This window comes from Dickeya parazeae Ech586, from assembly GCF_000025065.1.
Taxonomy (GTDB): domain Bacteria; phylum Pseudomonadota; class Gammaproteobacteria; order Enterobacterales; family Enterobacteriaceae; genus Dickeya; species Dickeya zeae.
On the sequence record NC_013592.1, the window covers coordinates 4,556,054 to 4,671,396 of the forward strand.

Genomic DNA, 115,343 nt, shown 5'->3' on the forward strand with positions numbered 1-115,343 from the left:
AACCCGCGCTTTTCCGGGGAATGCCACCCCACTGACATCAATACAGCGCGTCATGGCGACGCACAGATAGCCTGCCTGCGGTGGTTCTCCGGGCCGCCAGACGTTCTCCGGCTCAGGGCTTGCGCAACATTTTCTGCAACCGTTCCTGCTCCCAGCGCGACCAGCGATCCCGCAGCCAGAAAATCCGTGCCGCCCGAACCAGCAGCGCGCCACCCCACGCCAGCAGCGGCCAGATAAACCAATGCGTTTGCGGGTTGACCCACAGATTGATGACCACCAGCACAATATTCACCGGCACAAACAGCAACAGACTGCGCCAGAAACGGCTTTCCTGCTCAACCTGTGTTCTGGCCTGCGAAATGCGTAACGCCAGCGAGTCGCCACTCGCCGCCTGCTCGCTGTCTTCGGGCATCAACGTCGTCACATTGACGCCAAACGCCGCCGCAATCGCGCTGAGCGTTTCCAGACTGGCCCGCTCTCCGTTTTCAATCCGCTGAATGGTTCTGACGCTCAACGCCGACAGTTCGGCCAGTTGTTCCTGAGACCAGGCACGGGCAAGGCGCTGTGATTTGATCGTGTTCATGATGTACTCCTGTTGAATGAAAACCCGATGCAAGCCTGCGTTAGCGCCGTAAAAAACACCACGACAGTAACCTGACACCAACCCGACAGCCACCTGACACGCCACGCACGCCGCGCCATGGCTCGCTTTTTCGCGGCAGACATGGACATTATTTCTGGTGATGAGGAGAATAGTGACAACCAGATAGACATCGGGAAATCGTATGAAACGGCGACCAGCTTCACGCCTGCTGATTCTCAACCCTGAACAACGAGTGTTGCTATTCCTATTCCATCATACTCAGGATGCCCTTGCCGGACAGCGTTATTGGGCAACACCTGGCGGGGCGGTAGAAAACGGAGAAACGTTTGAGCAGGCGGCGGTACGAGAGCTGTGGGAGGAGACCGGTATCCGTCGTCAGGATCCTGGTCCTTGTATCGCTACGCGTACCTTTACCATGGTGATGCCTGACGGAGACACCGTGATTGCCGACGAACGGTTTTTTGTCATCCCTATCACCGACAGTACTCTCCACACTGGCAACTGGACAGCGCATGAACAGGAAGTGATGCGAGACCATCACTGGTGGAGCCGCGATGAACTCCTCGCCACACAGGATAAGGTCTACCCGGAACAGCTAGTCGAAATGCTGTGGCCGGGCAGAGCCTGTCTGGTTACGCCGCAGGAGGAACAGGCCAGGTGATATCGGGTGCGCTCTGCGCATCAATGGCATCGACCTGTTTCATGTACTCGCGCCAGCGCACTAAACGGCTTTTATCATCATCAGAAATCGCGCCCAGCAGAAGATCGGTCTGCCAGTTTGCTATCATTTTTTGTGCTTCTGACAATAGCTGCGTTTTTCGTAGCGTAGCGTCCGCAATATATTCATCCCGGCTTTTTTCAGGTGGCGTAAATACACCGTCAGAATACAAATAACCGACACCGACACGTTCTGATGAAATATCGATTAGTGCGCCATTCTGCGGCTTCCAGTCAGCCCCAACATCGCTATCCCAGACCACAGTATTAATCACCACGCCGTTTTCGATTACCGCGTATATTTTACTCATGCTGAATACTCCACAATCATGATAACGCCATTACCACCATTACCGCCTTTCGTGCCAGCCCCGCCGGGAACCTCATATCCACCACTGCCGCCGGCGCCATCTACGCCATCGATGCCTATAACTGAAGTACCCGACGTTAGCGGTGGGGCACCGAATGAAAAAACAGAATCGCCGCCCGCACCGGATTCATGACCGCTACTGAAAAAAATCGCAGGTGTACCTGAGCCGCCAAAACCCGCGACAAGATTCCCACCAAACCCAGTTCCACCACCGCCGTTACCCATCAGAAGTGACATACCGATTGCGGCTGCGATACCGTTAGCCCCCCTCGCTCCACCGATCGCCGTCATTAACGTTCCAAATTTTGTCGCGCCGCCAGACCCCGGCTCATTTCTCGCGTCTACACCGCCTATACCGCCGGCACCGACCTCCAGATAGATCAACGCCGGAATATCACCTTTACGGTAAAAAGATCGTGCCCAGCCGCCCGCACCACCGCCGGAACCTGCCGAGTGATAATTCTGTGGGGACGCCGCCGCCGCACCGCCACCGCCACCCGCACCACAGATGGTGACATCAATAGCAGACACGTCATCAGGCCATTGATAATTCTGGCTTGAGGTGATTTTTTTTATGCGCAGGATGCGGCCTGCAAAACGATTTTCTAAGCCCAGGTTTTTGACAAATTGAGTCGGGTCCTGAATATCAGCACCGTTCTGATTTTTATCCATTTTCCCTGATAGCCCGGCAGCAACAAACGCCGTGGTTGCCAGTTGTGTCGTACTCGTTCCTGCTATGGCGGTCGGTGCCGCAGGAGTACCAGTAAATACCGGGCTTTCAATCGGGGCATACTGCCTATGCGGGTTGATGGCAGCCACATGGTCGGCCAGCAAGGTATCGGCATAGCGTCGTGTTGCCAGTGCTACCGTCGGGTCAAATTTCAGCGTTATCGCATCGGTACGGCTGACAATCAGGATCATGCGCACCGTCTGCACCCGGCCCGATCCTTCCTTCAGTTCCGGTTTATAGGTTTCCGGGCAGTTACCGAGCGCAATCAAGTCACCATCAACATCGTACAACCCGATTTCACGCAGCCAGAATCCCCCTTCATTTTCCGGGATCACTTGCTCGGCAATCATCTGATTGGTGTTGTCCGGGTCAACCGTTAGCGAGTTGATCACCCCACGTCGCTTTTCATTCACCAATTTGGTTTGCAGCGGATCGGGGGTGGGGAGTACGCCGTTGCCATCCCCCACGCCCATTTGGGCCAGCTCCAGCGCTTTTCCTGCGGCTATCGCCGCCGCCAGCTTTTTCTCACCCACCTGGGTGAGCAAGGTAAAGTATTTCGTTCCCATCGTTTCTCTCATCAGCATGAATGTAAAGGAAAAGGTCAGGCAGTTGTCGGGGAGAATCAGCACACGGCAAGCGTGCACTGTCCTGTCTGCCGTCTGACAACCATTATGCTGATAGTCCGTTAAATCACCCGTTCATACGGATGTGGCAGCGATGGCACAACATCATCATCAGTAACAGGAACGAACGATAAGACCCAGGAGGGATAACGATTAGAATGGGATAGCAAAAACAACCCGTTCGGAATAGCAACGCCGCGTTATTCCGCACGGGTGTAGCGTCTCATCAGTGTGATGGTGGGGTCGGCCAGTAGATGTCCGGTGTATGACTCAAATCGACACGACTTAACTGCACCAGATAGATTTTCCAGCTTTTAAGCGCCTCGGTTTCCTGCTCGGTGGCGATGTCCAGTTCCCGCGCATAGGTCAGCTCGCGAATGCGGTCATGTGCTATCTGGCGACGGGCGTCATACTCCTGTCGGGCCGATTGCGCCAGGCTTGCCTGATAGGCTGCCGTATCCGTTACCCATTGCGCCCCCTCCCAACGGTCAAAGGCGCTGGCAGGCGGCAGCAGGGTGAGGTTTGCGGGCAACGCACCCAGCTCACTCACCACCAGTGGCTGACGGGTCTGCGTGTCATAAGCGGTCTGCCCACGTAAATCAGGCACCCATTCCCACTGCAGGCCGTCAGCCGAGCGCCGTAGCGCCTGCCCTTCCACCGCTGGCTGCGGCGGTTCATCAGCGTAGCTATGGGCAGGAATCCCGGTACCGACCATCAGGTATTCATCGCTGTAACCATCGTACTCACGGGTTAACACATCCACGTGGTACACCCGCAACCAGCCTGCCTGAGTGGCCAGACCCTCTGCCGCCAGCACGGCGCACACGTCCTGCGTCGATATCGTCATTACGCCGCCCTCACGATGTAGTTAAAGGCGATGTTGCGAGGACGGTTTTCATTTGCTGTAGGGACGACACGAGAAGCATCAAAAGCAAAATTTCCTGCATAGTTAGCATTCGAGTTGATAACATATCCGTCCTGGTTAGTAACACCGCGATCGCCATCAACAAAAAAGACGCCCTCAGTGAAGTTTGGAGTCATCAGCTTTATGGGGGCGGTTGCGCCGTTAGCGAGGATCGAGAACTTACCTTTAAGGTTCCTAATTGCGTCAGACTGGCCCGACATAATATAGCGACCTGCATCCACCCCTCGTCCATCATCCCAGCCACGAATAAATTCGCCGCGCAAATCCGGCAAGACTCCCGACGGGTAGACCTGCGCTAACCGGGGATAAACGTTTTTATCAAACGACTGACCATTACATTTCAGCCAGCCTGCCGGGGCGGTCGCCTGCGGCCAGGGCTGTGGGATCCCCACAAACTCACTGATCAGCAGGTACTGCGAATGCGGGTTAGGCTCAGCAAGATGCCCGACCAGCAGCGTATCGGCATAACGCCGTGTCGCCACCGCCACCGTCGGGTCAAATTTTAGGGTGATAGCATCAGTACGGCTGACGATCAGAATCATGCGCACGGTCTGAATTCGGCCCGACCCTTCCTTCAGTTCCGGTTTATACGTTTCCGGGCAGTTCGCTACCGCAATCAGATTACCAGCCGCATCATAAAGCCCTATTTCACGCAGCCAGAACCCCCCTTCATTTTCGGGGATTACCTGCTCGGCAATAACCTGACCGGGGTTATCCGGGTCCACACTCAGGGAATTGATCGCCGCCCGGCGTTTTTCATTCACCAGCGTGGTCTGCATCGGGTCCGGTGCCTGTAATACGCCACCGCCATCCCCCACCCCCATTTGGGTAATTTCCAGCGGTTTTCCGGTTGAGATTGCCTGCGCTAATTTCGCCTCACCGATACGGGTGAGAATCGTAAAATATTTGGTTCCCATCGTTTATCTCGTCTAAATAAATTTAAAATAGAGTCAGCGGCAAAAATATTGCCGTAATACCAGAGTCGAATGTTCGCTCTGTGTTCTCACAACCATTATGCGAAGACACTAAAATAATTACCTGTTGATGGTGTTTTTTCTGCTATGGCACAACAGCGGTGATAAATTAACCGCTATACATCCATAAATTAAAAGACCAATGCAAAATGCATTAAATAAATAAAACACCAAAAACCCAATATTATCGAGCGTTACGCTGCTCTCAATATGTAACTAAAGGCGATATTTCGAGGGCGAGAAACACCACAATATGGATACGGATTTGTTGCGGCCAAGGCACCGCTAACGATATTAACCCTAAGATCTGGATAATTGTTTGCATCCAACCCTACAATGTCCCACCCTAATTTCCCTCTATTTTCAGAATGAGAATCAAAATTAACTGTTGCCATATTAATATTATTACCAATATCGCCTGTGACTATTGACCCTGTCTGGCCTGATAAAATAGCGCGGCCATTATCCACTCCGCGCCCATCATCCCAACCACGAATAAATTCGCCGCGCAAATCCGGCAATACTCCCGATGGGTAGACCTGTGCCAACCGTGGATACCGGTTTTTATCAAACGCCTGACCGTTGCATTTGAGCCAGCCCGAAGGCACGTTAGCCTGCGGCCACGGCAGTGGAATACCCACGATGTCATTAATATCCAGTTTTAGTTTGATGTTGTTATCGGTTTTATCTGACAGCGCATTCACTGCACCTGCCACAAATGCCGTCGTTGCCAGTTGTGTTGTGGTCGTTCCTGCCACTGCAGTCGGCGCGGAGGGAATCCCCGTCAATGCCGGGCTTTCAATTGGTGCATACTGCTTGTGTGGATTCGCCTCACTCACATGGTTGGTCATCAGCCCATCGGCGTAGGCTTTCACCTCAATGGCTTTGTCATCAACCGACTGACGGGTGGCCAGCACCACCGACGGGTCCACTTTCAGGGTGACGGCACTGGCGTTGCTGACTACCAAAATCATACGCACGGTTTGCACGCGACCAGAGCCTTCCTGCAACAGTGGTTTATAGGTGTCTGGGCAGTTGGCAACCGCGATCAAATCCCCATCCGCATCGTATAACCCGATTTCACGCAGCCAAAACCCCCCTTCATTTTCTGGGATCACCTGTTCGGCAATAATCTGGTTTGGATTATTAGGATCCACTCTCAGTGCATTCAATACCGCCCGGCGCTTTTCATTAATTAATGCCGTCTGCGTCGGGTAAGGTGTTGTCGGGTTACCGCCACCATCCCCCACCCCCATATGGGTAATATTCAGCATTTTTCCTAATGCCGTGGCATTCGCCAGTTTCGCTGCCCCCACCTGGGTGAGTAATGTCATGTATTTCACTGCCATACCATTTTCCTTTTGCATCGTCTTAAACCGTTATCTGATATCGCAATCATCACAGCGGAAATCGCCATCTTTTTTGCAAGCCATTTCATGTTGTTGTTGCCTCTGACAACATTATGCAAAGAGATAGGGGGTAAATCGTCTGATAGGCGTTGTATCTGCTATGGCACAACAACGCAGATAAAAACAAACCCGCCATAAAGGCGGGTAGGAGAAGAGAGATATATTCAGTCAGTACAGGTCAAATAGAATAATCAATGCGTTGTTATTGCCAGAAGATATTTACTTCACCAACAACATATCTCTCGTTTATGCTGCTCTCACGATGTAGTTAAAGGCGATATTTCGTGGACGAGTCACCCCCCAATAAGGAGAACCAATCGATTCCTGAGTGTTAGATGTAGCCATCCAATATATTGACCTTGCTATCGAATCTGGTTTATCCGCATTACATTCTTGCAAATTCCCAATACCCTGCACTGCGGGTGTATTACCATTATCACCTGTAATATAAGTACCTGCCTGTAAAGACCCCAGAACTCGTCCTTCATCCACTCCTCTCCCATCATCCCAGCCGCGAATAAACTCACCACGCAAATCCGGCAATACTCCTGATGGGTAGACCTGTGCCAGCCGAGGATACAAGTTTTTATCAAACGCCTGACCGTTGCATTTGAGCCAGCCCGAAGGCACGCTAGCCTGCGGCCAGGGCAGTGGAATGCCGGTTAGCTCAGATACAGAAATAGCCCCAATATCCGCAGGTGACGGCCTGAATCCAGTGGTATAAAACTGTTCCCAATCATGCTCAAAGCCTTTATTGTCGCGGGACGTACGATAGCTCAAGCCCCTGTTACCATAATGGGCCGCAAACTGGAGTGCAGAACAACTGGATGTCGCTCCGTGGAAGTGCACAACCATTTCTGCAGATGTCCCAAAATCTGCCTTGTAGAGTCCGCTTTTAGCATCCCACGGCACATCGAACCCCGTCACTCTGTCCGTAAAATCCAGCGCAAATGCGTTATCCGTAAGCATGTTCTGTACATACTGCCGACTTGCCAACACCACCGCTGGGTCAATCTTCAATGACACGGCCTCAGTCTGGCTGATAGCTAGGATCATACGCACCGTCTGTACACGACCAGAGCCTTCCTGCATTTGTGGTTTATAGGTGTCCGGGCAGTTGGCGACCGCGATCAAATCCCCATCCGCATCGTATAACCCGATTTCACGCAGCCAGAACCCACCTTCATTCTCTGGAATTATCTGCTCGGCAATAATCTGGTTTGGATTATTAGGATCCACCCTCAGACCATTCAATTCCGCCCGGCGCTTTTCATTAATTAATGCCGTCTGCGTCAAATCAGGCGTTGTCGGGTTACCGCCGCCATCCCCCACCCCCATATGGGTAATATTCAGCATTTTTCCTAATGCCGTGGCATTCGCCAGTTTCGCCGCCCCCACCTGAGTGAGCAATGCTATATATTTCGCCGCCATACCATTTTCCTTCCGGGTTGTCTTAAACAGTCGCGTTGCATCGCCATGATGCACAGCAAAAACCGCCGCCTGCTTTTGCAAGCCATTCCATGTTGTTGTTGCCTCTAACAACATTATGCAAAGGGGCAGGGAGTAAATCGTCTGATGGGCGTTGTATCTGCTATAGCACAACAACGCAGATAAAAATAAACCCACCATTAAGGCGGGTTTAAATAGGGCGAAAATAAAGTACTCAGTCAGCGCAGATTGAGTGAAATAATCAGTATTGAATAACTAATATTTTTTATTAAAAACAAGCTTTGCAATAATTTCGCATCAATTTATCAGAATTATTTAGCCTATTCTTTCTCAATTAGCATGTCGTACAGCAGAACACGCCTTACTTATTACGCGGCTCTCACAATATAGCTAAAAGCAATGTTGCGGGGGCGTACAGTTATCCAGTTCACTCCGTTAGCAAAAATGGTATTGCTTGCGGTACCTGAAACCCCGTTATCTTTTCCTGCACTACCGGCCATCAGCGTTCCGTCCGGATATCCCTGATTCGAAAAGTTAATGGTATTAGTGGAACTATCAGAGTCTGCATACGCCATACCGATATAAACACCAGCACTACCTATATCGCTACCGTTATAATCCAACATCCCAGTTCGCAAACCGGTGGCATTTTGTTTACTCCCGATACTTCGTCCATTATCCACCCCGCGCCCATCATCCCAGCCACGAATAAACTCGCCACGCAAATCGGGCAACAAGCCTGATGGATATACCTGTGCCAACTTGGGATATAGGTTTTTATCGAAAGCCTGACCGTTACATTTAAGCCAACCGACGGGTACCGTAGCCTGCGGCCAGGGCAATGGAATACCTGCAATTTCATCAAGTGATAGGTTGGCACCTGAGACACGCCAATCTCCCCCCGTCGTCAGTAAGCGTACGTAAGTTCCGCTCTGCAATACAATACTGTCCGGCCCCACAGGGGTTACGGAACCCACAATACTTTTCCCCGCGCCAGAGACCGAGAGCACACCAGCACTGGCATTGCGCAACTCAATTACCCCGCCTTGACATAGGGTTGCATCAGGTAAGGTAAGTGTAATACCGGGTGACATGACTTCAATAAAGCGCCCAAACGCATCACGGGTCAGTGTGGTCGACTCTTTTATCTGGTATACACCCTGTAAATTACCCAGCGACCTTTGCACAAACGCCGTAGTCGCAATACTGCTATCCGTATCAAATAAAGGCGGTGTCGGCGCAGTGGGATTACCGGTAAATACCGGGCTCTCAATCGGCGCATACTGCTTGTGTGGATTCACAGCGGCAATATGTGCAGCTAATCCATTGTCGGTATATGACTTAACCTCCGTGACTTTCGTATCGGTATACGCAAGCGAAGATACGGCCTTGTCATCGACATATTGCCGACTCGCCAATACTACTGCCGGGTCAATTTTCAATGACACTGCATCGGCCTGGCTGACAGCCAAAATCATACGCACTGTCTGTACACGGCCGGAACCTTCCTGCAGCTGCGGTTTATAGGTTTCCGGGCAGTTGGCTACGGCGATCAGATTATCGTCAGCATCATACAAACCGATTTCTCGTAGCCAGAATCCGCCTTCATTTTCCGGAATTACCTGCTCGGCGATAATCTGGTTCGCGTTGGCAGGGTCGATACTCAGCGAATTAATCGCAGCGCGCCGTTTTTCATTAATAAGCGCCGTCTGGGCAGAATTCGGTGTTGGCAATACGCCGCCGCCATCCCCCACACCCATCCGGGTAATTTCCAGTTGTTTTCCCTGCGCGATCGCATTAGCCAGCCTGGTCGCCCCCACCTGGGTAAGCAGAGCCGTATATTTCGTGCTCATAACATGTCTCATCAGAATTAGCGATAAAGGGACCCATGCTCAGGCATGGAGCAAATACCGCCACACCTGTCGACATGCGCTTTTTCAAGCGATTTAAGCCCGTTGTGGCAGTACTGTGCATTATGCTGACAGGCCAACAAAAACACGCCTGATGAAGGTTGGAACAGCGACAGCACAACAGTCCCTATTCCGATTATTAATGCGATAAACAACGGGAAGCTGGATGATGATTAGTAACATCATTGACATGACAGAAATATCATTCACCCAGAGAATCGACAGGCTGGTTATAGCGTTAATCAGCATGCATTATTATTTTTCGGATAATTGATGAAACAACATTAAGGAGATAGGTCATGAAGATGAATTTTTCATTTCTTTTACTGGGACTGATGGCCGTCAGTTCCAGCCAGGCAAGCTCGTTAACCACCGATAATAATGAACAAAAACTCGAAGTTGGCTTTGGTGCGCCGACTTACAAGCAAACGCTGCATTACCGCAAACTCTATGAAAAGAAACCCTTTCCCGATGCGGAAATATTTTATTATGACAATGGTATTTATAAAATAATTTCTCAGGGTGAAGAGCATTATGGCGTCTACGTCATGCAGGGAAATTTTCAAGATCAAACATACACCATCAGATATATCTCATTGCCTTCCGAAGATTGGGGGAAAAAGACCGCCTTTCACCAGTTAACCTTTATTAATGGGGATAAGGAAAAATACTTTATACAAAATGCGATTGTCGACACCGGAGAAGCTATTGCACAACAGAATGGCACCTTTACCCTGGCAGAAAACAACATCAGTAATCCCATCACCCAGAAATGGCGTCACAATTAGGCCCCAGCTGCGCTATTGGTAATCGATGTATCAGCCTGTGTTAGTTAAAGGCAGAAGCGTTATTGGTTATGTGCGCCAAAAAAAACCCCGCCATCAAGGCGGGGAAAAAGACAGGGATGGTGTCTATGGCAAGGAAAACAGGTTACTTCTTTAACACACACTACTCTCGGCACTACTCTCACTACTCGGAAAAACACGCATTACTCAGTACTATCATTCATTACTCAAAACTATCACTGCTCTGGGCTCTCATCCTGCCCCTGACGGGACAGTTGCAAATTCTGGCTGCTCGAGTCGGAAGCGGGCATCTGCTGGCGAACGGCTTGCATCGCCTGCTCATGTTTCTGGTTCAACACTGCTTTTTGCTCCGGCGTCAGCATGTTGTACATCTGATTACTCACCCGGGCGATTTCTACCTGACGCGCAATCTGCGCCTGTACCATTTTGGCGACCTGCGCCTGCACCGCCGGGGCATCAAATTTTTCTGCCGTGACCAACCGATGCATGATTTCCACATCGTTCGCCTCATAAGTCGGCTGTTCGTGGCGTACTTGCCGCATCAGGTCACGCATTTGCTGACGCTGATGTTCCGTCAGCCTCACACCGTCGAACATACCTTGCTGACTCTCTTCACGTTTCGTGGCAGAGTCATCCCGATAACAGTTCCCCACTTGTGGGGTATTGCTTTCGGCAGAGGCATCACTGTCGACAGAAGAATGATGCTCGATCGCCATCACCGTGCCGGTGACCAGCATCAGCAGTGAAGTAAAAGATAACGTGATGATGGTGCCCCGCATCTCATGACTCCTCTGTGTTCACCGACATGTGTTCACGTACAGCTTATGTTTGCGTAAAGTGTGCCGTGTACTGTTTGGCTAATCGATGGGCTTAGTCTAAATGCCTTGCTGCAAACATGCGTCAGACGATGTAAAACTAAGTAAAGTCATGGAATAGCGGCGATCTATGGCGTATTTTGCCCGTGGAGGTAGGTAAATCATGAATAAAATCCTGTTGGTTGATGACGATCGCGAACTGACATCCCTGTTGCGGGAATTGCTCGAAATGGAAGGCTTTACCGTCGTTGTCGCCCATGATGGCGAACAGGCATTAAGCGTGCTGGATGACTCGGTTGACCTGTTATTACTGGATGTCATGATGCCGAAGAAAAACGGCATCGATACACTCAAAGAAGTGCGCCAACGCTACCAGACGCCGGTAATCATGCTTACCGCCCGCGGCAGCGAATTGGACCGCGTTCTCGGCCTGGAATTGGGCGCAGACGATTACCTGCCGAAACCGTTTAACGATCGGGAGCTGGTCGCCCGTATCCGCGCTATCCTGCGTCGTTCGAACTGGACCGATCAACAACAGGCCGGCGAAGCCAGCGCCCCCACGATCGAAGTGGACGCGCTGCGGCTTAACCCCGGTCGTCAGGAAGCCAGCTTCGATAACGAAGTGTTGGACCTGACCGGTACGGAATTCACCCTGCTCTACCTGCTGGCACAACGTCTGGGACAGGTCGTCTCGCGTGAGCATCTCAGCCAGGAAGTACTGGGTAAGCGCCTGACGCCGTTCGATCGCGCCATCGACATGCATATCTCCAACCTGCGGCGTAAGCTGCCTGAGCGAAAAGATGGGCTGCCCTGGTTTAAAACCCTGCGCGGCAGAGGTTATCTGATGGTGTCTACCGCATGATTCAGGCCGCCATCGCATGATAAACAGCCTCACCGCCCGTATTTTCGCTATTTTCTGGCTGACGCTGGCACTGGTGCTGATGTTGGTACTGATGTTGCCGAAACTGGACTCACGGCAACTGACCCCGCTGCTGGAAAACGAACAGCGGCAGGGGTTAATGCTGGAGCAGCACATCGAAGCCGAGCTGGCGAGCGATCCCGCCAATGATTTGCTGTGGTGGCGTCGCTTGTTTCGCGTGATCGAAAAGTGGGCGCCGCCGGGCCAGCGCCTGCTGCTGGTTACCAGCGAAGGGCGTGTGATAGGTGCTCAGCGTAATGAAATGCAGATGGTGCGCAATTTCATCGGCCAGTCCGACAGCGCAGATTTCCCGCAAAAGAAAAAATACGGTCGGCAGGAGTTACTGGGGCCGTTCGCTGTACGCGATGGTGAAGACAGCTACCTGATGTACATGCTGCGTCCCGCCAGCAGCCCGCAATCCGATTTTATCAACCTGCTGTTTGACCGCCCGCTGTTGTTACTGATAGTCACCATGCTCACCAGTTCGCCATTGTTGTTGTGGCTGGCCTGGAGCCTGGCGAAACCAGCGCGCAAACTGAAAAACGCCGCCGATGACGTGGCGCGCGGCAACCTGAAGCAGCACCCGGAACTGGAATCAGGCCCACAGGAATTCCGGGCGACCGGTGCCAGCTTTAACCAGATGGTCAGCGCGCTCGAGCGCATGGTCACCGCGCAGCAGCGCCTGTTATCCGATATCTCTCATGAGTTGCGCACGCCGTTAACCCGTCTGCAACTGGCGACCGCGCTATTACGCCGCCGTCAGGGCGAAGGCAACGAACTCAACCGTATCGAAACCGAAACCCAGCGTCTCGACGGTATGATTAACGACTTGCTGGTGCTCTCCCGCAACCAGCATAAGAATGAATTGTTACGCGAAGAGCTACAGGCGGATGAGCTGTGGAACGATGTGCTGGACGACGCCCGCTTTGAAGCCGAACAGATGGGCAAAACGCTGGAGGTATTATCACCACCGGGCCCGTGGCCGTTGTTCGGCAACCCCACTGCGCTCGACAGTGCGCTGGAGAATGTGGTGCGCAACGCGTTACGCTATTCGCACAGCCACATCGCCGTGTCGTTCTCGGTCGATGCTCAGGGCGTGACCATTGTCGTCGGTGACGATGGCCCGGGTGTCAGCGCAGAAGATCGGGAGCAAATTTTCCGCCCTTTCTATCGTACTGATGAAGCCCGTGACCGGGAGTCCGGCGGTACTGGTCTGGGGCTGGCTATCGTTGAAACGGCGCTGACTCAACATCGTGGCTGGGCCAAAGCTGACGAAAGCCCATTGGGCGGTTTACAGCTCACACTCTGGTTACCGCTCTACCAGCGTTAAGATGTTTTGTCAGCCTGAGTCGTATCAAGGGCGCATCAAGCGCATCAAGATTAGGTGGAGAAGAGTAGCTGCTCAGTTCCGGTGTGTGACGGTTTTCGGGCGCGGTGTAGCGCGCCCGTTGTCACATCCAGACCGTCAACCAATTGAGTTTTTCCTGTGGTCGGGTAGAGTGTAAACCAGTGCCACAGGCCCTGACTTGCCAACAAACCAGACTGCCCGCTGGCCATGCTGTTTGTCCCTTCAGTCATGCATGAACCTACACATGTTTGATGGATACGTTCTTGATGTTGCCTGACACCCTGCACAGGAAAAGGACATGAAAGGATTAGCCTTATTGGCTGGATTCATTGCCACTCTGGTACAAATGTCAGCGTATGCCTCCGGTGATGGTGTATGCGGTTTTTCCGATGCTGATTGCGGTATGCCCGCACTTCCTTACCTCTTGCCGGATAACGACACCCGTACCAATCTCATGCTGCTGCAAAGCAGCCATAACCATATTCCGCTGCCTATCCCACAGCCGGAGCCGGATCAAACCCGTTCCCGCGTCGACCCGTTCACCGCGTACCGTGTGATGGGGCTCGACGCAGCCGAAGACAATGACGACGGCACTGACGCCGACACCGCAGCCGATCCCGGCGCACCTTCGGATGATAAAGCCAACGACGAGAATGCGTCACTGGTGCAAAAAGCGGTTCAGTTGCATTTCCCTGATACCGAGTTGGGCAAACTGCGCGATCTGACGCCCGTCGACCTGGATGGCCGCTGGATATCCAACGACCTCACCACACTTGAGCGTTTTTTCGACCTGCTGCTGGCGGATAAGTCGCTGAGCGACGCCCAGCGTACCCAGTTAGCCTTGGTCAGAACGAGGATGTTATCCAGCGATTACATCCTGGATAACGCGACAGCCGATCTGGCCGATGTCCCGGAGACGGGCCACGCCGGCGAGTTGCGGCGCTACCTCATCAGCGCCACCGCATTTTATGACGGACAATTGGATCAGGCCGACAAGGGCTTCCAACAGTTGTTGCCAGCCGACCAGCCGTGGGTGGCGGAAACCGCACGTTATATGCTGATTCGGGTGTCGATTAATCAGGCGATGAAAGACGCGCAGGACGAGTACAACATGTTCGATCCGCGCAAGATGGATAAGGCAGCCGGGCAACAGGCGGTGCAGCGTATCGATGACTACCTGAAGCAGTACCCACAAGGGAAATACGCCAACTCCGCGGAAGGTCTGTACCGCCGCGCCGAGTGGATCAGCGGTGATACCATTGCGCTGGCCCGGCGTTTTAGCAAAGCGCTGGCATCGGCCACCAGCGTGGAGCAACTGCAAACCATCGGCAACGAAATTGACAACAAACTGCTGGAAGACAGTCGTTTTGTGTCCTCAGCCGATACGCCCATCCTGATGCTGGTGCAGGATATCAAACGCCTGCGCAGCCCTGACGGTTGGATGACCTTACCCGCTCTGACGCAGGAAGAAATCACCCGTCAGCAACCGCTGTTTGAAAAAGCCGGGATGCAGGACGCGTTTCACTACCTGCAGGCGGCGTTTCAGTATTACCAATTGCGGGACGACGCAGCAGTGCTCAAAACCCTGCCGATGACCACCGCAAAGGATATCTCTGATGTGACCGCCTTTAGCAGTCAGGTGCTGCGCGGGCTGGCGATGCAACGCCAGAAACAGTGGGATGACGCGGAAGCACACTGGCGTCACCTGCTGACGTTGAAAACCACCTACACCCAGCAGCAATATCTGCAACTGGCGCTGGCACAAACGCTGGTGGATAGCGGCCATCCGGAGCGGGTCTTCACCCCCGAAAGCCCGGTCAAAAACCTGCGTTTTCGCTCTGCCATTCTGAAAGTCAGCGCCGATGCCGATCTGCTGCACCGACAGACCGGCCCGCAACAAACGCCGGAAGAGCGCGCCATCGCCCTGCACACACTGCTCACCAAACAGCTCACACACCGCGATTACGCCGGTTTCCTGAAAGACAGCGAATTGCTGAAAGTCATCGCACCGCTGAAAAGCACGGAAAACATGAGCTGGAATGAAGAAGATCTGACGCTGTTTAACTGGGACGGCAGCGATACCGAAGAGGGGTATGAATGCCCCACCTTGCAGGAAACGGTCATAGCCTTGAGCCATAACGCCAACGACGCCCACGCGCTCAACTGTATGGGTGAATTCTTCCTGCGTACTGGCAACGGCGTGGGGTTCGATTGGGGTGAAAGCAATATGCTCAACGGCCTGACGGATGCCACCGATTATTATCCAGGCCAGGAGTTCAACCGTCTGGATAATTACATGCAAGTGATTGCCGACGCGAAAGCCCCAGCGGAAGACAAGAGCTACGCGATCTACCGCGCTATTTATTGCTACGCGCCCAGCGGCTATAACGACTGCGGTTCGCAGGATATCAGCAAGGAAACCCGCAAAGCGTGGTTCCGACAGCTCAAAACCGAGTTTAAAGGTAGCCAATGGGCGCGACAGCTCAAATACTACTGGTAGTCCGTTGTACTGTTGTGCTGACAAGCCTGCTGTGCCTGAGTATCACCGCCTACGGTGCCACCGTTGACGCCGCCCGTTATCACGCGTTCTGGTTATGGGCGGCGGTACAGCCGCAACCGGTGCTCGCTCAGGCCGATACGCTTTACCTGCATCAGGGGGAAATCGCCCGCCGGAACGGCAAAACCGTTTTTCTGCGCCAGGGGATCCCAGTCAGTACGCTACCGGTCAAACACCTGTGGCTGTCGTTTCGGGTGTCTGAATTGCAGTTGGACAAATCGGGGTGGCAACGCCTGTTACATCTTCGACAGCGTTGGGCCGCCGCCGGTAATCACCTTGATGGCATCCAGCTTGATTTCGACGCCAAAAGCTACCACCTCTCCCATTACGTTGAATTTTTACAGGCGTTGCGCCAGCAATTGCCGCCCGATTGCCGGTTAAGCGTTACCGGGCTGCTGGATTGGGCCAAAACCGGCGACGTCCGACAGCTTAATCGCCTGAGCGGTGTGGTGGATGAAATCGTGGTGCAAACCTATCAAGGGCGGCACACGGTGGAGAATTACACCGCGTATCTGCCTGCGCTGTTGCGCCTGACCTTGCCGTTCCGGCTCGGGCTGGTACAACACGGCAAGTGGGATGAACAGTGGCAGCGGCGGCTGGCATCATCGCCATTCTACCGGGGCGAAGTGGTGTTCCTGCTTAACCCGACACCCGCGCGTCGTACCCCTATCCTTGCCTCTCATCATCAGTGGTGATCGGCACCGCTGATCCAGATGAGGTTCACGCGGTTAAGCCTTCAGCCAATTCGCCTGCCTGTCGTATCGTATTGTGTCGTGTCGATCGCACAGAAAACCACTTCCTCATTCCAGGGTATCGCCCCTGATTCCGCCTTACTGAATAAATTATTGACAACGCTTACTCGTTCCAATGTACGGTTTTTAGTTTAATATTTTGAATAACGTTTTAATGTCACATTAAAAAGATAAATAATCTTTTAACTGTGCAATGAACGAGATTTTCGTTCCAATCACTTTTTCAGTAAATCTGAAGGACACCTTCAACCAGAGGGGATTTTACTGTTTCACCGTCCCGCTAATATTGACGCCATGATTTGCATTCAACCCAAGAAAACATAATGAAAATCTTGTCAGTCAGTTGTCGCGGTTCCGTACCTGTGGAGGCCGCCATGTTATGGATGACGCGAGCGGATCGCCTGGATGATTGATGATATGAAATCCAGACAGCAGCATGCGTCACGGGCCAAAAGCGAACAGACCAAAGAACGCATTCTGGAAGCGGCATCAGAAATAATTCGGGACGGCGGGCTACACGCCTGCACTCAACGTGCTATCGCCGCTGAGCTGAGTATTTCACCCGGTACCATTACCTGGCATTTCAGAATTCTTGACGATCTGCACGATGCCGTTATCAGAAAGGCTGTAGAAAATTTTAAATCGCAGACGCTGAAGTGGTTCAGTGAGTGCCCACCGGACAAGCCTGAAGTTCAGTTAACCCGGTTTCTTTGCTGGACGATGCAGCAGCAAGCGCGGCTCCTGAGCGAATATGAACTTTTCGTTGCCGCCGTTGCACGACCCCGGCTAAGAGAGAGTGCGATGGAATGGGTCCGAACGCACAGTGCGATTCTGCAACAGCACTTCCGTATGAATGCGAAACAGGCGGATGCCGTAGTGGCTTATACCGATGCCTGGTTACTGCGCAGTCTTCTCAGCAACGGCACAGAAAAACCAGATGAACTCATGACCGAGCGCGTTTTTCTTTCCATCATCCAGACGCCGTAATCGGACTGTTTTCCCATAAAAATTTTTAGAACTATGCCGGGCCTTTCACTGGTCAGGTCCGGCCGCGCCATATTCTGGAAACAGAATAATCAAGTAGCTGCTTTATAACGGATTTATTTACCTTAAAAGAGGTTCATGCATGAAAAAGCAATTTAACTATCTGAACATAAGCACGCTGTCACTTCTGCTTATCGCAGGCGTTTCACATGCCGCCGTATCGCCCGAGACACGTTCCCTTGACGAACTTTACCAACGCGCATTGCAAGAAGGCCACGAAGTCACCGTCTATGCCGGTGGCGACACGGCAGGTCAGCAGGATGGCATCAAAGCCGCGTTTGAAAAACGGTTTCCTGGTATGAAACTCAACGTCATCGTGGATTACAGCAAGTTTCACGATGCACGTATTGATAACCAACTGGTGACCGGCACGCTGGTGCCTGATGTGGTTCAATTGCAAACGCTACAGGATTACCCGCGCTGGAAACAGGAAGGTGCGCTCCTGAACTATAAGCCCAGGGGATGGGACCAGATTTATCCGACGTTCAAGGATCAAGACGGTGCATGGACAGGTGTTTTTGTGGACGCGTTCTCAAATGTCGTTAACACAAAATCCCTGCCTGAAAAGGAGTGGCCAAGAGAAGCTAACGATTATTTAAATCCATCACTTAAAGGAAAAATTGTCGTCACCTGGCCAAACGACGATGATGCTGTTCTTTTCTGGTTTAAACAGGTCGTAGACAGATACGGCTGGGAATACGTTCAGAAATTTGTCGAGCAGAACCCGCAGTTAGTCAGAGGTACGCAAGCGCCTGCCGATGACGTTGAGAGCGGCAAGGCAGTAGCGACCTTCTCAACCGACGGCAGCCTGGTACCGGATGAAAAAGCACATTCGCGTTTCGTACTCCCACAGCATGATCCCTTCGTATCCTGGGCTCAGCGGGCGGCCATCATGAAAGGAGCCAAACATCCTGACGCAGCCAAGCTCTATCTCAACTGGCTTACGGACAAAGAGACACAACAAAACACCTGGTACATGTGGTCCGTCAGAACAGATGTGACCCCACCAAAAGGTTATAAGCCTATCTGGGAGTACAAAAACACCAATCCTGACGCTTTTGCGAAATTCATGCAGGACAGAGCAGCCGTGGAACGCTTCCGCTCACAGATGGCACTTTACTTCGGAGAAGTGAAAGGCGAGCCCTCACCGGGATGGTTAGGCTTACACCCACGTGAAGCCTTAGCGCATTAAAAACACACGCTTTTCGTGATAGATGGCGGTATCAACGCGGCAGTTAAACAGTCATCCATCCTGCATGCCATCGGGCGAAATAGCATGTTCCCCGATGGCATGCGTAGTCAGTCAGCGGCGGCCGCCGAACCCATTCTGACGCCAGGCTTCGTAACTGATGATCGCCACTGAATTGGACAAATTCAGGCTGCGACAATTCGGCTCCATCGGAATGCGGATGCGGTTTTCCGGTGCAAAACCATTGCGAATTTCATCCGGCAGACCGGCGGTTTCCGAGCCAAACAACAGCACATCACCCGGCTGATAGTCAGGCTCATCGTAAGGACGGCTGCCTTTGGTGGTGCAGGCGAAAATCCGCTGCCCTGCCACTGCCTGCAAAAAATCCTGATAGTTACGGTGACGGCTGACATTCGCCAGATCGTGGTAGTCCAGCCCGGCACGACGCAGCTTTTTTTCCTCGAAATCAAAACCCAAGGGTTCGATCAGGTGCAACGAGCAACCGTTGTTGGCCGCCAGACGGATAATATTGCCGGTGTTGGGTGCAATCTGCGGCTCATAGAGTGCAATATGAAACATGATTAAAGTCAGGCACGAAAAAAGGTGGGCGTCAGTATATACCCAAAATAATTCAAGTTGCAGGAAGGCGGCAAGTGAGTGAAGCCCGATGAGCTTACTCTAGTAAGTGATTCGGGTGAGCGAACGTAGCCAACACACCTGCAACTTGAAGTATGACGGGTATAGCTTATTCCTTGTCGATACCCCAGCAACGACCGGCATCACACATCGTCCGATCTGTCGGCGAAAACCAGACGCGGCTTGCATTAACCGCTAGAATAGAACCTGATAAGGCCGTCGTTTCCCCCGGAGGAGCTATGAGAGTACTGCCTTCCCTGATGTGGCTGCTGAGCCTGCCGCTGCTGGCCCAGGCCGCTACACAACCCATCTCACCCCAGCAACAGCAATTTGAAAATGGCATCAGCAGCCAGAAGCGGCTGCTACAGGAGATGCAACAAAGCCAACAATTCCAGCAGCAACAGCTCAATCAGGAAATTCAGCAGCGCAGCCGTGAACAACAGCAACAGTTGCAACAGCAACTGGAGCAAAATCGCCAGCGCATTCAGCAATCCGCCCCCGGCAATACCAACCGCAACTACTGATGTCGCCACGATCACCGAATAGGCGTCAGTGCCCGTCAAGAAATAGCCTGACGGGCACTGACAGGTGCAGGCCAGCGGCCTGAGCCTGTGTCAGACCCTCACGCCCATCAGCGTCAGGATCAACGGCGTGGTCACCCCCGCCAGCGCGGTCGACATCAGCAGGCTGGCGGCAACCGGGCCACCCAATACATTGAACTGCCGGGACATCAGGTAGATATTCACGCCCACCGCCATCGACCCCAGCAGCACCACCACACGGGTTTCCATCTCCGGCAGTCCTAATGCCAGCGCCAACCCCCACACCACCAGCGGTTGTACCACCAGTTTGATAAGGCAGATAGCCACGCTGATTTGCCACCCGTCACGGATGCGGTATTCCGCCAGCCCCATCCCCAGCGCTATCAGCGACAACGGGACGGCGATTTGCCCTAGCATGCCTATCGGCTTGTCCACCACATCCGGCAGCGGCAAACCCGTCAGGCTGTAAAACGTACCGGACAAAATGCCGATGATCAGCGGGTTTTTCAGCACGCCGAGCGCCGTTTTGGTAAACCCCTGCATCGACAACGAGCCGTTACGCGCCCACTCCACCGACACCGTCACCAGTGTCCATAAAATCAAGCCATTGAACACCAGCACCAGCGCCACGGACGGAACCGCCTGCGGCCCCAGCATCAGGGTGGCTATCGGCAGGCCAAGCATCACGTTGTTGGAGAAGATACCGCTGAGCGAAAACACCGAGCCGGAAACGCCATCCAGCCGGAATACCCGACTGGCCACCACCCGACCCAGAATGAATACCAGCAGACAACTGCCAAAGAAGGCGATGAGCAACCGGGCATCCACCGACGGTCGTTTGGAAAAGTCGCACATCATGCGAAATAGCATCGCGGGCAGCGCTACGGAAAAAACGAATTTACTCAGCGCATCGGTCACCGTGGACGACCAGTCGCCGAAACGGATCAAGGCATACCCCAGCGCAATCAGCACAAACAGCGGTAGAGAAAGAAAAATCTGGTGCCAAAGAGAAACAATAAACGTGGGCATCGCCCTTCCTTAATAAGGCGTTACTCCTCAGGCGAAGGCTGATGGCGGGTCACGACGGTAAGGCATGACGCCTTACCGGGGAGCGGGCTACATAGCCCGAGGTCATACAGGAAACGCCTGACGAAACACGCCGATTTATGGGTCGGCGTTATACGCTGTCAGGACAGACGATACCCGCCGACGTTAATTAAATTGCGGTCCAATCAAATCTATCCGGTCGGTGCAGATACAGTCAACGCCCCACTGCAACAAGGTACGCGCTCGATCGGGCTGATTGACGGTATACACCAGAATACGCAGCCCAGCGTCTTTCAACTCTCTGACGCGTGCTTCATCGAGCAGGCGGTGGTTGAGGTGAATCGAGACGCAGCCTAACCGTGTCGTCAGATTACGCCAGTCATCCTCCCACTCATCCAGCAGCAGACCACGCGGTAACTCCGGCACGGCCTGCTGTGCCGCTGCCAGCGCCTCGACCGAAAACGACGACAGCAGCGGCGCGACAGGGTGGTTGCGCCACAACTCGCGGGCGGCCAGCGCCACCACGCGGCCGGTCTGCTCATCACAGCCGGTCGTCGGTTTGATCTCGATATTGGCCGCCATGCCGTACTGTTCACAGCGTTTCGCCACTTCAGACAGCAACGGCAGGCGTTCACCCTGAAACTGGCTGCTGTACCAGCTGCCGGCGTCCAGCCCGACCAATTTGTCCCACGGCAGCTCGCCCGCCACGCCCCAGCCGTTGCTGGTGCGCTCCAGCGTGTCGTCGTGCAACAAGAAGATGTGCCCGTCCTGCGACAGCTTGGCGTCGAACTCGATCATTTTGTGACCATGCTGCGCGCCAACATCAATCGCCGCCAGTGTGTTTTCCGGTGCCAGAGAACCACCGCCACGGTGGGCGACGATAGCAGGATAAAGCCAGTTCGGGGTCATGCTTCCATCCGTAATCCGCTTTGCGAATCAAATATATGCCAGGATACCGTCGGCAGAGTAAGCCACAGGGTTTCACCCACCGCCGGACAATGCTCGTGCGACAGGCGCACCACGATATTCTGCCCCGCCCATTTGCCGTGCGCCAGATTATCCGCACCCAGCAATTCCAGCGTGTCCACCACCAGCGGTACGCCACCGGCCTCGGCGGTGGACTGCACAATGTGCTCCGGGCGCATGCCCAGCGTCACCGAACGCCCTTGCCATTCCGGTTTCGCCACCGGCAACGGCAGCGAAAAATCCGCCGACAGCTCGACCCGGTTACCGTCAGCGCTCACCTGCCCGGCCCACAAATTCATCGCAGGCGAGCCGATAAAACTGGCGACGAACAGCGATGCCGGTTTGCGGTAAATCTCTGCCGGTGCGCCGATCTGCTCCGCCACGCCTTTATTCATCACAATCACGCGATGAGCCAGCGTCATCGCCTCCACCTGATCGTGGGTGACATACAGGCTGGTGGTTTTCAGTCGTTTGTGCAGTTGTTGCAGCTCAAGACGCATCTGCACACGCAGTTTGGCATCAAGGTTGGACAACGGCTCGTCGAACAGGAATACCGATGGTTCGCGCACAATGGCACGCCCCATCGCCACGCGCTGACGCTGGCCGCCGGACAGCTCGCGCGGTTTGCGTTGCAACAACGGCTGCAATTCCAGAATACGCGCCGCTTCATCCACCCGCTGGCGAATCTGTTCTTTACCAAAGCCACGAATTTTCAGGCCGTAGGCCATGTTGTCGTAAACACTCATATGCGGATAGAGCGCGTAATTCTGGAACACCATCGCAATACCGCGATCTTTGGGTTCTTTATCCGTCACGCGCTCATCGCCGATATAAATATCGCCGCTGGTGGTCTGTTCCAGACCGGCGACCATGCGCAGCAGGGTCGATTTACCGCAGCCGGACGGTCCCACCATCACCACAAATTCGCCGTCCGCCACGTCGAGATCAATCGGTCGAATCACCTGATTTTTGCCGTCGTAGGATTTAGTGACGGCCTGAAGTTTTAAGCATGCCATAGGGTTTTATTTCTCACTATCAACCAGACCGCGAACAAACCAGCGTTGCATCAGCAAAACCACCAACAGCGGCGGTAACATCGTCATCAGCATCGCCGCCATCACCTGATGCCAGGGGGTAGCGGTATCGCCGGTGGCGATCATGCTCTGGATACCGGCTACCGCCGTACCCAAACGAGGGTCATTGATGATCAACAGCGGCCACAGATACTGGTTCCAGCCGTAGATAAAGGTGATGACAAACAGCGCCGCCAGATTGGTTTTAGACAACGGCAGTACCATGTCGAAGAAAAAGCGCATGGGGCTGGCACCGTCGATACGCGCCGCCTCCAGCAGTTCGTCCGGCAGTGTCATAAAGAACTGGCGAAACAGAAACGTGGCGGTAGCCGACGCCATCACCGGCAGGGTCAACCCGACATAACTGTTGGTCATATTCAGGTGGGAAATCACCTCCACCGTCGGGAAAATACGCACTTCCACCGGCAACATCAGGGTGGAAAAGATCATCCAGAAGAACAGGTTACGGCACGGGAAACGGAAATAGACAATGGCGTAGGCTGACAGCATCGAGACGCTGATTTTGCCGATGGTGATGGTCAGCGCCATCACAAAGCTGTTAAACAGCATCAGGCCGAATGGCGCGCTGTTGTTGTCGCCCACACCGTGCTGCCAGATATACACCATGTTTTCCCACAGGTGGCCGCCGGGGAGCAGCGACATCGGCACCTGTGACATTTGTTCCTGACTCATGGTAGCGGCGATAAACGCGACATACAGCGGGAACAGCACCACCACAATGGCGACGACCAGCATGGCGTGGCTGAAGACATCCAGCCCGCGACGGTTTTCAATCATGCGGCTGCCTGTGATTGCAAACTGGCTCATTGATAGTTCACCTTACGCTCGACAAAGCGGAACTGGATAACCGTCAACACGGTCACCACCAGCATCAGCACCACCGACTGCGCCGCCGAACTGGAGAGATCAAGACCGGCGAACCCTTCGCGGTAAATCTTGTAGATTAACGTGGTGGTCGCCTGAACCGGCCCGCCGCCAGTCGCGGCATCGATAACCGGGAAGGTATCGAAGAAGGCGTAGGTCAGGTTGACCACCAACAGGAAAAAACTCACCGGTGAAATCAGCGGCAGCACCAGATTGAAGAAACGGCGTACCGGCCCGGCACCATCAATCGCCGCCGCCTCAATCAACGAGCGGGGAATGGACTGTAGCGCCGCGAGGAAAAACAGAAAGTTGTAGCTGATTTGCTTCCAGACCGACGCCAGCACCACCAGAAACATCGCCTGACCACTGTACTGCGCGTGGTTCCAGTCATAGCCCAACTGGTGCAATAACCAGGTAATCAGCCCCAGACCGGGGTTGAACAAAAACATCCACAGTACGGCCGCCACCGCGGGCGCAACCGCATAAGGCAGAATCAGCAACGTCTGGTATAGGCGGCTAAAACGCAGGGTGTAATCCACCAATGCGGCCAGAAATAGCGACAACACCAGCCCCGAGGCCGCCACCAAAAAGCTGAACAGCAGCGTGGTGTAAAACGATCCAAGGTAATAGCTGTCGTGGAACAGATTAATGAAATTCGCCAGCCCGACGAACTGGCTGGACAGGCCGAACGGGTCGACGCTCTGCACCGAATACCAGAGCGCCTGCCCGGCTGGCCAGAGGAAAAAAATCACCGTGATAGCCAGTTGCGGCAGCACCAGCAGGTAAGGCAACAGGCTGCGGCCAAAAACAGGACGGGAAGCACTCATGCACAAGGCTCTCAGAAAACAGAATTCTCAGAAAACAGGGTTCTCAGGAAAAAACAGGGGTGGCCGAATCCCTTCGGCCCGGAATGCGATTACTTGTTCGCTTGTTCGAAGCGACGCAGCAGTACGTTGCCGCGTTCCACAGCGGCATCCAGCGCCTGCTGCGGGGTTTTCTTACCAGTCCAGACGCTTTCCAGCTCTTCGTCGACGATGGTGCGAATCTGCGGCATGTTGCCCAGACGCAGCCCTTTGGTAAACGGCAGCGGGTCTTTGTTCAGCATCTGACGGGTGGCGATATCCGCACCGGGGTTCTTGTCATAGAAACCCTGCTTTTTGGTCAGCTCGTAAGCGGCGGTGGTAATCGGCAGATAGCCGGTCTTCTGATGCCACTCAGCGGCGATTTCCGGTGTAGACAGGAACTGCATGAATTCCGCCACGCCTTTGTAGGTCGCCGCGTCTTTGCCGCTCATCACCCACAGGCTGGCACCACCGATAATGGCGTTCTGCGGCGCACCCTTAACATCGGCGTCATACGGCATCATCGCCACACCGTAGTTAAATTTGGCGTACTGACGAATATTCGCCAGCGAACCGGATGACGCGGTGGTCATCGCACAATCGCCGTTATAGAACTTCTCGGTCGGTTCGTCTTTACGGCCGTAGTAGGTGAAGTCGCCTTTCTTGTTCATGTCTTCGAGCATTTGAATATGCTTGACCTGAATCGGCTTATTGAACTCCAGCACCGCATCAAGGCCGTCGAAACCATTGTTTTTGGTGGCGATCGGCAGGCCGTGCCAGGCACTGAAGTTTTCAATCTGAATCCAGCCCTGCCAGCCGCTGGCGTAACCGCACTTCATGCCTGCAGCGCGCAGCCTGGCGGTGTAATCAGCCATCTGCTGCCAGGTTTTCGGCGGCTGCTCGGGGTCCAGACCGGCTTTTTTGAAGGCATCTTTGTTGTAATACAGCACCGGCGTTGAGCTGTTAAACGGCTGAGACAGCAGGTGACCGGTTTTGGCATCGGAGTAGTAACCGGAAACGGTCGGCACGAAAATGCTCTCATCAAACGGCACGCCCGCGTCTTTGAAGACCTGATAGACCGGCTTGATAGCCTTGCTGGCCATCATGGTCGCCGTACCGACTTCATACACCTGCAGGATAGCTGGGGCGTTACCGCTGCGAAATGCGGCAATACCCGCTGCCAGGCTCTGCTCGTAGTTGCCTTTGTACACCGGAACGATTTTGACGTCGCTGTGTGTCTGGTTGAAACGGTCAGCCAGAGAATTAACGGTCTTACCCAGTTCCCCTTCCATTGAATGCCAGAACTGGACTTCGGTAGCGGCCTGCGCCTGTGCGCTGGCGGCTAACGCCATAATGACGACGGCGGCAGTTTTACGGATAGCGTGCTGAAACATGCTGTCTCCTGAGATCATGGTGAGTACTGATGTGAGTACTGATCGTTTGTAAGTAATGATCGTTTGTAAGTACTGATTCGTTGTTAGCGCCATGAGCGAAAAAGCGCGTTTTATATTCGGCAGGTAACATGACACGCGCAGATGACAGAAAAATAACCACAATGTGACAACCAAATGACAAGTGCATACGATTGCATTCAAGGAAAGGGAACGGGGGAAGGTCGAAAGGTCAGTAATAGAATTTTATTTTTTAATCAGTACGTTGGTGAGAATCATCACCGTAGCCATCAGCCATAGTCGGCATGATCCCCATCACTGTTGAGCACAACAAACGACACCGTAAAACGTGAGCCGCCGCCAGCACGTCTGTGGCCTGAAGAGTAACGGCGATGCCTAATTACCCAGGCCAATCAACAGACCGTTCGCCAGGATCACCCGGCCACCATCACTGTTACCCCCATCTTGCCCAGTGCTTCTCTGGCAGCGACGGGTAGCCCGTTATCGGTAATGACGCTGTCGAACACCGTTATCGGCGTGGCAATCCAGGTGGCGATACGGCCATATTTGGAAGCGTCACTGAGCAGGATGCGTTTACTGCTGGCTTCGATAATTGCCCGTTTCACCGATACCTTGTCTTCGTTAGGGGTAGACAAGCCACGCAGGCTCCATGAGGAAGCAGAAACGAAAGCAATATCAATCATCAGGTTACGCAGAGCCAACGCCGCGCCCTCACCCACACAGGAGCGGTTTTCCCGGCACAGGGTGCCGCCGGTGTGGATCATGCGGCACTGGCTGGATTCGATCAGCAACGCGGCGATAGCGAAATCATTGGTCACAATCAGTAAATCATCCCGCTCTGCCAACTGGCGCGCCAGCGACAACGTGGTGGTGCCCGCATCCAGGTAAATACAACTGTTGTGCGGGATCTGCTGCGCTGCCAGCCGACCAATCGCCTCTTTCTGCTGGCTGAACATCACTGACTTATCCTGATGAGAAGGCTCCATCGCCAACCGCTCCGGCGAACGTACCCCGCCAGACACGCTGAGCAGCAGTCCATCCTGTTCCAGCTTTTGCACATCCCGTCGCACCGTCATGTGCGATACGCCCAGCATGTCCGTCAGCTCACTGATGCTGACCACACCACGTTCAGTTATCAGTGACAAAATCTTTTGATGGCGTTCTACCGGTATCACTCCCTGCTCCTGTTAATTGCTGTGATAACTATTGTGATTTTACCCTGTGCCGAGCGCGATAATTATCATAAATTCACGTCGCAAACTATGCGCTCACCGACATCCAGCGCCAATAGGGCATAACATTCCCTCTGTATGCCCACATCATGTCCATCACCCCGGCCGACTTCGTATTTTCCATTGGCGTTAATTTATGTGACATCAGTCACCGCATTACCGCTGACAAGCGCCTACATTTAACACATTACAACAAAATATCACTAAAATTAACAGAGAACGCTCTATGAACCCACAGACCCCCGCACAGTATGCTGTCGCCGTGATCGGCCTCGGCTCCATGGGATTCGGTGCCGCCGTCTCCTGTATTCGCGCCGGATTAACCACCTACGGCGTAGACATCAACCCGCACGCGCTAGAGCGGCTGCGTCAGGAAGGCGCAGAACAAGCCGACAGCAGGATCGACCACTTTGCCGCACAGCTCGATGCGGTCGTGTTGCTGGTGGTTAACGCCGCACAGGTCAACAGTATTCTGTTTGGCGAGGCCAGGGTCGCCGCACAGCTAAAACCGGGCACCGCGGTCATGGTGTCTTCCACCATTTCAGCGCAGGACGCCAAACTCATTGCCGAACGACTGGCGGAACACCAATTACTGATGCTGGATGCGCCGGTGTCTGGCGGTGCGCTCAAAGCCGCTGCCGGGGAGATGACGGTAATGGCATCCGGTAGCCACGACGCATTTGAGAAGCTGGAGCCGGTACTGAATGCCGTCGCGGGCAAGGTGTACCGTATCGGAGAAGAGATTGGCCTCGGCGCGACAGTAAAAATCATCCACCAGTTGTTGGCGGGCGTACATATCGCCGCTGGTGCCGAAGCGATGGCATTGGCCGCCCGCGCCGGTATCCCGCTGTCAGTGATGTATGACGTGGTGACCCACGCCGCGGGTAATTCCTGGATGTTCGAAAACCGCATGAAACACGTGGTAGAGGGTGACTACACGCCAAAATCTGCCGTCGATATCTTCGTCAAGGATCTGGGCCTGGTCACCGACACGGCCAAATCGTTGCACTTCCCGCTACCGCTGGCCTCCACCGCGTTCAACATGTTTACCGCCGCCAGCAACGCCGGTTTCGGTAAAGAAGACGACAGCGCGGTGATCAAGATTTTCAGTGGTATCGAACTGCCACAACAAGAATGTCCACAACCACGGGAGGACGCATGATTACCCAGGGCGTCATCGCAGATGATTTTACCGGTGCCACCGACATCGCCAGCTTTCTGGTGCAAAACGGCCTGTCGACGGTACAACTCAACGGCGTACCGTCGGCGGATTATCAGGTGAAGGCGCAGGCGGTGGTCATCAGCCTCAAGTCGCGATCCTGTCCGGTGCAGCAAGCCATCGACGATTCCCTGAGCGCACTGTCATGGTTACAGGCACAGCATTGTCAGCAGTTTTACTTCAAGTACTGCTCCACCTTCGACAGCACGGCAAACGGTAATATCGGCCCGGTAACCGACGCGCTACTGGACGCGCTGGGCGAATCGATGACGGTGATTTCCCCGGCGCTGCCGGTCAACGGTCGCACCGTGTATCAGGGCCACCTGTTTGTGATAGACCAGTTGTTATCCGACTCCGGTATGCGCCATCACCCGGTGACACCCATGACCGACAGCAGCCTGCTACGGCTGATGGAACGCCAGGCGCGCGGACGTTGCGGACTGGTGCCTTATCGTGTGATGGAGCAAGGTAGCACCGCGGTGCAACAGCAACTGACGCAACTGCGTGAACAAGGCTGCCGCTACGCGGTGTTAGACACCCTAAACGAACAGCATTTACTGACGCAGGGCGAGGCGCTGCGAACGATGAAGTTGGTCACCGGTGGCTCCGGGCTGGCGATAGGACTGGCGCGCGTCTGGGCAGGTGCCGACGCACGCCCGGCGACGAATGCAGGCGAGCCGCAACCCGGCCCGGCGGTGGTGCTTTCCGGCTCCTGCTCGGTGATGACTAACCAACAGGTGGCATGCTATCGACAGCAGGCGGCCAGTCAGGCAGTGGATGTCGCGCGCTGTCTGGCAAGCGAAGCCGGGTTGCAACGTTACGCCCGTGAACTCGCCGATTGGGCGATCGCCCATCGGGATGACACGCTGGCACCCCTGCTGTTCGCTACCGCTGAACCGCAAGCGCTGAGTGCTATTCAACAACAGTATGGTGCCGCCGCCAGCAGTCGCGCGGTAGAAACCCTGTTCGCCAGCGTGGCGGCACACTTGCAGGCTGCGGGTTTCCGCCGCTTTATCATCGCGGGTGGCGAAACCTCCAGCATCGTCGTACAAACGCTTGGTATTCGCGCCTTCCACATCGGCCCCACGATTTCACCCGGCGTACCGTGGGTCACCTCGGTGGATCACCCACTGTCGTTGGCACTCAAGTCTGGCAACTTTGGCGATGAAAACTTTTTTGCCCGCGCCCAGCCCCCCTCGTCACCCTCAACGCGTTAATAATAGGAACTGAGTGCATGAGCGAACACATCACCTTAAGCGAACATATTACCTTAAGTGAAAAACAGGCCCGCGAAGACATGGTGCGGCTGGGTGCCTCGTTCTTTCAGCGCGGCTATGCCACCGGCTCGGCCGGTAATCTGTCGCTGCTACTGGAAGACGGCAACCTGCTCGCCACCCCCACCGGCTCGTGTCTGGGGGAATTACAGGCGGAGCGCTTATCCAAAGTCAGCCTGAACGGCGAATGGTTATCTGGTGACAAACCGTCTAAAGAGGTGAGCTTTCACCGGGCACTGTATCTGAATAATCCCGACTGCCGCGCCGTGGTCCACTTGCACAGCGCTTACCTCACCGCGTTATCTTGTCTGGAAGGACTGAATACGCAGGATGTGATCCGACCGTTTACACCCTATGTCGTGATGCGGGTAGGCCCTGTCCCGCTGGTGCCCTATTACCGCCCTGGCGATGCCCGGCTGGGGGAAGACCTCGCCCGCCTGGCGCCGCATTACCGGGCATTTCTGCTGGCCAACCACGGGCCGGTTGTGACCGGCAAAGACCTGCGCGCCGCCGCAGACAATATGGAAGAGCTGGAAGAAACCGCCAGACTGATTTTTATTCTTGGTGACCGACGCATCCGTTATCTGACGGATGAAGAAATTGCCGAATTACGGAGTTAATCATGCCGAAATTTGCCGCCAATCTTTCTACGCTATTTACCGAACTGCCTTTTCTGGACCGCTTTCAGGCCGCCGCACAGGCCGGGTTCCATGCCGTTGAATTTCTGTTTCCCTATGACTATCCCGCCGACCTGCTGGCGGAGAAATTAAAGCAGTATGGACTGCAACAGGTATTATTTAATACCGCACCCGGCAACGTTGCCGCCGGAGAATGGGGCGTCACCGCACTGCCTGAGCGGGTGGATGACGCCCGTCGTGATATTCAGCTCGCGCTGGAATACGCTATCGCACTGCAGTGTCCGTCGGTACATATTATGGCAAGCGTGATACCCGAACATGCCGATATTCAGCGTTGCCAACAAACCTACATCGACAATATTCGCTACGCCGCCGATCTGTTTGCACCCTACGGCATCACCGTAATGTTGGAAGCGTTAAATCCTGGCCTCAAGCCACGCTATCTCCTCGCCAGCCAATATCAGACGTTGGATATGGTCAACCGTATAGACCGCAGCAACGTGATGGTGCAGGTTGATTTGTATCACGCACAAATTGTCGACGGTAACCTGACGCATATTTTACGCGAAATGAAAGGGCGCTATGGACATATTCAAATTGCCGCCGTACCGGGTCGTCATGAACCGGATGAAGGGGAAATAAACTACCCATTTATTTTCGATGAATTAGACAAAATAGGTTATTCCGGATGGATTGGGTGTGAATATAACCCACGTGGCAATACCGAAGCCGGATTGACCTGGATAAAACCTTATTTATTGTCATAGCCGAATGAAATAACCGAATTCATTATCACCGTGGCCTTGCCACCAGGGATAGATTTTTAAATACGCTTCCTGAAGAATGAATGGCGGTATAGGGATTTCTATTACGCATTTTTTACGAAAAATGACGCAGATATATTGCCGCCAGACATTCATGGGACACCCTTATTGATACCCTAAATAATTTGAGTTGCAGGAAGGCGGCAAGAGAGTGAATCCCGATGAGCTTACTTAAGTAAGTGATTCGGGTGAACGACAAATCGGCATACGCCGATTTGAACGCTGCTTGCAGCGGCCCAAAGGGCGAGGCCCGTTTATGGGCCGAGTAACGCAGCCAACACACCTGCAACTTAAAGTATGACGGGTATATAACGCATAACGATATTAATAATACCCTTCCCCCATTGCGAGGATAACCTATGTCTACCGCGCTGTTGCTTACCATCGCCATCGCTGGCGTCCTGATTCTGCTGCTGATGGTCATCAAGGCCAAAGTTCATCCTTTTGTCGCGCTGCTGGTTGTCAGTTTCATGGTGGCGCTCGCTACCGGCATTCCGGTAGATAACATCATGAAAGCCATCACCGGCGGCATGGGCGGTTTACTGGGCTCCATCACTATCATTATTGGTCTTGGCGCCATGCTGGGCGGCATGATAGAAGCCTCCAACGGCGCAGAATCTCTGGCACAGCGCTTTACCCGCAGCCTTGGCCCCAAACACACCGTGGCCGCGCTGACCATGGCCGCCTTTATTCTGGGTATCCCGGTGTTTTTTGAGGTCGGTTTTATCATCGTGGTCCCCATTATTTACGGGTTCAGTAAAGTCGCCCATGTTTCGCCGCTAAAATTCGGCCTGCCGATGGCAGGGGTGATGCTGGCAGTACATGTCGCGCTGCCGACCCACCCCGGCGCGGCGGCGGCAGGAGCCATGCTGGGTACCGACATTGGCTGGCTGATGATGGTCGGTATCGCCATCGCCATTCCGGCCAGTATTGTTGGCTACTTTACCGCTCGTAGCATGAACCGCCGCCACTATGCCTTGTCTATCGAGGTGCTGGAACAGATGCAGTTGTCCAAACCAGAATCCAGCACATTACCGGAATCCAGCACAGCGCCCGGTCATCAAGCAGTTCCCGGCGCTGGCCTGATAGCCAGCCTGATCGTTATCCCTATCGGCATTATTCTGCTGGGCACGATTGCGGCTACCACCCTGCCTGCCGACAATCTGCTGCGTAAAGCGATGGTACTGGCGGGCACACCGGCGGTTGCCCTGTTGATTGCCCTGGCGCTGGCGACCTATTTTCTGGCACTGCGTCGCGGCTGGTCGAAAGACAAAATCAGTGATGTGATGAGCGCCGCCATTCCTACTTCCGCCGCGGTGATCATGGTCGCTGGCGCTGGCGGTGCCTTTGGTAAGGTACTGGTGGAATCCGGCGTCGGCAAAGCGCTGGCCGAATCCCTGACCGCCATTCATCTGCCCATCATTCCCGCCGCCTTTATCATCTCGTTGGCGCTGCGTGCCTCGCAAGGCTCTGCCACCGTGGCTATCATCACCACCAGTGGTTTACTGAGTCAGGCGGTCAGTGGCATGAGTCACATGCAGTTGGTGCTGGTCACGCTATCCGCCTGTTTTGGTGGGCTGGGTCTGTCCCACGTCAATGACGCCGGTTTCTGGGTGGTCACCCGCTATCTGGGGCTGTCGGTCGCCGACGGTCTGAAAACCTGGACGGTACTGACCACCGTTATGGGTTTGGTGGGTTTCATGATTATTCAGATATTGTGGTTTATTATTTGACCGACATCATTTCCTGCTTGCGCGTTCTCCCCTTTCTTTAACGTAAAACTGTAAAAATACGAGCAGAATTGCAAAAACGCCACCTGAACTTATCAGGTGGCGTTTTATTTGACCTTGCGCACTTTACATTCGACAAATCAAATTATATTCCTTACTCTTATTAACCAGCACATCCATGATTAATTTTATTTAAGGCTATCTTTTTAAGTTGATCATTGATTTCAACGATTCATGTTACTGGCTCTTATAAAACATCATCTTATCTATTCATAGAATACAGGTAATAAACGGGAGAATTGTCGGCGAGCTCACAGAAATATTCATATGAAATAGAATCAACCTAAATGATACACACTCAGAACTATTTAACCTCCTGGACGAGGTAAAAATAATACATGGAATACACGACGTTAAGGACATCTATGAACGCGCTAAAAAAAATGAAGCTGGGCACCATGCTGAGTGCTGGATTCGCCCTGGTCATCGTAATCGGCTTGCTGGTCGCGACCTTCGGCCGAACCCAACTGGTGGGACTCGGGGATGACATCGATCACCTCTCCTCCACGACCCTCACCAACATGATGTTGATTCAGGAAGCCAAAACCGGCTTCGATACCAATTCCCGTCTGGTACGTAATATCGCACTCAGTAACGACCCCGAACGTATCGCGGCTGAAAAACAGCAGATCGACCGGCAGATAGCGCGTAACACCGAAGTGCTCAAACAACTCTCCGAGCGGCTGGATACACCAGACACGCGCGACCAGCTCAACCAGTTGACGCTGGCGCGTCCCGCTTATCTGCAAGCCTTCAATAAAGCGGTCGCTCTGGGGATGTCCACCCAGCAGGAGCAGCGCACCCAGGCGCGTGACCTGATTCTTAACGACATGCAAACCGCCCAAAACGGCGTATTCAAGGCGCTGGACAACATGCTCGACTTTCAAAAGAAAGTCACCATGAATGTGGTCGAAAGCTCGATGCGTGATGCCCGTTCCGATGGCTCGGTGATGCTGACGCTGGCGCTGGTCGCGGCTGTACTCGGTGCGCTGACCGCCTGGCTTATCACCCGCACGGTAAAAGGCCAGTTGGGCGGCGAACCGGCGTATGCCGCTGCGGTGGCGCAAAAAATCTCTGACGGCAATTTGGCTTTTCAGGTTGAACTGCGCACAGGCGATACCCATAGCGTGCTGGCCGCCATGAATGAGATGCGGGAGAAACTGGGGCAGATTGTTACCCAGGTTCGCCAGAGCAGTGAATCTATCGCCACCGGCGCCAGCGAAATCGCCGCCGGCAGTACCGACCTGAGCCAGCGTACCGAAGAGCAGGCCGCCAGCCTGCAACAGACCGCCGCCTCGATGGAACAGATGAGCCAGACCATCCGCCAGAATGGCGATACCGTGCGTACGGCGTCCACACTGGCGCAATCCGCCAGCTCAACCGCCGCCAAAGGCGGCGAAGCCGTCAGTAACATCGTTCGCACCATGGAAGAGATCTCTCACAGCTCGCACAAAATTGGCGACATTATTAGCGTCATTGACGGCATTGCTTTCCAGACCAATATTCTGGCCCTCAACGCAGCGGTGGAAGCGGCCCGTGCCGGTGAGCAAGGGCGCGGCTTTGCCGTCGTGGCCGGTGAAGTCAGAAACCTGGCGCAGCGTTCCGCTTCGGCGGCCAAAGAGATCAAGGAGCTGATTACCGCCAGCGTCGAAAAAGTGGAAGTGGGCTCGGTGCTAGTCAGCGAAGCCGGTTCCACCATCGACGAACTGGTGAAGCAGGCGCGTCACGTCGCGGATTTGATCGGCGAAATCGGTGTGACCACGCATGAGCAGGAATCCGGCATCTCGCAAATTAACGATGCGGTCAACCAGCTCGATCAGGTCACCCAGCAGAACGCCTCTCTGGTGGAAGAGTCAGCCAGTGCGGCCGACAGCCTGAGTGATCAGGCGGCAAAACTGGTGGAACTGATGAGTATCTTCACGATTCAGAATACCTTTGGCCAGCAGCAGCCGCCTTCATTGCAAAAACCGGGAATGTCATCGCATAAGTTAGCGCCGTCCAGACTGGCGCTGGCAAACGACACCGGCAGCAACGGCAACTGGGAACAGTTCTAAACGACCTTTTCTCCTGACACCGCCACGGCAACGTGGCGGGCTATCCTGACTAAAAATACCTGATACCACGATTAATAACGGGGTCTATTATCAGCCACTGTCGTATATCCACAACGATACACATTTTAAAAAAATGATTCCCCCAGGGTTACATGTCGTCACCCCATATAAAATAACGCACATGACTATTATTATTTTCGCCACCAAAGAAAATAAAAAAATAAATGCAATACACTGATTATTAATGATTAAAAAAACTAAATCACAATTAATAAAATTTATTTCACATCTTAAGATATAACAAAGACTCATCGATTAGATTAATCCTCGACATCACAAATAACCTGGCGAATTTGGTATTCGTTCTTTCTTATGTCCGTAATCATTCACATTGCGGCAAGGCAGAAAATAACGCTGCAACGTGAAGAACGACGGGTAACACGCACCGGTTTGTCGTGATTAAAAACAACATTCGGGGGATACACCATGAGCATTCTGAAGAACATGAAACTTGCCACCATGCTGGGCGCAGGTTTTGCCATCGTGCTGGTCATCAGCTTTTTTGTCTCTGGCTATGGACAGCTTCAATTACGCCAGCAGGGCAACACCATCAATACGCTGGCCAGCGACCAGTTGGAAGGGTTACTGCTGGTGCAGGAATTGAAAGATAACCTGAACAGCATCGCGATTGTGGTACGCGAGCTGACATTATTCACCGCGCCGGATCAGGTGGAACAGTACAAGCAGCAAATTAGCAAAACCATTGCGCGAAACAACGAGGTGATTAAACGCATCGGCGAACTGGTGAACAGCCCCAAAGAAAAATCGCTGTTTGATGGCATCAATCAGGCACGTCCAATAAGCCTGGCTGCCACGCAAAAAGCCCTTGCACTCAGCCTGAATGGCAAGCTGGATGAAGCCAAAGCCGCCATCATCAATGAAGTCAAACCGGCGCAGGAAAATTACTTCAAAGCCATTAACGATATGGTGAGCTACCAGAAAAGCGACACCCGCCGGTCGGCTGACGATGCCAGCGACGCAGCACGCACCGCCGGTATCCTGATGCTGGCACTCACCGCCATCTCGACGGTACTGGGTATCGCGATTGCCTGGTTGATTACCCGCCGTATCAAAAAGATGCTGGGTGGCGAACCGGCGTATGCCTCTGACATCGCGCGTCAGATTGCCAACGGCAACCTGGCCATCAACGTCGAACTGCAAGCCGGGGATACCACCAGCCTGCTGGCGGCCATGGGCGACATGCGTACCAAACTGAGCGATATCGTGCTTCAGGTACACGACAGCAGCGGCTCAATTTCCACCGGCTCCAGTGAAATCGCTATCGGCAGCAACGACCTGAGCCGCCGCACCGAAGAACAGGCCGCCAGCGTGCAAGAAACCGCTGCCTCGATGGAACAGATTAGCCAGACTATCCGCCAGAATGGTGAAACGGTGCGCGAAGCGGCCCAGCTTGCCAGCGCTGCCAGCCAGACGGCGACTAAAGGCAACGATGTGGTACGCGATGTTATCACCACCATGGGCGACATCAGCACCAGCTCCCGTAAGATTGGCGACATCATTACCGTGATTGACGGCATCGCCTTCCAGACCAACATCCTGGCGCTCAATGCCGCAGTAGAAGCCGCCCGTGCCGGTGAACAAGGACGCGGTTTTGCAGTGGTAGCCGGAGAAGTTCGCTCACTGGCGCAGCGTTCAGCATCTGCTGCCCGCGAAATTAAAGAACTCATCACCACCAGCATGGAAAAAGTGGAAAGCGGCTCTCAACTGGTATCGCATGCCGGTGAAACGATGACGGATATTGTGACTCAGGCACAGCATGTGGCCGACCTGATTAGCGAAATCGGCGTCACCACGCAGGAACAGGAATCCGGTATCTCGCAAATCAATCAGGCCATCACCCAGTTGGATAGCGTCACCCAGCAAAACGCCGCCCTGGTGGAAGAGTCGACCAGTGCCGCTGAGAGCCTGAGCGAACAGGCCGCGAAGCTGGTAGAACTGATGAGTGTGTTTAACATTGCGCACGCCACGGCCACACCGTCACCGTCTCCATCGCCGCGCCGTCAGCCACAGACTACACCGGCGTTAAGAAAACCGGCCACGCTTAAACCGGCCCTGAAACCCGCGCTGGCAAGCAGAAACAATAACCACGACTGGGAACAGTTCTAAGCCCGACCACACGACGAACCGCGACATCCTCCCCCAACCGCCACCTCACCGTGGCGGTTTCTTTTGTCTCCCCAACGTGCCGCACGGTGAAAGCCTCTGCGTATTAACGGGCGTTTATCTTGCTGGGGTTACCACGATGAATTCCCTTCCCACGGCAATGCCATTACAAAATAGTTGGCTTTACTCGAAAATACATTATGTAACTTTCATTAAGAAAATGAATCTAATTACGTCAGTAACGATTCATTAAATAATAATAAAAATTTTTATTACATTTATCGACAAACGAAAAAAAACCCGACATACTGCAATTCGTTCAGGAAGAGCAATCATTTTCAGGTCACTCAATACCTGAATGCACCATGTCGTACATGCCTTTAGTTTAAATTAGAGTTGCTAATAGATTAGCACATTAACGGTTTAATTCTCACCCGCAGGCCAGCGTTTCCCTGACGAAGTTATTTCGCCAGCGGTCTTGTTATTGCCTGGAATACGCTACGGAAGCCAATATTGATACCCGAAATAATTCGGATATACATCAGGGATAAAATAAATCTTATATAAAAAAGGTGACGTTATGCGTTTTTTTAAAGACATGAAATTAGGCTCTATGTTAGGCATTGGGTTCACAATGGTTATCGTCATCGGCTTTCTGGTGGCGATTTATGGTCAACTACAATTACGCCAGCTAGGTACAGATATTCAGACGCTATCCCAAAAACGCATTACTAATTTGCTGTTGATACAGGAATACAAAGACAACATGAATATTGCTGCCCGGGTCATCAGGAATATTGTGTTGCTCTCTGAACCACAGCAAATGGCGATAGAAAAACAGCGCCTTGATAATATGGCACCCAGAAATAACGAGATTATCGCAACACTCCATAACGCCGCGACCACCGCTGAACAAAAAGCCCTGATCGCCCAGCTTGACCAATACCGCCCGATTTATGAGGAAGCGGTCAAAAAGGCGCTCGAAAAAGGGCTGGCAAATAAAGACGACGAAGCCAGAGAATTTATTCTCACCGATGTACGCCGCGCTCAGGATTCGCTCTTTAAGGTCATCGACACCATGTTGGCGTACCAAAAAAATGCCACCACCGTGACGGCTGAAAATTCGCAATCTCAGGCTGTCAACGCCGGTGTCATCATGCTCTCGCTGGCGGTATTGATTACCCTCGTGGGTAGCCTGATTGCCTGGCTGATTACCCGCCGCATTAAGGGCCAACTGGGTGGCGAACCCGCTTACGCCTCACATATCGCCCAACAGGTGGCACAGGGTGACTTGTCGGTAAATGTGATGCTCAAAGCCAACGACCAGCACAGCCTGCTGGCTGCCATGCGCGCGATGCGTGATAGCCTCAGCCATATCGTCAGTCAGGTACGCCAGAGCAGTGAATCCATCGCCACCGGTTCTCAGCAAATCGCCATGGGCAATACCGACCTGAGCAGCCGTACCGAGGAGCAGGCCGCCAGCCTGCAACAAACTGCGGCCTCAATGGAACAAATTAGCCAGACTATCCGCCAGAATGGTGAAACGGTGCGTGAAGCCGCCCAACTCGCGGCGCACGCCAGCGATACCGCCGCCAAAGGCAGTGACGTGGTGGGCAATGTCATCCGCACGATGGACGGCATCAGCGCCAGCTCGCGCAAAATCGGCGATATCATCAGTGTCATCGACAGCATCGCCTTCCAGACCAACATCCTGGCGCTGAACGCCGCGGTGGAAGCCGCCCGTGCCGGAGAGCAAGGCCGGGGCTTTGCGGTGGTGGCCGGTGAGGTGCGTTCGCTGGCGCAACGCTCTGCCTCTGCCGCCCGGGAAATCAAGGAATTGATTACCGAAAGCATGGAGCAGGTAGCAAGCGGTGCCCAACTGGTCGGCAGCGCAGGCACCACCATGGATGATATCGTGACGCAAGCGCACCGCGTCGCCCAATTAATCAAAGAGATCGGTGTGACGACCACCGAACAGGAATCTGGCATCAGTCAGATTAATCAGGCGGTCAACCAGCTCGATCAGGTCACCCAGCAGAACGCCGCACTGGTAGAGGAATCGGCCAGCGCCGCTGAAAGCCTGAGCGACCAGGCCCGCCATCTGGTGCAATTGATGAATGTGTTCGTCGTGACGGAACATCATCAGCCACATGAGCAAGTCGCGTATCGCCCCCGTAGCGATTTGCGGCTGGCGCTGACGTCACACTAACCTTGCAACCTCACCAGTCTTACTGATAAGACCGTGGGAAGTGGACAATAGACGCCACTTCCCCCTTATCTTCATCTTCCCGTCAATCCTCAGCATCGCTCCGCTGGGTTTCACACGCTTAACCCCGTGAGTGAAAGTAATATTTATCGCTTAATCAGCCACCAGCTTTTATTTCGCCGACACGCCACGTGTCATGCTGGTTAAAACAGTGCATGGATTTTGTTAAAAAGTTAATTAACTAAAAATCATTTCGCAACTCAACGATAACAAGTTGAAATCAATTCGCACAGGTTGTTTCGCCGGTGAGGTGACATCCACCGTCTTTACTACCGATATCCCATATCACTCGAGTGGCAGGGCAACCCGCCTGCCACCGGAAGTATGACGGGTATATATACCCCAAATAATTCGAGTTGCAGGAAGGCGGCAAGTGAGTGAATCCCGATGAGCTTACTCAGGTAAGTGATTCGGGTGAATGAACACAGCCAACACACCTGCAACTTGAAGTATGACGGGTACTTTTGTTTCATTCCAGGGAATGCATATTCATGCATGACGGCAACACCAAAATAGAATAAGGCACACGATGCAGATACTAAAAAATATGAAGCTCGGCACTATGCTCGGATCCGGTTTTATACTGGTCATTTTTATCGGTTTTACCGTGGCCATTTTCGGGCGTAGCCAGTTGATTCATGTGGGCAATAATCTGGATTACCTGTCCAATATTCGCCTGAATAACCTGATTGCCATGCAGGAAATTAAAGATAACTTCAATTCCGCCGCCCGAATCATTCGGGAAAGCGCAATACAAACCGACACCACGCTTCTCGCGCAGGAAAAGCGCCGACTCGATACACTTATCGAACGGAATAACAGCCTGCTCAGGTTGCTGGATGAAAAACTGAAGCTGAAAAAGTCACGGGAATTGCTGGCGCAGCTCAATCAGGCACGTCCGCCTTATTCCAATGCGGTACGAAAAGTCATGGAACTGAGCATGAACGGCCAGCAAGAACAGGCCCGCGCGTTAATTCTGGGTGAGCTACTGAGTGCCCAGACCATGCTGTTCAACGTGATGGATACCATGATCACGGAACACAAGAATGACACGGTCGAGATGTCCCAGCATTTCATGGCGGATGCCCGCGACGCCGGTAGCCTGTTGTTGATAGTCACCGCTATCAGTGCGCTGTTGGGTGCGCTGGTAGCCTGGCTGATTACCCGTCAGGTGAAAGGACAACTGGGCGGTGAGCCAGCCTATGCCTCACACATTGCCCAACAGGTGGCACAAGGCAACCTGGCGGTAGAAGTGCAGTTACACGCCAACGACCAGCACAGCCTGCTGGCCGCCATGCATACTATGCGCGATAACCTCAGCCATATCGTCAGTCAGGTGCGCCAGAGCAGTGAATCTATCGCCACCGGGTCGCAACAAATCGCCATCGGCAATGCAGACCTCAGCCAGCGTACCGAAGAACAAGCCGCCAGCCTGCAACAAACCGCCGCGTCGATGGAGCAGATTAGCCAGACGATTCATCAAAACGGCGAAACCGTGCGCGAAGCCGCCCTGCTGGCAACCACCGCCAGCCAGACGGCCGCCAAAGGCAGTGACGTGGTGAGTGACGTGATTTGCACCATGCAAGAGATCACCAGCAGCTCACAAAAAATCGGCGATATCATCAGCGTCATCGACAGTATTGCCTTCCAGACCAATATCCTGGCGCTGAACGCCGCGGTGGAAGCCGCTCGAGCCGGTGAGCAAGGCCGTGGCTTTGCGGTGGTAGCCGGAGAAGTGCGCTCACTGGCACAGCGTTCCGCGTCCGCCGCCCGGGAAATTAAGACATTGATCACCGAAAGTATGGAGAAAGTAGAAAGCGGCTCTCGCCGTGTCAGCCATGCCGGTGTCACGATGGGGGAGATTGTCTCTCAGGCGCGCCATGTTGCTGAATTAATTAATGAGATTGGGGTCACCACCGGTGAACAGGAATCCGGCATCGGCCAGATTCATCAGGCAGTCAGCCAGCTCGACCAGGTTACCCAGCAAAACGCCGCACTGGTAGAACAGTCTGCCAGCGCGGCGGAGAGCCTGAACGCTCAGGCCAGTCATCTGGTGCAATTGGTGAATGCGTTCATCCTCGTCAGTCATGCTGGCCGGAACCGGCACCCATCGCCTGACAACGTCGCCTTACCCATTGGCGTCACGATAACCACGGCATAAGGCGAAACCCTATCTTCGGGGAGGAGGACATGCCAACTCCCCGAATCATTGCACGCCGCTTTGTGGTGTGACGTTCAGACCAGCACATCTATCGAGACATTACCCGCCGGGCCGACGGACAGATCGGCGCTGACGTCCGCACCCCCTCCGGTCATGCTCATCGACTGCACCGTTTTTTCGATATCGGCAATAGATTGATTGATAGCCCTCATCTGTTTCTGGGCTTCTTTATCGTCATGTCGGCTGGCATTTTTTACCATCGCGAGTAACGATTTCAGCTCGCGAACGGCATCCTGTACCGACTTCGCATCCGCCCGATGCTGTGTCGAACCTGCACTGCGCTCGATAAACGCGGCGGCTACGTCCTGCCACTGCTTCGCTTCCTGTGCAGAAGCATCGCCCTCACCACTTTTTGCCGCCGATGACGTACCCGCGGCGTGCTCCCCCAGAGCCTCCGATTCAACAGAGGCACTGTCACCAGCGGTAGAGGTGGAGGAGGTAGAGGAGGTAGCCGTGGCTGCGGACAACGCAGCAGCGCCACCGCTTTCTGCCGCCACGCCGGACTGATTTTCCCCACCCGCCGTGTCGGTAGCCGCCCCGCCGCTGCCTGCGCTCAATGTTTTCGCCGCCTGTCCCAGCTCGGCGGCCAACTGGCGCATTTCGCGCAGTACACCGGGGGGCACCGACTGCCCGGCCAGCGACAGCAACATCATCTTCAGCATCTGGATGCGCCGTTTGATTTGTTCAATACGCCCGCGCGCCAGGTCCTGGTCAGCGTTGTTGAGTTTGCTCATCCTGGCCCGCATGGTGGCATCAATGCGCTTACGAACCTCATCGCTGAACTGCACCATCACCGACGCTAACGATGGCTGCTCGCGGGATGTCTCCGTTTCCGTGCTGGTTTGCGCCGTACTGGCGTCACTATCGGTCCTGACATTCTGCGCGGCTGTACCTGTGGCAGAACGGTTGAAAGAAAGTGGAGAAGTCATTCGAAGTCCTATGCAGCGCCAATCATCAACCATCAGCAAAAATGAAGCATAGGGTGCCATTCGCACCATCGGGCCACATTTTTCTGACATATATTGAAACATAACGGCACCACGCCCACAGTCTTTAGCGTATAAGCACCTTCATACCGCATCGCGGTCAGGAAAGAGTGACGCGCGTTACCCGCCACACAGAGTATCGGTGCTGCAAGACCGGCAGCCAGCATGAAAAACGGCAAAAAAGATGGCATAGATAACAATGCATTACGCCAACTCATTCACGATGAAATAACTCAATATAAAATAATCACATCAACGACATTTAATTAAAAAAATAAATATTACGCCTTATAGACAAACCCCCATTTTGCTTCCATATTGATATTGTCGGCCTAATAAATATTACCACGGAAGACATCATCTGCCGGACTGGCATCAACCAACGCAATATGCTGCTCAATTTTCTTTCTATGCACCTGCCGACAGTGTCATAGCCCAACGCCAGATAATAGAGCTTCGCTGGATAAAGCGGTGTTGCGATATTTTTAATATATACGCCATACCGATAACCTTATAAAAAATAATAAGATATCTGAGCCAACACAATGAAATGAGAAGGCTTAGTGTTTTTATTTTCCAGCGATGGGATACACATTGAATATCAATGTAAAAATGCAGTTGCACGACACTATGGCAGGTATATCAGTCGGCCAGTCATCATGACAAGGTGATGATATTCCTTATTTTCTGGCACCCGTTCTTTGCATCACCCATGTGAACGAAGACATTGACACACAGGCACGGAAATATGGACAAATTAAAGCACATGAAACTCAATACGATGATTGGCGCCGGTTTTGCTGTCGTTATTATTATCGGATTTCTCGTCGCTACATTCGGTAAAACACAGTTACGAGAATTAAGCTCAGATATTCAGTTACTTTCCCAGAACCGTATCGTTAAATTGCTACTCATACAATCCTATAAGGATAATATGATCGTCGCAACCAATTCCGTGCGCAATATGGCTATGCTGACCGATGTCACCAAAATGAGTCAGGAGAAGAAGAAAGTTGATGAAAGCGTAGAAAAAAATGGGGTGATCATCACTAAATTAAAATCGATGCCCAGTGATTCAACGGGTCAGCGCTTGATAGCTCATCTGGCCGATGTCCGTCCAGACGCTGTCGCCGCATTGAGCAAGGCCGTTGCACTAGCGCAGTCTAATCGTAATGAGGAAGCCCGCAATGTTATCCTCAACGAAATGCAACCGGCGCAGGAAAAACTAATTGCCGCCATTGATGAGATCGTCACCTATCAGAAAACCGCCACCACCGATCTGGCAGATGATGCTGAAAATCTGGCAGACGATGCCGGTAATACCATGTTTATTCTGGCGATCGTTTCGCTATTCATCGGTGTGCTGATCTCCTGGTCGATTACCCGTCATGTGAAAGGCACCCTCGGGGGTGAACCGGCGGAAGCCGCTCGTATTGCCCGGCAAATCGCACAAGGCAACCTGTCGCTGGCGATACCGCTACAGGAAAACGATAATCACAGCTTATTGGCCGCCCTTGAGATGATGCGACGCAGTCTGAGCCACATCGTCGATCAGGTGCGCCAGAGTAGCTATGCGATCGCGATGGGAACCAGCGAAATTGCCAGCGGGACCAACGATCTCAGCCAGCGTACCGAAGAACAGGCCGCCAGCCTGCAACAAACTGCCGCGTCCATGGAGCAAATCAGCAACGCGGTCAGCCATAACGTAGAAATCGTCCACCACGTGACTGAACTTGCCAACAATGCCAACAGTACCGCCGGTAAAGGCAATGACGTGGTCAACAATGTCATCAGCGTGATGAACGACATCAACAGCAGTTCCCAGAAGATTGTCGATATTATCCAGCTTATTGACAGCATTGCTTTTCAGACCAATATCCTGGCGCTTAATGCCGGGGTAGAAGCCGCCCGCGCCGGGGAAGAAGGGAAAGGGTTCGCCGTGGTCGCCAGTGAAGTGCGTTCGCTGGCACAGCACGCCGCCAGCGCGGCGCACGACATCAAAACCCTGATTACAGAGAGTGTGCAAAAAATCGAAACCGGGGCCGACCTGGTTAACCATGCAGGCAGCACCATGAGCGATATCCTACAACAGACCAAACAGGTTGCCGAACTGATCGGTGAGATCGGTCTTTCGACCAGTGAACAGCAACTGGGGATCTCGCAAATCAACACCGCGGTGGCGCAGTTGGATCAGGTCACCCACCAAAATGCGGCACTGGTAGAGGAATCAGCCACCGCGACCGATAGCCTGAACCAGCAGGCGGCCCATCTGGTGGACGTGATCAAAGTGTTTGTGGTGGAAGAGACTATTTCACGCAAACGGCTGGATATGAACGACCCGGTTAACATCGCTGATACCCCCATCGAGCGCCGTCTGATTATGCATTGATACGAATGATGCTAGCAGTAATACCTATACAGGGGGCGTGTGACACGTCCCCCTGTAGTGTGACCGGTCCTATCCGGCCAAAGATGAGAGATGGCAGGGCACCGCCAACCGGGTGTGCTATCAGAAATGCGGCTCAATCTGCGGCAGTTCACGCTCTAAAATCTCAATCATACCATCACGTACCGGATCACTTCCGGTACTCACCCAGGCCACCGCCAGCGGCAACCCCTGACGTGATAACGTCCCCTGATGCCGTATGGGAATAAACCGCACATTGGGCACCGACATACGGGATACCCAGCGCGGCATGATAGCCCCCCCGACACCCGCCGCAACCATATTGATAATGGTCTGTTTTTCATTGGCTTTTTGCACCACATTCGGCTTGAGCCGCGCTTCACTAAACAGATTCATGGTCACATCATGGCTATGAGGCCGCGCACGCCGGTCAGGCACGATTAACGGCAAGGCCGCCAGATCATGAATCCCGACCTCCTGATGCTCTGCCAACTCATGGTGTTCCTCGATAGCGAGTACGACATTTTCATTGAGTAAAAAACGCAGGGTTAACCAGGGGGCCCAACGTTCCGGTGGACGAATAAAAATCAGATCCAAACTCCCGGTTTTCAGTCTGGGTAACAGACGGGAGGTTTTATCCTCATGAATCTGCACATCCACCTGTGGATACGCCTGACGAAAGAAGTGTAACAGATGCGGAATCAAGCCAATGGCGGCACTATCAATCGCCCCAATGCGTAAAATACTGGAGTTTGCACGCCCCTGAGAACGAAAGCGGAGCGCCAGCGCATCCGCATCCGCCACCAGCTTTCTACTTTCTTCCAGCAGCGTTTGCCCGTCCTGCGTCAACGCCACACTGCGCGTCGAGCGAATAAACAGTCTGGTGCCAAGGCATTCCTCCAGCAAACGAATATGACGCCCGAGCGCGGAAGGCAACATATCCAGCCGCTGGGCGGCATGACCGAAATGTAGCGTTTCAGCCACCGCAATAAAACAGCGCAGTTGGTTAAGTTCCATGCTCTTCCTCTGGCGATTATGTGAAAAATTTGAATAAATCATAACGCTGTTTTTTTTATGAACAACACAGAAGCGGGAGACTATTGCGCTATAGCTGATCTTTATCACAGAAATAAGCAGTCAGTTTTCAGCTATTCGGTGATGCTATTTTTTAATATCAGTAAAAATGGCGAAACACATCACAATAAAAATCAATTAATATTGATCACGATCATTTTTATCCTTCCAGAGCTGATCCACCACTGAATTATACGAATTATTTATATAAATGCAGGTGGATGATCAAGCTCGCCCCTGACTGCATAGTGACACCGCTTGTTTATATAACAGCCACCGTCTTGCCCGAGGTTATTTCTTCTTACCCTGTTTTATTAATCTGGAACGCAAAATGAAAAAAGACATTGAGCGAGAAACTCTCAAAAAAATAACCTGGCGAATAGTGCCCTTTGTGATGTTCGCTTATTTTATCGCTTTCTTTGATCGTATTAATATTGGTTTTGCCGCACTGACCATGAACCAGGACCTGGGTTTTTCCTCTACCGTATTTGGAATTGGCGCAGGCATGTTTTTTATTGGTTATTTTTTTACTGATGTTCCCTCGAATATCATTCTGCAAAAAGTCGGCCCGCGTATCTGGTTAGCACGTATCATGATCAGTTGGGGGATTGTCGCCGCCTGTATGATATCGGTAAAAACCGTGACCGGTTTTTATATTCTGCGCTTTTTCCTCGGTGTGGCAGAAGCCGGGTTCTTTTCTGGCATCATTCTTTATCTCAGTACCTGGTTCCCCTCCAAACGTCGGGCTCAGGTGATTGCCTTTTTCATGGCCGCCGCTCCCATTTCCTCCATGCTGGGTTCACCGCTGGCAGGCACCATTCTCAGCTTCCATGGGGTAATGGGATTAACCGGCTGGCAGTTCATGTTTTTAATGGATTCCGCCGCGGCGATTTTACTGGGTATTTTCACTTTCTTTTATTTGAATGATAAACCGGAAAAAAACACCTGGTTAAATCAGGAACAAACACAATGGCTGACCACCACGCTGCAAGAAGAAAAAGCCGCCAGAAGCAGTGACACTAAAACCAGCGCACTGAAAGGGTTGACGGATATTCGCGTCTTAACATTAGCACTGGTTTATTTCGGCACCTCCGCCGGACTGTATTCATTAAATATCTGGTCACCTCAATTTATTAAATCCTTCGGTTTAAGCACCCTGCAAATCGGCTTTATTAATGCCATTCCGGCTGCGATTGCCGTCGTCACCATGATTTTCTGGGCCCGGCATTCGGATGCCACCCGTGAACGCACCTGGCATGTGGTCAGCGCCTGTGTGCTGGCAAGCCTCGGCTTCGTGCTGGCCGGTTCCGTGCACTCTTTGGGGCTCGCCATGCTGGCGCTGGTGCTGGCGAGCATCGGCATTTACTCCTGCAAACCGCCGTTGTGGAGCATCCCTTCCCTGTTTTTATCCGGCCCGGCAGCGGCCGCCGGGCTGGCGGCGATTAACTCTATCGGCAATTTGGGCGGCTTTTTCGGCCCGGCAATCATCGGCTGGCTAAAAGAAAAAACCGGTGATTTCTCACTCGCACTCTACGCCATTGCCGGTTTGCTGCTGCTGTCTGCCCTGCTGACGCTGCTCATCGAAGTCAGCCGCAAACGTAAGGTCATGAAAACGTCGCTGGCCTGATGCCATCGCACCTTTACCACATTTTTAAAGGCCTGCTCGATGGGGCCCTTACACCCGGAGGTTACTGTGAATACTGAATCCATATCGGAACTGATTGATGTCATGACGCGCTTTACCGGCTATGTCGGCAAACGGCTCCCGAACGATGTCATCAAAAAACTCGACGAGTTGCGTGCAAAAGAAGATAGCCCGCTGGCTAAAGTGGTCTATGACTCGATGTTTGAAAACCAGAAACGGGCAGACGAGCTTGACCGCCCTTGTTGTCAAGACACCGGCGTTATTCAGTACTTTATTACGGTAGGTGCACGTTTCCCGTTTATTGGCGATCTGGAGCACGTATTACAGCAAGCGACGCTGGAAGCCACCAAAAAAGCGCCGCTGCGCCACAACGCGGTAGAAACTTTTATTGAGAAAAATACCGGCACCAACACCGGTTCCCGCATTCCCTGGCTGGATTGGGAAATAATTCCTGATGACGACCACTGCACTATCGACGTGTATATGGCCGGTGGCGGCTGCTCATTACCGGGTGCCGCCAAAGTGCTGATGCCGGGCCAGGGCTACGAAGGCGTTAACCAGTTTGTGTTTGATGTGATTACCTCTTACGGCGTGAACGCCTGCCCACCGCTGCTGGTCGGCGTCGGTGTGTCCACTTCAGTTGAAACCGCCGCCCGGTTGTCGAAAAAAGCCATTCTGCGCCCGGTTGACTCGTCACACCCGAACGCCGATGCCGCCAAAATGGAAAAACTGCTCGAAGACGGCCTGAATCAGGTCGGGTTAGGGCCGCAGGGTCTTGGCGGTGCCTCATCGGTAATGGGGGTCAATATTGAATCCTCCGCCCGTCACCCCTCCACTATCGGGGTGGCCGTTTCTACCGGTTGCTGGGCACACCGTCGCGGCGCTATCCGTTTCAATGCCGACTTATCCTATGAAATCCTGTCTCACGAAGGTGCCGTATTATGAAAAAAATCCTGACCACGCCCATCAAAGATGAAGATTTGGCGGACCTGAACATTGGCGACGTGGTGTACCTGACGGGCACCTTAGTCACCTGCCGCGATGTGGCACACCGCCGCCTGATTGAGCTGGGGCGTGAATTGCCGGTTGACCTCAAAGGTGGTGCTATCCTCCATGCAGGCCCGATTGTGGTGGAAAAAGAGGATGGCAGCTTCGACATGATCTCCATCGGCCCGACCACCAGCATGCGCATGGAGAAATTTGAAAAAGAGTTCATCGAACAAACCGGCGTGAAGCTGATTGTCGGCAAAGGCGGCATGGGGCCGAACACCGAAGCCGGTTGCCAGCAATTCAAGGCGGTACACGCGGTGTTCCCTGGCGGCTGTGCGGTGCTGGCCGCCACCTGTGTCGAGGAAATCGAAGACGCCCAATGGCGCGATCTGGGTATGCCGGAAACACTGTGGGTTAATCGGGTGAAAGTCTTCGGCCCGTTGATCATCTCCATCGACACGCACGGCAACAACCTGTTTGAGCAAAATAAGGCGACCTATAACGATCGCAAAGTGCCGATCATCGCCGACATCAACGAACAGATCCGCTTTATCAAATAACGTCCCACACCGGGGCGACGGGCGATAAACCTAAGCGCGTTCCCCCGGTATTAACAACGGAATACACGTATGAAACTGGCGAGTTTTATCAACCCGCAAAGCGGTGCGAAAACCTTCGGCATCGTCAACGACAACGGGCTTATCGACCTCGGCCGCCGCCTGTCCGGTCGCTTTAGCGATCTGACTGAGGTATTACGCGCAAATGCGCTGGCAAACTTACCCCATACTGCCGGGGCTGATTTTTATCTCGATGAAGTCACCTATCTCCCGGTCATCGAAAGGCCATCAAAAATCCTGTGCGTTGGCATGAATTACATGGAAAAACGCATCGAGTTTGAACAAACCACGGATGCGCCGACGCTGTTTATCCGTTTTGCCGACACCCTGAGCGGCCATCGGCAAGCCCTACTCAAACCGCAATCCACCAACGAATTTGATTACGAAGGCGAGCTTGCAGTGATCATCGGTAAACATGCTGACAACGTCAGCCGGGAGACGGCATTATCGGTGGTAGCGGGTTACAGTTGCTTTATGGATGGCTCAGTACGCGATATGCAGTACACCTGGTTCACTTCCGGTAAGAACTGGCGTCACACTGGCGGTTTTGGCCCCTGGATGGTGACGAGCGATGAGATTGGTGACCCACAACAGCTGGGCATCAGCACCTACCTGAATGGCAATCGGGTGCAGCATGACCACACCAGCAATATGGTGCGTTCTGTTGCAGAACTGATCGAGTACATTTCCCGGTTTACGCCGCTGTCACCCGGCGATGTGATTATCACCGGTTCACCGGGTGGCGTCGGCAAAAAACGCACGCCACCACTGTTTATGCATGAAGGTGATGTGGTGGAGGTGGAAATCAGCGGGATTGGCCGATTGGTTAATCGCATCTCGACGCCGCAACCAGCACAGAGCCCCCAGGTATTGCGCCCAGAACCGTATACTGTCTGAACAACCGCTGCCGGACGGCAGCGGTCATCATCGATTGAGGTATCCGTTTACAACGCACGGCGCAGACGCGCCACCGCTTCATGCATCTGCTCTTCGGTGGCCGTAGCGAACGACAAACGCAGCGTGGAGTGGTCCGGTTTATCGGCAAAGAAGAACTCGCCGGGCACGAACACCACGCCTTGCTCCAGCGTTTTCTGTAGCCAGGCGGTGGTATCAAACGGCTGACGGAAACGCGCCCACAGGAACATACCGCCTTTGGGCTGGTTGAAGCTAATCACATCGCCCAGCTCATGCGCCATCAATTCAGACAACAGTTCGCCTTTGCGACGATAAGCCTGACGGATGGTATCGATCTGTGCAGGTAAGCGCCCACTTCCCAGATAGAACTCCACGATAGTCTGGGACAATGAGCTGGCATGCAGGTCGGCGGCCTGTTTGATAATCGCCACGTTATGCAGCAGCCATTCCGGCAGAATCGCCCAGCCTAAACGCAGCCCCGGTGCCAGAATTTTGGAAAACGACGAGGTATACACCACGCGGTCGGCATGACCGGCTTCTTTCGCCAACTGGTAAATCGTGGCATGGCGTTCCTCGGTGAAACGCAACTCGCCATACGGGTCGTCTTCTACGATCAGGAAATCGTGACGGGCCGCCAGCGCCACCAGTTGACGGCGACGGTCTGCGCTCAGGGTAACGCCGCTCGGGTTGCCGAAGTTCGGCACCAGATAGACACCTTTGATACGCGTGGTTTCGAGCAGTGCTGCCAGCTCATCCACCACCATACCGTTTTCGTCAGACGATACCGACATCACCTGCGCTTCTGCCAGTTGCAGCGTTTGCAGTGCCGCCAGATAGGTCGGGCGTTCCACCACAAAGATATCCTGCGGGTTGGCGGTGGCACGCATCACCAGATCCAGCGCCTGCTGGGAACCGGCCGTCACCACAATGTCCTGCGCCTGCGTTTGTACGCCACGCAGCGCACACAGCTCAGCGATACGCTCACGCAACAACGGGCTGCCTTCGGTCAGGCCATACTGAAACGCCGATTTTGGCTGCTCGGTAATCGCCTGTTGAGTTGCTTCATTCAGTCCCTGGAAATCAAATAACGCATCAGAAGGAATGCCGCCCGCCAACGAAATCACGCCGTCCATTTTGCTGTGCTTGAGCAATTCACGAATCGCGGAGCTTTTCAGGCGCGCCATGCGCTGCGCCAGTAACCCATCCGTTGACATGTTAAATCTCACTTATTTTTTTAAAAAAGATGGTAGAAAAACGGGCCGGTAAACCCGGCCCGATGAGGTGTCTCACGTAAGCAGTAATTTAACCACCAAGGTAGGCAGAACGCACGGCTTCGTTAGCTAACAAAGCATCACCGGTGTCTTCCAACACCACACGGCCGTTTTCCAGCACATAGCCGCGATCCGCCAGGCGCAGCGCCTGATTGGCGTTCTGCTCCACCAGGAAGATGGTCATGCCTTCTTCGCGCAACTGCGCGATAGTGTCGAAAATCTGCAAAATGATGATCGGTGCCAACCCCAGCGAGGGCTCGTCCAGCAACAGTAAACGCGGCTGGCTCATCAGCGCACGGCCGATAGCCAACATTTGCTGTTCACCGCCGGACATGGTCCCGGCGCGCTGGGCGCGACGCTCAAACAACCGAGGAAACAGATCGTACACGCGCGCAATGCGCTCCTGATACTGTTCACGGCTGGCGAAAAACCCGCCCATCGCCAGATTCTCTTCCACCGTCATGCGGGAAAACACCCGACGGCCTTCCGGCACGATGGCAATGGCTTCGCGCATAATGCGCGCCGTCTGCCAGTCGGTAATGTCTTTGCCGTCGAACACGATAGACCCTTGCGAGGCACGCGGCTCGCCGCACAGTGTGCCCAACAAGGTGGTTTTACCCGCACCGTTGGCGCCAATCAGCGTCACGATCTCACCCTGATTGATATGCAGGCTGACCTGATGCAACGCCTGAATTTTGCCGTAGTGCGCAGAAACCTGATTCAATGACAACATAACGTTTTATCCTTCACCCAGATATGCACGGATAACATCCGGGTTGTTACGAATTTCAGCCGGGGTACCGTTTGCCAGTGGCGTCCCCTGATTCACCACGTAAATCCGGTCAGAAATCCCCATCACCAGCTTCATGTCATGCTCAATCAACAGCACGGAAACCTGATGATTGCCGCGCAGGTCGATAATCAGCTCGTTAAGCTCTTCCGTTTCTTTCGGGTTCAGACCGGCGGCCGGTTCATCCAGCATCAGCAGTTCCGGGCGGGTCACCATGCAGCGGGCGATCTCCAGCCGACGCTGCTGACCATACGCCAGATTCCCCGCCTGACGGTTCGCCAGTTCAAGCAACCCCACGCGTTCCAGCCAGACGGCGGCACGCTGCTGGGCATCCGCTTCGGCACGGCGAAACGCCGGTGTCTTTAACAGACCAGCGAACACCCCACTTTTGAGGTGCTGATGTTGGGCGACCAGCAGGTTCTCAATCACGGTCATTTCGCGAAAAAGACGCACATGCTGGAAAGTACGCACCACCCCCATACGGGCTATTTGCTGTCCCGGCAAGCCTTCCAGATGCTGATCCCGCAGCACAATGGTGCCGCCAGTTGGGCGATAGAAACCGGTCAGGCAGTTGAATACCGTGGTTTTACCGGCACCGTTGGGGCCTATCAACGACACAATCTCGCCCTGATGCAAATCCAGCTCGACGTTGTTGACCGCCAGCAGGCCGCCGAAGCGCATCATCAGGCCCCGGACCGACAATAATGGCTGCGTGCTCATGCCTGCTCTTCCTTCTTCTCAACCTTACCAACCTGCAGCTTTATCTGCGTACGCTTCATCGGTAACAGCCCTTGTGGCCGCCAAATCATCATCAGTACCATCAATGCGCCCAGCACCAACATGCTGTACTCATTCAGGTCACGCATCAGCTCACGCGATACCACCAGCAGGATGGCCGCCAGAATCACCGCGAACTGCGAGCCCATCCCGCCCAGCACCACGATAGCCAGCACAAACGCCGACTCCACAAAGGTGAAGGATTCCGGGCTGACAAAGCCCTGACGGGCAGCAAACAGCGTCCCGGCGAAACCCGCAAATGCCGCACTGATGGTAAACGCCGTCAGTTTGATTTTGGTGGGACTCAGCCCCAGCGAACGGCAGGCAATTTCATCTTCACGCAGCGCTTCCCAGGCGCGGCCCAACGGCATACGCAGCAGGCGGTTAATGACGAACAGCGTCAATACCACCAGCAGCAACGCCACCATGTACAGGAAGATAATGCGGTCGCTAGGGTCGTAGCGCAGGCCAAAGAAGTGATGGAAAGTATCCCAACTGCCTTGCGCAGTACGGTTAAACTCCAGACCGAAGAACGTCGGCTTCGGAATCTGGCTGATGCCGTTCGGCCCACCGGTAAAACCGGTATTGTTGAGCAGCAGGATACGCACAATCTCGCCAAACCCGAGGGTGACGATCGCCAGATAGTCACCGCGCAAGCGCAGTACCGGGAACCCGAGCAGGAAACCGGACAACGCAGCCGTCAGACCTGCCAGCGGCAGGCACTGCCAGAAGCCAAGGCCATAATAATGGCTCAGCAACGCGTAGGTGTAAGCGCCGATGGCGTAGAAACCGCCGTAACCCAGCACCAGCAGACCAGACAACCCCACCACCACGTTCAGGCCGAGACCCAAAATGATGTAAATCATGGTCAGCGTGGCGATATCCACCGTCCCGCGCGACACCACGAACGGCCAGGCGACGGCGGCGATAACCAACGCCAGCGCCAGCAGTTTTTGCCGTGGCGTACTGCCGTCAAAGCTCGGCAGCACAAAACTGGGGCCGGAAACTTTCTTCGCCCCTTGCGCCAGTGCAGGACGCAATAATTGAAACAGGAACACCAGCGCGCAGGCAGCGATAATCCACAGCCAGCGTATTTTTTCCGCGCCGTGCACTACCAGACGGGTTCCATCCAGACTCAGTTGCATCCCCATCAGGAATGTCGCCAGCACCAGCAGTACCAGCGCTGAGACCACGGCATTAACCAGCGTGTGCAGTTTCATACCTTCTCCACCTCCGGACGGCCCAGAATCCCGGTCGGCATCACCAGCAGCACCACGATCAACAGCGCAAAGGAGACCACATCTTTATATTCGGTACTGAGGTAGGCAGAGGTCAGCGACTCGGCAATGCCGAGAATCAGGCCGCCGATCATCGCCCCCGGAATACTGCCAATACCGCCCAGCACCGCGGCGGTAAACGCTTTCATACCCGCCATAAAGCCAATATAGGGGTTAATCACGCCATAGAACTGGCCCAACAGCACCCCGGCCACCGCCGCCATCGCGGCACCGATAACGAACGTCAGCGAGATAACACGATCGGTACTGATACCCAGCAGGCTCGCCATTTTCAGGTCTTCCGCACAGGCACGGCAGGCGCGTCCCATACGGGAGTAGCGGATAAACAGCGTCAGTGCCAGCATCGCCAGAAAGGTGACCACCCAGATAGTCAGTTGCATCGCAGAGAGCGTCGCGGCAAAGCCGTTGCTTTCACCCAACACCCACTGGCCCTGGATCAGGCTCGGCAACGCCACGTCACGCGACCCCTGCATCAAACTGACGTAGTTCTGCAGGAAAATCGACATCCCGATGGCGGAAATCAGTGCGATCAGACGTTTGGAATTGCGCACCGGCTTGTAAGCCACACGCTCGATACTCCAGCCGTAGGCGCTGGAGATCACCACCGCCGCGATAAACGCGACGCCAATCAATAGCCAGCCAGCGTCGATGCCCATCATCATCAACGCCGCGATCACGATAAAAGAAACATAACTACCGATCATGTACACCTCGCCGTGGGCGAAGTTAATCATGCCGATAATGCCGTAAACCATGGTGTAGCCAATGGCAATCAGCGCATAGGTGCTGCCCAACGTCACGCCGTTGAACATCTGCTGAAAGAAATAGAGGAACTGCTCGGACATACCTTAACCTTAGACATTGCCCCCGCAGCCTGACGGCTGAGGGGGCATCGGTATTGGGAGTAATACGGGTTCGGTTAATTACTTCGCCGGAGAAGAAGTACCGTCCGCATGCCACTCGAATACGCCAAATTCAAACCCTTTCAGGTCGCCTTTTTCGTCCCAGCTCAGCGGGCCCATCACCGTGTCTACCGACTTGGCTTTCAGGTCAGCGGCCAGTTTGGCAGGCTCGGTGCTGCCGGTACGCTGCATCGCCGTGCTCAGCGACTGCAACGCGGCATAGGTCGTCCACACGAACGGACCGGTCGGATCCAGTTTCTTGGCTTTCAGCGCGTCAACGATAGGCTGGTTGGTCGGTACCTGATCATAACGTTTAGGTAAGGTGACCAACATGCCTTGAGAAGCATCACCCGCAATGTTGGACAGCGACGAGTTGCCCACGCCTTCCGGGCCCATAAACTTGGTCGTCAGGCCTGCCGCACGAGCCTGGCGTAAGATCTGCCCCATTTCCGGGTAGTAACCGCCAAAGTAGACAAAATCGACGTTCTCTTTCTTCAGGCGCGCCACCAGCGTGGAGAAATCTTTATCCCCGGCGGTGATCCCTTCAAACAGCACCACATTCGCGTTGGCTTTTTTCAGGCTATCCTGCACGGCACGAGCCAGCCCTTCGCCATACTGCTGTTTGTCGTGCACCACGGCGATACGCTGCGGTTTAACGTGCTCCAGAATATATTTCGCGGCGGTCGGCCCCTGATCGGAATCCAGACCGGTGGTACGCATAATCAACTTGTAGCCACGGGTAGTCAGGTCAGGCGCAGTCGCGGCCGGTGTAATCATCAGCACGCCTTCATCTTCGTAAATGTCAGATGCAGGCTGAGTGGACGACGAACACAGGTGACCAATCACATAGTGAATACCTTCGTTAATCACCTTGTTGGCGACAGCAACGGCCTGTTTCGGGTCGCACGCGTCATCGAATTCCACACCTACCAGTTTGTTACCGTTCACGCCGCCCTTGGCGTTAATGTCGGCAATAGCCTGACGCGCACCGGTAAACTCCATATCACCGTACTGCGCTACCGGGCCAGACATGGCACCGACGATCGCGACTTTGATATCCGCCGCGTTTACCGCATGGCTCATTGCCGCTGCCAGGCACCCCACCAGTAATGCGTTACCTTTGCTTAATTTCATCCGTTTTACCCCATCTGTCATTTTTGGATATTGCTATAATTATTGTCGTTAACCGTTATTGTTCGCACTTTTTCATACGGAATAACGAGTTAGACTCTACTATAAGCAATAGTTTGTAATAAGGCTTTATTATTCATAATATTAAACAGGAGTTTTATGCTGTAAATCAACTGTAATTCTCAGTAAAACACGGCGCCAACAGCATAAAATATCATATTTAAAATTTGAGTTTTGCTTTATAAATAGTCAGTTATGCTGGTTTGAACACCAAAGAATAATTAATTACTCGAAAAATTAATGCCGGGAAAACCTTTTTCCCTGTTAACCGTACAGAAAAAGTTACACAACCCTTTTTCTACAGAATCACTACAATATTCTTAAGAATCAACAGGAGTACCCGCGTATGAGACTCTCGGTTGAACGCCTCACAAAAATCAGCGAACAGGACAGGCATGACCTGGCTTTCATTTGGCCACACCAGAATTTCGACGCACTGGAGCGCGACCTGAACCATGATCACCGCCTGTTTGCCGCCCGTTTTAACGGCCACCTGCTGGCCGGGGTGATTGTCGAAATCGATACAAACAGCGACAGTGCAGAGTTAACCGACCTGCAAGTCAGAACCTCCACCCGGCGGCATGGCGTCGGCAAGTATCTGCTCGACGAGGTACTAAAAGCCTGCCCTGACGTGAAAGAGTGGTGGCTGGACGCCGCCGACCATGCTCTGGTCAGCGAAGCCGTGATGGATAAGTTTATGCAATCCTGCGGTTTCTATCCGGTATCCGGCGGCTGGGAATACATTGTCAATCAGGAAGGGAAGTGAACAAGGAAGAAAAGTAGTGGCGTGCCACAGGCGCATCCGGTGATAAAAGCCTGGGGTATAAAACAAAACGACCGGGTAGTTTGAACTATCCCGGTCGTTTAGACGTTGTATCGTCTGCGAATGGCGTAGCGTTACGCTTCGATAGCCGCCCGCAGTTTCTTCATGGCGTTCTTTTCTAACTGACGCACACGCTCAGCAGACACACCGTAATGATCCGCCAGTTCCTGCAACGTGGACTTATTATCATCGTCCAGCCAGCGGGCACGGATAATATGCTGGCTACGCTCATCGAGCCCTTCCAGCGCATAGGTCAACTTGTCCGCCGCATGGGTTTCCCAGTTGTCCTCTTCGATGCCATCAGCAAAGTCGGAAGACTTATCCTGCAGGTACAGCATGGGCGCCATCGGCTGGCCCGGCTGCGCATCATCTTCCGGCGACGGATCAAAGGTCATATCCTGCGCCGCCATACGCGATTCCATTTCACGGACATCTTTGCTGGTCACACCCAGCTCACGCGCCACCAGTTCCACTTCATCCTGATTGAACCAGCCTAAACGCTGCTTGGTCTTACGCAGGTTAAAGAACAGTTTACGCTGCGCTTTGGTGGTCGCCACCTTGACGATACGCCAGTTGCGCAAGACATACTCGTGAATTTCGGCCTTGATCCAGTGCACGGCAAACGACACCAGACGAACGCCTACATCCGGGTTAAAGCGACGAACCGCCTTCATCAGACCGATGTTGCCTTCCTGAATCAGATCCGCCTGCGGCAGGCCATACCCTGAATAATTACGGGCAACATGAATAACAAAACGCAGGTGCGAAAGAATCAGCTGCTTGGCGGCGTCCAGATCCCCGTGATAATGCAGTCGTTCAGCCAGCGCCCGCTCTTCGTCTGCCGTCAGCATCGGATAGGCATTGGCGGCACGGATGTACCCTTCCAGACTGCCCTGGGGAACTAAGGCGAAAGTTTGCATATCTTTGGTCATTCCACCCCTCTCATTAATCATTCATAACGTTGCACATCATCGGATAGCATACCGGTAATTGCTGCACTTTCTGTGCCTAAAAAATCAATTTGCAGCACCTAAACACTATTTAGGGCTTACCACCGGTTTAGAGTGTGACGAACTGCACAAGTTCCACCATTTTTAACCATCTTATTTTTTATATCAAGATGGAGACAACAAGGTGGAAGACGGGCTGACAAACGGCTGAGGAAGGAAGCGGCACTAAAACCTTGGTCACACACTAAACGTTATTACACACTAAACGTCATTAAACACTGACCTTGGTTACACACTTCCCCCGCCGGGCGTCACTCACTTCGGGGGAAGAGTATACCAGAAAACCATCAGGCCGGACGGCGATACAGGCTATTGCGGTGTAAAACGGCGTAAATGTTGTACCGTAGCCAGCCAGGCCGCCAGCCAGCCAATCATCGCCGCGACCAGAATCAGCAGTAGCGCTTCATCCCAGCCCAACCCGCGTACCGTGAAGGTGGTGCCGAATACGGCCGCCACCTGCGCCGCCGCCCCGGATAACTTCCAGACCAGCGCCTGCGATAGGATCAACGACAATACCGCGCCGCAAAAACCCAACAACGCACCACCATGCAGGAACGGCCGCAGAATAAAACCGTCGGTAGCACCGATAAGTTTCATCACATTGATGGTTTCTCGACGGCTGAAAATACTAAGCCGCACACTGTTGCCGATCACCAAAAAGACCGCCACCACCATCAGAATGCCTATCGTCGCTGCCACCTGGCCCACCAGCCCGGTCAACGCTACCAGACGGGAGAACCAGCTGTCGTCCATGCGCACTTCATCCACCCCTTGAATAGCAGCGATGCGATCGCGCAAGGTCGTGAGTGTCTGGTTAGACTGGAAGCCCAATTTCGGCGAGACAATAGCCACCGCTGGCAGTGGGTTTTCCTCCAGCATATCCAGCGCGCCGCCAAAACCGGACCAGTTGCGAAACTCACCCATCGCCTCCTTGCGTGACAGGTAGTTGACCTTATCTACGCCGTCTTCCGCCTTGATTTTGCCCATCACCGCTTCGGCGGCGTTGTCATCCAGCGATTTGTCCAGATACACCGTCAATTGTGGTGTGGGATACCACTGTGACGCCGCCTGACTGACGTTTTTCCACACCAGATAACAGATGCTGGGCAGTGTCAGTGAAATGGCGATCACCATGATGGTTAATAGTGTAGCCAGCGGCTGACGCAGCATATCGCGCAGGGTATTCGTCCAGGCGTACCGCCACTGTTCCTGCCAGCCACCTTGTAAAGACCGGGATTTGGATTTGGTGTTGTTGGCGGCTCGTTGCGTGCGGGTATTATTCGCCATCGTGACCTCCCAGCATGCGCCCTTGCGCCAGCGTCAGCACCCGATAATGGCGACGGGCGATAAGCCCGGTATCATGCGTCGCCATCAGCACGGTGACGCCCACGCGGTTGAACTCTTCAAACAAGCGCAGAATACCTTCGGAGAGCGCGTCATCCAGGTTGCCGGTCGGTTCGTCCGCCAGCAGTACGGCAGGCTTATTCACCACCGCCCGGGCAATGCCGACACGCTGTTGTTCACCGCCAGAAAGCTGGATAGGGTAGCTGCGCGCCTTGTCGAGCAGCCCGACCTTATCCAGCGCCGCCGACACGCGGCGACGGATATCCTCGGCGCTGGCACCGGAGATAATCAGCGGCATAGCGACGTTTTCATACACCGTGCGATCCATCAGCAAATGGTGATCCTGAAAGATCATCCCGATCTGCCGGCGCAAAAACGGCACCTCACGTTTTTTCAGGCGGCTGATATCGTGCCCACCAAACAGGATATGGCCCGCGCTGGGGCGCTCAATCCCGCAAATCAGCTTCAGCAGGGTACTTTTCCCCGCACCAGAGTGACCGGTCAGAAATACCATTTCAGCCGGGCGGATATGAAAATCCACCCCCTGCAACGCCTGGCGACCACCGAGGTACGCCTTACTGACCTGCTCAAACCGAATCATCCGTTTTAATCCTCACGGGCAAACAAGGCTTCAATAAAATCATCCGCCTTGAACGGCCTTAAATCATCGATACTCTCTCCCACCCCGATATAGCGGATAGGAATGCCGAATTGATCGGCGATAGCGAAGATCACGCCGCCCTTGGCGGTGCCATCCAGTTTAGTCAACGTGATGCCACTGAGCCCAACCGCCTCATTAAACAGTTTGGCCTGGCTGACCGCGTTTTGACCGGTGCTGGCATCCAGCGTCAGCATCACTTCGTGCGGTGCGTCTTCATCCAGCTTCTTCATCACGCGCACAATTTTCTTCAGTTCTTCCATCAGGTGCGATTTGTTTTGCAAACGACCAGCAGTATCAGCAATCAACACATCGACGCCACGCGCTTTGGCGGCCTGCAACGCATCGAAAATCACCGAGGCAGAGTCCGCACCGGTGTGCTGCGCCACGACGGGTACATTGTTACGCTGGCCCCACACCTGCAACTGCTCCACTGCCGCCGCGCGGAACGTATCGCCTGCGGCCAGCATCACCGATTTGCCTTGCGCCTGATACTGACGCGCCAGCTTGCCGATGGTGGTGGTTTTCCCCACCCCGTTGACGCCAACCATCAAAATGACGAACGGCGTCTTGCTGTCGATAGCCAGCGGCACGTCCACTTTCGCCAGAATGTCGCTCATTTCCGATTTCAGCAACGCGATCAGCGCTTCAGCATCCTTCAGTTGCTTGCGGCTGGCATGTTCGGTCAGACGGGCGATAATTTTGCGGGTGGTTTCCACCCCAACATCGGCGATAAGCAGCTGTTCTTCCAGCTCATCAAACAGATCGTCATCAATTTTCTTACCGCGAAACAGACCGACAAATCCTGAACCCAGATTCTGACGAGTCTTGATCAAGCTGCGTTTGAGGCGGGCAAAAAAGCCTTCTTTGGTCGGGCGTTCCTGCTCTTGCGACACGACCGGTGCCGCCATCGCTGCCACCGTATCGTGCTCGGGTTCAGCCTGCTCCTCGACTTGCGCGTCATCTGGCGTTTCGGCGTCGTCTACTGCGTCGGCGTCAACGGCGACCTCATCTTCTACTTCTACGCCAGCGTCTGGCGTATCGGCTACCAGCGTCATGCCCGGTTGTTCAGGCGCTGCGGTTGATGTTTCTACTGCCGGGTCCTGCGGTTGCGCGTCTGACGACGGCGTTTGCGCCGTTTCGGCTGTCACCGCGTCTTGTACCGGCTGCTCGGGTACGGTTTCACTGATATTCTGTGCCGATGCCACCGCCGCAGGCGTTGCGTTATCCGCTGTCTTGTCCGCGGTCTGTGTCGCTTCCGGCACCGGTTGCGCTTGTTCGGTTTGCTCTTCGTCCTGACGCCCTAATCCCAGCCAGGAAAAAAATCCGCGCTTTTTCTCTTTCGCCATCGTGTAATTGCGCTCCTGCCACCCAGTGCGGCTGATCAATAACCAATGAAGTCAATAAAACAACGAGTTTAACACTTTCCCGACGCCAGCAACACGCGCCGGACCACCGAGGGGAGTGACAATCTCCGTAACCAGGTGTGTCAAGCAACGGACAAATCTGCGAATTTGGGGGATTTTTCCGCGTTTCCTCCCATTAACTGCATCTTTACATTTGCTACACCGGCCGCCACCGTTAAAATAACGCCTCACAAAATCCGACGGGCAGCCGTCGGTACCCTTTTCAGCAAAATACAGGTTATGGCAAAACATCAAGCGACATCCGCACCCGGCCAAATCCGCATCATCGGCGGGCAATGGCGTGGCAGAAAACTCCCCGTGCCGGACAGCCCCGGTTTACGCCCTACCACCGACCGCGTACGTGAGACCCTGTTCAACTGGCTCGCACCGGTGATTGCACACTCACGTTGTCTGGACTGTTTTGCCGGTAGCGGCGCGCTGGGGCTGGAAGCACTGTCCCGTGCCGCCGCCCACGCCACGCTGTTGGAAGCCGAACGCAACGTTGCACGTCAGTTGACGCAAAATCTGGCGCTCTTGCGTGCTGACAACGCCGAGGTGGTGAACACCGACACGCTGCAGTGGCTGGCTAAACCGTCGTCGGCGCTTCCTTTCGATGTGGTGTTTCTTGACCCGCCGTTTCGCCGTGGCCTGTTAGACGACACGCTGCGGCTGTTGGAAGCCGGTCACTGGCTGGCGAAAGAAGCCTGGATCTATATCGAAACCGAAGCGGAAAACCGCATGCTGGCCATTCCGCCCACCTGGTCGTTACACCGGGAAAAAACGGCGGGACAGGTTTCCTATCGTCTTTATATCCGTCACGCATCTGACGCAACGCCTGGAGGCAACGATGAGCATTTGGATTAACTTTGGCCGACTGCTGATGCTGGGTATATGGGGATTCTTGATTCTTAACCTGATTCATCCCTTTCCCCGCCCACTGAATATTTTCATGGTGCTGGCGATGGGATTCATGCTGTTGATGCACGGCGTGCAATTTCTGCTGCTCAAAGCCAGTCAACCCAAAGACGCCCCGCCGCTCAGCGGGATGTTGCAGTTGCGCATCTTTCTGTTTGGGGTAATTGAATTACTGGACTGGCAGCGCAAACAACCCGTGCCGCCGCGTAAAAAACGCTAACGGCAAACCGCCTATCAGCAGGGAAACGGTGGCGCGCCACGCGCCACCGGATAGCTTAGGTTTTTTTACCGGGCAAATAAGGAAAATGGGTGACGTTATCGCCCAGATCTGAAATACGCGCACTATCGCGATCACGCCCGGTCACCGCATCAATACGGATAATCGCCTGAAGCGGAATATAGCTGCGGCCCACACCGGCAAACTCCGTTTTCAGTTTTTCCGTGGTGGGATCAACCAGTACCGCAGACTGGTTATCGAAAACGAAGTCGGCAATTTCAATAAATCCGAACAGATTGCTCTGCACCAGCTCGCGCACATACAGCTGATAGTTCTTACCATTATTGATGAACTGGATACGGTAAAGTACGGGTTCATTGCTCATTAAAAGTTCGTCTCCCCCGGCTGGTTGTCGGGTATCATCATTCCGTCACAAAAACTGGCCGCTAACATAGCATGAAGCCTGACGCCTCTCCACCGGCACACCGGTCGAGGTCGCGGATCGTACCCACCCCGCTATCAGGTTCTACCTATACTTAGGTGACAACACGTTGACCTGGCATGACTTAGACAGGCAACGCCTGTCGGCGTGACCACACTGCCGGGCAGGCCAATAAAAAGCGAACACGCCGACTTTCGCGACACGGCGGGGCGGCGCCTTATTCACCCGATTAAAGGACACCCTATGCTCTGGTCTTTTATTGCCGTATTTTTTTCCGGCTGGCTGTACGTCGATGCCAGCTATCGAGGCCCGGTCTGGCAGCGCTGGTTGTTTAAACCGCTCACCCTGCTGTTGATGATGCTGATGGTCTGGCAGACACCGCAACTCGGTATCCCCGGTTATCTGGTGGTGCTGGGGCTGGCTGCCACCCTGATAGGTGACGCGTTGTTACAGCTTTCAGGCGAGAAAGTACAGTTCGCGCTGGCCGCCTATCTGGCCGCGCATGTGCTCTACACCATCAGCTTTTTCACCGTTCAGCCTTCACTGGGCTTATTCTGGCCATTGCCGCTGGTGCTAATACTGCTGTCGGCGCTGCTCCTGGCACTGCTGTGGTCACGGCTGAAAGCCGAGCGTCTGATGGTCACCGCGCTGGTATTAGTGACCGCCTTTATGGCATGGGTGGCAGGGGAACACTATTTTTCGCTGGGCAACGCCGCCAACTTCTCGTTACTGGCAGGCACGCTGCTGTTATTCGTCGGCCACGCCATCTGGCTGGTGAATCATTTTCGCGTTAGCTTCCGCGCCTATCAGGCATTGATGGCTATCTGTTACTTTGGCGGCCATTTCCTGATAGTGCGTTCGCTTTACGTCTGATAACAACGGCCTCCCGGCCAACCGGGGGCACATCGTTAGTGACGCGTTTAGTGGCGTGAGTTACGCGCCTTTACGCAACAGATAACGATACGGCAGTTGCTCGGTCGTTTGCGCCAGCAACTCATGCTCCATGTAACGGCAAAAACCGGGAATGTCGCGGGTGGTCGCCGGGTCATCGGCGATGATCAACAACGTTTGCCCGGTCTCCATCTGGCGCACCGTTTTGCGCACCATCATTACCGGTTCCGGGCAGCGCAGTCCTTGTGCGTCCAGCGTGTGGTCTGGATTGGCGAAAATATCGGTCATTCAGTGTCTCATTATGCTTATCGAATACAGTGCGGTGTAGTCATGCGACATCGTTAGTGCAGCGTAGTTTACGCTTCCCGCAAGGGGGTGCAAGCCGCCCGCCGAACATGAATTATAAGCACAAAAATGATGCGCTGACTAAGCATTGCAAAGCCGCAACAACGCGGTATGATGCCGACACGTTAGCGTTAAAAAGACGCATATACCCTAAATAACGCAAGTTTACCGCACGGTAGAAACCGAACGTCTCATCCTGAGCTTATCTGAGCCAGTTATTCAGGTGAAACAAGGGCGACCAGGGCGGCGGTAACCTGAAGCATGGCGGGTATGACGAGGCAATAGTCTGGGTTCCCTCACCCCAATAACCAAAAAAAGGTCACATTATGTTTCAGTTCTCCGCGCAACAGCGGCTGACAGCGCTATGCTGGCTGTCGCTCTTCCATATTCTGGTCATTATTTCCAGTAACTATCTGGTGCAGTTGCCCATTACGATTTTTGGCTTTCACACCACCTGGGGTGCCTTTACCTTCCCGTTTATCTTTTTGGCTTCTGATTTGACGGTACGCATTTTCGGTGCGCCGCTGGCCCGCCGCATTATTCTGACCGTGATGGTACCGGCACTGATCGCCTCATATCTGGTCTCTTCCCTGTTTTATAAAGGTGAATGGCAGGGTTTCAGCGCGCTAAGTCAGGTGAATCCGATGGTCGCACGTATCGCCGCCGCCAGCCTGATGGCTTATGTGCTGGGTCAGATTCTCGACGTACACGTTTTCAACCGTCTGCGTCAGCTCAAAGCCTGGTGGGTAGCCCCAGCGGCCTCCGCGGTGTTTGGTAACCTGAGCGATACGGTAGCGTTCTTCTTTATCGCCTTTTATCGCAGTACCGACCCGTTCATGGCGACCCACTGGATGGAAATCGCGACGGTGGATTATTTCTTCAAAATCGCCATCAACCTGGTCTTTTTCCTGCCGATGTACGGCGTACTGCTCAACATGTTGCTGCGCCGCCTGAGCCAGCCAGGGAGCTCGCCGTTCCAGAATCAGGCCGCCTGATACACGTTTTTATATAAAACGGATTTTCCCGCCCAGAAAGGGGTTTCGGAATAGCCGGAAAATTGCCTGCCTCAACCTGATTCGGGCGTAATAACAGCCAGCGTAATAACAAAACGCTTGTTTTTATGCCCCGAATCAGGTGCCATAGCGCCACTTCTGTTTTTGTTCGTGATGAAAGAAAGGATACCCATGCCAAACTTAGCGAAATATATCGGTATTGGTCTGCTGGCCGCTACACTGGCTGCTTGTGACGGCAACAGTGATAAAAAAGCCACCGCGCCAGCCGCTAACCCGGCGGCAGAAAAAACCACCGTGCAGAATGTGTCCCTGCTCTCCGGTAAACTGAGCTTTACCCTGCCAGACGGCGTGAGCGACCAAAGTGGTAAACTGGGCAATCAGAACAACAACATGCACGTCTATGCGGATCAGAGCGGCCAGAAAGCCATCATCGTGATTATCGGTGATGACACGCCGCTGGACCTGCCAGCATTGGGCCAACGGTTGGAACAACAGCAACGTAACCGCGACGCCAGCCTTCAGGTACTGGGCAACAAAACGACTGAGATCAACGGTCATCAGATTCAACAATTAGACAGTGTCATGACCAGCAATGGACAGAAAGCCTTCTCGTCCATCGTACTGGCTAAAGTAGACAATCGCTTGTTGACGCTGCAAATCACCCTGCCAGCAGATAACGTGTCTCAGGCACAGACTGACGCAGGTAAGATAATCAGTACGCTGAAACTGAACTGATTCGACGTCTTCTCGATTATCCCGCCGCGCCAACAATGGCTGACGGCGGGAATATTCTCATCCTACGCGACCTTCCTGCCCCACACGCAACGACAATCGCGCCGTCAGCAACAACCCCACCAACGCCAGTACCGCCGCGGCCAGATAGATAGCATCGATAGGGGTATAGGCCATCATGACGCCTGCCGCCGGTCCCGCCACCCCGAGTGAGAGATCAAGAAAGATGGTGTAAGTTGCCAGCGCACTGCCCTGATTCTGGGCTGATACCGCTTTGACAGCCACCACACCCAGCGCCGGGAATACCAGTGAAAACCCGGCACCGGCGAAAAACGCGCCCACTTCCGCCATCAGTGGGTAAGACGCCAGCCACACCAGCAGCAGACCGGCACCTTCCACCACAAAACAGACCAGCGCTACGCGCAGGCCGCCAAAACGGCTAATCACATTGGGGAACAACAGCCGTGTACCAACAAAAGCACAACTGAACACACTTAAGGTCAGCGCGGCACCTTGCCACTGATGGCTGGCGTAAAACAACGTAATAAACGTCGAAATCACGCCAAATCCCGCGGACGCCAGTGACAAAATCACACCATACAACCAGACCTTACCCAGTACCTCACGAAACGGCAGTTTCTTACCCGGTGTGACCGTAACCGCCGGACGCGGCAGCGCCAGTAAAATCGCCGTACCGGCCACCACCACAATCACCAGTGCCAACAAACGCAATCCGCCCAAATGATAAATCCATACCCCCAGCGGCGCGCCAATCGCCATCGCACCGTAAGTCGCCACACCATTCCACGAAATCACCCGGCCAATGTGTAACGACCCGACCACACCAACGCCCCATAGCGTGGCGCCGGTCCCGGCAAAGCTCTGTCCTATTCCGAGAATCAGACGCCCCACACACAGTAAGACCAGCGCCAGCATCGGTGAGCTGTCGCTCCAGGAGGCCAGCGCATAGAACACGCCACTTAGCAGTACTCCCGTCAATCCAAACACCACCACCTGCTTTGGCCCTTTTTCATCGGCATGGCGGCCAGCACGAGGACGACTGAGCAGGGTAGAAAAATATTGCAGGCTGATAACCAAACCGGCCCAGAATGCGCTAAACCCGAGGTGTTCATGCACATACCCCGGCAATACCGCCAGCGGCAAACCAATATTCAGGTAACTGGCAAAATTAAACATCACCACGGACATGATGCGTAAATTCAAACGTAAGCCACCGGGAGAGGGTTTCGGCGCTACAGGCGGCGTGGCAACAGGCATGACGGATAGGCTCGCTTTCGGGTCGCGTCGACAGGCGAACGCGGCGGACAGACAACGTTAAGATTCCGAGTATAAACAAGACATTTTCGTCTTTCAGCATCAATCCGGGTGATATAACTTCTTTACGCGTTAACGTTTACATGAGCACCACTTTGACATAACAGCAGTACGCCTGCGTTATACTCAGCAGGCGTATTACGTCCAGGAGAAACTGCATGCCTGTGAAGCCCGCCGCCCCGCACACGTCATCGACCGAACAGAGTGCGCCGCATCAACAACCCGGCCGTCTGGCCCGCTGGCTACATCGCATCCGGTCGGTACCGGCTATCGCGCATCTTATCCGTGCAGGGGAACGCTTTAACGACCGCATGGGTAACCAGTTCGGTGCCGCTATCACCTACTTTTCATTCCTGTCGTTGATTCCGATTTTGATGGTGTCGTTCGCCACGGTTGGGTTTGTGTTGGCCTCCAACCCCGACCTGCTGACGGGGCTTATCAACCGTATCGTCAACAGCATCAGCGACCCGAACCTGGCCCGCACCCTGAAGAACACCGTGAATACCGCCGTGCGCCAGCGCACAACGGTCGGACTAACCGGCTTGCTGATAGCGCTGTATTCGGGCGTTAACTGGATAGGCAACCTGCGCGAGGCGATTCGCGCTCAGTCACGCGATGTGTGGGAGCGCCAGCCCCATGAAGAAGAGAAACTGTATCTGCGCTATCTGTGGGACTTCCTGTCGCTGATTGGGTTGCTGCTGGCACTGGGGATCACGCTTTTTCTCACCTCAGTTGCAGGTAGCGCGCAGGCCACCATTGTGCGGGCGTTGGGTCTGGGCGGCATTGAATGGCTGCGACCGGCCATGACGTTAATTGCGTTATCCATCTCTATTTTCGCCAACTATCTGTTGTTTTTGTGGATACTGTGGGTGTTGCCACGCCATAATCCCCGACGCACGCCGCTGTTACGCGGCACGTTGATGGCGGCCATCGGCTTTGAAATGTTGAAATTCGCCATGACGGTGGCGTTACCCAAACTGGCGACCTCGCCTTCCGGTGCCGCGTTTGGTTCCGTTATCGGTCTGATGACGTTTTTCTACTTTTTTGCACGCCTGACGCTGTTCTGCGCCGCCTGGATAGCTACAGCAACCCCAAAAGATGATGCCAGCCGATCGGCACCGTGACCCGACGCCTGACATGTACCACGCTGATAACCAGGAGTACCCCCATGCCTTTCGTTAATATTCGCATCACCAAAGACGGCGCCAGCGCCGAGCAAAAGAAACAACTGATTGCCGGTGTAACGCAGTTGCTGGTCGATACGCTGGGGAAAAACCCGGCCACCACCGTCGTCATTATCGATGAAGTGGAAACCGACAATTGGGGTATTGGCGGGCAGAGCGTTACCGAGCGCCGCCAGCAGCAGTCATAACAGGAAACACTCTGTATTACCCCCTCACACTGCGGCAAGGATCGGGATTACAAGCGGTTTTCCCGATCCATATCATGAAAAAATAAAACATCGTTTCATCACTATTGACTCTATGCCGTGTAATGTTGAGACTGGCGCTAGTTTCCATTGGGTTCACCTTCTCTTTTTTACAGGTCAGCTGTCATGACGATGAAGAACATTGCGATTATTGGCGAGTGCATGATTGAACTGTCACAAAAAGGCGCGGATCTTAGCCGTGGCTTTGGTGGCGATACCCTCAACACTGCCGTCTATATCTCCCGCCAGGTAAAACCAGACGCGCTCGGTGTGCACTATGTCACCGCACTGGGTACCGACTCCTTCAGTAGTGAAATGATGGCGTCCTGGCAACAGGAAGGTGTCAAAACCGATCTGATCCAACGTCTGGACAACAAATTACCGGGGCTGTATTTCATCGAAACCGACGCTACCGGCGAGCGTACCTTTTACTACTGGCGCAACGACGCCGCCGCCCGTTATTGGCTGGAAAGCCCGGATGCCGAAACCATCAGCCATCAACTGGCAAAATTCGACTACATCTACCTGAGCGGTATCAGCCTGGCTATCCTCAATCAGCACAGTCGCGAACGTCTGCTGGCTGTACTACGTGCGTGCCGCGCCAACGGTGGCAAAGTGATTTTCGACAACAACTACCGCCCGCGCCTGTGGCAAAGCAAGGAAGAAACCCGCCAGTCGTACAGCGCCATGCTGACCTGCACCGATATCGCGTTCCTGACGCTGGATGACGAAGATATGCTATGGGGTGAGATGCCGGTAGATGAGGTGCTCAAACGCACCCACGGTGCTGGCGTGACCGAAGTGGTTGTCAAACGTGGAGCAGATTCCTGTCTGGTGTCCATTGAGGGCGAATCACTGCTGGAAATTCCGGCCATTAAACTGCCAAAAGAGAACGTCGTCGATACCACCGCAGCAGGTGACTCATTTAGCGCCGGTTACCTGTCGGTGCGTCTCAATGGTGGCAGTGCAGAGGATGCCGCCAAACGCGGCCACCTGACCGCCAGTACCGTGATTCAATATCGTGGGGCGATTATCCCGCTGGAAGCCATGCCTGCCTGAACAGCGCTATAGCGCCGAAGAAACCAAAAACGCCGCGTCAGTACCATGCTGACGCGGCGTTTTTATTACTATCAATTACTGCTATTAAATTATTGCTATCGAACCACAAGTATCACTAATCAACGACGGTTGCCGTCTTACTGCCGGTTACCGAACCGACAGTAAGCGAAACGTTAGCGCTATCTATCTACCCAAACCAACGCTGAGCGCTAACGTAACGGAGCGTTAGCGCACCGCCGAATTTTCATCCTGCGGTGCTCTGGCAGCGTCCGGCGTGGTAGACGCGGCGTTATTATCCGGCTTCATGATACTCATATAGGTTTCCCGCAACGCCTTCATGTTGGCTTCGGGCTCACCTTGCGGTTGCAGCATCATCAATGTCGCTTCCTGAGACAGTTGTTGATGCAGTTCCTGATTCAGCATCTCCAGCGTAACGGACGCCAGATAATTCTGACGCAGTTTCTGATATTGCTCCGGTGCGATATCCACCACCCCGTTTTTCTGCGAACGCAGGCGCTGATCCATCAGAATATCGGTGCTGGCACGGGCGTAAGTCGCGAACAGTTTACCCAGCTCTTCTGTCTTACGCGCCATCAGCGTTTCGAACTCAGCCTGAGACAACCCTTTATCCCGTAACGCCAGCAGTTCTTTGCTCAGGAATGTCACGCCGGTCTGCGCTGACTCGCCGGTGACATTATCCAGATGGATAGCGCACTGGGCGCGGCCATACACCACGTTGCAGTCAAAACGGATATTGGTGTCTTTCAGCGGACTTTTGGTCAATGCCTGCTGCATGTGCCAGAACAGCGCCTCGCGTGCCAAATCGCTATGCCAGTAACGAGCCAGCGCCTTTGAATCACGAATGGGTTGCCAGGGCATATCCCACACCAGCGACAGAATATCCTGTTTTACACCGCTATCCATCAGGCTTATCGGGTTCGACGGCATCGCAGACAGCGTCGGCAACGGCGATGGCGTCACCCGTTTCCCCTGTAACGGCGAAAACGCCTTGTCTATCTGTTCGGCGATAGCACGACTGTCAACATTCCCCACCACATACAACGTCATGGCATCCGGGGTGTACCAGGTTTTGTAGTATTTACTCAGTTGCTCGGCCGTGACCGATGCTTTCAGCGGCTGCCCTGGCGCGTATGACAGCAATGACGATCCCTTCAAACGATAGCGCCAGCTCGGGTCCTGCGGATTGGCAGGTGCGGTGGCTACCGGGTCAATCATCTTCGTCGCTGATGCGATGCGCTTATCATTGATCGGCAACTGGCCTGCAGTATCCGCCAGCCAGCTCAGCGCGTCTTTCAACAGGTCGGGCCGGTTATTCGGCAGACTCAGGTTGTACGAAGTAAAGTCATACGACGTCGTGGCCGGAGGCAACGGCCGGGTTTCGCTTTCAGACTGCTGCCACAAGGATGGCAACTGGCCTGCAGAAAAGGTATCGCGCGGCAACAATGCCAGGCGTGGAATAAAATGGGCAAACCCCGTCTGTTGCGCATTTTCCGTCAATGAACCGGTATTAATCATCAGCCGTAGTTCAATCCGGTCACTGGGACGCTGGGGTGTTGCAAGAAGCTGCCAGCTAAAGCCGTTATCCAGCTTGCCTTGTTGCCAGGCGGGATCGGGTTGTAGTGCTTCAGCCTGCACGTTGCCGACAGCCATCGCCAGCAACACTCCACCAACAAAAAGGCCAAATTTGGTGCCCTGCATGTGAACCCCTACTTTAATCACTAACCAATACAGTATGTTTTTGTGAATTCGGGTGACATCGTCCTGCCACCTCACGTGTCATACCCAAATCGTTCGAGCTGCAGGACAACGCGCCCGTTTTGAACAACGCAAAACGCGGGCCCTTCAAGGGAAAAGCTCATATGAGCCTTGTAACGCGGCAACCGGGTGAGTGAGGGCAGCCAACGCACCTGCAACTTGAAGTACGACGGGTATAGTCGCCTCACAAAAAACGAGAGGCGAAGTGTACCATCAGGTTAGACAGCGTGCTTTCGTCTATGTCACTCAACAACGTGAAAATAAGAGTAAAAAATTTAGTGGCGCCTAAATCTAACACAGAATGGATGAAAATTACCCACAGTCCGTGAAACGAACTGTGGGTAACCGGCAGGGAAAAATCCGAACTACACTATCCAACTATCAGGATGGGCGGGATTGCGCCGCCGTGCCGTCCTGACGGCCGGACAACACATCGCTCATCTGTTTGGAATCAAGCTGTTTACACCACTTGGCAACCACTACCGTCGCCACACCGTTGCCCACCAGGTTGGTCAGCGCACGGGCTTCGGACATAAAGCGGTCAATACCCAGAATCAGCGCCAGACCGGCAATCGGCAGATGTCCTACGGCAGAAATGGTCGCCGCCAGCACAATAAAGCCACTACCCGTCACCCCCGCAGCACCTTTGGAGGACAACAGCAACACCACCAATAACGTTATCTGATGCCAGATATCCATGTGGCTGTTGGTGGCCTGAGCGATAAATACTGCCGCCATGGTCAGGTAAATCGAGGTACCGTCCAGGTTGAAGGAGTAGCCGGTCGGGATAACCAGACCCACCACCGATTTCTTACAACCCAGTTTTTCCATCTTCTCCAGCATACGCGGCAGCGCGGACTCGGAAGACGACGTTCCCAGTACGATCAGCAACTCTTCACGAATGTAACGAATGAATTTGAAGATGCTGAAACCGGTGGCTCTGGCAATGGTACCCAGCACCAGTACCACGAACAGGATACAGGTAATGTAGAAGCAGATGATCAACTGCCCCAGTTGTATCAGCGTACCCACGCCATATTTACCGATGGTAAAGGCCATCGCACCAAATGCCCCCAACGGTGCCAGACGCATGATCATATTGATGATGCCGAAAATGACCCGGGAGAAACTGTCAATCACGTCGAAAATCAGCACACCTTTGTCACCCAGGTGGTGCAGAGCAAAACCGAACATGACCGCAAACAGCAACACCTGCAGGATGTTGCCGCTGGCAAATGCGCCAATGACGCTGGAAGGAATAATATCCATCAGGAACGGCACCACGCCTTGCTTACCCGCTTCCGTAGCGTAGTTCGCCACCGCTGCGGCGTTCAACGACGATGGATCGACGTTCATGCCCGCGCCAGGCTGCAATACGTTCACCACCACCAGACCGATAATCAGCGCCAGTGTACTGACAACCTCAAAATAGAGCAGCGCAGCCGCACCGGTGCGCCCGACCGCTTTCATACTCTCCATCCCGGCAATACCGGTGACGACGGTACAAAAGATCACTGGCGCGATCACCATTTTGATTAATTTCACGAATCCATCGCCCAGAGGCTGCATCTGCTGCCCCAGCGCCGGGTAGAAATGACCCAGCAATATCCCTATGGTAATAGCTGTAAGCACCTGAAAGTAGAGACTTTTGAATATTGATTTTTTCATAGTGTGACGTCCTTTGATGGGAAAAGACACGGGGGACAAAGAACGATAAAGTTGCCGCCTGTGCTTGCGTCGGAAAATAACATCCCGATAACAGAGAAAATACTTTTATAACTTTAGTTTGTGAACGTCCGGTTAAAAACAAGAGCTGAATCGCTTCAACAAAACCTTTCCCAAAAACATTGCATTAATTTGTCGATAACATCACGCATAACCAACACTCTTTGTGACGCATGAAAAACCGCGCTACAGCACTATTCTGCGCTGATTCATAAGAATTTTTTGTGAATAGGATCACGGGTAACAATCAGGTTAACAAAACGTGAAGCACGAACCGGCAAAAAGGGATGGGAGAAGAGGGGTATGGCGAGGAGAGGACCCCGCCATGGGTAGGCAACTCTCGTTATTGGTGACGGGCGGCCATCATCGCCAACAGGCGTAAGCTGGATGAGTAGTAATCTTCCGCCGCACCGGGCTGATCACTCAATGCGTCGAGATTACCCATCGTCAGGTCACGCACCGCCAGTAAGCCGCCCTGCATCGTGTACGGCGCGGTATTATTGCTCAGCACATCAATCCAGGCGGGTGTCGAAAGGCGGGAATAATTACGCCAGTACAACTGGAACGGCACCAGCGCCGTGGTTTTGGCATCATACCAGTACAGGTATAACGGCACGCGGATAGCGTCATAACTGAAACGCGATGGCCAGGCCGTGGCGGGTGCCATCGTGCCATCCGCGTTCAACGCCACCCAGTCCGTCGGTAAGCCAACCTGACCGAAGCGCATTTCACCAATCAGCGATAAACCATCGTCAATCAGTTGCCGCCACACCTGCAAATGGCTGCGACGGGCAAAGTCTTGCCAGGCAGGGAACAGGAAATAGGAGGGATTCAGCACCACATAACTGTTTTTATTGAAGCCATAGGCACCGGGCAACATCACGGTTCGACCTGCGAACTGGATAATCTCATGACTGATGACCGCTTTCTGAATAGTGTCCGAGGCTTGCAAATAGCTATTGTCCTGCCACTTGTTCCCGGCCTTCAGCAGCGCCCACGCAATCAGTACATCACCATCCGACGCGTTGTTTTTATCAACGACCGGATTAGCTGCCGACGGGTCATAGCGCCAGTAAAACAAGCCGCTGGACGTATCCCTGAGGTGGCTTTGCGTCCAGTTCCACAGGCTATCGAATGCGGCACGGTCGCCATAGTGCACCGCCATCAACATGGCAAATCCCTGGCCTTCGGTATGACTGACATTCTTGTTGCCGGTATCCTGAATGCGTCCGTCGGGGGTCATGAAGTGGCTTTTGTAGGTTTCCCAACCGGTTGCTGCCGTTGCCGACACGCTAAACCACATCATCGCTATCAATACCCAACCACGCCACATTGGCTTTATCATGTTATCCCCCGGCTCAATGCTGATAACGAAACAGCAAAATCGAGCCATTGTCAGTTTCCTCACAGGACAGCGGGACATATTCCGCTCCGCCCTGCTCACATAGCCAATGACTGTAGAGTCCTTGCAATACTGCCGCCATTGACATCCTCCATCGTGTGCTACCCACTGCCCCCACCAGAACAGGCAATGACAGATGATAAATCTCCAGCCGGTTTTCATACGGCCGCAGGTCCACACATCCCCAGTGAAACAGGGACAATACCTGATTCATCTCCCGTTCAAGGTCGGCGACAGTAACCGCTGCGGGCAACGAATAACGTTCCGCCAGTTGCCTGCCCATGTGACGTAAAAACGCCAGCCCTTCCTGCTCACCGGCGCTATCCATCATCCCATTCACGATCACACCGAACAAATCCGCCCAGCCAGGCGGCAATTGCTGCTGGCGATAATAGTTCAATGCATGCTGTTGCAGGTCACTCATGCTTATTTGCCTCCGAGCCCGTAGCGGAAATAGAGCTGTGCCGTGGTTTCGTTATAGTTGCCAAAGGTGTCATAGCCCATCTGCCCACCGACGGTCACGTCCCTGGTGACGCGATAATCCGCACCAACATGCACGTTGTAGCCGATACCGCTCTTGCTATCACCCGCATAGTGGGATTCTTTGGTGAGCCCCAAGAGTTCGGCACCTTCCAAGGCTCTTTGCCAGTCTGGATTATTCGGGAAGTAATCACTCCTATCACGCGAGTAAGACTGGTACCCTACCGACACGCCCGCCCTGACGCTCAGGTCGTCATATTTCTGGCTCCATTCCACTGGGAACGACACGGAGACATAATCCTGCGGGCTGAAATAGCCCCCCTGACCGAAACTGTAGTACCCCAGGTTGTTGGCAAAGTTCATCCAGCTCAAACTAATACCGGTTTTCAACTCACGATCGCGTTCATGGAAGGGCCGGATATAAGCGCCAGCATTGGCCATCACGCCGGTATTGCTCTTCACATTGTCACCAAGGTAACTGTAAGCGCCGCCGCCGCCATAGAACCCGACATCACCGTTATCGTAGCTCAACAGCACATTGCCGCCGTTTTTGGTGACCTGTCCCCAGCGTTTGCCGGTCAGCGAATCCTTGGCACCCACATATGACAACAGACTATCCGTCACTGCACGACGTTCACCCGTCACCACCAGCGTCAGGAAGTCCGTCAGTTTAGGCGACCACTGAACCCCGCCGACCAGAGTATTCAGCTCCTGGCCCAACGGCGTACTACCCAGGTCAACTTTATAATTCTTACCGATCAGCGCCAGATTCAACTCTGCACCAGAGGCATTTTGCTTACCCTGTGAATCCACCGTGACCTGATCGATATTCGGTTTCTTCGTAGAATTTTGGAGAATATTTAGCACCTGAGCAGATGAGAGAGAGGCAAGGTTGAAATTCCCCCCCAACTCATTGACCAATGTTTGATTAGCTGCATTGAGTGCTTGAGCCAAAGCACCTGTCCCGAACCGTCGGTTCGCATCACCGCTTGACGAACCCGCACTTAGTGTCATCGGCGTAACGTTAAAATTGATGCGAGAGTCGCCAAACGAGCCACTCGACCAGGTCAACGGTGCTTTGGCTTCGGTTAACCGACTTAAACCCGACTCACCGTCGCGGCCACGAATCTGTACTCCGGTCTGCACCCAGCCACCGCTATCCCGCTCCAGATCGTCCATCATGGTGTTGATCTGGGTGAGCGTTGCCGTTGGCTGCTGCGTCGCCGTGCCTGCGACCGCCGTGGTATCACCAGCCGCGGTATTGGGGCGCTGCTGCCACGGCATCACACCGCCATATGCAGAAGGGTTGCTGGCTGTGCGGGTGGCAGCCAGTGTCGAGCGATCGATGAACGGATTATCCGCCATCGCCAGGCCACCAATGGCGGGCGTTTTACCCGGCGTGGCCCCGTCCAGCCCCACCGCTTTAGCACGGGCAGTTTTCAGGTAAGCCAGCGCCTGATCGCGGTTGCCTTCGGCATCCGCCACCCGGGCCAGTAATAACAGCCGCTCCGGCGTCTGCTCACCCTGCAACCCGGTTGACAGTGCGTGCGCCTTTTGCGCGTCATGACGTTCCAGCGCCACATTGATGGCACCGACACGGGCTTCCTGTGTCGGCGTATCGTGTGCCAACAGATAGTCGTAAACGTCTGCCGCCTCTTTGTTCATTTTGCCGGACTGATATAGCCGGGCCATCGCGAACATCAGGTCGGTATTTTTCGGATCGCGTTGCAACGCGCGGGCCAGCTTGTCATACGCCTGCGCATACTGTTGGTTTTCCCGCAACCGGTCGGCTTCTCGCACCACAAAACCGGTGCGCAGTTCATCCAACTGCGCAGTCGTGCTGCGCGCCACCAGTTCCGGACGGCTCAACCACGACTGCGCCTCATCACCCAGTCCAGCCTGATTCAGTACCCCAACCTGATCCGCATAATCGCCCGCGTTACCCTGAACGCCGCGCTGCATATTGCTGCGTACCACCGCCACGGCAGCGGTAGTATCGCCCGACGCGGCAAGCGCCCGGGCCAGTTTACCGGCATCCGCCGGGTTATCCGGTGGTGTCACCGACAACGCCCGTAAGGTATTGGCAGCGGCGGCGTTCTCGCCCCGCGACAGATACACCTGAGCGGTCGCCATCTGCAAATTGAAGTTGACGCGTCGCGCCAGACTGCGGCTCGCTTCATTCTGATCGCGCGGCGGAATACGTGACAGCAACGTGCTAGCCTGTTGCCAGGCGTTATTTTCGCTGGCGAACAAGGCGGCCGCGTAGAGGTCATCCCCACTGGCACCGGCACGGAACAAAGGCTGCATTACCGAGGTGGCGGCAGCGGTATTGCCCTGTTGCTGGTAAATCCGCGCCAGATCGAGCCTCAACCAGCCGTCGTTCGGGAAACGCTGCACCCCTTGTTGCAACAGACCAATCGCCCTGGTTGTGTCACCCACCGCCAGAGCCTGTTTGGCTTCATTACGAATCGGCGTGCTGGTCGCGACCGGACGCGGTGCCATGCTGCGACGCACATTCTCCGGTAACGCCGCAAACAAGGTATTGGCCTCAGCGGTGCGGTTCTGCTCGCGCAGCACGTAATACAACCCTTCTTTGGCATTACGGTTATCTGCATCGGTTTGCAGGATGTCACGATACAGACGCTCCGCCTGCGGAAAATCGTTGGTACGGCGCAACACATCAGCCCGGAACAGCTTCGCCGCCATCCCTTTATCACCGCTAGCCTGCACCAACGGCTCGCTCAGGCTCAGCGCCTGCGCGGTATTGCCGCTTTTCATTGCCTGCTGGGCATTCGCCAGTTGAGCGTAGAAACGGGCATCCTCGGCCTGCTGCTGACGCTGTGCGCTGTTCTCGCCGCCCTGCCGGGCCGCTCTCTCCAGATAAGACGCCGCCGCGGCAAAATCGCCACGCCGCTGGGCCGCATACCCCATCCCCGCCAGCGCGTCCGCATCTTCCGGGTTAGCCTGCAACACCTGACCGAACGCCGTTTGCGCACTGGAGATATCGCCACTGTTCAGCGCGGTAAAGCCTTTGTCTTTCTCGTTCCCGCCCACATTCTTGCGGTAATAATCCGTCACCGCCGTATCCTGTGGATGTCGCTGCTGATAGAGCTGATAGAGCGGTGCGTCCTCGGCTTTCGGGCCCAGCCACAACAGTGCCTGACGCATCGCCTGATCTGCATCGGTACTGCCCGATGCCAGCCCACTCAATATCTGCAACCCTTCGCGACGGGTCGGCTCCTGATAGGTCAGCGCTTTACCGAGCGCCACTGCGGCGCTGGTATCCTGCGGGCGCGCCGCCGTCAGCTCGCGCAAATGGTCAATTGCCTGCGGCAGTAATGTGCGGTCACCCGCCATGGTCAGATAGTATTCAGCCGCGATGCCAGCAGGCGGCTGGTTACCGCTAAACAGATTACGCCAGGTTTGCAACGACGCACTGATATTACCGCTGCGGGCCTGTTGGCGCGCCAGCGCCAGTTGCGACTGCGGGATGGCCGCCGCCTGGCGGGCATTATCCAGCGACTGCAATAGCGGGTCCTGCGGCGATACCTTGCTCAAGCGTTCGCGCCATTTGGCGGCTTCAGCACTGTCACCGCTGTTCTGGGCGTACAGCGCCATCAAATACAGCGCCTTGGTGTTGTTGGCATCCACCATCAGGATTTTCTGCAACGCGCTACGGGCAAGATCGTCATGAGAACGTTGATGCCAGTAATCCGCCTGATCAAACAGCGCCTGTAACGCCGGATTGGTCGGTGCCGCCAGCGCGCAAGTCGACAGCATGCCGCTGACCACCACCCCGGTAAGAGACAGTGACTGACGGATACGGGCTGTTAAGGTCGTTATTTTCATACGTAGCTCGCTTATTTTTTATCCGTTCCCGCATCACGTCGGGTCGACAGCCTTTTTTCCGCCAGACGCCGGAGAACCGATGCCAGGCTCAGCCCTACCGCCGCTGCCAACAGCAACGCCATCACAGCCAGATACACCGAGTGCTGATTGGCGTACCAGACAATCATCATGTACCAGGGCATTTCACCGCTGGGGAATTGCGGCCCGACCCGAAAACTGCGCACGCCGTTTTCATCGGTAATGATGGCGGTATCGCCCCGTACCGCGGCGTTAATGTTAGGTGAGTTCAGGTCGCCATATAACCGCAATAGCTGTTCATCGCTGCTGCCGGTCGCCACCACCACCACATGACTGGAACTCCACGGCGAGCGGTAACTCAGAAAGCCACGCCAGGCCTGATTAGACGAAAAATAACGGTCAGCATCGATCGGCGTACGGTCCCAGTCACCGGTCATCAACGTACGCAAATGGGCCCACATGCTCGGCGTCTTAACGCCAAAGGTGTGAGGGCTCACGGTGTACGGTGAATCAGACAGCAAGGTTTGGTTGAACGCGGTCTGCTGCAGTGTGGTCACGGTCAGCACATCACTGTTTTCCAGCTTCTGGCGATCGGCGGCATTGGTCGGCAGGCCAAACATCACACGGTTGTGATTGAGGCTTACCCCGGTGGCATCACCGGCACGACCCGCCAGGTTCAGCAGCAATCCAATTTCAGCATTGCTCGGGTTTTCCGGCAGCAGCATCACGGTTTGGGCGTAATCCGCCTGACGGCTAAACGGGAATGCCACCCCCACGAAATAGGAGAGGTTCGGCAACATAGTGAAATGGCGCGTGCGACTCAGATCGATAGACGAACTGTCAGCAATCTGACTCTTGATATTGTTGTTGAGCAACACACTGCACGGCGCGTCATCCTTTGCCCGAATATTGAAATAGAGCTGGAACTGGTTGTATCCGTAAATCAAATACGGATCCACTTTAAGCGTGTAGTTCTCCTGACGGGAGTCTCCCCCCATCTCACGCCATAGCTGTTGCAGTACACCAATCTTATTCACCGTCAGATTGCGCAAGAACGTGCCGTTGAGCATCACATTCAGGTACGAGCGTTTCTCGTCAATCCAGGATTCTGACGGGAAACGGTAATTAACGGTGATCGGAATGGTGTCACCATCCCACAAGAACAGGTCTGGCGCGGCACGGAAATTAATACGCAACGCCTCGTGCCATAGCCCGCTTACCATCATGTTTTGATCGTTGCGCAACAGTTCACTCAACCGTACCGGCCGGTCGGTATTAATCCAACGCGGCGCATCGTAGGCACGGCGAAACGGTATCTTCTGCGGCGTGACCGACAGGCTTGAGGCATCACCGGTGAATGGCTGGCTGGTCAGACGGTAGGCCGCCTGTCGTAATTGCTCGTCATCCTGACCGACCACCAGCATCAGCTTGTAAACCGGGTTCACTGGGTTATCAATTAGTTGCAAGGTAGGGCCTGCCACCTCCGGCAACGTCAGCGTGCCGACCTTATCCCCTGGGCGGCCGAACACGATGCCGCTTTTCTCGGGCAGCGCATCGCGTATTACCGGGAACGTCACGCCGTAGCCGTCCATCCGCATCCCCAGCCAGGAGGCCACCAGCGAGGCTGCACTCACCTCTGAAGGATTCACCGTGCTCGGGAACACCATCGTCACTGTGGCAGGCGTCATCTGCAACGGGTCGATAAACGGACGCGGGAAATTCTCCAATCGGGTACCGATATCCAGTTGCTGGCCTTCCAGATGCAGCGTCGTCGTCGGCAAAATGGTCAGGTTGTAACGGGTCGCGCTATCGCGTTCACACAGCAGACGATCGGCATCATTGATGCGAAAGCTCAGGTTATTGCTGGACACCACCATCGCGGCAGGAATATCCAACTGAAACAGCGTGCTGTCGCCCGTCGCCGCACTTAATGGCACGGTGCCCAGCGGCTGGCCGTTTAACATCAGTTGCATCGACGTATTCAGCGCCGCCAGTTCCGGCGACACCCGCAACGCCAAATCCAACCGTGCGTTAGTCACAACCTGATCGCCCGGCAGCGTGAAAATTACCCCAGCCTGCACCTGTCCCCCGGCCAGAGTAATGCCTTGCGCTTGCCCCATCTGCGCGACGGAGACATCACTGGACAACGGCTGATAACCTGCCGCCGGATCGCCCACTGGGGGCAGCAGCATGGAAGGCGTTGTCAGCGGCGGCGTCGCTTCCGGCACAACCGGGGACGGCGTCGCGGGTATAACCGGTGTTGCTGATGCTGATGTCGCTGGCGATACCGCCGATGAGGTCATCGGTGGCATATCAGGCAGCGGTGCCGGTGTTGGCGCAACTGTCGTCACCGGCGTCGGTTCAGATGCCGTCGGCTGTGGGCTATTACCACCGGGGCTCAGCATTGAGGGCAATGGCTCATCGGCGGCATCACCAGCGGCCAGCACACCATGACCACACAGCGCCAGCACACTGCCTACGCACAAGGGCAACAGCGCTTTGATAAAACGTGGCGTCATCATGCTGCAACGTCCTCCTTCTTCAGGTCCGCTTTTCTGCTACGACCCCTCACACTCATCCAGAAGAACGCGCACACGGTACGCACCACCGCCCACAGAGAACGCAAAGGACGATCCTTCTGCCAGGGCTGGCTCATCCAGGCATCCGCACGAGACAGCACCACGCGCACCAGCGCCCGACGCTGGGCGAGTGGAATATCGTCAAATTGCAGGCGAATAATGTCGTCATCTGCCGCCACCGACTGCGCTGGCAGGCAGATTTCGCTGGATTGCAGCAACAGTTCAACCGCTTCAATTTCATCGGTTTTATGCCGTTGATCCGGCGCTTTAAGCTGTACCCCGCCCATCGACAGATTGATGGTCGTGGTACGCGAGGCAATGCCGCTGGCGTAATGAATAATGGCAGGTACATCCACATCAATACGGATGGTCTTGCGCACCTGCTTGGTTTCCCGGGCTACGGCTATCGCCGCTAACAGGGTCAACAAGCTAAACAGCGCCCACCCGACGTTCAGCAACATCACATAAGGGTCAACGTTGAAATAGTCATGCGCCACAATACGGGTAACACCGGCACACACACCTACCACCAGCAACACCGCCGCAACGATATGCGGACGCACAATGCGGAAGTCAAAAAACCCTTCGTCCAACAAACCACCTTTATCGGTTACGTTGAACTTACCGCGCGTCGGTGAAAACAGGGTAACAATGGTCGGGATAACCAGATGGAACGCCATCACCGTTTCATAAATTTCACCCCAGAAGCTATAGCGAAAACGCCCGTTCATACGCGAGTTGACGTACATCGATACCACCAGATGCGGCAGCGCATAGGCGAAAATCATGGCCGCTGAGGCATGAATAATATTGAGATTAAACAGCAGATAAGCCAGCGGCGCGGTCAGGAACACCACGCGCGGCAGACCAAACTGGAAATGCAGCATGGCGTTGAGGTAACACAACCGTTGCGGCCAGGTCAGTCCACGCCCGAATAACGGGTTATCGACCCGGAAAATCTGCGTCATACCGCGCGCCCAGCGGGTACGCTGAATTACATGCAGTACCAGTCGTTCCGTCGCCAGCCCCGCTGCCAGCGGAATCGACAAAAACGCGGACTTCCAGCCTTTACGCTGCATCTTGATGGCGGTATGCGCGTCTTCCGTTACGGTTTCCACCGCAAACCCACCGATCTCCATCAACGCTGAGCGACGAATCACCGCACAGGAACCGCAGAAAAAAGCCGCGTTCCAGAGGTCGTTGCCTTGCTGTACCGGCCCGTAAAACAGTGCGCCTTCGTTTGGCATATCCCGCGCTGCACGCAGGTTACGTTCGAACGGGTCCGGCGAATAAAAGTAGTGCGGCGTCTGCAACAAGGCCAGTTTCGGGTCTGACAGGAAGGGGCCCACCGTAGCCTGCAGGAAGATACGTTTGGCGACATGGTCACAGTCAAATACGCAAATCAGCTCACCCTGGGTCAGCTTGAGCGCATGGTTAAGGTTACCGGCCTTGGCGTGCGAGTTGTTATCGCGGGTGATATAACCGATGCCAGCCTGCGAGGCGAACACGGCAAACTCACTGCGTTTACCGTCATCCAGCAGATAAATTTTCATTTTCTCGCGCGGATAATCGATGCACTGCGCCGCCAGTACCGTATCACGCACCACATCCAGGCTTTCGTTATAGGTAGGGATATACACATCCACCGTCGGCCACAATTGAGTGTCCTCCGGCATCGGCTCAATGACGCGCTCAAGCGGCCATGCGGTCTGGAGAAAGCCTAATAACAACACAATCCAGACATAGAACTCGGCAATAAACAGCCCAATACCGAGAATGGCTTCGATTTCAGAATTGAAATGCAGGGTTGCCGTTGCCCGCCAATATATATAGCGAGTCGAAGAGAGTACCGACAAAATAATCAGTATTAGCGTCACCGGTCGACTTTTATTGAAGCCCAGCAAAAACATCAACGCCAGACTAATCAAACCAAAAATATATTGTTTTTCACTATCCATTGGGGTGATAACAATCACCGCCGCAACCGGTAACAATAGCAACAGCACGGCTAAAAACAGGATCTTTTTCATCGATTATCCTGATATTTAATTGATGGAAAATATTTGCGCGCACACACCTTGTGCCGGGAAAAACCAGCCGGAGAATATCAATTTCTTCACAAATATAGCCGGAACCGGCGACTAGTGGTTCATAACAGCCTGATAGGCTGGCAGATCGGCGTGAACTTCTCCATTGCCGATTCTAATATCCAGCAGCGCAGCAACGCGCTTTCCAATCAGTTCGATATCAAATGCAGCGGCAGACACCGGGCTAAAATCAAAAATAGAGCGTTGGGACGCATTGGCTTCAGCCACGCTTTCATCGCGGTGCACACTGCCTATCAGTTTGTCCGCCATGCGTTGCTGAACAAACGAGGTGACCTGACTGCTGACCGCACGACGGTTATCCGTCTGATTGAGCAGCAGGTAAGAACCTTTGCGGTGGTTGAGAGGCTGCCCTGTCAGCTTGTTGCCTTCAACGTGCGGCATCAGCGACAAAGAGGCCGTATCCGCCATCATCACCACCAAATGCAGATCGGCCAGTTCCGTCATGGCCTTCAGGGCCGGGCTTGGTCCCGGCGGGAAATCCGCCACGATCACCAGCCCCGGATAATTCATCACCGAGCTGAGGCCACGTTTAAGAAACAGTGGGTCGCTCGCCAGACGGTGCTCAAATGCCACCCGTTGATCTTCGGTAACATTGCCGTAAGGCAGCACAAAAATATTATCGCCCGAGGTCAGAATAGACTGGCTCCAGTCCGCCGTTTCATCGGATTTAGCGACATAACCACGTTCGTCGCCAAGCGGCACGCCAAAATGCAGACGCAGCGCATTCTGCACATCGAAGTCGATAGCCAGCACTTTGCTACCCCCACGGGCCAGCGCATATGCCAGATTAGCCGCCATGGTGGTTTTACCGACGCCACCTTTCGGAGAACAGACACAAACTAACGGCATAACGCAATTTTCTCCAACAAGGGTTTTAATAACATCGTCTTGGAAACCGAATGGGTTTCATCATGACGTTGAACATTGAATAACTGGCGGAATCGGCCAGTATCGGTAGCCATTGACGCGTCGTTTGTTACCGGAACAGACAGCATCGACGCCGATGACAACGGATGCGGGCGTACCGCTTCGGGTTGCAACACCGCGTTGCTCCCGGCGCTCGCCGGTTGCGGTGGTTGTGGTTGTATTTGTGGCTGTGGCTGTGTTTGCGACTGCGGCGCAGGCGCTACCCCGGCAGGCGGCAATGACGCAGCCACTGCGCTAAGCAGCGAACGTGAGTCATCCACTGGCGTATCAGGAACCAGAGGTGAAGGAGGCGCTACGCGACGGGGCGATGTCGGCGCGGTCGCAGACATCGCATGCAGGTTCGCAGGCACAGGTTGTGCCATATCCACCGTTTGCGCACCAGACAGCGAATCGTCATCCGCCTGATTGCGCAACAGTTGTTTCATGATCGGCCAGACGACAGTGTCAGATTGCATTACCTGTCCGGACATGTCCCTGAAATTAATATCTTTTATCTGGGCTTTATCCTTAAAGCGTTGCATATCATCGTAACTATTCATCTAACTGACATTTCCCTGGAAAAGGATGACGGCTAAATAGCGCGAAACAACCGCGCAAAAAACGCTCTTTTAAGATTAGTCTTATACCGAGATTTGTGATGAAGGTAAATTACCCAAGAAAAATAAATAAATATCCTATAAGTAAACTTTTCATTCTCTAACGTGTTGAAAGCAACATAATCTATCGGCTAAACGTTCACTGCCTTGATAGTTAAACTCACGGTAATTACAGCGGAAACCACTCACTCAGGGCGGTATAATAAATGTACTGCGAGAAGATAGTCTAGTCTCCACCCGAAATCTACGATTAAATACTAACCGAATCGTTAAAATAAATTAAATAATCACCCCATCAATACGTGTCTTGCGCAACCGTGCGGTGCTTATACCATGATACAGTTGGACCCCTGATTACGACTGCCGCGCCAATCGAAACAGCCATAACCGTGCGCCAAATATGTTGACCAGTAATCCCAGCATAACCAGCGCAGCCCCCGACAGTTGCCTGCCGGACAGACTTTCCCCCAGTAATAGCGACGCACTCAGTATGCCAACGACCGGCACCAACAACGACAGCGGCGCAACGCGCCAGGTCTCATAGCGTGACAACAGATTGCCCCAGATGGCATACCCAATCAGCGTAGAAATAAACGACAGATACATCAGCGCCAGCATGGTTGGCAAACGCATCGTTATCAGGCTTTCGACGATGGTATCCGCGCCTTCGAATAACCAGGAACACAACAGAAACGGCCCCACCGGAATCAAGGCGCTCCAGACCACCAGCGACATGGCGTTGACCCGGTACTGACGCATAATTTGCTTGTTACAGAGATTGCCGCAGGCCCAGGAGGCCGCCGCCGCCAGCGTCAGCATCAACGTGGTCAACGTCATACCCGGCAGTGCGGCATTCGCGGCATGATCCCCGGACAACACCACCATGCCCAGCGCGGCCACCACAATCCCCAGCCAGTGATTCCATTGCAGGCGCTCACCCAGCCACCACGCCCCCAGCATCAGGGTAAAAAACGCCTGCGACTGGATAACCAACGACGCCATACCTACCGGCATCCCCATTTTTATGGCACAAAACAGGAACGCGAACTGCCCGAAACTGATGGTCATACCATAAGCAGCCAGCCAGCGTAGCGGCAATGCCGGGCGCGGCACCAGTAAAATAGCCGGTAACGCCACCAGCAAAAAACGCAGCCCAGCCAGCAAAAACGGCGGCATATCATGCAAGCCAATCTTCATCACCACAAAATTCACACCCCATACCACCACCACACACAATGCCAGCAACCGATCTTTTATTGTCATTTTTATCTGCCTTTAAACACCACACCTACTGAGTAAGCTACTGATAAACCGGCACAGCCGATAGACACAGTTATCCGCAATGACAGGTAATACAGAGCACCGCCTGACAAACAGATAGAGGCGCTACACGACGGAATTTGCCTGCCGCCCACGCCTCAACGTAACCTGTCAGTATCACTGTCGACGCCAGGGACTTCCCGATGCCAGACCTGCCCCGCTACCGGCAAATCGCCGACCATTTCATTCAGGCTATTCAGAGCGGCACGTTGCCCGTTCATCATCGGCTCCCCTCTGTACGGGCACTGGCGCAACAGCATGGCATCAGCGTCACGACCGCGATGAAAGTACTGCGGACGCTGGAAGACGAACATTTCGCCCTCGTGCGCCCCAAATCCGGTTTTTTTGTCGCCAACCCAGGTCGCAATGCGATCACCTGTACACCACAGCCAGCCGCGCTACCTGTGCTCGACGAACAAACCGAATTACATCTGTCGCTGGTGGGTACCGAATGCCGGGTGCGGCTCGATTTGGCAAATGGCGATAACGCGCTCTATCCGCTGAAAAAAATGGGCAGGCTCATCCGCCAGGCCAGCTACACCAACCCGATGATGCTGGGTAACGATGTCAAAGGCAGCGGCTACCTGCCGCTAAAAGAAGAAATTGCCCGGCGGGCGCTGGATTACGGCTGCCACCTGCATCCTGACGATATCCTGATCACCAACGGCTGCATTGAGGCGCTGTCGCTGTCATTGCGGGCGGTCACCCATAGCGGTGACGCGGTGGCGGTACAGTCGCCCTGCTATTTCGTGCTGTTGCAGATGTTGCGTAACCTGGAATTACGGGTAGTGGAAATCGGGCAGGATGCCAGCGGGCATGTGGATGTGGCGCAACTGGAATCCCTGTTCAGTCAACGTCAGGTCAGTGCGTTCATCTCACTGACCAATATCAACAACCCGCTCGGTACCAGCCTGCCGGATAGCTATAAGCGTCGCATCGCTGCGGCGGCGGACCGCCATGATATCGCACTGATTGAAGACGATACGTTTGCCGACACTGCTTTTGGCGAGCAGCGGCCGTTTCCGTTACGTGCATTCAGCCCCAATGTGTTGCTCTGCAACGGTTTTTCCAAGACGGTCGGCCCCGGCATCCGCATCGGCTGGGTCAGCAGCGCACGCTGGCGTCGTAAGCTCGCCGCCCTCAAGTTTACCTCCACCATGGGTACGTCACTGACGCCACAAGTGGCATTGGCTGAACTGTTGCGCAACGGCGGTTACGACGCTCACTTGCGCAAACTTCGCCGCGAACTCGCAGCTCAGGTCGGGCGACTGCGTCAGGCGGTACTGCATTACTTCCCGGTTGGCACACAAATTTCACAGCCGCAAGGCGGTTACGCCATTTGGGTTACGCTGCCAGCAGGCTGTTGCTCGTCGCGAGAGCTGTTTTCCCGTGCCCGGCAAGAGGGGATCGGTATCGCACCGGGGCACATCTTTGCCACCGACCAGCGCTACGACCACTGCCTGCGTCTGAATGCCGGTTTCGGCTGGAATGAAGACGTCCATCAGGCCATTCAATTGTTAGCGCGCTGGGTGCAGGAACACGTCGGGAGCGTAATGTGACAAAGGTTGCTATGTGCAGGAAAACAGTGTCTGGAAGCTGCGCTCGGTAACGGACCTGGATGAGGTGTTTACCAAAAAATAACGACTAAAAACACTCAGCCGATGCTGCGTATAAAAAAACGGCCCCGATTCAAATGGGGGCCGTTTTTATCTCACCAACGCGTATCAATCAGCTTGCCTGACTGTCTTCCTGTTCCACCGCGAAACAAGCGACCAGTTGCTCGCCGTGCGGTTTCAGTTGCGGTTGCAACTGGGTGCAGGTGCCGAAACGGTGCTGGCAGCGCGCGTTGAAGGCACAGCCCGGCGGTGGGTTCAGCGGGCTTGGCAGCTCGCCGGTCAGTTTGATACGTTCACGGCGAGCATCCGGGTTCAGGCGAGGCGTCGCAGACAACAGCGCCTGGGTGTACGGGTGACGCGGATTGTTAAAAATCGCGTCTTTGCTGCCTTTCTCGACACAACGGCCCAGATACATCACCATCACTTCGTCGGCAATGTGTTCCACCACCGACAGGTCGTGCGAGATAAACACGTAAGACAGCCCCAGATCCTGCTGCAAATCCATCATCAGGTTCAGCACCTGCGCACGCACCGAGACGTCCAGTGCGGACACCGGCTCATCGGCAATCACTACGTCCGGATCCAGCATCAGACCGCGGGCGATAGCGATACGCTGGCGCTGGCCGCCGGAAAACATGTGCGGATAGCGGTCGTAATGCTCGGTTTTCAGGCCCACTTTCGCCATCATCGCCAGCGCTTTTTCACGGCGCTCCGCCTTGGTGAGTTCGGTGTTGATCACCAGCGGCTCTTCCAGGATCTGCCCGACCTTTTTACGTGGGTTGAGCGATGCGTACGGGTTCTGGAACACGATCTGGATTTTCTGCCGACGCAGCTTCTGCGCCGACGGGTCCGGCTTGAGCAAATCCTGCCCCTGATAGTACAGCTCGCCATGCGACGGCGTTTCAATCATGGTCAGCAGGCGTCCCAACGTGGACTTGCCGCAACCAGACTCGCCCACCACCGCCAGCGTCTTGCCGCGTTCCAGCGTGAAGGACACACCGTCCAGCGCTTTCACCAGTCGTTCCGGCGCGAACAGCCCTTTTTTCACCGGGTAGTGCTTTTTCAAATCAATCGCTTCGAGCAGGTACGGCTGCCCGGCGGCATTCATGGTCTGGCTCATACGGTTGGCCTCCCCGCATCATCCAGCGGTGTGTGACACTTCACCTGACGACCGGGGATATCCCGCATCTCAGGCTCTTCCTGACGGCAACGATCGCTGGCATACGGACAGCGCGGATTCAGCAGACAGCCCTGCGGTCGGTCATACTTACCCGGTACCACGCCCGGCAGCGATGCCAGACGAGACTTGTCGACCGCGAATTCCGGCAACGCACGCAGCAACGCCTGGGTATAGGGGTGACGCGGTGCGCGGAAAATATCCGCCGCTTTACCGGATTCCACCACCTGCCCGGCGTACATCACGATAATGTGGTGCGCCGCTTCCGCCACTAACGCCAGATCGTGGGTAATCAGGATCAACGCCATGTTCTCTTTCTGCTGCAACTCCAGCAGCAGTTCGATGATCTGCGCCTGAATGGTCACATCCAACGCGGTCGTCGGTTCGTCTGCGATCAGCAGCTTCGGCCGACAGGCGATCGCCATCGCGATCATGACGCGCTGGCTCATCCCGCCCGACAACTGGTGCGGATACACATCCAGCCGCGATTCCGGGTCAGGAATACCCACCTGGTTGAGCAGGTCAATCGCCCGCTGACGGCGGGTTTTGCGGTTGCCGCCCTGATGCACCTTGATGGCTTCCATAATCTGGAAACCCACGGTGTAACACGGGTTGAGGCTGGTCATCGGGTCCTGGAAGATCATCGCTACTTCCGCACCCACCAGCTGACGCCGCTCCCTGTCGGAGAGCGTCTGTAAATCGCGCTGGTTAAACTCCAGCCGGTCTGCCATCACTTTACCGGGGAAATCAATCAACCCCATGATCGCCAGTGAACTGACGGATTTGCCGGAACCGGACTCGCCGACGATGCCGACCACCTGCCCTTGTTCCACCTGATAGCTGATGCGGTCTACCGCACGAAACGGCAGCCCCTCATCGCCAAAATGCACCGACAGTTTCTCTACATTGAGTAACGCCATCTCTCTACCTCTATCACTGCATGTTACTGCTTGAGTTTGGGGTCGAGAGCATCACGCAGGCCGTCCCCCATCAGGTTAAATGCCAACACCGTCAGCAGAATCGCCAGACCGGGGAACGTCACCACCCACCAGGCGCTCTGCGCAAACTGCAGCACGTCGGAGAGCATGGTGCCCCACTCTGGCGTAGGCGGCTGTGCGCCCATGCCGAGGAACCCAAGCGCAGCCATATCAAGAATGGCGTTGGAAAAACCCATCGATGCCTGCACGATCAACGGTGCCAGACAGTTAGGGAAAATGTTAACGAACATCTGACGCAGCGCACCAGCGCCCGCCACACGTGAGGCAGTCACGTAATCGCGGTTCACTTCCACCAGCACGGCGGCACGGGTCAGACGCACATAATGCGGTAGCGACACGAAGGTCAGCGCCAGCGAGGCATTGACGATAGACGGGCCGAAAATGGCCACCAGCACCAGTGCCAGCAACAGACTCGGCAGCGCCAGCATGATATCCACCACACGCATGATGGCCGCATCAACCGTACCGCCAAAGTAACCGGCCAGCAGCCCGAAAATGATGCCGAGGACAAGCGACATCACCACCACCAGACAGCCCACCAGCAGCGACAGACGCGCGCCGTACATCAGACGCGACAGCACGTCGCGGCCTACATCGTCAGTTCCCAGAATGTACTGCCAGCTGCCGCCTTCCTGCCAAACCGGCGGCTTAAGCAGTGCGTCGCGGAACTGTTCAGCCGGTGCGTGCGGGGCCAGTACGCTGGCACCAATCGCTATCACCAGCATCAAAATGATGTAAACCAGGCCGACAACCGCGCCTTTGTTACGTTTAAAGTAGTGCCAGAACTCCTGCAACGGGGTCATGGGCTTCGGCGCAGCCGTTGCTGCGGATTCGGTAACGTGAGTCATCTCGCGTCCCCCTTATTTCTTATGCCGAATACGCGGGTTCACCACGCCGTAGAGCACGTCCACCAGCAGGTTCACCAAAATGATCATGGTGGCAACCAGCAATACCCCGCCTTGCACCACCGGGTAGTCACGACGCTGCAACGCGTCTATCAACCAGCGGCCCAACCCCGGCCAGGAGAAAATGGTTTCTGTGAGGATGGCCCCGGCCAGCATGGTGCCGACCTGCAAGCCAATCACCGTCACCACCGGCAGCATCGCGTTACGCAACGCATGTACCACGATGACCCGCAGACGGCTCAACCCCTTGGCGCGCGCGGTACGAATATAGTCCTCGCCCAGCACTTCCAGCATTGCTGAACGCGTCATACGCACAATCACCGCCAGTGGAATAGTGCCGAGCACAACGGCTGGCAGCACCATATGCATCACCGCGTCTTTGAAGTCGCCTTCCGCACCCCAAATCAAGGTATCGATCAGCATAAAACCGGTCAGTGGCAGGGAATCGTCCAGGAACACAGTGTCGCCTACCCGGCCGGACACCGGCGTCAGGTTGAAATGCACCGACACCAGCATGATAAGCATCATGCCCCACCAGAAAATCGGCATGGAATAACCGGTCAGCGCGATGCTGACAGCCGTATGGTCGAACACGGAACCGCGTTTGACCGCCGCCAGAACCCCTACCGGAATACCGACGATCACCGCGAAAATCATCGCGCAAGTACCCAGCTCCAGCGTAGCTTTGAAACGCGGCACGAATTCATCCCAGACCGGGATGCGGCTTTTCAGGGACATGCCCAAATCACCGTGCAGCACGCCGTAGATATAGTGGACGTATTGCTCCCAAAGCGGCTTGTCCAGGCCAAGCTCCGCCATCAACTGCGCGTGACGCTCCGGGGAAATACCGCGCTCTCCTGCCATGATCATTACCGGGTCGCCGGGGATCAGATGCACGAAAGCGAAAGTCAGTAGGGTAATACCGATAAACGTTGGGATAACCAGCCCCAAACGACGGAGTATGAACTGCAACATATCCCGAACTCTCTGTGCTTTCTCGTATAGAGATAAAGGGCTCGATGGTGCTCACCATCGAGCCTGACATTGCTCACTGCGTTAAAACGGGCGTTGAGCGCACCCTGCCGTTTCCCTACAGAAACACGCGTCTCCAGAAACACGCATTTCCAAAAACAACAGGGGCGACAGCGCTGCCATCGCCCATAAATGTGACGTGATGAGATAATTAGTCTATTGATACGTGGTTGAAGCTGTGTACGCCGCGCGGCTCGATAACGTAGCCTTTCACGTTTTTACGGATCGGCTCAAACACGGTGGAGTGCGCCACAATCAGTGCCGGAGCCTGATCGTGCATCACAACCTGAGCCTGTTTGTACAGTTCGATACGTTTGGCCTGATCGGACACCGCGCGAGCGGGCTGGATCAGGTCTTCGAACGGCTTGTAACACCACTTGGAGTAGTTAGAGCCTTTCTTCGCCGCATCGCAGCTAAACAACGTTGCCAGGAAGTTATCCGGATCCCCGTTGTCGCCAGTCCAACCCATCAGCACGGTCTGGTGCTCGCCCGCTTTAGCGCGTTTGAGGTACTCACCCCACTCGTAGGTGACGATCTTGGCTTTCACGCCAACTTTCGCCCAGTCAGCCTGAATCATCTCAGCCATACGGCGAGCGTTCGGGTTGTACGGACGCTGTACCGGCATCGCCCACAGGTCTATCTCAAAACCGTTTTCCAGACCCGCTTCTTTCAGCAGCGCTTTGGCTTTAGCCGGATCGTACGCGTAGTCTTTAACGTCGTCGTTATAGCCCCACATGGTCGGCGGAATCAGGTTTTTCGCTGCCTGGCCCGCGCCCTGGTATACCGCTTCGATGATAGCCTGCTTGTTCACCGCATACGTCAGCGCCTGACGTACTTTCACGTTATCCAGCGGCTTTTTCTCAACGTTGAACGACAGGTAACCGACGTTCAGGCCCGGTTTCTGCAACAGATCAATGTTCTTGTCCTGCTTCATGCTGGCCAGGTCAGCCGGGTTCGGGTACGGCATCACCTGACATTCGTCTTTCTGCAGCTTGGCGTAACGCACAGAGGCATCCGGCGTAATGGAGAAGACCAGACGGTCGATACCCGGCTTGGTGCCCCAGAAGCTGTCAAAACGCTTGTAGAGAATGCGGGAGTCTTTCTGGTACTGCACCAACTGGAACGGACCGGTACCGATCGGATCCAGGTCGATTTTCTCCGGCGTACCGGCTTTGAGCATCTTGTCGCCGTATTCAGCGGACATAATGGACGCAAAATCCATCGCCAGGTCAGCCAGGAACGGTGCTTCAGCGTGGGTCAGTTGGAAGCGAACGGTATAGTCATCCACTTTCTCGATTTTGCTGATCAGGTCATTCATCCCCATGCCTTCAAAGTACTCGTAGCTGCCGCCGGAGACTTTGTGGTACGGGTGGTTGGCATCCAGCTGACGCTGGAAGGAGAACAGCACGTCGTCAGCGTTGAACGTACGGCTCGGTTTGAAATCTTTGCTGTCCTGCCACTTCACGTCTTTACGCAGGTGGAAGGTGTAAGTTTTACCGTCGGCGCTGATGTCCCATTTTTCGGCCAGACCCGGCTCGATTTCGGTAGTACCGTTCTTGAACTCAACCAGACGGTTGTAGATAGGAATGGAGCTGGCATCAAACGTCGTACCAGACGTAAACAGCTGTGGGTTAAAGCCTTCTGGAGAACCTTCTGAGCAATATACCAGGGTTTTTGCCTGTACACCGGCGGCAACGGACAGCGCCAGCAAACCAAGGCCGAATTTCAGCACCCTTGATTTCATCAGGGATTTAGCCATTACATGAACTCCATTGTGGATGTTGTGTGTCAGCCAGACCTGTTTGTTGTCATCGCGACTGTTGTGATTACAACAGGGTTATCGCAACTTAGGTTATCGCGATGATTTTTATCGCGGTGGTCTGTACTTTTCTTCTATTTCAGCCTGAGGAGCGCGTCCAAAGACCAATGTAATAGTAAACAGGGAGAGACAACAGTGCGGGACAAGCAGGAAAACCCCACCAGCCCTGTCGATTCAACCGTAATGATTCCTGGTCCTCTGCTGTTCTCCTCCTTGTGACGCCCACAATGTGTCAACAGATCACAATCGCGTCAATATAACCTGTTAGGATTTACAAACAGAAATCACGGAATCATCAAGGTATAAAGTTAGCTCAATTTGCCACTGAGTTGGTGATAAAACCCACAAAATAACAAAAATTCAACAGAGAAAACCACATCATGGCCATCATTCGATAATTATCACCACACAATAACTCATAGGAAAATCCTCTCGAATGGTGAATTACTGCACAATAAAGCGTGTTAAAAAGGTTAAAGTCAGGTGAAAATACTGACAAAACCCCTCGATGGTGATGTATTCCTATCATCCCTGACGATTGTTAGCCAACTATTTGCGCATTATAAAAAAACTTTATAGCACAGCGGCAAAGGCACGGAGCGCCGCAGAAGCTGACTGGTGATCGCCACCTCATCCCTGCCTCTGCTCGCCCGCATAACTTAATCCCGTCATAACACCGCCCCGCTATAACACAGTGTAGATCATCGTGCAGTGTAGAATGCCCCAACGATGAGATACCGTGAGCAAGGTCGAATACCGTTTGTTACCACACTGGGGAGTCAGGAGGAGGGATTAAGGCCAGGTGCTGATTCGCTTCACACCATCTACATAACGGCAGGCAACACAGTGACAAGGCAGGCAAATATATCACGTGACGTTGGAGAAAAGGCGGGCCGAATACTTTATTTAAATAACTTTAAAAAATTATTTTTCCATCCGTCATTCGCGTGTTAACTTTATATAACACTGCATCAACCCTTCCATATAAATATCCCACCCACGATATTCACAAACTAATTTTAATTACAAAATGGCTAATTAAGCTACTTAAAAATGAATTGCTGTGTGGTTCACAATTCCCTAATATTTGCAGTGAACAACTATTATTTTTAACATTTCTCCATGCTAGATTACTTGCCATATTACTATAAAAATAACATCGCATCCGTCTTTGATGGTGCAGCACGTGACTACGTGCTTTGCATCCTGACTAAGTTTCCACGTATTGCAGAGCAAGCTGCTTATCTCTGTCCTATGCCGCTACAACAGGGTGAATATAATGAAAAATATTGAAACTGAAATCATGAGCGATAACACGCTCGCCACCACCGCACCATCAGGCTTACTGGAAAGCCTGAATAAAGCCCGTATCGGATCAGTCCCTTTTATTCTCTTCCTGGTCATTTCCGCTGTTGTTTTTATTGCCTCTTATGCCAGCTATTTGCCTAAGAATATGATCGGCGGATTCGCTGTGATTATGACCATGGGCTTCCTGTTGGCATATATCGGCCAGCGGATTCCCGTTCTGAAAGAAATCGGCGGCCCGGCCATTCTCTGCCTGATGGTGCCGTCAGTTCTGGTGTATTTTCATCTGTTCAACGCCAATACGTTGGATACCGTCAAGCTGTTGATGAAAGACGCCAACTTCCTTTATTTCGTTATCGCCAGTCTGGTTGTCGGCAGTATTCTGGGTATGAACCGCGTTATCCTGATTCAGGGGATGATCCGCATGTTCATTCCGCTGGTGGTGGGTACCGCCACGGCCGTCATTACCGGTTTGCTGGTGGGTAAACTGTTTGGCTACAGCTTCTATCACACCTTCTTCTTCATCATCGTGCCGATTATCGGTGGCGGTATCGGTGAAGGCATCCTGCCGCTGTCACTGGCCTACTCCGCTATCCTTGGTCACGCACCGGATGTGTATGTCGCCCAATTGGCCCCGGCCGCTGTAGTCGGCAACATTTTCGCCATCATTTGCGCCGGTGTACTGGCTCGTATCGGTGTATTGCGCAGTGACCTGAATGGCAACGGCAACCTGGTGCGCAACGAGGCGGATAACGCGTTGTTTGCCATAAAAGACACACCGAAGACGGTGGATTTCCACCTGATGGGCGGCGGCCTGCTGCTGATCTGTACCTTCTTCATCGTGGGTGGGTTGTTTGAAAAAGTGCTGCACATTCCCGGTCCGGTACTGATGATCCTGATCGCGGTATTGTGCAAATACGGCCGTATTATCCCCTCCAGCATGGAAACCGGTGCCAACAGCTTCTATAAATTCGTGTCCAGCTCACTGGTGTGGCCGCTGATGATCGGCCTCGGTATGCTGTATGTACCGCTGGAAAGCGTGGTCGCGGTCTTCTCCGTCGGTTACGTGGTGGTGTGTGGCTCGGTGGTGCTTTCAATGGCGCTGGTCAGCTTCTTCATCGCACCGTACCTGAAGATGTATCCGGTTGAAGCCTCCATCGTGACCAGTTGCCACAGTGGCCTGGGCGGTACTGGCGACGTGGCAATCCTGTCGGCCTCCAACCGCATGTCACTGATGCCGTTCGCGCAAATCGCTACCCGTATCGGCGGTGCTTCTACCGTGATCGCAGCGACCCTGCTGTTGGGCTGGCTGGTGTAATCCAATCCACTGATTGCCATACGACAAGGCCACGGATTCCGTGGCCTTTTTCGTTTTATACATCCAACAAAAAAGCCACGTCATTCGTGGCTTGGTCGTTTTGATGTTATTGGACGTTATTCGCAGTACTGACGCAGAGCGTCCTGCTTTTCCGGCAACAACCGGTAGAGATAAACTGGCCGACCGGTGGAACCGTAGAGAATATTGGTATCGAGAATACCGGTGTCTGCCAGGTAGATCAGATACTTGCGGCAGGATACGCGCGAAATGCCGATGGCATTGGCTAACATCTCTGTGGAGAATTCTGCCCCTTGGTTGCCTTCAATCCACTCACAGACGGTACGCAATGTCAGGCTGGTCAGCCCTTTCGGTAATTTTTTGCGTTCCACCACAGGCGTGCCGCTGGTGCGACGGATCAGGTTATCGATATCCGACTGCGCCACAAACTCACGGTGCTTGAGCAGATTGGCCTCTTCCCGATAAGCCGTCAGCGCCTGCTCGAAACGCGCGAACTGGAACGGTTTGATCAGGTAATCCACCACGCCGTAGTGCAGCGCTTTTTTGATGGTATACACATCGCTGGCCGACGAAATAATGATGACATCCGTGTGTTCGCTAAATTCACGGATGGTGGGCAGCAAATCCAGACCATTATCCTGCTGCATGTAGATATCCAGCAGCACCAGATCAATCTCGCAGTCCGGCTGCATCAGCAGATTTCGCGCTTGCTGCAACGTCGGCACCGTCGCATAGCAGCTAAACCCGGAAATCTGATTCAGATAACACTTATTCAACTCCGCCACCATGGCGTCGTCATCAACGATCAGTACATTTATCATGGTCAAATTGCCTTAATCATGGTCAAACTGCCTTGCTTGATACGGGATATTCACAAAAAACTGGGTGTAAACGTCCGGTTCGGATTCAAAATCGATAGTCCCGCCGATTTTCTCAAGACTCTGTCGGGTGAGATACAAGCCAATACCGCGTCCGGAACCTTTGGTGGAAAAGCCTTCCTGATAAATGCGCTGCTGAATATCCAGCGCAATACCCGGCCCATCATCGCTGACCGTGCAGTGTAGCTGCCCATCCTGATGATGAAATGTCACCGTAATTTCTCGATTGTCCAGACCGGATAACGCGTCCATCGCATTTTCGATCAGATTGCCCAACACGGTAATCAATTCATTGGTGGCCTGAGAGTCGTCGGTATCCGGCAACAGGCTGTCTTCGCTGATGGATAACGTGACGCCCAGATCCCGCGCCCGGTTGATTTTACCCAACAGGAACCCGGCAATCACCGGTGATTTTACTTTTCGAATAATCGAACCGATTTCCGCCTGATAATTATTGGCGGTTTTTAAAATATATTCTTCCAGCTGCGGGTAATATTTCAGATGCAGCATGCCAAGAATCACATGCAGCTTGTTCATGAATTCATGCGACTGGGCACGCAGGGCGTCAGCGTAATAGGACATCCCGGTCAAACGTTGCAGCAACTGGCTGACTTCCGTTTTATCGCGGAAGGTCGCAATCGCACCGATAATATCGCCCTTCACCACCACCGGTACGGTGTTGATGAGCAGCAAATTGCCGTTGAAATTAATTTCTTCATCCTGGCGTGGCGCGCCAGACGCCAGCACCTTTTCCAGGTTCATCAGCGCCGGCCAATGGCTAATGGTACTGCCGATAGCCAGTGTCTCGCCGGAGCCGTGCTGGCTGAAGAGCCGTTTGGCTTCGTCATTGATGATAGTGACGCGCAGGTCGGTATCGACAGCGATCACCCCTTCCTTGATTTGTTTGAGCATCGCGTTACGTTGCTCGAACAGGTTGGAAATTTCGAACGGTTCGAAACCCAGCATGATGCGTTTAAGGGTTTTCACCAGGAAATAGGTACCCAGCAAACCGACCAGCGCACCAAACAGAATAGTCCAGGGGATAATCCAGCGATTTTCGTTGATGACCGACTGCACGCTGGACAGAGAAATCCCAACGGCCACGACGCCAAGCTGGTGGTTATTTTCATCAAACACCGGCGTAAACACACGCAGCGCCGGGTCGAGTACCCCACGGTTCACCGCCGTATTCTCCAGCCCCAGCAACGCCGGATAGAGGTCATCACCGATAAAGTGACGACCAATTTGTTCCGGCTCCGGGTGAGAATGACGAATGCCGCCCATATCGGTCACAATCACAAATAACAAATGGTTGCGGCTTTTCACATTCTCGGAAAAGCGCTGCACCAGCGCCGGGTCACCGATACCTTTGAGCTCATCCACCACGATAGGCGAATTGGCGACGGTACGGGCAATCGCAAAGGCTTTATCTTTGAGATGCGTTTCAGTGAGTTCGGTAATGCGAAAAAACAGCAGCGCATACACCACCAACAAGACGGAGCCGATCACCGCCGACACCATCAGGATGACCGAGGTACCCAATTTCAGCGGGGTCTTTTTTTTACTCATTTCTCGCTCCGGAATTCGCATCATCGATCCCGTTATCTTAACCTGTTCAGGCCCTTTCTGCCCGTGCTGATAACAAAACCGCCGCCCTTAACAGGCGGCGGATGAGTCAAACTGTCAGGCAAAAACCGATTACCCTATACCTAACGCTTGTTACCACATACCCAGCACTTTCCACCACAGACTGCCGATGCCCAACCAGATAGGAATCACCACCAGTCCAACCAGGAAACCAATTTTCCACCAGGTGCCCAACGGCAGGTAACCACAACCGAACATGATCGGTGCCGGGCCGCCAGAATAATGCGTGGTCGCCATAAACAGGTTACTGAACGCAGCAAACGCCAGCACCGTTAATACCGGCGGCGCACCGGCGGCAATAGCGATAGACACGAAAATGGCGTACATGGCGCTGATGTGCGCAACCGCGCTGGCCATGAAATAATGGCTGTAGTAGTACACCAGCAACAACAGCCCCAGCATTGGCAGCCAGTGCATGCCGATAACCGCGTGACTGGCGATACCGCCCAGCCAGGCTATCAACCCCATCTTGTTCAACTGCGTTGCCAGCATCATCAAGACGGCGAACCACACCACGGTATGCCAGGCTTCTTTCTCACCGGTGACGTCTTCCCAGCTTAACGCTCGGGTCAGCAACAGCACGCTCAAGCCGCCCAGCGCGGTCAGGGTCGCATCGATATTCAGCGTCGCACCCAGCACCCAGAACACCACCAGTCCCAGGAAAACACACAGCACAACCCACTCGTTGCGGCTCATTGGCCCCATTTCCTGCAGGCGGACTTTAGCCAGCTCGCGCATTTCCGGCGTTTTCTTCAGTTCCGGCGGGTAGAAACGGTAGAGCACCAGCGGAATGACGATTAACGACAGCAACCCCGGCACCAGCGTGGCGGTGGCCCATTCGGTCCAGGTCAGGTGAACACCGAACTGGGTCGCCAGTTTGCTGATAAGCGGGTTACCGGCCATTGACGTCATGAACATCGCCGATGTAATGGTGTTGCACTGGAAAATGGTCTGTACCAGAAACGCACCAATACGACGCTGTGTCCCCTGCTCTGGCGTCGAACCGTAGGCTTCAGCAATCGAACGAAACAGCGGGGTGATAATACCGCCACAACGGGCAGAGGTTGACGGCATCGCCGGGGAAAATAGCAGGTCGGTGAACACCAGACCGTACGCAAGCCCCAGGCTGCTGTTACCGAGTTTACTGATGAACAGAAAGCCGATGCGACGGCCGAACCCCGTCTTGATGAAGCTGCGCGAAATGAAAAATGCACAGGCAATCATCCAGATAGTCGGGTCACTAAACCCAACCAGCACATCTTTGACCGGCAGGAGTCCGAGCGCCGACACGGCGGTGATACTAAAAATGGCAATAGCGCCAAGTGGATAGGGAGAGAGGATCAAACCGACAACGGTAGCAACAAATATTGCCAACAGATGCCACGCTGGGGGATTCACACCTTCAGGGACGGGAATAAACCAAAATATAATGGCTATACCAAGGATAATAAAAAGCTTCACTAACCTGCTGTTATTTGCAGACATACTAACACCACTCAAGATTAAAACGAAATCAGCCACGTTTACCGGAGGCCCCGCGTTATGAGTGGAGGAGTTATTTTATTTCTTCATCACCCTTAATTTCGCCATCTGACAATCCAGATAAATAAAAAAGTGCAAATAAATGCAGATAGCGGTTTTTCATCATGCCATCACCACGTTCATGACGGGTGCGGCCTGACAAACACAACGGGTACAGCATCAGCAAAAAAAAGACGAGAAAACAATAAAGAACAGGGTGCTTTTCTCGTCCCATCAAAATCAAGTGAAGTGATCAACGAGGAAAATAGTATTATTAAAAACGGAATAAACCATTGTTATTTTAATTACTAAACAGGTTTAATAATTTACTTTTAAGAATAAAAACACCATTTCAAAAACAAATAAATATTTACTATTGAAGAACAAAATAACAATTATTGAACATGACATTAACGATAATGTTAATGGTAATTTATCGCCGTATTTCTTTTTCACCGTGACTATTTATTGGTTTTTTTCACCTGTTTCGCTCATGAAGTAAAATAATTCTAAAGGGTTATTCACTGTTTATCTTCTATACAAAGAAAACTATTCAGCTACCGTAAAGCGAACCACGCCCAGCCTTGAAGGAAGGCGCGGGAAGCGTGACGCGAAATGTTAAAAAACCGCTCACGGACACACCGTGAGCGGTCGGTAACAGAAGAAACAGAATGTTAAGCCTTATCGTCAGGCACACTCTCATTGAGCGCGGGGACCGGTCGGCCAATAGCGATACGCTGCGGTTGCAATGCCTGCGGCACCTCACGGATCAAGTCAATATGCAGCAACCCGTGCTGAAACTGGGCCTGTGACACATGCAGGTGTTCGGCCAGGGTAAAACTCAGCGTGAAGGGTTTGAACACCAGCCCTTGGTGCAAATACTGCACTTTTTTCTCTGGTAATGTCGGCGTGCCTTTCACGGTCAGACGCTGGCCTTCCACTTCAATATCCAGCTCAGACTGGCGGAATCCGGCCAGCGCCAGTGTAATGCGGTAATGGTTATCGTCGATTTTCTCGATATTGTACGGCGGGAACTCCACGGCGTCCTGATTACCCATAGAACTGGCGAGCTTGTCAAAGCCAATCCACTGACGCAGCAGGGGGGATAAATCGTAATTACGCATACTCATAACTCCTTCTGTGAAGCGAGATAATGGTTTCCGGCCGATGACCGGATCGTCCCCGTTCGGCGGACGAGTAAATGTCAGGATGCGGGCTGCTTGCGCTCACGCCCGGTCATCCACATAACGCCGCGACGTGGCACGCCAGCGGCCATAACGGTTATTTGATTTCGATACGACGCGGTTTGAGCGTTTCTGGAACCACCCGCTGTAACTCAATAAACAGCAAGCCATTCTCCAGGCTGGCACCACGAATCTGGATGTGCTCGGCCAGTTGGAATTTGCGCTCAAAATTGCGCTCGGCAATACCTTGATAAAGGTAATTGCGCGGGGTGGCGTCACCACTATGCGATCCTTTAACAATCAGCATGTTGTCGTGCGCGGTGATCTCCAGTTCGCTTTCAGCAAACCCCGCCACGGCAATGGCGATGCGATACAGGTTTTCGTCAACCAGCTCAACGTTATAGGGAGGGTATCCACCATTCCCCTGGCTCTGGCCAGCTTCCAGCAGATTAAACAGACGGTCAAAACCAATAGCAGAGCGATACAGCGGGGAAAAATCGGGATTACGCATAAACTCTCTCCTGACAGGCAGCGAGGTCAATATCGACGGCCCTCCATTCGGACGGGCTCCTGGCCGCAGCCGCTGTATATCAGGAACACAGCGCCATACCCTGTCGGCGTATGTCTGCGGCTCTGATTGAGATATGGTGATTTGTCTCTGCTTTTCAACACGCCAGGAGGGAAATTTTTCTTATTCTCTAACCTGACCCTCATGTAATCACATACACTAGACAACGAGCACATTTTGCTAAAACATGTAAGCACATGCAGGTCGATGGCGGGTCGATGTAAGTGCAGTCAACCACGTAACCGGGACGATTTACCTCAAGGTAACATGATGACCATTCTGAAAAATGCCTCATTGTCGTTCGTGCTGTCAGGCGGGATACTGGCGACGTGCGGCGGTTGCTCCAGCGTGATGACCCACTCTGGTGGCGAGCAGGGATACTATTCCGGCACCAAAGCCAGCATGACCACGCTGAAAGATGAGGACACCAGTTGGGCGATGATGCCGATGGTGGCGCTGGATGTCCCCTTCTCCGCCATGCTGGATACGCTACTGTTACCCTATGACTTCTATCGCACCCACGACGATACCCACAGCACCTCCGCGCGCGACCGTCTGGGGGAATACGAGAGCCGCCAGCCGATGGTTTCTCCACCGCCTTTGGTGGTGATGCCAGCGTCGGCGAATAACACCGGTCATTGATGCCCGGCCTGACGGCGATGGATAAGCGTCATGGGGATCACCGCTTTATGCGGTTGCACCTCACCGCTTAATGCCTGCTGCATCGCGGTAAACGCCTGTTCTGACCACGCATCTTCATTCTGACGCATCGACCACAGTGTATTGGGCAAGAACCCCAGCATGGCGTGTTCATCGAAGGTGCCGATATTAATATGCGCCGGAATATAGCCATAGCGCTCACGAACCACACTGAGCATCCCCTCCAGCACCGGCAATGATGACGCGATAAACGCGGGCGGCGGCGCATCGTGCTGGCGTAAAAACTGCTCCATCATCAACATGCCATCCTCACGGCGGTTATGGCTGGCTTCCAGTACGGCCGGAGTCAGGCCCGCCTGCTGCACCGACTGGTGATAGCCACGCAGACGATCGCGGATGGCCGGTTGCTGTACGTCACCCGCCATGAAAAACAAGGGTGCGGCGGGTTGGGCGGCCAGCATCGCTTGTGTCAGCGCCGCTCCGCCTTGCAGGTTGTCACTCATTACCAGCGGCAACTGTTCGATACCAAAATCACGGTCCAGCAGTACCAGTGGCTTTTTCACCACCTTCGCGTGATGCTGCGCGGCCTGTAGCGATGAGGGCACCACAAACAGCCCGTCGACATTACGCTGCAACAGCGCCTCCACCAGCCGGTTTTCATACTGTGAGTCACTGTAAGAACAGCTGATCATCAGTTGGTAGCCCACCTCACGGCAGCGCGTTTCAAGCTTTTCGGCCAGCGTCGAGAAAAACAGGTTGGATAATCGGGGAACGATGAGCCCCAGCGTTTCAGTTTTGTTCAGCTTCAGGCTGCGGGCGACGTGATTAACGGTATAACCGTACTCCGTCACATACTGGTGGATGCGTTGCTGGGTTTTGGCACTGATTCGATACTGTTCCGCTTTTCCATTGAGTACCAGACGTACCGTGGTCACGGACAACTTCAAGGCACTGGCAATCTGTTCAACTGTTTTCGCCATGAAACAGAATATCCCTATGAGAACTGAAAGATAACCAGTGTAACGGAATAACTAACTCGACGCAGCTAAAGCGCGGCCGACCCTGGCCGCGATCAATAAATCACACGTCTTTGGTCATATCCCGACGCGATGTTTCCGGCGCTTTCCAGGCAGCGAAGGCCGCGACCAGCGCTGCTACCGTGACGTAGGTTGCCACCAGCGTCCAGGATTCGTTATCTATCGCCGTCAGCCCCTTGGCGATAAACGGGGTAAAACCACCGGCCACAATCGCCCCCAGTTGCGCACCGATAGACGCGCCGCTGTAGCGCACTTTCGGGCCAAACAGTTCGGTAAAGAACGCCGGTTGCACCGAGTTAATGGAGTTATGGGCGATGTTGATCAGCAACACATACCCCAGCACCATCAGCCCAAAAGAACCACTTTCCAGCAGATAGAAGAACGGGAATGCCATTGCCGCCGCGCACAACGCGCCAAAGATATAGATAGGACGACGGCCCACCCGGTCAGACAGCGCGCCAAACAGCGCGTGCATCGGGAACGCCAGCACACAGGTCGCCATGATCACGTTGAGCATGGTTTGCTTTGGTACACCTAACTGCACCGTGGCGTAGGACACGGCGAATACCGTTGCCAGGAAGAACGGCACACTTTCCGCGAAGCGTAACACCATGATCAAACAGACACTACGCCACTGATTACGCAGCACTTCCACCACCGGACTCTGACGCGGTGCGGCATCACGCTGATTCGCCTGCTGCTGTTGCTGCTTCTGAACTTGCTGGAACACCGGGGTTTCATCCACCTTGCGGCGCATGTACAGCCCCACCAGCACCAGCGCCACACTCAGCATGAACGGCACACGCCAGCCCCAGGACATCAGTTGATCTTCCGGCAGTGTCGACACCATGGCGAATATTGCCGTCGCCAGCAATTGACCGGAAAAACCGCCTGTCTGCGGGATAGAGCCTAACAGGCCGCGACGATTGGCAGGCGCAGTTTCCACCACCATCAGCATCGCACCGCCCCATTCGCCACCGACCAGAAAACCCTGCACAAAACGCAGCACCACCAGCAAAATCGGTGCCCAGACCCCGATCTGATGATAGGTCGGCAGGCAGCCAATCAAAAAGGTCGCCATCCCCATACCACCGAGGGTAATCAGCAGCGTCAGCTTACGCCCCAGGGTGTCGCCCATGTGGCCGAAAAAGATACCGCCCAACGGACGGGCGATAAACCCCACGCCAAAGGTGGCGAATGACGCCAGCATCGCCGTTACCGGGCTGACGTTGGGAAAGAACAGTTTGCCAAAGACCAGTGCGCTCGCCAGTCCGTAGAGCAGGAAATCGTAAAACTCGATGGTGTTGCCAATCCAACTGGAGATCACCACGCGGCGAATGTTGGATTTATTGTGCATCGCCTGGTGTTGGGATAATTCCACGGAAATCGACATGATGTTCCTCGCTTTATGATTTTATCGCCCTTCAGGCAAAACCATCCGGACGCCGCCTAACCCGGAGGTTGGCGGGGGGTGTAGGGTACAGGTTTTTTTGAGTGCTACAACGACTACCCGCTGAATATCAGCGCGCAGTAAACGATATTTTTTCGATTCCAGGTGTAAGTCACATGTAACGTGTCGCCATCAGCAATAATGGCGGGATAAGAAAACTCGCCGGGCTCCTGTTCCAGACAGAGAGCGTCCTGCCAGTGTTCGCCATTGTCCGTAGAACAGGCCACGGCTAACGGATAGCGGCGATGCCAGTTGCCGGTCACCGGGTTGTAAACCAGCACCAGACGGCCCGCGCCCAGATGCACCAGATCGACGCCGCTATTATTGTTTGGCAAATCGACAGCGTAAGCCTCGCACCAGTGGCGGCCGTAATCGTCAGAATCGCTGCGGTATAACGCGCCACGGGTACTGCGCATCAGTACGTGTACCCGCCCTGGCGACGACTCCCACGCCGACGGTTGGATCACACCGTCCCACTGGAATACACGCGTCAGGTCGTTTTCCCACAACGCCGCCTGCTCCAGCCCTGACCACAAAGCCTCGCGACCATGTTCGCCGGGTAAGCGGTGGGCCAACGGGATAGGCGCCGTCTGCCAGCGCTGCCCCTGATCGGCGCTGAGATCGACAAACGCATCCCAGTGGCGGTCATCCTCGACGGACGCGGGAGCCAGCCACTCGCCATTCGACATCACCAACAGTTTATTCTTCACCGGCCCGCGCGGTGCGCTGTCGCCGGGCACCAGCGGGCGAGGTGCGGACCAGCTCGCACCTTCATCCGTGGACAGCTGTACCCGCGTCTGCCAGTGGTGTACGTCAGCCCCGACCTTGTAGAACAACCACAACGTGCCCGCTTGCCAATGCAGCACCGGGTTCCAGTGCGCCAGTCCGTCTTCCCAGGCCACCCGAACCGGCGGCGACCAACGCCCTTGCTCATGGCTCGCCAGCCAGATGGCGGTATCGCCACTGCCTTCTTTTTCACCGGCAAACCAGGCGACCCGCAACCGCCCACCCGGCAACGCCACCACGGTTGAGGCGTGGCAGTTGCCAAAATAGTCGTGCCCCTCGGGCAGGACATATTGTCGTGTTGTCGTTGTCAGCCTCATCAGGATGTCCTTGCGTTAGCGTGGCGATACCGGGAGTGCGGCTACCAGCGTATTGCCCAGCCGGAGCATGCTCTCGATAGCCTGTGGGAAAAAGCTCTCGCCGTAAGCCGCGCTGTTGCGTACCCGGCAAACGTGGGTCGAGAACGTACCACATTGTTGCTGATAGAACTTGGCGCAGGCCGGATAATCGAGAAATTCCGCCAGCGCCGCCGTACCGAGGTAGTCCGCCAAATGCGCCGCCGCCTCCGGGTGCTCCCGCCAGTGCTCGAACAGCCACACGTACAGCTGCGGATGGAAGTTAGCCATCACACCGCTATAGGCCTGACACCCCGCCTGCAACGAGGGCAGCAGCGTCTGGCTATTGGCATTCGCCAGATGCAGGCGGGAACCCTGCGCCAGTTGCAACCGCCGACGAATGGTGGGCAAATCGCAGCAGGTGTCCTTGATAAAGGTGTAGCGCTCGCTACGCGCACACCAAGCGACGGTCTCGTCAGACAGCAACCGCTTGTAAGGATAAGGACATTCGTAAATCCCCAGATCCACCTGCACGGGCAGTTGCGCCGTCAGCGCCTGCAACCGGGCCAACGCCAGTTCGTCCGACTCACCGGCCAGCGCCAGCCGGTTACTGATGAGGATCACACCGTCGACGCCGGTTTCCGCTACGCCGTTGAGTTGATCCACCTGCTGACTGAAGGCGCTGGCGGTGTGGCCTGACGCCACGACCGGTACCCGGCCATCCACCTGCGCGACAATAAAGCGCACCAGCTCGCGGGTTTCGGCGTCGCTTAAGAAAAACATCTCGCTGGACTGGCAGGCGGCAAACAGCCCGTGTACACCCGCCTGCAGATACCACTCCACCAACCGTGCCAGCGACGCGTAGTCGATTTCGCCACGCGCATCGAACGGGGTGAGCATCACCGGCCAGATGCCGGTGTACTTGTTTTGATCACTGATTGAAGGATTGTCGTGGGTCATGATGTTACTCCGCCAGCAGTGAATGAGCGTCGCCCGCTACCCATACCTGGATATGCTGCGTCAGCGCCTGGGCAACAAAGGCTTTCAGTACGTCGGCGAGTTTATCGTCGTCCACATACGCCACCGTCAAATGGTTACTCTGGTGACCCGCCATCAGGTCATCACGGGTCACACCGTCGAGTACCGCGTTGAGCAGCGGCCACTCATAGTTGGTCGCACGGCGACGGCGCTCGAACTCGTCCGCAGGCAGTTCCACCGCGGTACCGGTACCGATATGCATGACAACCTGCGTTCCTTCGTAGTGCGCTCTCGCCCAGACAAAACGCCCCGCTTTACCCTGACCGGCAATGGTGGAGCCGCCATACGGGAAAAACATCGGCGGTTGACGATAGCCGGTAGCCCCCGCAATACCGCCTTTAAGATGGGCGAACGGCACCGCGCCAGAAATTTCCAAATCCCAGTAGAAAACGCCCTGATACTCACTGCCCCAGCGAATATCGTGCAGCGTGGTCTCTGCCGGTAATCCCAGCCCGTGCAGCAGGTGCCACAACATGACCTGCGGAATGGCGCTGCCCATGTCCACTTCATTGATGCAGGGGATAGCGACATCAGGACGAATCGGTACGCCCTGCTCATCCGGCAGCGGGAAACGCTCCGCATTACCGATAGCACCTTCAGCGAAATCGGACGCGGCGCAGCTGTCTTTCAGACCCTGCTGATACTGCACCCCAACCGCCGACAACCCGAAGCGCTGCACGAAGCGCGCCATCGCGATCATCATCGCGCACTGCTCCAGTACCTGTTCGCGTGTCAATTGGCGGCTGGCGTCATCACCGAACTCAAAGCGCATACCACGCTGCTCATACCACGCCAGACAGCTTTCCCGCAGGCTATGCGGCACTTTCGCCATTTCCACCAGCAACGCCGACTGGGACAACGATTCGATCGGCATACCGGTCTGGATCATCGCCTGTTGTGGGAATACGCCGTTGATCATCCCCATACAGAAGCTATCGAACAGCCCGATAATCGCCTTGTGGCGCAAAATGTAGTCGCCGACCTGGCGGCCAATCTGTCCGGCAGTGGTCGCCAGCACCGGGTGAGAAGCAGCCACCGGGCGCAGGTAGCCGGTCTTGTGACTTACCGCGCCGTCACGCAGCCAGGTCGCCAACCCCTGATGGAACGCCTCATCATCAAAGGTTTCCGACCACAAGCGGGAATAACTGCGCCCCAGGCTGGTCAGACAGCCCGCCATACACAACATCCCCACCAGCCCCGGCCAGGTGCCGTCAAAGTTGGCCAGGAGCAGCACCGGACCACGGTGATGTACCAGCGACGGCGCAATATGATGGGAATACTGCCAGGCGGTCAGCAGCACAATCACTGGCGCCTCCGGATCGAGTGCGGCAAAGACATCACTGCCCTCCCGCTGAGAGCTGATAAAACCATGCCCGCGCGCGGTGTCCACTGCGTGGGCGCGCGTCATGCGGTACCCCAGATGTTCCAGCGCGCTCTGCAGGCGGCTTTCAAACTGTTGTTGGGTCGGCCAGCAGGTCAGGTTAGCGGATTCACGCAAGTCCGCATTGGTAACCAGCAAAACCTCACGTTCGCCCACGGAAAGCGGGCGGGGTGAAACGGGAAGATTCAGTGTCAACATGGGTAACTCCTGGTGTCGGCTCCGGACGGTGCCGGAAAAATTCGGCTATCAGTGACGGCGCATCTGTTGCTGTGCGGCCTGCTGGTAGTCATACATCTGCAAATAAATCTGATATTTATCGTCGTGAAACGGTTGATGACGTCGATCGGCGCGGATAAGCACACCGGGGCGCACCAGCGACTGTGCTGCCAGTGGCAACGAGGGATACGCGCCGCACGCCACCGCCCCCAATAACGCCGCGCCGAGCGTAACCGCATCCTCCTCACTCGCCAGTTGAATGTCGCACCCCGTAATGGCGGCATATTCCCGCAGCCACAGCGGGTTTTTGGTCGCCCCGCCGCACATCACCAACCGGGTGATACGATGACCGGACTGATTCAACGTCTCGATAATGTGTCGGGTGCCGTAGGCGATGGCCTGCAACGTCGCCAGATAAAGCCGGGCCAGCGCGTCCGGGCCTTGTTCCAGCGTCAGCCCCATCACCATGCCGCGCGCATCCGGGTTCGCCCGTGGCGAGCGATTACCGTGGTGATCCGCCAGCACATGCAGGTGGCGGGTCGGTAACGGCTCGCGCTGTTCCAGTGATGCCACCCACTCATTCAATACGGCATACGGGTTACGCCGCTGCTGTTCGGCCTGCGCGAGCAGTGTCGGCCACTGGGCATGTTGATGTAAGGTCCACTCCACCAGCGCCCCCGCCGCGCTCTGCCCACCTTCGTTGAGCCACCATTGCGGCAGCATCGCTCCCCAGTACGGCCCCCATACGCCGGGCACCTCGACCGGCTGACGACTGACCAGCATATGGCAGTTAGACGTCCCGCTGATGATGGCCAGACTCCCCTGCGGTTCACTGCCCACCAGCGCCAGCCCACCGGCGTGCGCGTCGATGATGCCACCGGCGACCACCACGTTTTCCGGTAATCCCCAGTCACGCGCGACGTCAGCCGCCAGCGTTCCGGCCGCTTCACCCAGTTGCAGGACGCGTGGCGGGATTTTCTGCACTACATCGTCCAACCCGACCGCCTGCAACAGACCGTCGCTAAAGCGATTTTCATGCGCCAGATAATTCCACTTACACGTCAGGGTGCAGACACTGGCCACATCAGCGCCAGTAGCGCGCCATACCAGATAGTCCGCTAAATCAAAAAAACGCCATATTTGTTGGTAACGTGCGGGGAAATGGCGCTTCAACCACAGGATTTTGGGTAATTCCATCTCGATACTGACTTCACCACCCACATAGCGCAGCGCCTCGTCGCCGGTGGCGTTGATATCAGCGGTTTCGGTTGCGGCGCGGTGATCCATCCACATGATGATGTCCCGCTGCGGGTCGTCCTGCTCCGCTACTGATACCGGCTGCCCTTGCTGACCCACCGCCACCAGCGAGCAGGTGGCGTCAATGCCAATGGCACGGACCTGCGAAGGTGCAACCGCCGCTACACTCAGTGCTTCACGCACACAGGCACCCACCGCTTGCCAGATATCCGCCGACGATTGCTCCACCACATGCGTGCGGGGATGAAACTGTTCAATAGGCCGCACCGCAAACGCCAGACGCTGGCCATTGCCGTCAAACACCCCAGCCCTGACGCTGGCTGACCCGACATCCACACCGATAAAGCAATCGTTTTTCATGCTGAAATCTCTTTGCTAAGTCGAGTTAGCAATTTATTTGAAGCATGGAGAAGATGACAATGATTTTTGTTGCGAACTGTGAGGCAGATCGGTGAATAAAAAATAATCGTTTGAAAGAAAACAGTTTTATCAGACAGGCAACATTGCCTCGCGATAAACACCGCAGAGGAGGTGCTGACGCGGCGTCAGCACTGGGCGGCGCAGACATCCGGTACGCGCCGCCTGAGGGAAAACCGGTGGTTAACGGGCGACCGTCACCACAAAAATCTGGCTGAAACCGTCAATGTCCCGCAGGTAGGCAAGGCGATCACCATTGGGTGAAAACACCACCGCATCCGCTATGGGCGGCGTTTCACTGCGAGCTGTCTGGCGAATCAACCGGCCGGTGGCGACCTCACACAGCATCACGCTGTTGTCGGCAATAAACGCCAGAGAGTCACCGTCCGGATGCCAGCTGAATGCCGACTGTATCGGCCAGTCGCTGTGCGTGACCTGCCGCGGTTCACCGCCGTTCGGCGATACCGTCCACAGTTGCACAATGCCACGATCGTCTTTCATCAAAAACGCGATCTGGCTGCCATCCGGCGAGCTGCGTAACCAGTGGCGCGGTTGATTCACCACACCGGGGTAAGCCCTGTCAGCGGTAAAGGTGAGTCGACGCTGGTACACACCGGCTGGCGGCGCGGGCAAGGTGTCATCAGTCCCCCCCAGCGGGCGTTCGCCGGGGCGGGCGTAGTCGTCCAGTTTTTCTGGTAAATCCACAATAAACACGTCAGGCACTTTTTCACCGCGCGCCGATAGCGTATCGCCGATAAACGCCAGCGCCCAGCGCTGGCGGCTACCGTCCGGACGGACATAACCGGCATTGCCGACCCAACCTTCTTCGTAAGCGCGGTTAATCTCATCGCTGCCAGGACGCGGCTGTGGCGTGGTATGGCTCACCAGCACACAGTAATGGCTACCATCGTGCTCACGCGGATGCCGGTGTGGCGCGTCAACCCGATGCAACGGCACCGCTACGCCGACGTTGCGCAAGTCCAACGCCGGGTCACGCTCATGCAACACATGGTCGTTATAGGTAAAACTCAGGCGAGTTCCGTCCGGGCTGAACACATGCACGTGAGAACCGCCGCGCAGTGCGCCAGCCAGATAGGGTGCCGTCAGGACACAGGCATCCAGCGTCGTAGCCTGCTGGCGATCGTCATCGGCTACCATCACGCCACGGCGATGATGAAAATCATACTGCCAGTGCGCATCGGGATTTTCCGGACCGTGGATAAACACGTAGCGTTGCGGCGGCACCGGGCTGCCGGTCGCGACACCAACATGTGCACCTTGCCCGGCACGGTAAAGCACCTCGCACTCGCGGGTTTCCACATTGACGCGCTCAATCGTCAAACCGGTGAACGAAGACCCCTGCGGCCGGACATCATAAATCAGCCAGTTTCCATCACATGACCAGATATTGATGTTGGTCAGCTGATGTGAAAACGCCCCACATGTTATCTGCCTGTCTTCATTCATCACAGATTCCCCGCTTTGATAAATTAACTTGGCATATCATAAAAAACCACGCAATGAATGACAAAAACAATGAAAATCAGCGGTTTGTTTACAATACCTGACTGTATTGTTGGTCAAAAAAGTAGAAAGATAGCGTCAACAACCTCCGTTTTCCACGAAGGCTAACAGGGCGTAACCTCTCCGTTATATCGAAAGAGCAAACGCCTTTACCAAGATGACCGAAAAGGAAAGAGACATGAAAAACATCAAAACCATCGCTATCGCCGCCGCCCTTGCCACCGTATCTTTTGGTTCTTTCGCGGCCGCTCATAGCGTCAGCTATGCACAGGCTCAACAACTGGAAAAAATCGGTGCCGTGTCCGCCACCGCCAATGACGTGACCTCGCTGCAAAACAAACTGGCGCACAAAGCCAGCGCAGCCGGTGCTTCCGCGTATACCATTACCTACGCTGGTGGCGACGATACCCTGCACGGCAATGCGACTATCTACAAATAATCCTTGCCCACGAATTCATCATTACCCCTCAACCCCGGTGCCTGTGTCCCCCCCGGGGTTTTTTTATTTTCGACGCCGTACACACCGGCTTAATTCAACGCTTACTTATCACCGCTGAAGAGATGATCGTACACATGCTGGAGATGACGTTCCATGCTGGTACGCGCCCGGGCCGGGTCGCGCGCAATAATCGCGTCAGCAATATCAGCGTGATCCTGATTCATGGTGCGAGGGAAATCGGAGTCGGCATAGAGCGTTTCCAGCCGGACAAATCGGCTGCTCTGGCGCTTGTTCCACAGGTATTCCATCATGTCCTGCAACACCTCATTGCCAGACATTTCGCTCACCAACAGGTGGAAGCGCTTATCTTCATGCAGAAATTGCGCGTCATTAATGTGCAGGCGGGACAAGTCGCGGGTGATTTCCTGTAGCGCGGCGCGCTGTTCGTCGGTGGCATGTACCGCCGCCAGTTCCGCCATCATCGCCTCGTAGACCTGGCGGGCCTGAATAAACGCCCGCAGGCTGAACTCGTCTTCTGGCAACACGACGGACGGCGCTTCCGGCAGCGGATCGTTAACGTACACACCATTGCCGGTACGGATTTCTACCCAGCCGGTAATCTCCAGCGCAATCAACGCCTCACGGATGGACGATCGGCTCACCCCCAGTTGTTTCGCCAGCTCACGCTCCGAAGGCAGCAATTGCCCGGCCGCAAACTGACCATTTCTGATGCAGTTAATCAGCAGTGTGGAAATCTGCCGATACAACCGCTCAACCTTCAGTGTGGGTAATACCATATCCCCTCCGGATCCCCCGTCAGTCGTGTCCTGTAAACCGATGTGATGCCGACATGTGATGCCAACAATAGCCCGCAGCTTACCATAGCCGTCAAAACGTCAGAAAATTAAATGCCCCGGTCTGGCGCTTGCGCGTCATCGTGCCGTCTGCCTGATGTTTACGTGATCTAAATCACAGAAATATCACTACAGGTGGTGAATAGTGAGCTGGTCAGGCGGTCAGGCCACCAGACCGACCATCTAATATTCATTATTTCCCAATCTATACCCAAAATAATTCGAGTTGCAGGACAACACGCTCGCGTGTTGAACAACGTAGTACGTTGGCCCGACAGGGCAAGGCTCGCCAAGAGCCTTGGTAAGTGACTGGGGTGAGTGACAAATCGGCATTCGCCGATTTGAACGTTGCTTGCTGCGGCCCGTAGGGCGAGGCCCATTTATGGGCCGAGTAAGAAAGCCAACGCATCTGCAACTTGAAGTATGACGGGTATATAGCTTAAGGAGCTACATTATGG

General features: G+C 54.4%; 99 protein-coding genes (1 of these 99 cut by a window edge). 37 read left to right on the forward strand and 62 right to left on the reverse strand.

The features are described 5' to 3' along the window. Positions 1-112 precede the first annotated feature (112 nt). Positions 113-583, reverse strand: a complete 471-nt coding sequence (locus DD586_RS19895) for a 2TM domain-containing protein (RefSeq protein WP_012886583.1) — start codon at positions 581-583, stop codon at positions 113-115. A 202-nt stretch (positions 584-785) separates the two neighbouring features. Between DD586_RS19895 and DD586_RS19900 the strand changes: the two genes are divergently transcribed. Then, positions 786-1,265 (forward strand): NUDIX hydrolase, encoded by a 480-nt coding sequence (locus tag DD586_RS19900; RefSeq protein WP_012886584.1) that lies wholly within the window; start codon positions 786-788, stop codon positions 1,263-1,265. Here DD586_RS19900 and DD586_RS19905 read toward each other — a convergent pair. The 7 genes from DD586_RS19905 to DD586_RS19935 all read right to left on the reverse strand — a co-directional run bounded on the left by DD586_RS19905 (position 1,237) and on the right by DD586_RS19935 (position 9,654). Continuing rightward, the gene (locus tag DD586_RS19905) at positions 1,237-1,632 is read right to left on the reverse strand and encodes a tail fiber assembly protein (protein WP_012886585.1); all 396 of its coding nucleotides are present in this window, start codon (positions 1,630-1,632) and stop codon (positions 1,237-1,239) included. The two genes, DD586_RS19900 and DD586_RS19905, sit on opposite strands and share 29 nt — an antisense overlap. Beyond that, positions 1,629-2,987 carry a phage tail protein gene (locus DD586_RS19910; protein WP_012886586.1) on the reverse strand — a complete coding sequence of 453 codons (1,359 nt, stop codon included), beginning with the start codon at positions 2,985-2,987 and terminating at the stop codon, positions 1,629-1,631. Before DD586_RS19910 ends, DD586_RS19905 begins: the two co-directional genes overlap by 4 nt. Positions 2,988-3,270: 283 nt before the next feature. Continuing rightward, positions 3,271-3,891, reverse strand: coding sequence for a tail fiber assembly protein (locus DD586_RS19915; protein WP_012886587.1), 621 nt, complete (start codon positions 3,889-3,891; stop codon positions 3,271-3,273). Then, positions 3,891-4,886 carry a phage tail-collar fiber domain-containing protein gene (locus tag DD586_RS19920; protein ID WP_012886588.1) on the reverse strand — a complete coding sequence of 332 codons (996 nt, stop codon included), beginning with the start codon at positions 4,884-4,886 and terminating at the stop codon, positions 3,891-3,893. Before DD586_RS19920 ends, DD586_RS19915 begins: the two co-directional genes overlap by 1 nt. A gap of 251 nt (positions 4,887-5,137) precedes the next feature. Continuing rightward, positions 5,138-6,292: a phage tail protein gene (locus DD586_RS19925; protein WP_012886589.1), complete on the reverse strand. Its 1,155-nt coding sequence runs from the start codon at positions 6,290-6,292 to the stop codon at positions 5,138-5,140. Between the two features lie 306 nt (positions 6,293-6,598). Continuing rightward, entirely contained in the window at positions 6,599-7,783 is a 1,185-nt protein-coding gene (locus DD586_RS19930; protein ID WP_012886590.1) for a phage tail-collar fiber domain-containing protein, read from the reverse strand. 386 nt (positions 7,784-8,169) lie between these two features. After that, complete coding sequence (locus tag DD586_RS19935) at positions 8,170-9,654, reverse strand: phage tail-collar fiber domain-containing protein (RefSeq protein ID WP_012886591.1); 1,485 nt, start codon at positions 9,652-9,654, stop codon at positions 8,170-8,172. A gap of 356 nt (positions 9,655-10,010) precedes the next feature. On the opposite strand from DD586_RS19935, the gene DD586_RS19940 reads away from it, so the two are divergent. Further along, positions 10,011-10,499, forward strand: a complete 489-nt coding sequence (locus DD586_RS19940) for a hypothetical protein (RefSeq protein ID WP_012886593.1) — start codon at positions 10,011-10,013, stop codon at positions 10,497-10,499. Between the two features lie 233 nt (positions 10,500-10,732). Here the strand turns inward: DD586_RS19940 and cpxP are convergent, their stop codons facing one another. Further along, positions 10,733-11,296 carry a cell-envelope stress modulator CpxP gene (gene cpxP, locus DD586_RS19945; protein ID WP_012886594.1) on the reverse strand — a complete coding sequence of 188 codons (564 nt, stop codon included), beginning with the start codon at positions 11,294-11,296 and terminating at the stop codon, positions 10,733-10,735. A 199-nt stretch (positions 11,297-11,495) separates the two neighbouring features. Here cpxP and cpxR point away from each other — a divergent pair, with 199 nt between their 5' ends. Both cpxR and cpxA read left to right on the forward strand, forming a co-directional pair. Continuing rightward, complete coding sequence (cpxR, locus tag DD586_RS19950) at positions 11,496-12,194, forward strand: envelope stress response regulator transcription factor CpxR (protein ID WP_012886595.1); 699 nt, start codon at positions 11,496-11,498, stop codon at positions 12,192-12,194. 16 nt (positions 12,195-12,210) lie between these two features. After that, the gene (gene cpxA, locus DD586_RS19955; RefSeq protein WP_012886596.1) at positions 12,211-13,581 is read left to right on the forward strand and encodes an envelope stress sensor histidine kinase CpxA; all 1,371 of its coding nucleotides are present in this window, start codon (positions 12,211-12,213) and stop codon (positions 13,579-13,581) included. A gap of 50 nt (positions 13,582-13,631) precedes the next feature. Here the strand turns inward: cpxA and DD586_RS22085 are convergent, their stop codons facing one another. Further along, entirely contained in the window at positions 13,632-13,829 is a 198-nt protein-coding gene (locus tag DD586_RS22085) for a hypothetical protein (RefSeq protein ID WP_012886597.1), read from the reverse strand. Between the two features lie 68 nt (positions 13,830-13,897). On the opposite strand from DD586_RS22085, the gene DD586_RS19960 reads away from it, so the two are divergent. The 4 genes from DD586_RS19960 (at position 13,898) to DD586_RS19975 (ending at position 19,144) form a co-directional block, all read left to right on the forward strand. Then, positions 13,898-16,099, forward strand: coding sequence for a hypothetical protein (locus DD586_RS19960; RefSeq protein WP_012886598.1), 2,202 nt, complete (start codon positions 13,898-13,900; stop codon positions 16,097-16,099). Beyond that, positions 16,069-16,851: a DUF3142 domain-containing protein gene (locus DD586_RS19965; protein WP_012886599.1), complete on the forward strand. Its 783-nt coding sequence runs from the start codon at positions 16,069-16,071 to the stop codon at positions 16,849-16,851. Before DD586_RS19960 ends, DD586_RS19965 begins: the two co-directional genes overlap by 31 nt. 474 nt (positions 16,852-17,325) lie before the next feature. Continuing rightward, entirely contained in the window at positions 17,326-17,895 is a 570-nt protein-coding gene (locus DD586_RS19970; RefSeq protein ID WP_041165126.1) for a TetR/AcrR family transcriptional regulator, read from the forward strand. Between the two features lie 139 nt (positions 17,896-18,034). Then, entirely contained in the window at positions 18,035-19,144 is a 1,110-nt protein-coding gene (locus tag DD586_RS19975; RefSeq protein WP_012886601.1) for an ABC transporter substrate-binding protein, read from the forward strand. 111 nt (positions 19,145-19,255) lie between these two features. Here DD586_RS19975 and DD586_RS19980 read toward each other — a convergent pair whose 3' ends face one another. After that, on the reverse strand, positions 19,256-19,720 hold the full coding sequence (locus tag DD586_RS19980; protein WP_012886602.1) for a tRNA (cytidine(34)-2'-O)-methyltransferase: 465 nt from the start codon (positions 19,718-19,720) through the stop codon (positions 19,256-19,258). 296 nt (positions 19,721-20,016) lie between these two features. On the opposite strand from DD586_RS19980, the gene DD586_RS19985 reads away from it, so the two are divergent. Continuing rightward, positions 20,017-20,301, forward strand: coding sequence for a DUF2756 domain-containing protein (locus tag DD586_RS19985; protein ID WP_012886603.1), 285 nt, complete (start codon positions 20,017-20,019; stop codon positions 20,299-20,301). Positions 20,302-20,391: 90 nt separating this feature from the next. Here DD586_RS19985 and DD586_RS19990 read toward each other — a convergent pair whose 3' ends face one another. From DD586_RS19990 to ygbI, 7 genes are all read right to left on the reverse strand, one after another. Then, positions 20,392-21,348, reverse strand: coding sequence for an AEC family transporter (locus tag DD586_RS19990; RefSeq protein WP_012886604.1), 957 nt, complete (start codon positions 21,346-21,348; stop codon positions 20,392-20,394). Positions 21,349-21,531: 183 nt separating this feature from the next. Continuing rightward, the gene (gene ugpQ, locus DD586_RS19995; RefSeq protein ID WP_012886605.1) at positions 21,532-22,275 is read right to left on the reverse strand and encodes a glycerophosphodiester phosphodiesterase; all 744 of its coding nucleotides are present in this window, start codon (positions 22,273-22,275) and stop codon (positions 21,532-21,534) included. Continuing rightward, entirely contained in the window at positions 22,272-23,348 is a 1,077-nt protein-coding gene (locus DD586_RS20000; RefSeq protein WP_012886606.1) for a sn-glycerol-3-phosphate import ATP-binding protein UgpC, read from the reverse strand. The genes ugpQ and DD586_RS20000 overlap by 4 nt, the downstream gene beginning before the upstream one ends. A 6-nt stretch (positions 23,349-23,354) precedes the next feature. Beyond that, complete coding sequence (gene ugpE, locus DD586_RS20005; RefSeq protein WP_038925730.1) at positions 23,355-24,203, reverse strand: sn-glycerol-3-phosphate ABC transporter permease UgpE; 849 nt, start codon at positions 24,201-24,203, stop codon at positions 23,355-23,357. Between the two features lie 26 nt (positions 24,204-24,229). Further along, positions 24,230-25,117: a sn-glycerol-3-phosphate ABC transporter permease UgpA gene (gene ugpA / locus DD586_RS20010; RefSeq protein ID WP_012886608.1), complete on the reverse strand. Its 888-nt coding sequence runs from the start codon at positions 25,115-25,117 to the stop codon at positions 24,230-24,232. A gap of 89 nt (positions 25,118-25,206) precedes the next feature. After that, entirely contained in the window at positions 25,207-26,526 is a 1,320-nt protein-coding gene (gene ugpB / locus DD586_RS20015; RefSeq protein WP_012886609.1) for a sn-glycerol-3-phosphate ABC transporter substrate-binding protein UgpB, read from the reverse strand. A 431-nt stretch (positions 26,527-26,957) separates the two neighbouring features. Next, positions 26,958-27,719, reverse strand: a complete 762-nt coding sequence (gene ygbI, locus DD586_RS20020) for a DNA-binding transcriptional repressor YgbI (RefSeq protein WP_012886610.1) — start codon at positions 27,717-27,719, stop codon at positions 26,958-26,960. A gap of 283 nt (positions 27,720-28,002) precedes the next feature. On the opposite strand from ygbI, the gene ltnD reads away from it, so the two are divergent. The 9 genes from ltnD (at position 28,003) to DD586_RS20065 (ending at position 42,186) form a co-directional block, all read left to right on the forward strand. Further along, positions 28,003-28,938 carry an L-threonate dehydrogenase gene (gene ltnD / locus DD586_RS20025; protein ID WP_012886611.1) on the forward strand — a complete coding sequence of 312 codons (936 nt, stop codon included), beginning with the start codon at positions 28,003-28,005 and terminating at the stop codon, positions 28,936-28,938. Further along, the gene (otnK, locus tag DD586_RS20030) at positions 28,935-30,212 is read left to right on the forward strand and encodes a 3-oxo-tetronate kinase (protein ID WP_012886612.1); all 1,278 of its coding nucleotides are present in this window, start codon (positions 28,935-28,937) and stop codon (positions 30,210-30,212) included. The genes ltnD and otnK overlap by 4 nt, the downstream gene beginning before the upstream one ends. Positions 30,213-30,229: 17 nt before the next feature. After that, on the forward strand, positions 30,230-30,889 hold the full coding sequence (gene otnC / locus DD586_RS20035; RefSeq protein WP_012886613.1) for a 3-oxo-tetronate 4-phosphate decarboxylase: 660 nt from the start codon (positions 30,230-30,232) through the stop codon (positions 30,887-30,889). Positions 30,890-30,891: 2 nt separating this feature from the next. Further along, positions 30,892-31,674: a 2-oxo-tetronate isomerase gene (gene otnI / locus DD586_RS20040; RefSeq protein ID WP_012886614.1), complete on the forward strand. Its 783-nt coding sequence runs from the start codon at positions 30,892-30,894 to the stop codon at positions 31,672-31,674. A gap of 416 nt (positions 31,675-32,090) precedes the next feature. Continuing rightward, the gene (locus DD586_RS20045; RefSeq protein WP_012886615.1) at positions 32,091-33,464 is read left to right on the forward strand and encodes a GntP family transporter; all 1,374 of its coding nucleotides are present in this window, start codon (positions 32,091-32,093) and stop codon (positions 33,462-33,464) included. Positions 33,465-33,886: 422 nt separating this feature from the next. Continuing rightward, positions 33,887-35,575 (forward strand): methyl-accepting chemotaxis protein, encoded by a 1,689-nt coding sequence (locus DD586_RS20050; RefSeq protein WP_012886616.1) that lies wholly within the window; start codon positions 33,887-33,889, stop codon positions 35,573-35,575. A gap of 486 nt (positions 35,576-36,061) precedes the next feature. Beyond that, positions 36,062-37,762: a methyl-accepting chemotaxis protein gene (locus tag DD586_RS20055; RefSeq protein ID WP_012886617.1), complete on the forward strand. Its 1,701-nt coding sequence runs from the start codon at positions 36,062-36,064 to the stop codon at positions 37,760-37,762. Between the two features lie 577 nt (positions 37,763-38,339). After that, positions 38,340-39,968: a methyl-accepting chemotaxis protein gene (locus DD586_RS20060; RefSeq protein WP_012886618.1), complete on the forward strand. Its 1,629-nt coding sequence runs from the start codon at positions 38,340-38,342 to the stop codon at positions 39,966-39,968. A 586-nt stretch (positions 39,969-40,554) separates the two neighbouring features. Further along, the gene (locus DD586_RS20065) at positions 40,555-42,186 is read left to right on the forward strand and encodes a methyl-accepting chemotaxis protein (protein WP_012886619.1); all 1,632 of its coding nucleotides are present in this window, start codon (positions 40,555-40,557) and stop codon (positions 42,184-42,186) included. Between the two features lie 74 nt (positions 42,187-42,260). Here DD586_RS20065 and DD586_RS20070 read toward each other — a convergent pair whose 3' ends face one another. Beyond that, positions 42,261-43,175: a hypothetical protein gene (locus DD586_RS20070; protein WP_012886620.1), complete on the reverse strand. Its 915-nt coding sequence runs from the start codon at positions 43,173-43,175 to the stop codon at positions 42,261-42,263. A gap of 805 nt (positions 43,176-43,980) precedes the next feature. Between DD586_RS20070 and DD586_RS20075 the strand changes: the two genes are divergently transcribed. Next, entirely contained in the window at positions 43,981-45,621 is a 1,641-nt protein-coding gene (locus DD586_RS20075) for a methyl-accepting chemotaxis protein (RefSeq protein ID WP_012886621.1), read from the forward strand. A 120-nt stretch (positions 45,622-45,741) separates the two neighbouring features. Here DD586_RS20075 and DD586_RS20080 read toward each other — a convergent pair whose 3' ends face one another. Further along, the gene (locus DD586_RS20080; RefSeq protein WP_012886622.1) at positions 45,742-46,656 is read right to left on the reverse strand and encodes a LysR family transcriptional regulator; all 915 of its coding nucleotides are present in this window, start codon (positions 46,654-46,656) and stop codon (positions 45,742-45,744) included. Between the two features lie 388 nt (positions 46,657-47,044). Here DD586_RS20080 and DD586_RS20085 point away from each other — a divergent pair, with 388 nt between their 5' ends. From DD586_RS20085 to DD586_RS20100, 4 genes are all read left to right on the forward strand, one after another. Then, positions 47,045-48,340: an MFS transporter gene (locus DD586_RS20085; protein ID WP_012886623.1), complete on the forward strand. Its 1,296-nt coding sequence runs from the start codon at positions 47,045-47,047 to the stop codon at positions 48,338-48,340. A 39-nt stretch (positions 48,341-48,379) separates the two neighbouring features. Beyond that, positions 48,380-49,303 (forward strand): L(+)-tartrate dehydratase subunit alpha, encoded by a 924-nt coding sequence (gene ttdA, locus DD586_RS20090; RefSeq protein ID WP_012886624.1) that lies wholly within the window; start codon positions 48,380-48,382, stop codon positions 49,301-49,303. Then, positions 49,297-49,908: a L(+)-tartrate dehydratase subunit beta gene (gene ttdB, locus DD586_RS20095; RefSeq protein ID WP_199770348.1), complete on the forward strand. Its 612-nt coding sequence runs from the start codon at positions 49,297-49,299 to the stop codon at positions 49,906-49,908. Before ttdA ends, ttdB begins: the two co-directional genes overlap by 7 nt. Before the next feature lie 69 nt (positions 49,909-49,977). Then, positions 49,978-50,862: a fumarylacetoacetate hydrolase family protein gene (locus DD586_RS20100; RefSeq protein ID WP_012886626.1), complete on the forward strand. Its 885-nt coding sequence runs from the start codon at positions 49,978-49,980 to the stop codon at positions 50,860-50,862. A 47-nt stretch (positions 50,863-50,909) separates the two neighbouring features. Here the strand turns inward: DD586_RS20100 and DD586_RS20105 are convergent, their stop codons facing one another. The 6 genes from DD586_RS20105 to DD586_RS20130 form a co-directional block, all read right to left on the reverse strand. Beyond that, the gene (locus DD586_RS20105; RefSeq protein WP_012886627.1) at positions 50,910-52,094 is read right to left on the reverse strand and encodes an aminotransferase-like domain-containing protein; all 1,185 of its coding nucleotides are present in this window, start codon (positions 52,092-52,094) and stop codon (positions 50,910-50,912) included. An 88-nt stretch (positions 52,095-52,182) separates the two neighbouring features. Further along, positions 52,183-52,884, reverse strand: coding sequence for a high-affinity branched-chain amino acid ABC transporter ATP-binding protein LivF (gene livF / locus DD586_RS22090; protein ID WP_012886628.1), 702 nt, complete (start codon positions 52,882-52,884; stop codon positions 52,183-52,185). Between the two features lie 6 nt (positions 52,885-52,890). Continuing rightward, a complete protein-coding gene (gene livG / locus DD586_RS22095; RefSeq protein WP_012886629.1) occupies positions 52,891-53,661 on the reverse strand; it encodes a high-affinity branched-chain amino acid ABC transporter ATP-binding protein LivG in 771 nt (256 codons plus the stop codon). Continuing rightward, entirely contained in the window at positions 53,658-54,938 is a 1,281-nt protein-coding gene (locus DD586_RS20120) for a high-affinity branched-chain amino acid ABC transporter permease LivM (RefSeq protein ID WP_012886630.1), read from the reverse strand. Before DD586_RS20120 ends, livG begins: the two co-directional genes overlap by 4 nt. Next, complete coding sequence (livH, locus tag DD586_RS20125) at positions 54,935-55,861, reverse strand: high-affinity branched-chain amino acid ABC transporter permease LivH (RefSeq protein WP_012886631.1); 927 nt, start codon at positions 55,859-55,861, stop codon at positions 54,935-54,937. The genes DD586_RS20120 and livH overlap by 4 nt, the downstream gene beginning before the upstream one ends. A gap of 78 nt (positions 55,862-55,939) precedes the next feature. Beyond that, positions 55,940-57,052, reverse strand: coding sequence for a branched-chain amino acid ABC transporter substrate-binding protein (locus DD586_RS20130; RefSeq protein ID WP_012886632.1), 1,113 nt, complete (start codon positions 57,050-57,052; stop codon positions 55,940-55,942). 403 nt (positions 57,053-57,455) lie between these two features. Between DD586_RS20130 and panM the strand changes: the two genes are divergently transcribed. Then, complete coding sequence (gene panM, locus DD586_RS20135) at positions 57,456-57,875, forward strand: aspartate 1-decarboxylase autocleavage activator PanM (protein ID WP_012886633.1); 420 nt, start codon at positions 57,456-57,458, stop codon at positions 57,873-57,875. Between the two features lie 131 nt (positions 57,876-58,006). Here panM and rpoH read toward each other — a convergent pair whose 3' ends face one another. The 4 genes from rpoH to ftsY form a co-directional block, all read right to left on the reverse strand. Beyond that, a complete protein-coding gene (gene rpoH / locus DD586_RS20140) occupies positions 58,007-58,864 on the reverse strand; it encodes an RNA polymerase sigma factor RpoH (protein WP_012886634.1) in 858 nt (285 codons plus the stop codon). Between the two features lie 387 nt (positions 58,865-59,251). Next, positions 59,252-60,229, reverse strand: a complete 978-nt coding sequence (gene ftsX / locus DD586_RS20145; protein ID WP_012886635.1) for a permease-like cell division protein FtsX — start codon at positions 60,227-60,229, stop codon at positions 59,252-59,254. Beyond that, the gene (gene ftsE, locus DD586_RS20150) at positions 60,219-60,887 is read right to left on the reverse strand and encodes a cell division ATP-binding protein FtsE (RefSeq protein ID WP_012886636.1); all 669 of its coding nucleotides are present in this window, start codon (positions 60,885-60,887) and stop codon (positions 60,219-60,221) included. Before ftsE ends, ftsX begins: the two co-directional genes overlap by 11 nt. A 5-nt stretch (positions 60,888-60,892) precedes the next feature. Beyond that, positions 60,893-62,293, reverse strand: a complete 1,401-nt coding sequence (gene ftsY, locus DD586_RS20155) for a signal recognition particle-docking protein FtsY (protein WP_012886637.1) — start codon at positions 62,291-62,293, stop codon at positions 60,893-60,895. 297 nt (positions 62,294-62,590) lie between these two features. Here ftsY and rsmD point away from each other — a divergent pair, with 297 nt between their 5' ends. Both rsmD and DD586_RS20165 read left to right on the forward strand, forming a co-directional pair. Next, positions 62,591-63,214 carry a 16S rRNA (guanine(966)-N(2))-methyltransferase gene (gene rsmD / locus DD586_RS20160; protein WP_012886638.1) on the forward strand — a complete coding sequence of 208 codons (624 nt, stop codon included), beginning with the start codon at positions 62,591-62,593 and terminating at the stop codon, positions 63,212-63,214. After that, complete coding sequence (locus DD586_RS20165) at positions 63,204-63,485, forward strand: DUF1145 family protein (protein ID WP_041165131.1); 282 nt, start codon at positions 63,204-63,206, stop codon at positions 63,483-63,485. Before rsmD ends, DD586_RS20165 begins: the two co-directional genes overlap by 11 nt. 55 nt (positions 63,486-63,540) lie before the next feature. Here the strand turns inward: DD586_RS20165 and DD586_RS20170 are convergent, their stop codons facing one another. Continuing rightward, entirely contained in the window at positions 63,541-63,867 is a 327-nt protein-coding gene (locus DD586_RS20170; RefSeq protein WP_012886640.1) for a DUF1820 family protein, read from the reverse strand. 300 nt (positions 63,868-64,167) lie between these two features. Here DD586_RS20170 and DD586_RS20175 point away from each other — a divergent pair, with 300 nt between their 5' ends. Then, positions 64,168-64,797, forward strand: coding sequence for a lysoplasmalogenase (locus DD586_RS20175; protein ID WP_012886641.1), 630 nt, complete (start codon positions 64,168-64,170; stop codon positions 64,795-64,797). A 60-nt stretch (positions 64,798-64,857) separates the two neighbouring features. Here DD586_RS20175 and tusA read toward each other — a convergent pair whose 3' ends face one another. Then, positions 64,858-65,103 (reverse strand): sulfurtransferase TusA, encoded by a 246-nt coding sequence (gene tusA, locus DD586_RS20180; protein WP_012886642.1) that lies wholly within the window; start codon positions 65,101-65,103, stop codon positions 64,858-64,860. A gap of 383 nt (positions 65,104-65,486) precedes the next feature. Here tusA and DD586_RS20185 point away from each other — a divergent pair, with 383 nt between their 5' ends. Together DD586_RS20185 and DD586_RS20190 are read left to right on the forward strand one after the other, a co-directional pair. After that, positions 65,487-66,155, forward strand: a complete 669-nt coding sequence (locus DD586_RS20185) for a 7-cyano-7-deazaguanine/7-aminomethyl-7-deazaguanine transporter (protein WP_012886643.1) — start codon at positions 65,487-65,489, stop codon at positions 66,153-66,155. A 189-nt stretch (positions 66,156-66,344) separates the two neighbouring features. Beyond that, complete coding sequence (locus DD586_RS20190) at positions 66,345-66,908, forward strand: DcrB family lipoprotein (protein ID WP_012886644.1); 564 nt, start codon at positions 66,345-66,347, stop codon at positions 66,906-66,908. Positions 66,909-66,965: 57 nt separating this feature from the next. On the opposite strand, the gene DD586_RS20195 is transcribed toward DD586_RS20190, so the two are convergent. Then, positions 66,966-68,183, reverse strand: coding sequence for an MFS transporter (locus DD586_RS20195; protein WP_012886645.1), 1,218 nt, complete (start codon positions 68,181-68,183; stop codon positions 66,966-66,968). Positions 68,184-68,398: 215 nt separating this feature from the next. Here DD586_RS20195 and yhjD point away from each other — a divergent pair, with 215 nt between their 5' ends. The 3 genes from yhjD to kdgK all read left to right on the forward strand — a co-directional run bounded on the left by yhjD (position 68,399) and on the right by kdgK (position 70,728). Then, complete coding sequence (gene yhjD / locus DD586_RS20200; RefSeq protein ID WP_012886646.1) at positions 68,399-69,364, forward strand: inner membrane protein YhjD; 966 nt, start codon at positions 68,399-68,401, stop codon at positions 69,362-69,364. A 26-nt stretch (positions 69,365-69,390) separates the two neighbouring features. After that, entirely contained in the window at positions 69,391-69,612 is a 222-nt protein-coding gene (locus tag DD586_RS20205; RefSeq protein WP_267195274.1) for a 4-oxalocrotonate tautomerase family protein, read from the forward strand. A gap of 183 nt (positions 69,613-69,795) precedes the next feature. Then, the gene (gene kdgK, locus DD586_RS20210) at positions 69,796-70,728 is read left to right on the forward strand and encodes a 2-dehydro-3-deoxygluconokinase (protein ID WP_012886648.1); all 933 of its coding nucleotides are present in this window, start codon (positions 69,796-69,798) and stop codon (positions 70,726-70,728) included. Positions 70,729-70,953: 225 nt separating this feature from the next. Here the strand turns inward: kdgK and DD586_RS20215 are convergent, their stop codons facing one another. The 10 genes from DD586_RS20215 to DD586_RS20260 all read right to left on the reverse strand — a co-directional run bounded on the left by DD586_RS20215 (position 70,954) and on the right by DD586_RS20260 (position 87,451). After that, positions 70,954-72,447, reverse strand: coding sequence for a M16 family metallopeptidase (locus DD586_RS20215; RefSeq protein WP_012886649.1), 1,494 nt, complete (start codon positions 72,445-72,447; stop codon positions 70,954-70,956). A 438-nt stretch (positions 72,448-72,885) separates the two neighbouring features. Beyond that, positions 72,886-74,172 carry a dicarboxylate/amino acid:cation symporter gene (locus tag DD586_RS20220; RefSeq protein WP_012886650.1) on the reverse strand — a complete coding sequence of 429 codons (1,287 nt, stop codon included), beginning with the start codon at positions 74,170-74,172 and terminating at the stop codon, positions 72,886-72,888. A 400-nt stretch (positions 74,173-74,572) separates the two neighbouring features. Then, a complete protein-coding gene (locus DD586_RS20225) occupies positions 74,573-75,574 on the reverse strand; it encodes a glycosyl hydrolase family 8 (RefSeq protein ID WP_012886651.1) in 1,002 nt (333 codons plus the stop codon). A 13-nt stretch (positions 75,575-75,587) separates the two neighbouring features. Next, positions 75,588-76,055, reverse strand: a complete 468-nt coding sequence (gene bcsD, locus DD586_RS20230; protein WP_012886652.1) for a cellulose biosynthesis protein BcsD — start codon at positions 76,053-76,055, stop codon at positions 75,588-75,590. Positions 76,056-76,057: 2 nt separating this feature from the next. After that, on the reverse strand, positions 76,058-79,960 hold the full coding sequence (locus tag DD586_RS20235) for a cellulose biosynthesis protein BcsC (protein ID WP_012886653.1): 3,903 nt from the start codon (positions 79,958-79,960) through the stop codon (positions 76,058-76,060). An 11-nt stretch (positions 79,961-79,971) separates the two neighbouring features. After that, positions 79,972-82,500 carry a cellulose biosynthesis cyclic di-GMP-binding regulatory protein BcsB gene (gene bcsB, locus DD586_RS20240; protein ID WP_012886654.1) on the reverse strand — a complete coding sequence of 843 codons (2,529 nt, stop codon included), beginning with the start codon at positions 82,498-82,500 and terminating at the stop codon, positions 79,972-79,974. Continuing rightward, on the reverse strand, positions 82,497-84,587 hold the full coding sequence (gene bcsA, locus DD586_RS20245; protein ID WP_012886655.1) for a UDP-forming cellulose synthase catalytic subunit: 2,091 nt from the start codon (positions 84,585-84,587) through the stop codon (positions 82,497-82,499). Before bcsA ends, bcsB begins: the two co-directional genes overlap by 4 nt. A gap of 111 nt (positions 84,588-84,698) precedes the next feature. After that, on the reverse strand, positions 84,699-85,514 hold the full coding sequence (gene bcsQ, locus DD586_RS20250) for a cellulose biosynthesis protein BcsQ (protein ID WP_012886656.1): 816 nt from the start codon (positions 85,512-85,514) through the stop codon (positions 84,699-84,701). Continuing rightward, positions 85,505-86,131 (reverse strand): cellulose biosynthesis protein BcsO, encoded by a 627-nt coding sequence (bcsO, locus tag DD586_RS20255; protein ID WP_012886657.1) that lies wholly within the window; start codon positions 86,129-86,131, stop codon positions 85,505-85,507. The genes bcsQ and bcsO overlap by 10 nt, the downstream gene beginning before the upstream one ends. 411 nt (positions 86,132-86,542) lie before the next feature. Beyond that, on the reverse strand, positions 86,543-87,451 hold the full coding sequence (locus tag DD586_RS20260) for an O-acetylserine/cysteine exporter (RefSeq protein ID WP_012886658.1): 909 nt from the start codon (positions 87,449-87,451) through the stop codon (positions 86,543-86,545). Between the two features lie 200 nt (positions 87,452-87,651). On the opposite strand from DD586_RS20260, the gene DD586_RS20265 reads away from it, so the two are divergent. After that, positions 87,652-89,067 (forward strand): aminotransferase-like domain-containing protein, encoded by a 1,416-nt coding sequence (locus DD586_RS20265; protein WP_012886659.1) that lies wholly within the window; start codon positions 87,652-87,654, stop codon positions 89,065-89,067. Between the two features lie 169 nt (positions 89,068-89,236). Here DD586_RS20265 and dppF read toward each other — a convergent pair whose 3' ends face one another. From dppF to dppA, 5 genes are all read right to left on the reverse strand, one after another. Beyond that, a complete protein-coding gene (gene dppF / locus DD586_RS20270) occupies positions 89,237-90,232 on the reverse strand; it encodes a dipeptide ABC transporter ATP-binding subunit DppF (RefSeq protein WP_407635430.1) in 996 nt (331 codons plus the stop codon). Positions 90,233-90,240: 8 nt separating this feature from the next. Next, entirely contained in the window at positions 90,241-91,221 is a 981-nt protein-coding gene (gene dppD / locus DD586_RS20275) for a dipeptide ABC transporter ATP-binding protein (protein ID WP_012886661.1), read from the reverse strand. Positions 91,222-91,244: 23 nt separating this feature from the next. Further along, a complete protein-coding gene (gene dppC, locus DD586_RS20280) occupies positions 91,245-92,147 on the reverse strand; it encodes a dipeptide ABC transporter permease DppC (RefSeq protein ID WP_012886662.1) in 903 nt (300 codons plus the stop codon). 12 nt (positions 92,148-92,159) lie between these two features. Beyond that, positions 92,160-93,179, reverse strand: coding sequence for a dipeptide ABC transporter permease DppB (dppB, locus tag DD586_RS20285; RefSeq protein WP_012886663.1), 1,020 nt, complete (start codon positions 93,177-93,179; stop codon positions 92,160-92,162). Between the two features lie 208 nt (positions 93,180-93,387). Further along, complete coding sequence (dppA, locus tag DD586_RS20290) at positions 93,388-94,995, reverse strand: dipeptide ABC transporter periplasmic-binding protein DppA (RefSeq protein ID WP_012886664.1); 1,608 nt, start codon at positions 94,993-94,995, stop codon at positions 93,388-93,390. 1,339 nt (positions 94,996-96,334) lie between these two features. Here dppA and DD586_RS20295 point away from each other — a divergent pair. Then, entirely contained in the window at positions 96,335-97,678 is a 1,344-nt protein-coding gene (locus tag DD586_RS20295) for a 2-hydroxycarboxylate transporter family protein (protein ID WP_012886665.1), read from the forward strand. A gap of 116 nt (positions 97,679-97,794) precedes the next feature. On the opposite strand, the gene dcuR is transcribed toward DD586_RS20295, so the two are convergent. The 6 genes from dcuR to ibpA form a co-directional block, all read right to left on the reverse strand. Next, positions 97,795-98,517 (reverse strand): two-component system response regulator DcuR, encoded by a 723-nt coding sequence (gene dcuR / locus DD586_RS20300; protein ID WP_012886666.1) that lies wholly within the window; start codon positions 98,515-98,517, stop codon positions 97,795-97,797. A 12-nt stretch (positions 98,518-98,529) separates the two neighbouring features. Then, entirely contained in the window at positions 98,530-100,143 is a 1,614-nt protein-coding gene (locus tag DD586_RS20305; RefSeq protein WP_012886667.1) for a sensor histidine kinase, read from the reverse strand. 150 nt (positions 100,144-100,293) lie between these two features. After that, positions 100,294-101,706 carry an anion permease gene (locus DD586_RS20310; protein WP_012886668.1) on the reverse strand — a complete coding sequence of 471 codons (1,413 nt, stop codon included), beginning with the start codon at positions 101,704-101,706 and terminating at the stop codon, positions 100,294-100,296. Positions 101,707-101,776: 70 nt separating this feature from the next. After that, positions 101,777-101,977, reverse strand: coding sequence for a hypothetical protein (locus DD586_RS20315; protein ID WP_041164685.1), 201 nt, complete (start codon positions 101,975-101,977; stop codon positions 101,777-101,779). A gap of 439 nt (positions 101,978-102,416) precedes the next feature. Beyond that, positions 102,417-102,866, reverse strand: a complete 450-nt coding sequence (gene ibpB, locus DD586_RS20320) for a small heat shock chaperone IbpB (protein WP_012886669.1) — start codon at positions 102,864-102,866, stop codon at positions 102,417-102,419. 157 nt (positions 102,867-103,023) lie between these two features. Next, positions 103,024-103,437 (reverse strand): small heat shock chaperone IbpA, encoded by a 414-nt coding sequence (ibpA, locus tag DD586_RS20325; protein ID WP_012886670.1) that lies wholly within the window; start codon positions 103,435-103,437, stop codon positions 103,024-103,026. Positions 103,438-103,761: 324 nt separating this feature from the next. Between ibpA and DD586_RS20330 the strand changes: the two genes are divergently transcribed. Next, entirely contained in the window at positions 103,762-104,136 is a 375-nt protein-coding gene (locus DD586_RS20330; protein ID WP_028085714.1) for a YceK/YidQ family lipoprotein, read from the forward strand. On the opposite strand, the gene DD586_RS20335 is transcribed toward DD586_RS20330, so the two are convergent. The 7 genes from DD586_RS20335 to DD586_RS20365 form a co-directional block, all read right to left on the reverse strand. Continuing rightward, a complete protein-coding gene (locus DD586_RS20335; RefSeq protein ID WP_012886672.1) occupies positions 104,130-105,134 on the reverse strand; it encodes a LacI family DNA-binding transcriptional regulator in 1,005 nt (334 codons plus the stop codon). The two genes, DD586_RS20330 and DD586_RS20335, sit on opposite strands and share 7 nt — an antisense overlap. 100 nt (positions 105,135-105,234) lie before the next feature. After that, entirely contained in the window at positions 105,235-106,584 is a 1,350-nt protein-coding gene (locus DD586_RS20340; protein WP_012886673.1) for an MFS transporter, read from the reverse strand. Between the two features lie 113 nt (positions 106,585-106,697). Next, positions 106,698-107,744 (reverse strand): sialidase family protein, encoded by a 1,047-nt coding sequence (locus DD586_RS20345; RefSeq protein ID WP_012886674.1) that lies wholly within the window; start codon positions 107,742-107,744, stop codon positions 106,698-106,700. Between the two features lie 15 nt (positions 107,745-107,759). Further along, entirely contained in the window at positions 107,760-108,719 is a 960-nt protein-coding gene (locus DD586_RS20350) for a dihydrodipicolinate synthase family protein (RefSeq protein ID WP_012886675.1), read from the reverse strand. Positions 108,720-108,723: 4 nt separating this feature from the next. After that, entirely contained in the window at positions 108,724-110,376 is a 1,653-nt protein-coding gene (locus DD586_RS20355; protein WP_012886676.1) for a signal transduction protein, read from the reverse strand. Positions 110,377-110,424: 48 nt separating this feature from the next. Continuing rightward, positions 110,425-112,011 (reverse strand): FGGY-family carbohydrate kinase, encoded by a 1,587-nt coding sequence (locus DD586_RS20360; RefSeq protein WP_012886677.1) that lies wholly within the window; start codon positions 112,009-112,011, stop codon positions 110,425-110,427. Positions 112,012-112,251: 240 nt separating this feature from the next. Beyond that, positions 112,252-113,535: a DUF3748 domain-containing protein gene (locus tag DD586_RS20365; protein WP_012886678.1), complete on the reverse strand. Its 1,284-nt coding sequence runs from the start codon at positions 113,533-113,535 to the stop codon at positions 112,252-112,254. 235 nt (positions 113,536-113,770) lie between these two features. On the opposite strand from DD586_RS20365, the gene bhsA reads away from it, so the two are divergent. Continuing rightward, the gene (gene bhsA / locus DD586_RS20370; RefSeq protein WP_012886679.1) at positions 113,771-114,031 is read left to right on the forward strand and encodes a multiple stress resistance protein BhsA; all 261 of its coding nucleotides are present in this window, start codon (positions 113,771-113,773) and stop codon (positions 114,029-114,031) included. A gap of 101 nt (positions 114,032-114,132) precedes the next feature. Here bhsA and DD586_RS20375 read toward each other — a convergent pair whose 3' ends face one another. Then, on the reverse strand, positions 114,133-114,828 hold the full coding sequence (locus DD586_RS20375) for a FadR/GntR family transcriptional regulator (protein WP_012886680.1): 696 nt from the start codon (positions 114,826-114,828) through the stop codon (positions 114,133-114,135). Between the two features lie 511 nt (positions 114,829-115,339). Between DD586_RS20375 and uxuA the strand changes: the two genes are divergently transcribed. Next, on the forward strand, positions 115,340-115,343 hold the 5' end (the start) of the coding sequence (uxuA, locus tag DD586_RS20380; RefSeq protein ID WP_012886681.1) for a mannonate dehydratase. 1,181 nt of this gene lie beyond the right edge of the window; only the first 4 of its 1,185 coding nucleotides appear in the window; it begins with the start codon at positions 115,340-115,342; the stop codon falls past the right edge of the window.

Excerpts from the sequence above, each read along its gene's own strand:
- DD586_RS19895 (WP_012886583.1), bottom strand. The coding sequence starts at position 583 with ATGAACACGATCAAATCACAGCGCCTTGCCCGTGCCTGGTCTCAGGAA.
- DD586_RS19900 (WP_012886584.1), top strand. The coding sequence starts at position 786 with ATGAAACGGCGACCAGCTTCACGCCTGCTGATTCTCAACCCTGAACAA.
- DD586_RS19905 (WP_012886585.1), bottom strand. The coding sequence starts at position 1,632 with ATGAGTAAAATATACGCGGTAATCGAAAACGGCGTGGTGATTAATACT.
- DD586_RS19910 (WP_012886586.1), bottom strand. The coding sequence starts at position 2,987 with ATGGGAACGAAATACTTTACCTTGCTCACCCAGGTGGGTGAGAAAAAG.
- DD586_RS19915 (WP_012886587.1), bottom strand. The coding sequence starts at position 3,891 with ATGACGATATCGACGCAGGACGTGTGCGCCGTGCTGGCGGCAGAGGGT.
- DD586_RS19920 (WP_012886588.1), bottom strand. The coding sequence starts at position 4,886 with ATGGGAACCAAATATTTTACGATTCTCACCCGTATCGGTGAGGCGAAA.
- DD586_RS19925 (WP_012886589.1), bottom strand. The coding sequence starts at position 6,292 with ATGGCAGTGAAATACATGACATTACTCACCCAGGTGGGGGCAGCGAAA.
- DD586_RS19930 (WP_012886590.1), bottom strand. The coding sequence starts at position 7,783 with ATGGCGGCGAAATATATAGCATTGCTCACTCAGGTGGGGGCGGCGAAA.
- DD586_RS19935 (WP_012886591.1), bottom strand. The coding sequence starts at position 9,654 with ATGAGCACGAAATATACGGCTCTGCTTACCCAGGTGGGGGCGACCAGG.
- DD586_RS19940 (WP_012886593.1), top strand. The coding sequence starts at position 10,011 with ATGAAGATGAATTTTTCATTTCTTTTACTGGGACTGATGGCCGTCAGT.
- cpxP (WP_012886594.1), bottom strand. The coding sequence starts at position 11,296 with ATGCGGGGCACCATCATCACGTTATCTTTTACTTCACTGCTGATGCTG.
- cpxR (WP_012886595.1), top strand. The coding sequence starts at position 11,496 with ATGAATAAAATCCTGTTGGTTGATGACGATCGCGAACTGACATCCCTG.
- cpxA (WP_012886596.1), top strand. The coding sequence starts at position 12,211 with ATGATAAACAGCCTCACCGCCCGTATTTTCGCTATTTTCTGGCTGACG.
- DD586_RS22085 (WP_012886597.1), bottom strand. The coding sequence starts at position 13,829 with ATGACTGAAGGGACAAACAGCATGGCCAGCGGGCAGTCTGGTTTGTTG.
- DD586_RS19960 (WP_012886598.1), top strand. The coding sequence starts at position 13,898 with ATGAAAGGATTAGCCTTATTGGCTGGATTCATTGCCACTCTGGTACAA.
- DD586_RS19965 (WP_012886599.1), top strand. The coding sequence starts at position 16,069 with ATGGGCGCGACAGCTCAAATACTACTGGTAGTCCGTTGTACTGTTGTG.
- DD586_RS19970 (WP_041165126.1), top strand. The coding sequence starts at position 17,326 with ATGAAATCCAGACAGCAGCATGCGTCACGGGCCAAAAGCGAACAGACC.
- DD586_RS19975 (WP_012886601.1), top strand. The coding sequence starts at position 18,035 with ATGAAAAAGCAATTTAACTATCTGAACATAAGCACGCTGTCACTTCTG.
- DD586_RS19980 (WP_012886602.1), bottom strand. The coding sequence starts at position 19,720 with ATGTTTCATATTGCACTCTATGAGCCGCAGATTGCACCCAACACCGGC.
- DD586_RS19985 (WP_012886603.1), top strand. The coding sequence starts at position 20,017 with ATGAGAGTACTGCCTTCCCTGATGTGGCTGCTGAGCCTGCCGCTGCTG.
- DD586_RS19990 (WP_012886604.1), bottom strand. The coding sequence starts at position 21,348 with ATGCCCACGTTTATTGTTTCTCTTTGGCACCAGATTTTTCTTTCTCTA.
- ugpQ (WP_012886605.1), bottom strand. The coding sequence starts at position 22,275 with ATGACCCCGAACTGGCTTTATCCTGCTATCGTCGCCCACCGTGGCGGT.
- DD586_RS20000 (WP_012886606.1), bottom strand. The coding sequence starts at position 23,348 with ATGGCATGCTTAAAACTTCAGGCCGTCACTAAATCCTACGACGGCAAA.
- ugpE (WP_038925730.1), bottom strand. The coding sequence starts at position 24,203 with ATGATTGAAAACCGTCGCGGGCTGGATGTCTTCAGCCACGCCATGCTG.
- ugpA (WP_012886608.1), bottom strand. The coding sequence starts at position 25,117 with ATGAGTGCTTCCCGTCCTGTTTTTGGCCGCAGCCTGTTGCCTTACCTG.
- ugpB (WP_012886609.1), bottom strand. The coding sequence starts at position 26,526 with ATGTTTCAGCACGCTATCCGTAAAACTGCCGCCGTCGTCATTATGGCG.
- ltnD (WP_012886611.1), top strand. The coding sequence starts at position 28,003 with ATGAACCCACAGACCCCCGCACAGTATGCTGTCGCCGTGATCGGCCTC.
- otnK (WP_012886612.1), top strand. The coding sequence starts at position 28,935 with ATGATTACCCAGGGCGTCATCGCAGATGATTTTACCGGTGCCACCGAC.
- otnC (WP_012886613.1), top strand. The coding sequence starts at position 30,230 with ATGAGCGAACACATCACCTTAAGCGAACATATTACCTTAAGTGAAAAA.
- otnI (WP_012886614.1), top strand. The coding sequence starts at position 30,892 with ATGCCGAAATTTGCCGCCAATCTTTCTACGCTATTTACCGAACTGCCT.
- DD586_RS20045 (WP_012886615.1), top strand. The coding sequence starts at position 32,091 with ATGTCTACCGCGCTGTTGCTTACCATCGCCATCGCTGGCGTCCTGATT.
- DD586_RS20050 (WP_012886616.1), top strand. The coding sequence starts at position 33,887 with ATGAACGCGCTAAAAAAAATGAAGCTGGGCACCATGCTGAGTGCTGGA.
- DD586_RS20055 (WP_012886617.1), top strand. The coding sequence starts at position 36,062 with ATGAGCATTCTGAAGAACATGAAACTTGCCACCATGCTGGGCGCAGGT.
- DD586_RS20060 (WP_012886618.1), top strand. The coding sequence starts at position 38,340 with ATGCGTTTTTTTAAAGACATGAAATTAGGCTCTATGTTAGGCATTGGG.
- DD586_RS20065 (WP_012886619.1), top strand. The coding sequence starts at position 40,555 with ATGCAGATACTAAAAAATATGAAGCTCGGCACTATGCTCGGATCCGGT.
- DD586_RS20070 (WP_012886620.1), bottom strand. The coding sequence starts at position 43,175 with ATGACTTCTCCACTTTCTTTCAACCGTTCTGCCACAGGTACAGCCGCG.
- DD586_RS20075 (WP_012886621.1), top strand. The coding sequence starts at position 43,981 with ATGGACAAATTAAAGCACATGAAACTCAATACGATGATTGGCGCCGGT.
- DD586_RS20080 (WP_012886622.1), bottom strand. The coding sequence starts at position 46,656 with ATGGAACTTAACCAACTGCGCTGTTTTATTGCGGTGGCTGAAACGCTA.
- DD586_RS20085 (WP_012886623.1), top strand. The coding sequence starts at position 47,045 with ATGAAAAAAGACATTGAGCGAGAAACTCTCAAAAAAATAACCTGGCGA.
- ttdA (WP_012886624.1), top strand. The coding sequence starts at position 48,380 with ATGGGGCCCTTACACCCGGAGGTTACTGTGAATACTGAATCCATATCG.
- DD586_RS20100 (WP_012886626.1), top strand. The coding sequence starts at position 49,978 with ATGAAACTGGCGAGTTTTATCAACCCGCAAAGCGGTGCGAAAACCTTC.
- DD586_RS20105 (WP_012886627.1), bottom strand. The coding sequence starts at position 52,094 with ATGTCAACGGATGGGTTACTGGCGCAGCGCATGGCGCGCCTGAAAAGC.
- livF (WP_012886628.1), bottom strand. The coding sequence starts at position 52,884 with ATGTTGTCATTGAATCAGGTTTCTGCGCACTACGGCAAAATTCAGGCG.
- livG (WP_012886629.1), bottom strand. The coding sequence starts at position 53,661 with ATGAGCACGCAGCCATTATTGTCGGTCCGGGGCCTGATGATGCGCTTC.
- DD586_RS20120 (WP_012886630.1), bottom strand. The coding sequence starts at position 54,938 with ATGAAACTGCACACGCTGGTTAATGCCGTGGTCTCAGCGCTGGTACTG.
- livH (WP_012886631.1), bottom strand. The coding sequence starts at position 55,861 with ATGTCCGAGCAGTTCCTCTATTTCTTTCAGCAGATGTTCAACGGCGTG.
- DD586_RS20130 (WP_012886632.1), bottom strand. The coding sequence starts at position 57,052 with ATGAAATTAAGCAAAGGTAACGCATTACTGGTGGGGTGCCTGGCAGCG.
- panM (WP_012886633.1), top strand. The coding sequence starts at position 57,456 with ATGAGACTCTCGGTTGAACGCCTCACAAAAATCAGCGAACAGGACAGG.
- rpoH (WP_012886634.1), bottom strand. The coding sequence starts at position 58,864 with ATGACCAAAGATATGCAAACTTTCGCCTTAGTTCCCCAGGGCAGTCTG.
- ftsX (WP_012886635.1), bottom strand. The coding sequence starts at position 60,229 with ATGGCGAATAATACCCGCACGCAACGAGCCGCCAACAACACCAAATCC.
- ftsE (WP_012886636.1), bottom strand. The coding sequence starts at position 60,887 with ATGATTCGGTTTGAGCAGGTCAGTAAGGCGTACCTCGGTGGTCGCCAG.
- ftsY (WP_012886637.1), bottom strand. The coding sequence starts at position 62,293 with ATGGCGAAAGAGAAAAAGCGCGGATTTTTTTCCTGGCTGGGATTAGGG.
- rsmD (WP_012886638.1), top strand. The coding sequence starts at position 62,591 with ATGGCAAAACATCAAGCGACATCCGCACCCGGCCAAATCCGCATCATC.
- DD586_RS20170 (WP_012886640.1), bottom strand. The coding sequence starts at position 63,867 with ATGAGCAATGAACCCGTACTTTACCGTATCCAGTTCATCAATAATGGT.
- DD586_RS20175 (WP_012886641.1), top strand. The coding sequence starts at position 64,168 with ATGCTCTGGTCTTTTATTGCCGTATTTTTTTCCGGCTGGCTGTACGTC.
- tusA (WP_012886642.1), bottom strand. The coding sequence starts at position 65,103 with ATGACCGATATTTTCGCCAATCCAGACCACACGCTGGACGCACAAGGA.
- DD586_RS20185 (WP_012886643.1), top strand. The coding sequence starts at position 65,487 with ATGTTTCAGTTCTCCGCGCAACAGCGGCTGACAGCGCTATGCTGGCTG.
- DD586_RS20190 (WP_012886644.1), top strand. The coding sequence starts at position 66,345 with ATGCCAAACTTAGCGAAATATATCGGTATTGGTCTGCTGGCCGCTACA.
- DD586_RS20195 (WP_012886645.1), bottom strand. The coding sequence starts at position 68,183 with ATGCCTGTTGCCACGCCGCCTGTAGCGCCGAAACCCTCTCCCGGTGGC.
- yhjD (WP_012886646.1), top strand. The coding sequence starts at position 68,399 with ATGCCTGTGAAGCCCGCCGCCCCGCACACGTCATCGACCGAACAGAGT.
- kdgK (WP_012886648.1), top strand. The coding sequence starts at position 69,796 with ATGACGATGAAGAACATTGCGATTATTGGCGAGTGCATGATTGAACTG.
- DD586_RS20215 (WP_012886649.1), bottom strand. The coding sequence starts at position 72,447 with ATGCAGGGCACCAAATTTGGCCTTTTTGTTGGTGGAGTGTTGCTGGCG.
- DD586_RS20220 (WP_012886650.1), bottom strand. The coding sequence starts at position 74,172 with ATGAAAAAATCAATATTCAAAAGTCTCTACTTTCAGGTGCTTACAGCT.
- DD586_RS20225 (WP_012886651.1), bottom strand. The coding sequence starts at position 75,574 with ATGATAAAGCCAATGTGGCGTGGTTGGGTATTGATAGCGATGATGTGG.
- bcsD (WP_012886652.1), bottom strand. The coding sequence starts at position 76,055 with ATGAGTGACCTGCAACAGCATGCATTGAACTATTATCGCCAGCAGCAA.
- DD586_RS20235 (WP_012886653.1), bottom strand. The coding sequence starts at position 79,960 with ATGAAAATAACGACCTTAACAGCCCGTATCCGTCAGTCACTGTCTCTT.
- bcsB (WP_012886654.1), bottom strand. The coding sequence starts at position 82,500 with ATGATGACGCCACGTTTTATCAAAGCGCTGTTGCCCTTGTGCGTAGGC.
- bcsA (WP_012886655.1), bottom strand. The coding sequence starts at position 84,587 with ATGAAAAAGATCCTGTTTTTAGCCGTGCTGTTGCTATTGTTACCGGTT.
- bcsQ (WP_012886656.1), bottom strand. The coding sequence starts at position 85,514 with ATGCCGTTAGTTTGTGTCTGTTCTCCGAAAGGTGGCGTCGGTAAAACC.
- bcsO (WP_012886657.1), bottom strand. The coding sequence starts at position 86,131 with ATGAATAGTTACGATGATATGCAACGCTTTAAGGATAAAGCCCAGATA.
- DD586_RS20260 (WP_012886658.1), bottom strand. The coding sequence starts at position 87,451 with ATGACAATAAAAGATCGGTTGCTGGCATTGTGTGTGGTGGTGGTATGG.
- DD586_RS20265 (WP_012886659.1), top strand. The coding sequence starts at position 87,652 with ATGCCAGACCTGCCCCGCTACCGGCAAATCGCCGACCATTTCATTCAG.
- dppF (WP_407635430.1), bottom strand. The coding sequence starts at position 90,232 with ATGAATGCCGCCGGGCAGCCGTACCTGCTCGAAGCGATTGATTTGAAA.
- dppD (WP_012886661.1), bottom strand. The coding sequence starts at position 91,221 with ATGGCGTTACTCAATGTAGAGAAACTGTCGGTGCATTTTGGCGATGAG.
- dppC (WP_012886662.1), bottom strand. The coding sequence starts at position 92,147 with ATGACTCACGTTACCGAATCCGCAGCAACGGCTGCGCCGAAGCCCATG.
- dppB (WP_012886663.1), bottom strand. The coding sequence starts at position 93,179 with ATGTTGCAGTTCATACTCCGTCGTTTGGGGCTGGTTATCCCAACGTTT.
- dppA (WP_012886664.1), bottom strand. The coding sequence starts at position 94,995 with ATGGCTAAATCCCTGATGAAATCAAGGGTGCTGAAATTCGGCCTTGGT.
- DD586_RS20295 (WP_012886665.1), top strand. The coding sequence starts at position 96,335 with ATGAAAAATATTGAAACTGAAATCATGAGCGATAACACGCTCGCCACC.
- dcuR (WP_012886666.1), bottom strand. The coding sequence starts at position 98,517 with ATGATAAATGTACTGATCGTTGATGACGACGCCATGGTGGCGGAGTTG.
- DD586_RS20305 (WP_012886667.1), bottom strand. The coding sequence starts at position 100,143 with ATGAGTAAAAAAAAGACCCCGCTGAAATTGGGTACCTCGGTCATCCTG.
- DD586_RS20310 (WP_012886668.1), bottom strand. The coding sequence starts at position 101,706 with ATGTCTGCAAATAACAGCAGGTTAGTGAAGCTTTTTATTATCCTTGGT.
- DD586_RS20315 (WP_041164685.1), bottom strand. The coding sequence starts at position 101,977 with ATGGGACGAGAAAAGCACCCTGTTCTTTATTGTTTTCTCGTCTTTTTT.
- ibpB (WP_012886669.1), bottom strand. The coding sequence starts at position 102,866 with ATGCGTAATTACGATTTATCCCCCCTGCTGCGTCAGTGGATTGGCTTT.
- ibpA (WP_012886670.1), bottom strand. The coding sequence starts at position 103,437 with ATGCGTAATCCCGATTTTTCCCCGCTGTATCGCTCTGCTATTGGTTTT.
- DD586_RS20330 (WP_028085714.1), top strand. The coding sequence starts at position 103,762 with ATGATGACCATTCTGAAAAATGCCTCATTGTCGTTCGTGCTGTCAGGC.
- DD586_RS20335 (WP_012886672.1), bottom strand. The coding sequence starts at position 105,134 with ATGGCGAAAACAGTTGAACAGATTGCCAGTGCCTTGAAGTTGTCCGTG.
- DD586_RS20340 (WP_012886673.1), bottom strand. The coding sequence starts at position 106,584 with ATGTCGATTTCCGTGGAATTATCCCAACACCAGGCGATGCACAATAAA.
- DD586_RS20345 (WP_012886674.1), bottom strand. The coding sequence starts at position 107,744 with ATGAGGCTGACAACGACAACACGACAATATGTCCTGCCCGAGGGGCAC.
- DD586_RS20350 (WP_012886675.1), bottom strand. The coding sequence starts at position 108,719 with ATGACCCACGACAATCCTTCAATCAGTGATCAAAACAAGTACACCGGC.
- DD586_RS20355 (WP_012886676.1), bottom strand. The coding sequence starts at position 110,376 with ATGTTGACACTGAATCTTCCCGTTTCACCCCGCCCGCTTTCCGTGGGC.
- DD586_RS20360 (WP_012886677.1), bottom strand. The coding sequence starts at position 112,011 with ATGAAAAACGATTGCTTTATCGGTGTGGATGTCGGGTCAGCCAGCGTC.
- DD586_RS20365 (WP_012886678.1), bottom strand. The coding sequence starts at position 113,535 with ATGAATGAAGACAGGCAGATAACATGTGGGGCGTTTTCACATCAGCTG.
- bhsA (WP_012886679.1), top strand. The coding sequence starts at position 113,771 with ATGAAAAACATCAAAACCATCGCTATCGCCGCCGCCCTTGCCACCGTA.
- DD586_RS20375 (WP_012886680.1), bottom strand. The coding sequence starts at position 114,828 with ATGGTATTACCCACACTGAAGGTTGAGCGGTTGTATCGGCAGATTTCC.